The sequence below is a fragment of the Shinella sedimenti genome (assembly GCF_022601905.1).
Classification (GTDB): domain Bacteria; phylum Pseudomonadota; class Alphaproteobacteria; order Rhizobiales; family Rhizobiaceae; genus Shinella; species Shinella sedimenti.
On record NZ_JAKVIN010000008.1, the window covers coordinates 160,915 to 276,257 of the forward strand.

95 protein-coding genes and 2 pseudogenes (1 of these 97 running past the window's edge) are annotated in these 115,343 nt (G+C 63.0%); 35 read left to right on the forward strand and 62 right to left on the reverse strand.

From position 1 onward, the window contains the following. Positions 1 to 52: 52 nt before the first annotated feature. The 5 genes from MKI86_RS18850 to MKI86_RS18870 form a co-directional block, all read right to left on the reverse strand. Positions 53 to 1,330, reverse strand: a complete 1,278-nt coding sequence (locus tag MKI86_RS18850) for an ABC transporter substrate-binding protein (protein WP_241604132.1) — start codon at positions 1,328 to 1,330, stop codon at positions 53 to 55. 186 nt (positions 1,331 to 1,516) lie between these two features. Further along, positions 1,517 to 2,458 carry a helix-turn-helix domain-containing protein gene (locus tag MKI86_RS18855; protein ID WP_241604536.1) on the reverse strand — a complete coding sequence of 314 codons (942 nt, stop codon included), beginning with the start codon at positions 2,456 to 2,458 and terminating at the stop codon, positions 1,517 to 1,519. A 107-nt stretch (positions 2,459 to 2,565) separates the two neighbouring features. Beyond that, a complete protein-coding gene (scpB, locus tag MKI86_RS18860; protein WP_241604135.1) occupies positions 2,566 to 3,270 on the reverse strand; it encodes an SMC-Scp complex subunit ScpB in 705 nt (234 codons plus the stop codon). Between the two features lie 2 nt (positions 3,271 to 3,272). Then, on the reverse strand, positions 3,273 to 4,226 hold the full coding sequence (locus tag MKI86_RS18865) for a DUF1403 family protein (RefSeq protein WP_241604139.1): 954 nt from the start codon (positions 4,224 to 4,226) through the stop codon (positions 3,273 to 3,275). 350 nt (positions 4,227 to 4,576) lie between these two features. Beyond that, complete coding sequence (locus MKI86_RS18870; protein WP_306424477.1) at positions 4,577 to 6,787, reverse strand: methyl-accepting chemotaxis protein; 2,211 nt, start codon at positions 6,785 to 6,787, stop codon at positions 4,577 to 4,579. Between the two features lie 257 nt (positions 6,788 to 7,044). Between MKI86_RS18870 and MKI86_RS18875 the strand changes: the two genes are divergently transcribed. From MKI86_RS18875 to MKI86_RS18885, 3 genes are all read left to right on the forward strand, one after another. Next, a complete protein-coding gene (locus MKI86_RS18875; protein ID WP_241604144.1) occupies positions 7,045 to 9,507 on the forward strand; it encodes a PAS domain-containing hybrid sensor histidine kinase/response regulator family protein in 2,463 nt (820 codons plus the stop codon). Positions 9,508 to 9,592: 85 nt separating this feature from the next. Continuing rightward, a complete protein-coding gene (locus MKI86_RS18880; RefSeq protein ID WP_241604148.1) occupies positions 9,593 to 10,846 on the forward strand; it encodes an MFS transporter in 1,254 nt (417 codons plus the stop codon). An 8-nt stretch (positions 10,847 to 10,854) separates the two neighbouring features. After that, positions 10,855 to 12,132 carry an arsenic transporter gene (locus MKI86_RS18885; RefSeq protein WP_241604151.1) on the forward strand — a complete coding sequence of 426 codons (1,278 nt, stop codon included), beginning with the start codon at positions 10,855 to 10,857 and terminating at the stop codon, positions 12,130 to 12,132. Between the two features lie 14 nt (positions 12,133 to 12,146). Here the strand turns inward: MKI86_RS18885 and MKI86_RS18890 are convergent, their stop codons facing one another. From MKI86_RS18890 to MKI86_RS18900, 3 genes are all read right to left on the reverse strand, one after another. After that, entirely contained in the window at positions 12,147 to 14,690 is a 2,544-nt protein-coding gene (locus MKI86_RS18890) for an HWE histidine kinase domain-containing protein (protein ID WP_370880016.1), read from the reverse strand. Beyond that, positions 14,674 to 15,231, reverse strand: coding sequence for a biliverdin-producing heme oxygenase (locus MKI86_RS18895; protein ID WP_241604153.1), 558 nt, complete (start codon positions 15,229 to 15,231; stop codon positions 14,674 to 14,676). Before MKI86_RS18895 ends, MKI86_RS18890 begins: the two co-directional genes overlap by 17 nt. A gap of 88 nt (positions 15,232 to 15,319) precedes the next feature. Then, entirely contained in the window at positions 15,320 to 17,362 is a 2,043-nt protein-coding gene (locus MKI86_RS18900; protein WP_241604540.1) for a hybrid sensor histidine kinase/response regulator, read from the reverse strand. Positions 17,363 to 17,626: 264 nt separating this feature from the next. On the opposite strand from MKI86_RS18900, the gene MKI86_RS18905 reads away from it, so the two are divergent. Beyond that, positions 17,627 to 17,998, forward strand: a complete 372-nt coding sequence (locus MKI86_RS18905) for a response regulator (protein WP_241604156.1) — start codon at positions 17,627 to 17,629, stop codon at positions 17,996 to 17,998. Here MKI86_RS18905 and MKI86_RS18910 read toward each other — a convergent pair. The 15 genes from MKI86_RS18910 to MKI86_RS18980 form a co-directional block, all read right to left on the reverse strand. Continuing rightward, on the reverse strand, positions 17,995 to 18,987 hold the full coding sequence (locus MKI86_RS18910; RefSeq protein ID WP_241604159.1) for a sensor histidine kinase: 993 nt from the start codon (positions 18,985 to 18,987) through the stop codon (positions 17,995 to 17,997). The genes MKI86_RS18905 and MKI86_RS18910 overlap by 4 nt on opposite strands. Positions 18,988 to 18,997: 10 nt before the next feature. After that, positions 18,998 to 19,456 (reverse strand): response regulator, encoded by a 459-nt coding sequence (locus MKI86_RS18915; protein WP_241604162.1) that lies wholly within the window; start codon positions 19,454 to 19,456, stop codon positions 18,998 to 19,000. A 3-nt stretch (positions 19,457 to 19,459) separates the two neighbouring features. Continuing rightward, on the reverse strand, positions 19,460 to 21,625 hold the full coding sequence (locus MKI86_RS18920) for an ATP-binding protein (RefSeq protein ID WP_241604165.1): 2,166 nt from the start codon (positions 21,623 to 21,625) through the stop codon (positions 19,460 to 19,462). 255 nt (positions 21,626 to 21,880) lie between these two features. Next, positions 21,881 to 23,242, reverse strand: coding sequence for an amidase (locus MKI86_RS18925; protein ID WP_241604168.1), 1,362 nt, complete (start codon positions 23,240 to 23,242; stop codon positions 21,881 to 21,883). After that, positions 23,239 to 24,471, reverse strand: coding sequence for an ABC transporter substrate-binding protein (locus MKI86_RS18930; protein ID WP_241604171.1), 1,233 nt, complete (start codon positions 24,469 to 24,471; stop codon positions 23,239 to 23,241). Before MKI86_RS18930 ends, MKI86_RS18925 begins: the two co-directional genes overlap by 4 nt. A gap of 8 nt (positions 24,472 to 24,479) precedes the next feature. Next, on the reverse strand, positions 24,480 to 25,547 hold the full coding sequence (locus MKI86_RS18935) for a CobW family GTP-binding protein (RefSeq protein ID WP_241604174.1): 1,068 nt from the start codon (positions 25,545 to 25,547) through the stop codon (positions 24,480 to 24,482). Beyond that, complete coding sequence (locus MKI86_RS18940) at positions 25,540 to 25,872, reverse strand: hypothetical protein (RefSeq protein ID WP_241604181.1); 333 nt, start codon at positions 25,870 to 25,872, stop codon at positions 25,540 to 25,542. Before MKI86_RS18940 ends, MKI86_RS18935 begins: the two co-directional genes overlap by 8 nt. Positions 25,873 to 25,928: 56 nt before the next feature. Further along, positions 25,929 to 26,810: a polysaccharide deacetylase family protein gene (locus MKI86_RS18945; protein WP_241604183.1), complete on the reverse strand. Its 882-nt coding sequence runs from the start codon at positions 26,808 to 26,810 to the stop codon at positions 25,929 to 25,931. A 37-nt stretch (positions 26,811 to 26,847) separates the two neighbouring features. Then, on the reverse strand, positions 26,848 to 27,942 hold the full coding sequence (locus tag MKI86_RS18950; protein ID WP_241604185.1) for an ABC transporter ATP-binding protein: 1,095 nt from the start codon (positions 27,940 to 27,942) through the stop codon (positions 26,848 to 26,850). Between the two features lie 69 nt (positions 27,943 to 28,011). Further along, positions 28,012 to 29,244, reverse strand: a complete 1,233-nt coding sequence (locus MKI86_RS18955) for an ABC transporter substrate-binding protein (protein WP_241604187.1) — start codon at positions 29,242 to 29,244, stop codon at positions 28,012 to 28,014. A gap of 72 nt (positions 29,245 to 29,316) precedes the next feature. Next, positions 29,317 to 30,084 (reverse strand): SDR family NAD(P)-dependent oxidoreductase, encoded by a 768-nt coding sequence (locus MKI86_RS18960; RefSeq protein ID WP_241604189.1) that lies wholly within the window; start codon positions 30,082 to 30,084, stop codon positions 29,317 to 29,319. Positions 30,085 to 30,098: 14 nt separating this feature from the next. Further along, entirely contained in the window at positions 30,099 to 30,833 is a 735-nt protein-coding gene (locus MKI86_RS18965) for an SDR family NAD(P)-dependent oxidoreductase (protein WP_241604191.1), read from the reverse strand. Beyond that, the gene (locus tag MKI86_RS18970) at positions 30,833 to 31,678 is read right to left on the reverse strand and encodes an ABC transporter permease (RefSeq protein WP_241604193.1); all 846 of its coding nucleotides are present in this window, start codon (positions 31,676 to 31,678) and stop codon (positions 30,833 to 30,835) included. The genes MKI86_RS18965 and MKI86_RS18970 overlap by 1 nt, the downstream gene beginning before the upstream one ends. A gap of 2 nt (positions 31,679 to 31,680) precedes the next feature. Then, the gene (locus tag MKI86_RS18975) at positions 31,681 to 32,586 is read right to left on the reverse strand and encodes an ABC transporter permease (RefSeq protein WP_241604196.1); all 906 of its coding nucleotides are present in this window, start codon (positions 32,584 to 32,586) and stop codon (positions 31,681 to 31,683) included. Between the two features lie 45 nt (positions 32,587 to 32,631). Beyond that, positions 32,632 to 33,705, reverse strand: a complete 1,074-nt coding sequence (locus tag MKI86_RS18980; RefSeq protein ID WP_241604199.1) for an ABC transporter ATP-binding protein — start codon at positions 33,703 to 33,705, stop codon at positions 32,632 to 32,634. Between the two features lie 514 nt (positions 33,706 to 34,219). Between MKI86_RS18980 and MKI86_RS18985 the strand changes: the two genes are divergently transcribed. Next, positions 34,220 to 35,236: a GntR family transcriptional regulator gene (locus MKI86_RS18985; protein ID WP_241604201.1), complete on the forward strand. Its 1,017-nt coding sequence runs from the start codon at positions 34,220 to 34,222 to the stop codon at positions 35,234 to 35,236. Positions 35,237 to 35,296: 60 nt separating this feature from the next. Here the strand turns inward: MKI86_RS18985 and MKI86_RS18990 are convergent, their stop codons facing one another. The 5 genes from MKI86_RS18990 to MKI86_RS19010 are packed head-to-tail and all read right to left on the reverse strand — an operon-like array spanning position 35,297 to position 39,554. Next, positions 35,297 to 36,268 carry a 5-oxoprolinase subunit C family protein gene (locus MKI86_RS18990; RefSeq protein ID WP_241604203.1) on the reverse strand — a complete coding sequence of 324 codons (972 nt, stop codon included), beginning with the start codon at positions 36,266 to 36,268 and terminating at the stop codon, positions 35,297 to 35,299. Continuing rightward, positions 36,258 to 37,133 (reverse strand): 5-oxoprolinase subunit B family protein, encoded by an 876-nt coding sequence (locus tag MKI86_RS18995; RefSeq protein WP_241604205.1) that lies wholly within the window; start codon positions 37,131 to 37,133, stop codon positions 36,258 to 36,260. The genes MKI86_RS18990 and MKI86_RS18995 overlap by 11 nt, the downstream gene beginning before the upstream one ends. After that, a complete protein-coding gene (locus tag MKI86_RS19000) occupies positions 37,133 to 38,518 on the reverse strand; it encodes an acetyl-CoA carboxylase biotin carboxylase subunit (protein ID WP_241604208.1) in 1,386 nt (461 codons plus the stop codon). Before MKI86_RS19000 ends, MKI86_RS18995 begins: the two co-directional genes overlap by 1 nt. Further along, on the reverse strand, positions 38,515 to 38,757 hold the full coding sequence (locus MKI86_RS19005) for an acetyl-CoA carboxylase (protein WP_241604210.1): 243 nt from the start codon (positions 38,755 to 38,757) through the stop codon (positions 38,515 to 38,517). Before MKI86_RS19005 ends, MKI86_RS19000 begins: the two co-directional genes overlap by 4 nt. A gap of 20 nt (positions 38,758 to 38,777) precedes the next feature. Then, positions 38,778 to 39,554, reverse strand: coding sequence for a 5-oxoprolinase subunit PxpA (locus MKI86_RS19010; RefSeq protein ID WP_241604213.1), 777 nt, complete (start codon positions 39,552 to 39,554; stop codon positions 38,778 to 38,780). 254 nt (positions 39,555 to 39,808) lie between these two features. Between MKI86_RS19010 and MKI86_RS19015 the strand changes: the two genes are divergently transcribed. Then, entirely contained in the window at positions 39,809 to 40,711 is a 903-nt protein-coding gene (locus MKI86_RS19015; protein WP_134652342.1) for a LysR family transcriptional regulator, read from the forward strand. 103 nt (positions 40,712 to 40,814) lie between these two features. On the opposite strand, the gene capA is transcribed toward MKI86_RS19015, so the two are convergent. Together capA and capB are read right to left on the reverse strand one after the other, a co-directional pair. Continuing rightward, positions 40,815 to 42,896, reverse strand: a complete 2,082-nt coding sequence (capA, locus tag MKI86_RS19020) for a caprolactamase subunit alpha (protein WP_241604216.1) — start codon at positions 42,894 to 42,896, stop codon at positions 40,815 to 40,817. A gap of 11 nt (positions 42,897 to 42,907) precedes the next feature. After that, on the reverse strand, positions 42,908 to 44,668 hold the full coding sequence (capB, locus tag MKI86_RS19025) for a caprolactamase subunit beta (protein ID WP_241604219.1): 1,761 nt from the start codon (positions 44,666 to 44,668) through the stop codon (positions 42,908 to 42,910). Positions 44,669 to 44,909: 241 nt separating this feature from the next. Here capB and MKI86_RS19030 point away from each other — a divergent pair, with 241 nt between their 5' ends. Beyond that, positions 44,910 to 45,875 carry an AraC-like ligand-binding domain-containing protein gene (locus MKI86_RS19030; RefSeq protein WP_241604222.1) on the forward strand — a complete coding sequence of 322 codons (966 nt, stop codon included), beginning with the start codon at positions 44,910 to 44,912 and terminating at the stop codon, positions 45,873 to 45,875. Positions 45,876 to 45,887: 12 nt separating this feature from the next. Here the strand turns inward: MKI86_RS19030 and MKI86_RS19035 are convergent, their stop codons facing one another. The 3 genes from MKI86_RS19035 to MKI86_RS19045 form a co-directional block, all read right to left on the reverse strand. Next, complete coding sequence (locus MKI86_RS19035; protein ID WP_241604225.1) at positions 45,888 to 46,727, reverse strand: hypothetical protein; 840 nt, start codon at positions 46,725 to 46,727, stop codon at positions 45,888 to 45,890. Between the two features lie 148 nt (positions 46,728 to 46,875). Further along, the gene (locus MKI86_RS19040) at positions 46,876 to 47,790 is read right to left on the reverse strand and encodes a response regulator (RefSeq protein ID WP_241604227.1); all 915 of its coding nucleotides are present in this window, start codon (positions 47,788 to 47,790) and stop codon (positions 46,876 to 46,878) included. Next, the gene (locus tag MKI86_RS19045; RefSeq protein WP_241604231.1) at positions 47,783 to 51,157 is read right to left on the reverse strand and encodes a hybrid sensor histidine kinase/response regulator; all 3,375 of its coding nucleotides are present in this window, start codon (positions 51,155 to 51,157) and stop codon (positions 47,783 to 47,785) included. Before MKI86_RS19045 ends, MKI86_RS19040 begins: the two co-directional genes overlap by 8 nt. Positions 51,158 to 51,386: 229 nt before the next feature. Between MKI86_RS19045 and urtA the strand changes: the two genes are divergently transcribed. From urtA to dhaL (MKI86_RS19110), 13 genes are all read left to right on the forward strand, one after another. Continuing rightward, a complete protein-coding gene (urtA, locus tag MKI86_RS19050; RefSeq protein WP_241604234.1) occupies positions 51,387 to 52,679 on the forward strand; it encodes an urea ABC transporter substrate-binding protein in 1,293 nt (430 codons plus the stop codon). A gap of 109 nt (positions 52,680 to 52,788) precedes the next feature. Continuing rightward, a complete protein-coding gene (urtB, locus tag MKI86_RS19055) occupies positions 52,789 to 54,420 on the forward strand; it encodes an urea ABC transporter permease subunit UrtB (protein WP_241604237.1) in 1,632 nt (543 codons plus the stop codon). Further along, complete coding sequence (gene urtC, locus MKI86_RS19060) at positions 54,417 to 55,577, forward strand: urea ABC transporter permease subunit UrtC (RefSeq protein WP_241604241.1); 1,161 nt, start codon at positions 54,417 to 54,419, stop codon at positions 55,575 to 55,577. The genes urtB and urtC overlap by 4 nt, the downstream gene beginning before the upstream one ends. Before the next feature lie 5 nt (positions 55,578 to 55,582). Then, on the forward strand, positions 55,583 to 56,347 hold the full coding sequence (urtD, locus tag MKI86_RS19065) for an urea ABC transporter ATP-binding protein UrtD (protein WP_241604244.1): 765 nt from the start codon (positions 55,583 to 55,585) through the stop codon (positions 56,345 to 56,347). A 4-nt stretch (positions 56,348 to 56,351) separates the two neighbouring features. Then, positions 56,352 to 57,047 (forward strand): urea ABC transporter ATP-binding subunit UrtE, encoded by a 696-nt coding sequence (gene urtE, locus MKI86_RS19070; protein WP_241604247.1) that lies wholly within the window; start codon positions 56,352 to 56,354, stop codon positions 57,045 to 57,047. Between the two features lie 223 nt (positions 57,048 to 57,270). Next, positions 57,271 to 58,749, forward strand: a complete 1,479-nt coding sequence (locus MKI86_RS19075; protein ID WP_241604251.1) for a sugar ABC transporter ATP-binding protein — start codon at positions 57,271 to 57,273, stop codon at positions 58,747 to 58,749. A 48-nt stretch (positions 58,750 to 58,797) separates the two neighbouring features. Beyond that, on the forward strand, positions 58,798 to 59,802 hold the full coding sequence (locus MKI86_RS19080) for an ABC transporter permease (protein ID WP_241604253.1): 1,005 nt from the start codon (positions 58,798 to 58,800) through the stop codon (positions 59,800 to 59,802). 80 nt (positions 59,803 to 59,882) lie between these two features. After that, positions 59,883 to 60,869, forward strand: coding sequence for a substrate-binding domain-containing protein (locus tag MKI86_RS19085; RefSeq protein ID WP_241604256.1), 987 nt, complete (start codon positions 59,883 to 59,885; stop codon positions 60,867 to 60,869). A 61-nt stretch (positions 60,870 to 60,930) separates the two neighbouring features. Continuing rightward, on the forward strand, positions 60,931 to 61,704 hold the full coding sequence (locus MKI86_RS19090) for an SDR family oxidoreductase (RefSeq protein WP_241604259.1): 774 nt from the start codon (positions 60,931 to 60,933) through the stop codon (positions 61,702 to 61,704). 11 nt (positions 61,705 to 61,715) lie between these two features. Continuing rightward, positions 61,716 to 62,708 (forward strand): dihydroxyacetone kinase subunit DhaK, encoded by a 993-nt coding sequence (locus tag MKI86_RS19095; RefSeq protein ID WP_241604262.1) that lies wholly within the window; start codon positions 61,716 to 61,718, stop codon positions 62,706 to 62,708. A 12-nt stretch (positions 62,709 to 62,720) separates the two neighbouring features. Beyond that, on the forward strand, positions 62,721 to 63,362 hold the full coding sequence (gene dhaL, locus MKI86_RS19100) for a dihydroxyacetone kinase subunit DhaL (protein WP_241604265.1): 642 nt from the start codon (positions 62,721 to 62,723) through the stop codon (positions 63,360 to 63,362). A gap of 139 nt (positions 63,363 to 63,501) precedes the next feature. Beyond that, entirely contained in the window at positions 63,502 to 65,619 is a 2,118-nt protein-coding gene (locus MKI86_RS19105) for a bifunctional sugar-binding transcriptional regulator/dihydroxyacetone kinase subunit DhaK (protein WP_241604268.1), read from the forward strand. Between the two features lie 28 nt (positions 65,620 to 65,647). Then, the gene (gene dhaL, locus MKI86_RS19110) at positions 65,648 to 66,286 is read left to right on the forward strand and encodes a dihydroxyacetone kinase subunit DhaL (protein ID WP_241604270.1); all 639 of its coding nucleotides are present in this window, start codon (positions 65,648 to 65,650) and stop codon (positions 66,284 to 66,286) included. Positions 66,287 to 66,328: 42 nt separating this feature from the next. On the opposite strand, the gene MKI86_RS19115 is transcribed toward dhaL (MKI86_RS19110), so the two are convergent. The 7 genes from MKI86_RS19115 to MKI86_RS19145 all read right to left on the reverse strand — a co-directional run bounded on the left by MKI86_RS19115 (position 66,329) and on the right by MKI86_RS19145 (position 74,499). After that, on the reverse strand, positions 66,329 to 67,108 hold the full coding sequence (locus tag MKI86_RS19115) for an SDR family oxidoreductase (RefSeq protein ID WP_241604271.1): 780 nt from the start codon (positions 67,106 to 67,108) through the stop codon (positions 66,329 to 66,331). Positions 67,109 to 67,116: 8 nt separating this feature from the next. Beyond that, on the reverse strand, positions 67,117 to 68,265 hold the full coding sequence (dgoD, locus tag MKI86_RS19120) for a galactonate dehydratase (protein WP_241604273.1): 1,149 nt from the start codon (positions 68,263 to 68,265) through the stop codon (positions 67,117 to 67,119). Between the two features lie 19 nt (positions 68,266 to 68,284). Further along, a complete protein-coding gene (locus MKI86_RS19125) occupies positions 68,285 to 69,922 on the reverse strand; it encodes a GMC family oxidoreductase (RefSeq protein ID WP_241604275.1) in 1,638 nt (545 codons plus the stop codon). Positions 69,923 to 69,963: 41 nt separating this feature from the next. Next, positions 69,964 to 70,860 (reverse strand): aldose 1-epimerase, encoded by an 897-nt coding sequence (locus MKI86_RS19130; protein ID WP_241604277.1) that lies wholly within the window; start codon positions 70,858 to 70,860, stop codon positions 69,964 to 69,966. An 8-nt stretch (positions 70,861 to 70,868) separates the two neighbouring features. Next, positions 70,869 to 71,870, reverse strand: a complete 1,002-nt coding sequence (locus MKI86_RS19135; protein WP_241604279.1) for an ABC transporter permease — start codon at positions 71,868 to 71,870, stop codon at positions 70,869 to 70,871. Between the two features lie 11 nt (positions 71,871 to 71,881). Then, positions 71,882 to 73,414, reverse strand: a complete 1,533-nt coding sequence (locus MKI86_RS19140) for a sugar ABC transporter ATP-binding protein (RefSeq protein ID WP_241604281.1) — start codon at positions 73,412 to 73,414, stop codon at positions 71,882 to 71,884. A gap of 113 nt (positions 73,415 to 73,527) precedes the next feature. After that, the gene (locus tag MKI86_RS19145; protein ID WP_241604283.1) at positions 73,528 to 74,499 is read right to left on the reverse strand and encodes a substrate-binding domain-containing protein; all 972 of its coding nucleotides are present in this window, start codon (positions 74,497 to 74,499) and stop codon (positions 73,528 to 73,530) included. Between the two features lie 269 nt (positions 74,500 to 74,768). Here MKI86_RS19145 and MKI86_RS19150 point away from each other — a divergent pair, with 269 nt between their 5' ends. From MKI86_RS19150 to MKI86_RS19185, 8 genes are all read left to right on the forward strand, one after another. Beyond that, positions 74,769 to 75,560, forward strand: a complete 792-nt coding sequence (locus tag MKI86_RS19150) for a FadR/GntR family transcriptional regulator (protein ID WP_241604285.1) — start codon at positions 74,769 to 74,771, stop codon at positions 75,558 to 75,560. A gap of 161 nt (positions 75,561 to 75,721) precedes the next feature. Next, on the forward strand, positions 75,722 to 76,468 hold the full coding sequence (locus tag MKI86_RS19155) for a GntR family transcriptional regulator (RefSeq protein WP_241604286.1): 747 nt from the start codon (positions 75,722 to 75,724) through the stop codon (positions 76,466 to 76,468). A gap of 70 nt (positions 76,469 to 76,538) precedes the next feature. Beyond that, positions 76,539 to 77,225 carry an N-acetylmannosamine-6-phosphate 2-epimerase gene (locus MKI86_RS19160; RefSeq protein ID WP_241604288.1) on the forward strand — a complete coding sequence of 229 codons (687 nt, stop codon included), beginning with the start codon at positions 76,539 to 76,541 and terminating at the stop codon, positions 77,223 to 77,225. 4 nt (positions 77,226 to 77,229) lie between these two features. After that, a complete protein-coding gene (locus tag MKI86_RS19165) occupies positions 77,230 to 78,084 on the forward strand; it encodes an ROK family protein (protein WP_241604291.1) in 855 nt (284 codons plus the stop codon). A gap of 19 nt (positions 78,085 to 78,103) precedes the next feature. Then, a complete protein-coding gene (locus tag MKI86_RS19170) occupies positions 78,104 to 79,432 on the forward strand; it encodes an extracellular solute-binding protein (protein ID WP_241604293.1) in 1,329 nt (442 codons plus the stop codon). 101 nt (positions 79,433 to 79,533) lie between these two features. Continuing rightward, positions 79,534 to 80,421, forward strand: a complete 888-nt coding sequence (locus MKI86_RS19175; protein ID WP_241604295.1) for a carbohydrate ABC transporter permease — start codon at positions 79,534 to 79,536, stop codon at positions 80,419 to 80,421. After that, entirely contained in the window at positions 80,418 to 81,239 is an 822-nt protein-coding gene (locus MKI86_RS19180) for a carbohydrate ABC transporter permease (protein ID WP_241604297.1), read from the forward strand. The genes MKI86_RS19175 and MKI86_RS19180 overlap by 4 nt, the downstream gene beginning before the upstream one ends. Positions 81,240 to 81,261: 22 nt before the next feature. Next, positions 81,262 to 82,326: an ABC transporter ATP-binding protein gene (locus MKI86_RS19185; protein ID WP_241604299.1), complete on the forward strand. Its 1,065-nt coding sequence runs from the start codon at positions 81,262 to 81,264 to the stop codon at positions 82,324 to 82,326. A gap of 9 nt (positions 82,327 to 82,335) precedes the next feature. Here the strand turns inward: MKI86_RS19185 and MKI86_RS19190 are convergent, their stop codons facing one another. The 7 genes from MKI86_RS19190 to MKI86_RS19220 all read right to left on the reverse strand — a co-directional run bounded on the left by MKI86_RS19190 (position 82,336) and on the right by MKI86_RS19220 (position 89,649). Then, on the reverse strand, positions 82,336 to 83,274 hold the full coding sequence (locus MKI86_RS19190) for a cyclase family protein (RefSeq protein WP_241604301.1): 939 nt from the start codon (positions 83,272 to 83,274) through the stop codon (positions 82,336 to 82,338). 10 nt (positions 83,275 to 83,284) lie between these two features. Continuing rightward, the gene (locus tag MKI86_RS19195; protein ID WP_241604303.1) at positions 83,285 to 84,247 is read right to left on the reverse strand and encodes an ABC transporter permease; all 963 of its coding nucleotides are present in this window, start codon (positions 84,245 to 84,247) and stop codon (positions 83,285 to 83,287) included. Between the two features lies 1 nt (position 84,248). Further along, entirely contained in the window at positions 84,249 to 85,205 is a 957-nt protein-coding gene (locus tag MKI86_RS19200) for an ABC transporter permease (protein WP_241604305.1), read from the reverse strand. 23 nt (positions 85,206 to 85,228) lie between these two features. Further along, a complete protein-coding gene (locus MKI86_RS19205) occupies positions 85,229 to 86,713 on the reverse strand; it encodes a sugar ABC transporter ATP-binding protein (protein ID WP_241604307.1) in 1,485 nt (494 codons plus the stop codon). Between the two features lie 51 nt (positions 86,714 to 86,764). Next, positions 86,765 to 87,817 (reverse strand): sugar ABC transporter substrate-binding protein, encoded by a 1,053-nt coding sequence (locus MKI86_RS19210; RefSeq protein WP_241604309.1) that lies wholly within the window; start codon positions 87,815 to 87,817, stop codon positions 86,765 to 86,767. A 111-nt stretch (positions 87,818 to 87,928) separates the two neighbouring features. Then, positions 87,929 to 88,810: a shikimate dehydrogenase gene (locus tag MKI86_RS19215; RefSeq protein ID WP_241604311.1), complete on the reverse strand. Its 882-nt coding sequence runs from the start codon at positions 88,808 to 88,810 to the stop codon at positions 87,929 to 87,931. Between the two features lie 197 nt (positions 88,811 to 89,007). Continuing rightward, positions 89,008 to 89,649, reverse strand: a complete 642-nt coding sequence (locus MKI86_RS19220; RefSeq protein ID WP_370880019.1) for a TetR/AcrR family transcriptional regulator — start codon at positions 89,647 to 89,649, stop codon at positions 89,008 to 89,010. A 226-nt stretch (positions 89,650 to 89,875) separates the two neighbouring features. Between MKI86_RS19220 and MKI86_RS19225 the strand changes: the two genes are divergently transcribed. Beyond that, on the forward strand, positions 89,876 to 93,016 hold the full coding sequence (locus tag MKI86_RS19225) for a CHAT domain-containing protein (RefSeq protein ID WP_241604313.1): 3,141 nt from the start codon (positions 89,876 to 89,878) through the stop codon (positions 93,014 to 93,016). A gap of 18 nt (positions 93,017 to 93,034) precedes the next feature. Here the strand turns inward: MKI86_RS19225 and MKI86_RS19230 are convergent, their stop codons facing one another. From MKI86_RS19230 to MKI86_RS19265, 8 genes are all read right to left on the reverse strand, one after another. Further along, the gene (locus MKI86_RS19230) at positions 93,035 to 94,087 is read right to left on the reverse strand and encodes a DUF1963 domain-containing protein (protein ID WP_241604315.1); all 1,053 of its coding nucleotides are present in this window, start codon (positions 94,085 to 94,087) and stop codon (positions 93,035 to 93,037) included. 128 nt (positions 94,088 to 94,215) lie between these two features. Then, positions 94,216 to 95,403, reverse strand: coding sequence for an alpha-hydroxy acid oxidase (locus MKI86_RS19235; protein WP_241604317.1), 1,188 nt, complete (start codon positions 95,401 to 95,403; stop codon positions 94,216 to 94,218). A gap of 65 nt (positions 95,404 to 95,468) precedes the next feature. Beyond that, positions 95,469 to 96,842, reverse strand: a complete 1,374-nt coding sequence (locus tag MKI86_RS19240) for an FAD-binding oxidoreductase (RefSeq protein WP_241604319.1) — start codon at positions 96,840 to 96,842, stop codon at positions 95,469 to 95,471. Next, positions 96,839 to 97,627, reverse strand: a complete 789-nt coding sequence (locus MKI86_RS19245) for an HpcH/HpaI aldolase family protein (protein ID WP_241604321.1) — start codon at positions 97,625 to 97,627, stop codon at positions 96,839 to 96,841. The genes MKI86_RS19240 and MKI86_RS19245 overlap by 4 nt, the downstream gene beginning before the upstream one ends. Positions 97,628 to 97,643: 16 nt before the next feature. After that, a complete protein-coding gene (locus MKI86_RS19250) occupies positions 97,644 to 98,474 on the reverse strand; it encodes an ABC transporter permease (RefSeq protein WP_241604323.1) in 831 nt (276 codons plus the stop codon). Continuing rightward, a complete protein-coding gene (locus MKI86_RS19255) occupies positions 98,467 to 99,186 on the reverse strand; it encodes an ABC transporter permease (protein ID WP_241604324.1) in 720 nt (239 codons plus the stop codon). The genes MKI86_RS19250 and MKI86_RS19255 overlap by 8 nt, the downstream gene beginning before the upstream one ends. 65 nt (positions 99,187 to 99,251) lie before the next feature. Further along, positions 99,252 to 100,031, reverse strand: coding sequence for a transporter substrate-binding domain-containing protein (locus MKI86_RS19260; RefSeq protein ID WP_241604326.1), 780 nt, complete (start codon positions 100,029 to 100,031; stop codon positions 99,252 to 99,254). Positions 100,032 to 100,051: 20 nt separating this feature from the next. Further along, positions 100,052 to 100,813, reverse strand: a complete 762-nt coding sequence (locus tag MKI86_RS19265; protein WP_269470873.1) for an ABC transporter ATP-binding protein — start codon at positions 100,811 to 100,813, stop codon at positions 100,052 to 100,054. A 121-nt stretch (positions 100,814 to 100,934) separates the two neighbouring features. Here MKI86_RS19265 and MKI86_RS19270 point away from each other — a divergent pair, with 121 nt between their 5' ends. Then, positions 100,935 to 101,846 carry a LysR substrate-binding domain-containing protein gene (locus tag MKI86_RS19270; protein ID WP_241604328.1) on the forward strand — a complete coding sequence of 304 codons (912 nt, stop codon included), beginning with the start codon at positions 100,935 to 100,937 and terminating at the stop codon, positions 101,844 to 101,846. Between the two features lie 21 nt (positions 101,847 to 101,867). On the opposite strand, the gene MKI86_RS19275 is transcribed toward MKI86_RS19270, so the two are convergent. From MKI86_RS19275 to MKI86_RS19300, 6 genes and pseudogenes are all read right to left on the reverse strand, one after another. Then, positions 101,868 to 102,548, reverse strand: coding sequence for a DUF2161 domain-containing phosphodiesterase (locus MKI86_RS19275; protein WP_241604330.1), 681 nt, complete (start codon positions 102,546 to 102,548; stop codon positions 101,868 to 101,870). A gap of 77 nt (positions 102,549 to 102,625) precedes the next feature. Next, positions 102,626 to 104,175, reverse strand: a pseudogene (locus tag MKI86_RS19280) (hydantoinase/oxoprolinase N-terminal domain-containing protein). Then, positions 104,172 to 105,254 (reverse strand): S-methyl thiohydantoin desulfurase family protein, encoded by a 1,083-nt coding sequence (locus tag MKI86_RS19285; protein ID WP_241604332.1) that lies wholly within the window; start codon positions 105,252 to 105,254, stop codon positions 104,172 to 104,174. The pseudogene MKI86_RS19280 and the gene MKI86_RS19285 overlap by 4 nt, the downstream one beginning before the upstream one ends. Positions 105,255 to 105,282: 28 nt before the next feature. Further along, entirely contained in the window at positions 105,283 to 106,206 is a 924-nt protein-coding gene (locus MKI86_RS19290) for an ABC transporter ATP-binding protein (protein WP_241604333.1), read from the reverse strand. Further along, the gene (locus tag MKI86_RS19295; protein ID WP_241604335.1) at positions 106,203 to 106,361 is read right to left on the reverse strand and encodes a hypothetical protein; all 159 of its coding nucleotides are present in this window, start codon (positions 106,359 to 106,361) and stop codon (positions 106,203 to 106,205) included. The genes MKI86_RS19290 and MKI86_RS19295 overlap by 4 nt, the downstream gene beginning before the upstream one ends. After that, positions 106,358 to 106,666, reverse strand: coding sequence for an ABC transporter permease (locus tag MKI86_RS19300; protein WP_241604337.1), 309 nt, complete (start codon positions 106,664 to 106,666; stop codon positions 106,358 to 106,360). Before MKI86_RS19300 ends, MKI86_RS19295 begins: the two co-directional genes overlap by 4 nt. 373 nt (positions 106,667 to 107,039) lie before the next feature. Between MKI86_RS19300 and MKI86_RS19305 the strand changes: the two genes are divergently transcribed. From MKI86_RS19305 to MKI86_RS19320, 4 genes and pseudogenes are all read left to right on the forward strand, one after another. Next, entirely contained in the window at positions 107,040 to 109,145 is a 2,106-nt protein-coding gene (locus MKI86_RS19305; RefSeq protein ID WP_241604339.1) for a putative bifunctional diguanylate cyclase/phosphodiesterase, read from the forward strand. Between the two features lie 270 nt (positions 109,146 to 109,415). Further along, positions 109,416 to 109,622: a helix-turn-helix domain-containing protein gene (locus MKI86_RS19310; RefSeq protein ID WP_256465748.1), complete on the forward strand. Its 207-nt coding sequence runs from the start codon at positions 109,416 to 109,418 to the stop codon at positions 109,620 to 109,622. 110 nt (positions 109,623 to 109,732) lie between these two features. Further along, positions 109,733 to 111,055: pseudogene (locus MKI86_RS19315) on the forward strand (amidase). A gap of 124 nt (positions 111,056 to 111,179) precedes the next feature. Next, positions 111,180 to 114,161 (forward strand): autotransporter outer membrane beta-barrel domain-containing protein, encoded by a 2,982-nt coding sequence (locus MKI86_RS19320; RefSeq protein WP_241604344.1) that lies wholly within the window; start codon positions 111,180 to 111,182, stop codon positions 114,159 to 114,161. A 62-nt stretch (positions 114,162 to 114,223) separates the two neighbouring features. Here MKI86_RS19320 and MKI86_RS19325 read toward each other — a convergent pair whose 3' ends face one another. Then, on the reverse strand, positions 114,224 to 115,123 hold the full coding sequence (locus MKI86_RS19325) for an SDR family oxidoreductase (protein ID WP_241604346.1): 900 nt from the start codon (positions 115,121 to 115,123) through the stop codon (positions 114,224 to 114,226). A gap of 95 nt (positions 115,124 to 115,218) precedes the next feature. On the opposite strand from MKI86_RS19325, the gene MKI86_RS19330 reads away from it, so the two are divergent. Further along, positions 115,219 to 115,343 carry the start of a helix-turn-helix transcriptional regulator gene (locus MKI86_RS19330; protein ID WP_241604347.1) on the forward strand. The gene runs 703 nt beyond the window's last position, so 125 of the gene's 828 nt are visible here — the first part of the coding sequence; its start codon is at positions 115,219 to 115,221; its stop codon lies off the right edge, out of view.

The window sequence follows — 115,343 nt, forward strand, 5'->3', positions numbered from 1 at the left end:
ATCGCGCGGCCGCCGGCTCGGGAGGGCGATGGCGGCCGCGCTGCTCAAAGGCTTACTGGCTGCGAGCGACGAGCTCCTTGGCGAAGCCTTCGAGTTCGTTCAGGCCGTCCTTGATGTCCGTGCGTGAACCGGCAATCAACTCTTCGAGAATGATGCCCCAGCGGTCGCCGAGATCGGGCCAGAGCGGGCTCTGCCAGAAGTTGACAGCCGTCACCTTGCCGGTGTCGGCAAGCGCCTGGCCGAGGTCCGGGCCGTAGAGCTTGGCGAAGGTGTCGCTGGTCATGATGCTGGTGCGGTTCAACTCGCTGAACTGGTTGGCTTCCAGGCGGCGCTCCTCGTTCTCCTTGGACGTTGCCCAGGCGATGAACAGGCCGGCGCAGGCCTTCGACGCCTCGTCCGCATTGGCCTTCGTGCCGATGGCAAGACCATGGCCGTAGCCACCGCCGGTGAGCGGCGTCGGCGGCGGCAGATAGCCGACCTTGCCGGCGACCTGCGAGGACTTGGGATCGATCGCCATGCCGACAAGCGGGGTCGATTCCACCAGCATCGCAACCTGGCCGGAGGTGAAGGCGCCGACCGACTCATCCCAACCACCGGTCTGCGTGCCGGGTGCGGAATATTTGAACAGTTCGAGATAGGTCTCGGTGGCCTTCACGGCCGCCTCGCTGTTGAACTTCGGCTCGTTGCCGTCGAACCATTCACCGCCGAAGCCCTTAAAATAGGGCATCCAGCGCCAGACATTGGCGCCCGAGCCGCGCTGACCGCGCAACGCGATGCCATAGATGCCCTTGTCCGGCTGGTGCAGCTTCTTGACCGCTTCCTTCATCTCGTCGAGCGTCGTCGGCGGCTTGACGCCGGCAGCTTCCAGCAGGTCCTTGCGGTAGACGAGCAGGTCGCCGCCGCCGGTTAGCGGTGCGAACCAGACCTTGCCGTCATAGGTCGCGACCTTCTGGCGGCCGGGGTCGAAGTCGGCATAATCGTATTCGGCGGGATAATAATCCATCAGCGGCGCGACCCAGCCGGCAGACGCGAACAGCGCCACATTGGCCTCGTCGATATAGTAGACATTGTACTTGCCGATGGTCGACGCATCGGCCTTGGTTTTGGCGCGACGGTCGTTCTCGTTGAGATAGTCGATTTCGAAGGATGCGCCGCCGGAAAGCTTGGCGAACTCGTCTTTGTGGCTTTCCAGAAGCGTCAGGCCGTCGCGCGGCTGGGCCAGAACGCGGATGGTGCCGGAGCATTCCGCTGCCAGCGCAACCGATGAGACAGAGCTGGTCAGAAGGCATGCATAGGCGATGCTCGAAACGAGCGTTTTCACGGATGTCATGGGTGAACCTCCCTCAAGGTATCGTTGGTCGGCGCGGCACGACCTCCTCGTCGCCAGCGCCAATCTGTCAGCGAATGACTTCGCTAAAATGCATATTATGCAAGGAAATCGTGGAAACTAGCGTGTCTGTTGCAGGGAATCTGTACTTTAATGCATAATTTTATGCTGCACTGCGAAAAAATGCTGTTATCCGCGCAAGGTTTCATCGGGAACGAGCCCATCGCCGCGCAGGGAGCGACGTTGTGGCGTGAGCCGGCGGTAGGCTGACGGCGTCATGCGATGCTGGCGCAGGAAGGTCCGGTTGAAATTGGAGATGTTCATGTAACCAACCTCGAAGCAGATGTCGGTGATCGGCATGTCGGTTTCCGCCAGAAGCTTGCAGGCCTGCCAGATACGCAGCTTGTTCACATGGTCCGTGAACGTGTTGCCGGTGTTCTTCTTGAAGAAGCGGGAGAATGTGCTTTCGCTCATGCCGGCAAGATCGGCGACATCCGACAGGCGGATATCGGTTGCGAAATTGCGGTAGATGAAGACGAGCGCGCGTTGCAGTGCATCGAGGGTTTCGGCATCGAGCTTCGGCGAGTATTCGGGCGAGGAAAGCACCTCGTATTCCGTAGAACCAGCGAGCAGATCGAGCAGCTGCAGGAAGAGCACAAGCCGCGCCACGCCCTTTTGCGTGCCCATGCGCTCGACGAGATCAGCGCCGCTTGCCAACGTCTCGCCACTGAAGACCAGGCCCCTTTGCGCGCGGGCAAAAAAATCTTCCAGTTGGGCGAATTCCGGCAGCAGCTTCGTCGCCTCCCGGATGCGGTCAGGGTGGAACTGCACGACGACATCGCGCCCCTCGATTACCTCGCCGGGCGCCGTCATCGTCACCCAGTCATGCGGCAGGTCGCTGCCGATGACGGTAAGATAGGTCGCGGAAAAGGCGCCGATATAGTCGCCGACAAAGGCCACACCGGTGCCCTTGCGAATGAGGTGGATCTCGAACTCAGGATGGAAATTCCAGACATTGCGCTCCCACGGATAGTCATCGATGCGCCAGAGAAAGCTTTCATCGATGCCCGTGATGATGTGCTCAAAGGTCGGCGGACTGGCCGAAAGCGGGCTGAACTTCGGCTCCGGCATGCTCCTGCGGTCCCGCGTGCTGGTGAGGGTGGCCAATCCGTGCTCCTGCATTGCCACGACATTGCGAAGGGTATTTTGACCGCAAATCGGCAGCCCGACAACTGCCGCTAAGGCTCGTCGCGCTCGGCGTCGGCATCGGCCTCGACGCCGGCTTCCACAGCCTCCGTCTGCACGGCCTGCCTGCTCAGCAGGCCCGCATCCTCGAGCGCCTCGATATCGGGCAGGTCGCGCAGCGTCTGCATGCCGAAGGCGGAGAGGAACTGCTTCGTCGTGACATAGGTGTAGGGTGCACCCGGTGTGGGGCTGCGCGGGCCGGAGGACAGGAAGCCGGCGTTGCGCAGAGACGCGATCGTGTCGCGGCTGACCTCCTTGCCGAAAATGCGCGACAGTTCGGCGCGGGTAACCGGCTGAAAATAGGCAATCGCCATCAGCACCATGGCCTCGAAATCCGACAAGGCAGCCGGCGAACTGCGCGTCGGCGCCTGCGCGGCCCGGATCGTCTCAGCATAGCGCGAGCGCGTTCGATGCTGCCAGCCGCCCGCGACGGACACAATCTCGTAGGGCCGGCCACGCAGTTCCTCCTGCAGATCGTCGATCAGCAGATCGATGCTGCAATCGGTTCCGACGACCCGCGACAGGGTCTCGCGGCCGACGGGCGCGGCCGCGGCAAACAGAACCGCTTCGACGCGCAACATCCATTCGCGCCAGCGCAGATCGGCGGGCAGATCAGCAAGCTCCCGGTCGAGCAACAGTTGATCCTGCGCCCTGGATTTGCGGCCACGCGATGCCTTCGTGCCATCGGGCGCGTCCATCGTCACAGCCCGTAAATGCGGAAGGAAGCGCGGCCGGAAAGCTCCCGGACGGCGGCGAAACCTTCCAGCCGTTCGAACAGGCGGGTGGCAGCCCAGCGGGACAGATTGCTGCCCGGGGCCGATGCCGGCACGGCATCGTCATCGAGCAGCCCCGCGATCACCGGCGCGGCCCCCTTTGTGCGGACCTTGGGCGCGATGGCGACAAGCCTGTCGGCACGATGGGCGATCTCGCCGGCAGAACGCAAGGCCGTGGCAGCGCCCTCGGCAAGCGCGAGGCAGACGGCGCCGGCAAAGGCCGGTTCGCCAGGCCGCACGCGCCCCCGGCCTGCCAGCGTGCGGAAAGCCGATCCATAACGCTCCGCCATCAGAAGCGGCACGGCGCAAGGCCAGTCGAGCATCCGCGCGATGAGCATGTCGGCCAGCGCCCAGGCCAAGACCTCGCCATCGGGCCGGTCGCGCATGATCGCCGTCACCAGTGCCGCTGCCGCGAAAGGTGGCGCCCTGCCCGATTGCAGCGCCGCATCCGCGTGGTCCACCGCTGCCAGCAGCCGCTCGTCTGCGGCAAGGCCCAACAGGTCGGCAAGCTCTCCGATCACCTTGGAAGAAAAGGCAGGCTTACGCGCCGCAATCCGCCGGAACGCCACCGAGACCCGGCCGGCCGGACCGGGATCGTCGCCTGCCGATGTCAGGAGCACGGCATCGCGCAAGGCCGTCTCCTCTTCGTTGCGACCCATCAGGCGCACGGCAACGCCGGCACATTTCAATGCCTGCCGGGAGCGCCAGCAACCTGCCCAGACGGGGGCCGAGCGCACGAGATCGTCAAGCGCTTTCAGGGCCACGCCGGCCGCAAAAGCGGCATCGCTCTCATCCTGTTCGCGTCCGCGCGAGCGGGTCCAGCCCGGCATCTGCGGTAGCGGCGTGACGGCCGGTGAAGGGGATGAAGCGCGCGAATCCATGTCGGCAGCCTACATTTCGCGTGCGGTTCTTGCCAGACAGATCGCAAACAACCGCACATGAAAAGCAGTCCCTTCGAAAGCTGAAACAGATGTTTTCGCACCCGTCGTCGCCCGCCTAAACAAAAAGGGCGCTCGACCCTTTCGGGGAGCGCCCTTTGGACCCGGAGGACTACGAACGCGCGACGAGGGGGATATCGCTGCAGGCAGTCATCAATGACGGGTTGTAAGCGTTAGATGGGGAGTGTTGCGGAGATATCAAGCCCCCTGTTCAACCGTTACCGAAGGTATCGGCGAGAGGCACGAATGCAGCCGCCGAACAAGCGGCGGCTGCGTTTTTGGAAAGACGCCGGTCAGGCCGCAGCGCGGAACGCGCGATGCATTCCACGGGCATTGGAGCCCAGTTCGAACTGGCTCAACAGCTGGTTCAGCGCCTGAACCTCCATGGCAAGCGTGTGGCTTGCCGCGGTGGTCTCCTCGACCATCGCCGCGTTCTTCTGGGTGTCCTGGTCCATCTGGTTCACGGCCGTGTTGATCTGCTGAAGACCGGAGGACTGCTCCTGCGCGGATTCGACGATAGCGCTGACATGCCGGTTGATCTCCTGCACCTCCGCCACGATGACGTCGAGCGCCTTGCCGGTGTCGCCGACCAGCTGCACGCCTTCCTCGACCTGCTGGTTCGAGGTCGTGATAAGAGCCTTGATCTCCTTGGCGGCGTTGGCGGAACGCTGGGCAAGCTCGCGCACCTCCTGAGCGACAACGGCAAAACCCTTGCCCGCCTCACCGGCTCGCGCGGCTTCCACACCGGCATTCAGCGCCAGAAGGTTCGTCTGGAAGGCGATTTCGTCGATCACGCCGATGATGCTGGAAATCTGGCCGGATGAATGCTCGATGCGTTCCATCGCGATGACGGCCTGACGGACCACATCACCGGAGCGCTCCGCACCCGTTCGGGCACGAGCAACGAGCTGGCCGGCTTCATGGGCCCGCTTGGCCGCATCCCTGACCGTGGTGGTGATCTCCTCGAGGGCTGCCGCGGTTTCCTCCACGGCTGCGGCCTGTTGCTCGGTGCGCCGTGCCAGGTCGTCCGCTGCCGACTTGATCTCATTGGCGCCGGCATCGATGCCACGGGCATTCTCCGCGACGCGCATGAGAGCATCCTGCAGTTTCTCGGCCGAGCTGTTGAAGTCGTTGCGGACGCCGTCGAGCCGGTCGACGAAGGGATCATGAATGCGGCAGGAAACATCGCCGTCGGCCAGTCTGGCAAGACCGCCGGCAAGGCTGTCGACCGCGAACTTGATGTCGGCGGCATCCCTGGCGGCACTGCGTTCGCGCGCGATACGCTCTTCTTCGCTGAGGCTGCGGTTGTCCTCCGCTTCCTGCTCCAGCCGGGCCTTTTCACGATTGTTCTGCAAAAGCACTTCCAGCGACCGGGCAAGATCGCCGATCTCATCCTTGGCCGCAGCGTCCTTCAACACGAGCTGCAGCTCGCCTTGCGCAATACGGGCCGTCTCATCGATGACGTTCGAAATGCGGGCAATGAACCGGCGCGCGATCAACCAGCCGGCCAGCGCGAGCAGCGCTGCGGCCACGACGACGATTGCAATCGCGTCCCGCATCATGGCGTTCACTTGCGCAAACACCGTGCTCTTCGGCACGGAAACGATCGCATACCACGTCATATCCGGTGCCAACCGAACGGGCGATGCCATTGCGAACTGGATGCTGCCGTCTGCGGCAACCATTTCCTTCTCGACGCCGGCATTGGCGATAAGCTGATCCCAGCTGGCGGTTTCAGCACCGCCATCGGCAAGGCTTTTCCCGATGAGGGCCGGGTTGGGGTGCCCGATAATCTTGCCAGCGCTCGTCACAAGGCTGATGGAGCCGGTGCCCATCGGGCGGATCTGTGCAAGCGCGTTACTCGTTGCCTGGAGCGAAAGGTCGAGGCCTGCAACGCCGACGGTCTTACCATCAACGACGATCGGCATGGCGACCGAGGTGATCAGCACATCCTTGCCGTCAATAGCATATGGATAGGGCTCGATGACGAAGGTCTTGTTCTGCGTGAAGGGCAGTTGATAATAGTCGCCCGGCCCGGCCGTGGCGTAATCGGTCAGCGCCGTATTGGTGATCTTTCCATCACCGCCACGCACCCAGTACGGCACGTAACGACCGGTGGCATCGTAACCGGGCTTGCTGGCGAAATCGGCGTCCTTGCCATCGAACGCATTCGGTTCCCAGCCTGTCCAGAGTGCGAGGATGTCAGGGTTCTTCTCCAGCATGTGTCTGATGGTCTGGTCCGTCTCGGCGCGATCCACATCACCCGTCTGCTTCATCGTCTCCAGCACGGAGCCAAGCCCATTGACGATATGGATGGTGCCGCCGATGGTCTTTTCCGACTTCAGCGCTTCCGCCTCGGAGATCTGCCGCATGTTCGCAAGACTGCTGTGCCTTACGTCCTCATAGGCACGGTAAAACAGCACGGACGACGCCGCAATGGTTGCAGTAAGTCCGCATAGCGCAACGTAGAATATATTTCGCCCGGTCGTTGAATTGAAAAGCATTTTGCCCCCGCTGGTGTTTTCTAAGCGCTCCCGTTACTTTCGTGTCCCGGACGAAACGCTTCGATGCGGAAGATAAAATTTTATATTTAATAAAACACTGTATGAAGTGGCGGTAACGGCATGACATGGAGGCCCAACTCAGCTTCAAATGGGACGAGTTTGGCATCAGATCGAACGCATCGGAAACTGTTGCGGATGCGCTTCCCAAAGTCGGATCGAAGCCCATATACGTCGAACAAAATATCCGAGATCTCCTGATGACGATCCCCGCAGAGCCGACCACCGAAATGAGCCGACACATCCTGGCGCTCGACTGGGCCAGCCACGGCTTTGCCAATCCATCCGAATGGCCGTTGGAACTGCGGATGGCGGTCAGTCTATGTCTCAACACGACGCTTCCCACCGCCATTTACTGGGGAGACGATCTGAGGCTGATCTATAATGACGCGTGGGCGCCGATTGCCGGGGAGAAGCACCCATGGGCGCTGGCGCGACCCGCCCGTGAGGTATGGGCGGACATATGGCACGTGATCGAGCCGCAATTGACGGCGGTGATGACGACCGGAAAGGGATTTTCCGTTGCCGACCAGATGCTGCCGATGGAGCGCGGCGGCCGTGTCCAGCAAACCCACTGGGACTACAGCTTTGCGCCGATCTTTGACGACAAGGATCGCGTTCTCGGCATTTTCAATCAGGGCAACGAAACGACGGCGCGCCTTTCGGCGGAACGCGCGCTCCGCGCCAGCGAAGAGCGGCTGGAGTTTGCGCTGGGCGCTTCCGACACGGTCGGGACCTGGGATTGGGACGTACCGAACGACAGGATCATCGCGGACGCGCGCTTTGCCAAACTTTACGGCGTCCCGCGCGAACGGGCCGCCTCGGGCGCGCCGATCGCGGAGTTTTTTGCCGGACTGCATCCTGACGACCTGCCATCGGTCCGAGACGCCATCAACACGGCGATGAAGACCGGAAAAAACTTCTCGCAGGAATACCGGCTCTTGCAGCCGGACGGCTCTAGCAGATGGGTCATTGCCGAGGGAAGGCCGACGCTCGCGCCGGATGGAACGGTTCTCCGCTTTCCCGGCGTCAGCTTCGATATCACCGAGCGAAAAAAGGCCGAAGCCGATCTGCGTGACAGCGAAGAGCGGTTTCGTGCCATTACCAATTCGGTCGACCAGATGCTCTGGTCAACACTGCCGGACGGCCATCACGACTATTACAACCAGCGTTGGTATGATTTCACCGGCGTTCCCGTCGGCTCGACGGATGGTGATGGCTGGAACGGCATGTTCCATCCCGACGATCAGGAGCGCGCCTGGAACGTCTGGCGTCAATGTCTGGCAACGGGCGAACCCTATCATATCGAGTACCGCCTCCGGCACACATCCGGCGTATACCGTTGGGTGCTTGGCCGGGCGCAGGCGGTGCGGGACGATGCGGGCAACATCACGCGCTGGTTCGGATCCTGCACGGACATCCAGGACATCGTGGATGCGCAGGAAGTCCTTGCCCGTTCTCGTGAAGATCTCGAAAAAGCCGTCGAGGAGCGGACAGCCAAGCTGATGGAGGCCGAAGCTCAGCTTCGCCATGCACAGAAGATGGAAGCCGTCGGCCAGCTTACGGGCGGCGTGGCGCATGACTTCAACAATATGCTGGCGGTTATCCTCGGTGCGATGAATCTGCTGGAAAGACGGCTTGCGCGCGGCGAAACCGACCTGAGCCGTTACATCGAGGCGGCCAAGGACGGCGCGAACCGCGCGGCGGCCCTCACCCAGCGCCTGCTGGCCTTCTCCCGCCGGCAGCCGCTCCAGCCCGAGGTGATCGAGCCGAACCGCATGGTATCGGGCATGACAGAGCTGCTGACCCGCGCCCTTGGCGAACAGATTCAGGTGGAGACCGTGATGGCAGCCGGCCTGTGGCGGATCAATGCCGATTCGAGCCAGCTCGAGAATGCCATCCTCAATCTCGCCGTCAACGGCCGCGATGCAATGCCCCAGGGCGGCAAACTCACTGTCGAAACGGCCAACACATTCATCGCCGAAGACTATGCGAGAGAGCATTCCATGTCCGTCGGCCAATATGTCATGATCGCCGTGACGGATACCGGCACAGGCATGACGAAGGAGACGCTGGCCAAGGCTTTCGATCCGTTCTTCACGACCAAGGAAGTGGGTAAGGGATCCGGCCTCGGTCTGAGCCAGGTTTTCGGTTTCGTCAGGCAGTCCGGCGGGCATGTCAGGATCTATTCGGAGCTCGGACACGGCACGAACGTCAAGATCTATCTGCCTCGTCACTACGGCACCGGCGAAGCCAGGAACATCGTCCCGCTCGGCAACGAGCCGGCACGCGGTAGACGGGACGAACTCGTTCTCGTGGTGGAGGACGACGAGCGCGTCCGCAACTTCTCGACGGAAGCGCTGCGTGAACTTGGCTATACCGTCGCGGAAGCCGCGAACGGGCCTGCTGCGATCGCCCTCCTCGACGCCGGTTTGAAGCCGACGCTTTTGTTTACGGACGTCGTCATGCCGCAGATGAGCGGACGAGAGCTTGCCGAAATCGCAGCCTCGAAGGTCGCCAATCTCAAGGTCCTCTATACGACGGGCTATACGCGCAATGCCGTGGTTCATAACGGTATCCTCGACCCCGGCACGCACCTTCTTCAAAAGCCGTTCAGCCTCGACCAGCTGGCCGAGAAGGTACGCCATGTGATGGACGGGTAGCCTTTATTGGCTGGGTGGAACCTTTTTGCTTTCCGTCCATTTCGGGAAGCTTTTCCACTCATCTCGTTTATCGAGGCCGCCGCGCATGCAGTCCACGCCATCGACACTCGCCGGCCGCTCGCTCGTCGCGCTCGCCGTTCTGAACTTCTTCCTGGCCGATGCCCGGGATGGCCTGGGACCGTTTCTGGACGGCTTTCTCGCCACACGCGGCTGGTCTCCCATGACGCTTGGGCTCGTCGCGACACTTGGCGGTGTGCTCGGCATGATCGCCACGCCGCTCTTCGGGGCATGGGTGGACGCGTCGCGCCACAAGCGCGCCCTCATCATCCTTCCCGTGCTCCTCGTCACGGGCGCCGCCCTCTGGACACTGGCCAGCCCCTCCAATGCGTCCGTCTTCGGCGGGCAGTCGGCGACCGCCATCGTCGGCGCGGTGATCGGTCCGGCCTTGATGGGCCTCACGCTCGGTCTTGTCGGGGAACGACGCTTCTCCGACCAGGTGGCGCGCAACGAGTTCTGGAACCATGCGGGAAATGTCGTCTCGCTCGCGGCGATCTATGCCGCCACGAGCTATTACGGTGAGATGGGCGTCATCGTGATGATGGTTCTCACCGCGGCAGCCACAATCGTCGCCGTCCTTACCATCGATCCCTCAAAGGTGGACCACGCGGTGGCCCGCGGCCTCGCACATGACGACGGCAAGCCGGGACCATCCGGCTTCTCCGTGCTGGTGAGCCGAAAGGGGCTGATCCTTCTCGCGGTTACGCTGATGATCTTCCATTTCGGTAACGCGCCTATCGGCCGCCTGATCGCCCAGGATTTCTCCATCCAGCTCGGCACGCCCTTCCGTACGACGGCCATCACCACGGGGGTCGCACAGCTTTCCATGATCGTGATGGCTGTGGCGGCGCCCCTGCTCATCCGTCGTTTCGGCCTGGCCAGCGTCTTTCTGCTGGCACTGGCCGCGCTGCCCATCCGCGGCGCGCTCGCGGGCACGTTCTCCAGCTTTTCCTGGATCTACCCGGTGCAGATCCTGGACGGCGTGGGTGCCGGCCTGCTTGGCATTGCAACACCGATTGCGGCGGAGCGCATTCTCTCGGGAACCGGGCGTTTCAATGTGGGCCTTGCCGCCGTCATGACCGTGCAGGGGATTGGCGCTTCGCTCAGCAATGTGGTAGCGGGATGGCTGACCGATATCGGCGGTTACGGCTTGGCCTACTGGGTCCATGGCGCAGTGTCGATCTTGGCCTTCGTCGTGTTCTGTACCGCGCATCGTCTGATCGCGCCGGAACGGTCTGACGACGATGGAGACCCCCTGAACGCGGTGAACGCGCCCTCCTGAGAACCTTTATGAGCACCTTTTCACTGACCTGGATCGTCGCGGGCCTAACGGTGACCGGCGTCGTCCTTCGTCCCTTCGCCTGGCCGGAGGCGGTCTGGGCCATCCTGGGCGCCGCCCTGCTCGTGGTGCTCGGCTCGCTTGCCCCATCCACAGCGCTCGAAGCCATCGGAAGAGGGACGGATGTCTATTTATTCCTCATCGGCATGATGCTGCTTTCGGAAATCGCGCGCCGCGAGCGGCTTTTCGACTGGATGGCTGCCTTTGCTACGTCGCACGCCCGCGGCTCGCCGCGCCGTCTCTTCGTGCTCATATACGGATGCGGCATTCTGGTAACCGCGTTTCTCTCCAACGATGCCACAGCCGTCGTCCTTACACCCGCCGTCTATGCCGCGTGCAAGGCGGCGAAGGTGCGCGACCCCATGCCCTATCTGCTGATCTGCGCCTTCATCGCCAATGCGGCGAGTTTCGTGCTTCCCATCTCCAATCCGGCCAATCTGGTCGTTTTTGGAAACGGCACCATGCCCTCGCTCCTGCACTGGCTGAGCCTGTTCGCGCTTCCCTCACTTGTCGCCATCGTCGTTACATTCGCGGCGCTCTGGTGGACCCAGCGAAAGGCACTGGCCGAAGACACGGTCTCCACAATCGTCGAAGGCGTTTCACTGACACGCCAGGCGCGGCTTGCCGGACTGGCACTTTGCGTCACCGCCGTTCTGCTGGTGGCGGTGTCCGCGCGCGGCGGCGACCTGGGGCTGACCACGTTCCTCGCCGGTGCCGTGACGACCGCTCTGATCCTGATTGCCAATCGCGAGGGGCCGGGCGAAATCCTTCGTGGTATCTCATGGACCGCCCTGCTTCTCGTGGCCGGGCTTTTCGTGGTCGTCGAGGCGACGGAGGCCACCGGTCTTCATACCCTCATCGGCGGCTGGATCGTGCAGGGTGCAGCACAAAGCGTCTACGCGACGGCCTTCGCATCGGGTGCCGCAGCCGCGCTTTTCTCGAACCTTGCCAATAACCTTCCTGTCGGGCTTCTGGCGGCAAGCGCCCTTCACACGGCCGACATGCCGCAGCTCGTGTCCGCCGCCACGATGATCGGCGTCGATCTCGGCCCGAACCTTTCGGTCACCGGATCGCTCGCCACCATCCTGTGGCTGACGGCCCTGCGCCGTGAAGGGCTGCATATCGGCGCATGGCAGTTCCTGAAAATCGGCGTGGTTGTCGCTACCCCGGCGGTCATCCTGTCGCTCGCCACGCTCATTGTCGTGGGTCCGCTCGCATCCCTTCAGTGAGCGAGAACCGGCTCCTATTGCTTTTGCATGAGCGACGTGAGCGCCGAAACGATGGTGTTCCGGCTGTAGGGCTTGTGAACGATCGGGATGCCTGCAAGCTCTTCCGGGAGCTGCGCGTTTTCGCCATAGCCGGTCGCAAAGACAAACGGTATCGACCGCCTGCGAAGTTCCTGGGCAACCGGGAAGGATGTGGTCTGCCCCAGATTGATGTCGAGGACGGCGAGGTCGGGAGCCTGGGCCTCAATCTGCGCCATTGCCTGCCGGATTGAACTCGTCGTCATGACTTTCGACAGTCCTTCATCCGCGAGCATGGCTTCCAGATCCAGTGCGATCAAAATCTGATCTTCCAGAATAAGGACCGACGGGTCGGCCGCAGCCAGTGTGTTGGCCACCTCCCGCGTGCGCTCGACGGCGCGCTTCATCGGTTGCCCCTTGGACGAGGTCAGCTTCACATGCGGCGGCGGAATCCGGAACAACGCAACGAGGCCGGACGGCTCGAACCTGATCACGCTTTCACCGCCAAGGTCGTAGGGCACACTGCGATCGATGAGCGCGCTGCCGAAGCCGCTGCGCGATGGAACCCCGACAACCGGCCCGCCTTTTTCCCGCCAACTGATTTCGCAGGTTCCGGTCGCGGTCATCTCCCATGTCACGTCCACCGTACCGGTCGGCACCGAAAGCGCGCCATATTTGGCCGCATTGGTGGCGAGTTCGTGAAAGACCAGCGCCATGACCGAGAAAGCGCGGCTGTCGAGCCATATCGCCGGGCCTTCAAGAACAATTGTCGATTCCTTGGCGCGGTAGGGCCGGAGCTCGGCATCGAGAAGCTCGGCGAGTATGCCGCCACCATCGCCGCGCACGACCTGGTCATGCGCGATGGACAGCGCCTCGATACGCCCCTGCAATGTCTCGACATACTGCTCCAGCGTACTCTTATGGTGCTGGGGGCTCGTCACCAGAGATTTGATGACCGCCAGGATATTCTTCACCCGGTGGCTCAGTTCCTCGTTCAGCATACGCTGGCGAACTTCGGACTTGCGCCTTTCGCCCGCCATGAGTTCATTCTGCCGAAGAACGATCTCGACTATCGCGACGCGCACGATCTCGGCGATCTCCCGCTCGGATTCGGCCCAGGACTGCGCCTGTCCCTTCACCGTCTCCTTCCAGATCGCGAAGCTCTTGCGCGGTGTCAGACGGTCGCCGAGCGGACCGGTCTCATAGGTCTTTTCGGGGTTGCCCGCCCAGTCGAGGGTTTGAACAAGTTCCTTGCGGAAGAAGAAAAGGCAGTCCGAACCCGTCTGCGAAAGCGGAATGGCAAGCACGCCGGACACGCGGTCGCTGTAGGCGGCCGCTTCGGGCATTTTTTTCGACAGGCTGTGGGTTGCCCAGATACGGCCCTCGCCCACCGTCTGTACGAAATCAAGAAGAGCAGGCAGGGCGTCATCCGGGGGCGTCGCGCCGGTGCCGGTCCAACGACCGTCGAACATCACGCCGGCACCGTCATTGGGCAGAAGTCGGGAAAATTCGTGAAGGCTCTGGCGCAACAGTGCACCGACATCCTCGTGGTGAGATGAGAGGATCAGAAAGCGATCGAGCGCCTCGCGCGTACCAGCAACAGCGGCTACACGCCGGCGCTCCTTGAGCGACTTGAGGTGCAGCGAGAAGAATTCACCGAACACCTCCATGGCTACGCGCTGCGCCATCGGCAGAACGCGCGGCGAATAATGATGGCACGCGATCAGCCCCCAGAGGTAGCCATCGAGAACGATCGAGATGGACATGGATGCGGCAACACCCATATTGCGCAGATATTCGCAATGGATGGGCGATACGCTGCGCAGATGCGCGAAGCTGAGATCCAGTGGTTCACCGGAGGCGTCCAGCACGGGCTCGATCGGCACGCGGCTGCCGCTGGCATCCGCAATCACACGGATCGTGTTCTTCAGGTAGAGCGTGCGTGCCTGTTGCGGGATATCGCTCGCGGGGAAGTACTGGCCGAGAAAGCTCTCCAGATCAGCGCGCTTGGTTTCGCTTACCACCTTGCCCGAACCGTCATGCTCGAAACGGTAGACCATGACGCGGTCATATCCGGTGACACCGGCGACGACGCGCCCTGCGCGCTGAACCAGACGTTCGACTTCCGTGGCATCGCTGATCCGGCCGATCATCTCGCGGGCAATGTGCAAGGGTTGACCAACGGAGGGCGACGGTTCGAATTCTATGATGACCGCGGACTTGTAATGATGGATGGCAATATCAAACACGCGTCCGCCGATGGCCACGTCCAGCATGAGAGCCGGCCGCGACGCCGAATTGGTCGCAGCCATGGCGTTGCGAAGATCATGCAGCAGTTTTCCACCCAGAACGTCGGCGGCATCGCGACCGACGAGATTGCCATCGTATCCCAGGATATCCGCCGCATTGGCGGACGCGCGTTCGATCCGTGCCAGACTTATGTCGCACGCGATCAGGCATCCGTGCGGCTGAATGCTGCCGGGAATGTGGATCGGCTCGCGATCGCAGGTATTCAGGTTTACAGCATCACTGGTAGACAACACGACCACTTTCAAAGCACCGCAAGGCTAGGGCAAAGACCTCATTGGCCGCTGCGGCCGCGTGGTCCATATCGAAATCACATGCGTCGTCCAACAATAATAGGAACGACTGCCATTGCGCCATATCATTTGACATAAGGGAAAGGTGTCTTGCTCCGAAGGCGCCCGTCATGCCCAGCCCTGCCGCGCGCTGCCGCAGAAAACGCGCGCCGAGGGTCGATCCTTCAAGGACATAGAGCGCACCGAGCAGCGCGCTGGGCTTTCTCAGATCGATCGCCGCCTTCATGGAACGCGCAGCATTAAGACCCAGGTCTTGCGCATCCTGCGCGAGTGCCGCCGAGACCATGGTCGGTCGCCAGCTCCATTCGAGCGGCCAGATCGCACCGGCCAGCTGGTCATCCATCGTGGCGCGGAACGTGCCGAGAAAGCCGACGTAGTGGCTGTAGCTTCGCAGGCTGTCAAACGCCCCCACTGCAGCGTCCAGCCGCTCATGGCCATCGCGTGTCCGGTCTCTCAATTCAAAGCGTCTTTCGCTGTAAGCCATGTCTTTTCGGTCGTTAGAAATTCGGTTGCCGCGCCTCGTTCCCTCGCGGCGCGTCATTTGTGGGGCAGTTGGACCCGGGGCGGCAAGACTATGCCGAACCGCCGATCAAGTCCTTCACGCGCCGGGCAAGCGTTTCTGAGGAAAACGGTTTCGTCACGACCTGCATGCCGCGATCGAGATGGCCGTGGTTCAGGACGGCATTTTCCGCGTAGCCCGTCACGAAAAGCACGTTGAGTTCCGGTCGCATTTCTCGCACGACATCGGCCAGTTGGCGACCGTTCATGCCGTTCGGCAAGCCGACATCCGTCACGAGAAGGCAGATTTCCGGCCGGGACTGGAGGATTTTAAGCGCGGATGGACCATCGCCCGCCTCAAGGACCACATAGCCGAGGTCCTCGAGAATTTCGACGGCGACCATCCTGACGAGCGGTTCGTCATCGACCACCAGAATGGTGCCCAGCGTATCTGATGCGGAGATAGGATCGTTTTCCACCTGCGGCTCCTCCTCTTGCTGGTCTCCGGCATGACGCGGGAGATAGATACAGATCATCGTCCCCTTGCCGACCTCGGAATAAATGCGCACAGCGCCGCCGGACTGGCCCGCAAATCCGTAGACCATGGATAATCCCAGGCCCGTTCCCTGACCGATCGGCTTGGTTGTGAAGAACGGATCGAACGCCCTCGCGACGACATCAGCAGACATACCGCTTCCCGTGTCGCTGACACAGAGAGAAACATATTGTCCCGGAGGCACGCCCCTTTGAGACGCTGTCCGCTCGTCGAGCCAGCGATTGCCGGTCTCAATCGTCAGGCGCCCACCATCAGGCATCGCGTCACGGGCGTTGATGCACAGGTTGAGGAGTGCATTTTCGAGCTGGCCGACATCGACGAAGGCGGTCCAGAGCCCGCCTGCAGCCACCGTTTCGACAGCTACGGCGGGACCGACGCTCCTTGTGATCAGATCCTGCATGCCCGCCACGACGCGGTTGATATCGGACGGTTTGGGATCGAGTGTCTGCCGACGCGAAAAGGCGAGCAGGCGCTGGGTCAGTGCTGCGGCGCGTTTCACAGCCCCTTGGGCGCCGGTAATGTAGCGGTCGATCTCGGCGATGCGCCCCTGCGTGAGCCGCGTCTTCATCAAATCGAGACTTCCGCTGACACCGGCAAGGATGTTGTTGAAATCGTGCGCCAGACCGCCCGTGAGCTGGCCGACGGCCTCCATCTTCTGTGCCTGCCGCAGCGCCGCCTCCGTCTGCATCAGCGCCGCGGTGCGCTCCTCGACGCGCTGCTCCAGCGTATCATTGAGGGCGCGCAACGCCACGAGTGCGCGATCGCGCTCGGCCTCCACCGCACGCCGGCTTTCGATATCGATGAGAACCCCGGGGAATTTAAGCGCCGTACCGTCGGGCGCGAGCTCGACGCGACCATTCGCTTCGAGCCAGTAGAATTTTCCATCCGCCCGCCGCGTGCGGTATTGGTGCGCGTAGGCGCCGCCCTGCGCGATCGCTTCGTTGATGGCCGCAATCAACCCTTCCCGATCATCGGGATGCACCGTCTCGATGACTTCCTGAAGGCTCAGGCCGCTGCGCCCTTTCTGCGGATCGAACCCGAACGCTTCCGCAAAGCCCTCATCGACCGTGAAATGGTCGGAGGGAACGTCCCAGAACCATGTGCCGATGATGGCGCCCGCGGCCATGGCAAGCTGGACACGCTGTATGTTGTCGCGCACGCGGCTCTCGCTCTCCCGCAACGCCGACTCGGCAAGCTTGCGCGCGGTGACATCGCGGAACAAGACCGCGACCTGGCACAGGCTTTCGGGCTCAATACGGGTCGCAGACACCTCGATGATACGGCCGGCCGCCTTGAATTCCTGTTCGAAACGCACCGCCCGGCCGGTTCGCAGCACCCCGCCGTAAAGCTCCAGCCAGATATCCGCATTTGCCGGCTCGATCTCGCGGAGACGCTTTCCGACGATATCGGAGATACCGGTATGGCGCTCGTAGCCGGAATTGGCCTCCACATGCACGTAGTCGCTCAGGGGACCTTCCGGCCCGTCGATGAAGCCGATGATGCAGAAGCCGTCGTCAATCGCCTCGAACAGCGCGCGGTATCGCGCCTGCGCGCGCAGCATGGCGCCCTCAGTGGTATCGGCATCGGCCTCCGTCCCCATCGCGCGAAGACGAACGATCTCCCGTTCAAGTTCGTCTCGGGACAAAGCTTTCAAATCCATTCAGAAATCCGCCTTCGGTGCACCGCATGCATAACATAGGAGCCGTCCGCAAATTGCCAACGGTATTCGGCAATCACCGAAACAACTTCGCTGGCGATATTGAACAAGCTCGCCAAGGCTCTAGTTACAGCGGGCGCTCGCTAACAGGAAATATCGGAATATCAAGTGAACAACGGATTTGAAAACAAGCGCGTCCTCATTCTGGAGGACGATCCTCTCCTGGCTCTCGATCTGGAGGATTTCTTCACCGACCTCGGCGCGAGGGTGATCGGTCCTGTTTCCAGCGTCGAGCAGGCAATGCGCGCGGTTTCCGAAGGGATCGACGCCGCGGTGCTCGATCTCAACCTGCGCGGGGTCTATTCCTATCCCGTCATCGAACGGCTCGATAAGGCCGGCACGCCGCTCGTCGTGTGCTCCGGCTATGCAGAGCTGCCTGAAACGCAGGCCGATCTCAGCAATGTCGTGCTCCTCCCCAAGCCCTGCGATCTCGGCCTCCTGCAGCGCCGCCTGCTGGAACAGATCGACAAGGCGTCCTAGGCCACCGGAAGCGGAATGCGGATCTTCGCTGCAAAGCCCTCGGCGTTATAGTCGAGCCTGACCTGACCTTCGAGCTCATATTCGATATTGGTCTTGATCAGCTGCGTGCCGAAGCCTTGCCCATCCGGCAGGGCAACGGCCGGTCCGCCGTTTTCCGACCATGTGAAATGCAGCACCGCGCCTGAAGCGGCATCCTCCTGGATGAACCATTCGATCGCGATACGCCCCTGGTCATTTGCCAGCGCCCCGTATTTGGCGGCGTTGGTGACAAGCTCGTTTATCACCATGCCGATCGAAAGCGCGGCCTTCGGGTCGAGGCTAACGAGATCGTGACGGCCGAAATCGAAGCGCGACAGGTCGGCGTTGTACGGGCGCACCGCCCTGCGGAAGACGTTCAAAAGCTCGGTCTCGTCCCAGTTGCCTTCGAAGAGAAGCTCATGCGCATCCGCCATGGCACGAACACGGGCGACGAGCTTCGCCTCGAATTCGGCAACGGTCGCGCAGTTGCGGCCGGTGCGGCGGATCAGTGACAGAACGACGGCAAGGTTGTTTTTGACGCGGTGACTGAGCTCACGGACCAGCAGGTCCTTCTGCTGTTCGATCCGCTTGCGCGTGGCCCTTTCGCGCGCCTCGTTCAGCGCACGGGTGACGGCGGCCGGCAGACGCACCAACCGCTGCTTGAGGACATAGTCGGTCGCCCCCTTGCGGAAGGCCGCAATCGCAGCCTCTTCGCCCAGCACCCCGGAAACGAAGATGAACGGCGCATCCGGCGCCGTAGACAGCGCCACATCCAAGGCAGCCATGCCGTCAAAGTCCGGCAGGGAGAAATCGGAGAGGATGATATCGAAGCTCTCGCGCGCCAGTGCAGCCTCGTACGCCGCCCGGGTCGCGACCCGGGTCAGCGTCACGGTCCCTTCCAGGCTTTCCAGCTGGGCTTCGATCAGTTCGGCATCGACGGCACTGTCTTCGAGAAGAAGAATCTTGGGCATGCAATCCATATCAGCTCCCGCCACGCTGCCGGGACTTCGGCGGCGGCTCGTTGAGCAGCGCCCAGAACACGCCAAGGTCCTGGATCGCCTTGAAAAACTGGCTGAACTCGACCGGCTTCACAACGAAGGCGTTGACGCCGAGTTCGTAACTGTTGACGAGATCCTGCTCCTCGCGGGAGGATGTCAACATGACGATGGGAATATGGCGCAGGTTCGTGTCGCCCTTCACCTTGGCGAGCACCTCCAGTCCATCGACCTTCGGCAGTTTCAGGTCCAGCAGCACGACGGCCGGATCACCCGGTTCGCGCGTGGCAAATGCGCCTTCGAGGTTCAGGAAATCCAGCGCCTCGGCACCGTCGCGTGCAACGATGACATCGTTGGCGATCTGACACTTCTCCAGCGCCGTCAATGTCAATTCCAGGTCTCGGGGATTGTCTTCAACCAGCAAGATGGGCCTCAGGTCGGACACGGATCATTCCTCAGTTAGAACGGGTAGGAAAAAAGTGAAGCAGGCACCGCCATCAACCGCGCCAGTGGCATCCACGCTGCCGCCATGCCTTTCCACGATGCGTTTGATAAGCGCAAGCCCTATACCGGTTCCCTCGAAATCCTCGCTGCGCTGAAGGCGCTGAAATACACCGAAGAGCTTTGCCTGATAGGCCATGTCGAAACCGACGCCATTGTCCCGCACGCGGTAAAGCAGGCCGCCTTCGACATGCTCGCCCGAGATATCGATCCGCGCGACTTCGCGGGGACGTGTGTATTTCACGGCATTTTCGATCATGTTGTGCCATACCTGACGCAGCAGAGCGCCGTCGCCCCGCGCCATCGGCAGATCACCGATCCGCCATTCGATGGTGCGGTCCCTGGTCTCTTCGGCAAGGCCGAGCCGCACCTCCTCGACAAGCTTGTTCATATCGACCTTGCCGCTCGCCAGTGTCGCCCGTCCGAGATGGGAGAACGTCAGGAGGTCGTCGACCAGTTCCCCGGCGGCCAACGCCGAGTCCGATATCATCTGGAGATAATGGCGCGAGCGTTCGTCGAGATTTTTTTCGCGCTCGGTCAAGAGCTGTGAGAAGCCAACGATATGACGGAAAGGCGCGCGAAGATCATGGGAGATCGAATAGGAGAACGCCTCCAGCTCCTTGTTGGATTTCTGCAGATCGGCGGCAAGGCGCGCCAGTTGCTCGGCCTTTTTCAGCACGATCTCGACAATGGAGGCCCGAAGATCATGTGCCGCACCGATTTCCGCCTCATGCCAGGGCGCACTTCTTTCGCGCACGCTTTCACGCCATGCCTCGAAGGATTTCCGCGGATGGATCCTGCCGCTCTCCTGCACCACCTTGTGCGGATCCCCGCCCCAGGTGACCGTCCTGATGACTTCCGGGCGGAACCAGACTAGCCAGTTGTCATCGCTTTCGGAGATGCGACAGGCGATAATGCCACAGGCTGTCTCCGCCACGCTGCTGTCGTCGAAACCGGCCGCGGCAAGGCAGTCCGTCGCATAGATATCGGCCGCGAAGCCGTTTTCGGACAGCCATTGCGTCAGCCGGCGCACGTCATCTTCATCCGGCACATCCCCCACCCGCGAGAAACCGTTCTGCGAGAGGATCGCTGCGCCGGATGCGCGCGTCAGGGCAAGCAGGGTATCGGGTGCATTCGCCAGGCCTTCATCCCAGCGATCGGCATCGGCCATTGACGCGAGGAGCTTCGCATGCAGACGCCCGAGCTCCACGCCGATGGCTGCCGTTTGCGCGCGCGAGGAAGCACCGATCTGCATGGCGAGGCTTTGGACGATGAAGTTGCAGGCGTCACGCACCCGGACCGGAACGATATGCGGCTTGCTGCTGTGACAGGCCACAAGGCCCCACAGCCGGCCATCAATCAGGATCGATATGGACATGGACGACAGCGTGCCCATGTTGCGCATGTATTCGAGATGGACGGGCGACACGCTGCGGATCTGGGTAAACGTCATGTCGACCGGTGCTAGGCCCTCCTCGTCCAGGGCATGCAACGGCACGGGCCGGTAGTCGGCATTCGGGATGAGGCGGAGGGGATTGAGCCGATAGAGGTCACGCGCCTGGGCGGGAATGTCGCCGGCCGGGAACCGAAGATCGAGATAGGACGGAAGCGCACCATTCCCCGCTTCCGCCACGACGTGGCCGTTCCAGTCTGGATCGAACCGGTAGACGAGCGCGCGGTCGAAATTCGAGAGCCGGACGATCAGGCGGGCAGCGGCCGAAAGCGCATCCTCCAGTTCGATGTTGCCGGCCATCTGTTGCGCAAAGGCCGTCAATCGCGCAAGCGGGTCGTCTATCGTTTCCGATGCGGCCCGCTCCAGCTCCACGATGACGCGGCCGTCATGACGATGGACGGCGACATCGAGCGCGTAACCTTCCGCGACGAGACGCGCCGGCGCGGCGCCCGACGCTTTCCAAGCCGCAAGCTGAGGGGAAAGCACCGTGGCAATGGTGCGCGCGTCGGCACCGGCTATATCGGCAACGTTCGCGGACACCTGCAAGATGCGGAAATCAGTGGGATCGAGCACCAGCAACGCGCCATGCGGCTGGACGGATCCGGGAACATGGATGGGTTCGCGCGCGCAACTGTCGAGGTCAATATCGTTTGCGTGCATCAAATCCTCCTTTGGCAAAACGCAAACAACACCCAGATGCGCCTCACATCACAGCCGGACCGTCGCAACGGGTCGGCATTCAAGCCCTTGACGGCGCGATGGCCGTCCATTGCACAATGTAAGGCTCGAAGTGTGTTTGGAAAGGTCAAAAGGGCACATCCCTCGCGTAAGGGAAAGGCCCGATCGTGGATTTTTACAACCGATTGCGCGAACCTGCTGAATCAACAGGCTTTACCCGAAACGACGGATTTATTCTCAGCCGAGCAGGCCTTCCACCGCGCCCGCCACGGCCAGAAGAGCGTCATCGCTGTCCTTCGGCCCGGATACCAGAAGACCAACCGGCATGCCGGCGGCGCCCGTACCACAAGGCAGGGAAACGCCGCAGAAGTCGAGGAAATTGCCGATCAGCGTGTTGCGCAATGTCTTGGCATTCGTGGCGAAGAAAAGGTCTTCATCGTCGAGCAGGGGCTGAACGGTCGGCGCGACATGCGGAAGCGTCGGGCTGATAAGGAATTCGCCAGGGCCGAGGCGAGCCGTGAAGGAAGCCATCAGCCTTTCGCGCGCTTCAAGCGTAGCAATATAGTCGGAAAGAGAGATTTTCTCGCCCAGCAGCGTGCGCTTGACGACGCGCGGGTCCATTTCAGCTGCCGCCGCGCCTGTGATGCGCTCGCGATGGAGCACGAAGGCTTCGGCCGTCACCAGCGCGCCGTGTCTGGCCATCAGATCGAAGATCGCGGAGAATTCCGGGAAGGCTTCGCGACGGATGCTGGCTCCTGCCCTCGCCAGCCGTTCGACAGCGGCCTCGAAGGCGGCAACGACTTCGGGTTCCGCCCCGTCGAAAACCACGGTCTCGGGGATGACGAAGGAGAGGTCGGAAGCTTCGACGCGCCTCGTAAGGCCGGCAGCCGGGGCACCGCGCATCGCCGCATCGATCCAGACCGCATCCTGTACGGTATGGCAGAGTGGCCCCAGCGAATCCAGGCTCTTTGCCAACGGGAAGACCCCGTCCATCGAATAGCGGCCGCGTGTCGCCTTGTAGCCGACAACGCCGTTGAAGGCGGCGGGAATGCGCACGGACCCACCCGTATCCGTGCCGATGGAGACGGGTACGAGGCCGGCCGCCACCGCAACGCCCGAGCCGGACGAGGAACCGCCCGGGATACGGTGCTCGCCCTGCGGCGAGGCCGGATTGCGCGGCGTACCGAAAGTCGGATTGATGCCGAGGCCGGAAAAGGCGAACTCGCTCATGTTGACCCGACCGACGCTCACCATGCCGGCACCGGCGAGTGCGCGCACCACGACCGCGTCCTGCCTAGCAGGCGCGCTGTCCTTCAGGACGCGGGAACCGGCGGTGGTCGGCAGGCCCTCGATATCGAAGAGATCCTTCCAGGCGAGAGGGATGCCTTCGAGGACGCCGCGCGACCGGCCTTCCGCCAGCCGCTTGCGGGAGGCCGACGCCTCCGACCGCGCGCGCTGCGCCAGCACGGTGGTAAAGATGGTCTGGTCCGCGTGTTCGGCAATGGCGGCCAGCGTTTCCTCGACGAGATCGACCGGGTCGAGCGCACCCGACTGGAGAAGCACGGAAAGCTGGGCGATCGAACGGGGCGTCATGCTCAAATATCCTTGTCTGCGCGGCCGACCAGCTGCATCCAGCGTCGGACGAGGTAGTTGTGTTCATCCATCGTGGTGTTCCAGACGGCAATGCTGTTGGCACGCTGCCAGTAGGAACCGCCGCTGCGCAAGGCGCCGCGCCTGATGCGGATGGTTCCATCCGGGCCGGGAAGGTCTTCGCGCGCGGGAAGCCCTTCGTACCAGTAGTCCCATTCCGCTGACGTCATGTAGCCGCGTGACCGCTCCGGCGTCGAGATATAATAGCCCTGGCGCGCCACCACCGCGCCCGGCCAGCCGGAAATCCACCAGTTGAGATACTCGTAGGCGACATCCAGCGTGCGGCCTGACAGATGCCGCGACAGGCACAGACCGCCATGCCAGGCTCGGTATCCCTCCGCCGGCGCGGCCTGCTCGACGGGCAGGCCCTGGCTGTTGAGAATGCCGATGCCCGTCGACCACATGCTCTGGATATCGGTGTCACCGTCGATCATCAGCCGGGCCGCATCCTCCGCAGTGCGCCAGAAGCTGCGGAAGAAGCCCGCCTTGCGGCGCGCCTCCAGGATATCCACCAGCTGATCGATCTCCGCGATTGTCATGTTGCCGATATCGCCGAAGGTCATGAGGCCAGCGGCCTGGGCTGCGAGCGCCGCATCGAAGATGCCGATGGCCGGCTCGTCGACCAGCGCCGCGCGGCCGCTCCAGCGCTCGTCCAGAAGAGCCGCCCAGCTCGCCATGGCCGGCCGGTGCTCGACCGCATCGCTGCGATAGGCGAAACTGTCGAAATTGTGGGTCGTCGGCAGCATGGAAATGCGTCCGGTCGGCGCATCGCCGAGCGCGAGGCTTGGTTGCACATATAGCTTGCGCGCCGGCACATCACCCAGGCCCATGCGGGCGCTCGGGCCGATCTGCCCCGTCTTCGTCAGATCGTTGATCTCGCCCCAGAGCGTGATGCGCGCGGTCTCGATAGGCTGGATGGCCCGCCAGTACCAGACGATATCAAGATTGTGGAAGCACTGATCGTAGATGTCGTAACTGTCCGGCTCCTGCGCGGCCTTGTGCTGGGTCACGATGAAATCGTTGTTGTCGAAGCAGATGTCGATGCCGAGATCGGCCTCCGCCTTCACGCGCAATTCCTCGAGAAGGGAGATGGCGGTTCCCAGCACGCGCAGCTTCGGGCGCCCTGCGGTGTGGACGGCCGGGGCTGCTGGAACCGCTTTCGGGGAATGCTTGTTCATGAAGGGCTCTAGGCGTTCCGGATCTGCGCTGCGGCCTCTGGCTGTGGACGGGCATCGCTGTTCCCGGCAAGCGCGAAGGCGTTGAACGACCGTTTCAACAGGTTCGCATCGAGACCGTCAACAATAAAGACGAGGCGCGAGATACGCTCCCCAGAAGGCCACGCATCGAGATGCACCGGCGGGTGCACGAGATGCTGCACGCCGTGCACGGCAACCGGGCGGTCTTCCCCGGCGAGGTCAAGAATGCCCTTCACCCGCAGAACACGCTCGCCGTGGCGGTTAAGCAGCATGGTGAGCCAGATGCCGAAGCCGGTCCAGTCGATCGGCCGTTCGACGGTGATGACGAAGGAGGAGATGGCCGTGTGCAGCGCCACGCCCTCGGCCGTCACCCGCAGCGTCGGCGTATCGCAATAGAAACCGCTCGGCGACTGCAGCTTCGTCGCGCGCTGGGCGGCATCGTCGCCAAAAAGCGCATCGGCATCCGGACTGTTACTGCCGGCAATGATGCACCGGGCATCCGGGTTGAACTCCGTCAGTCGCGAGAGGAGCCGGGTCAGGCCGGCGTCACCCTTGCACAGATCGGCCTTTGTGATGACAATCCGGTCCGCAATGGCCGCCTGCCGGGTGGATTCCACGTAAGTATCGAGCTGCGCCAGGCCGTTAACCGCATCCACCGTCGTCACGACGGTGCCCGCGCGGAAATGGTGGCGCAGAACGGGATCGGATTTCAGCGTGGAAAGCACCGGAAAAGGGTCCGCCAGGCCGGTGCTTTCGATGATCACACGCGTGAAAGGTGGCACCAGGCCGCGGTCGCGCTTGGAATGGAGCTCGCGCAGTGCATCTGCAAGCTCGCCGCGCACCGTGCAGCACACGCAGCCTGATTGCAGCAGCACCATCGTATCGTCGATGCGCTCGACAAGATGGTGGTCGAGGCCGATCTCGCCGAATTCGTTGATCAGCACGGCGGTATCGGCAAGCGCAGGATCGGCCAGCAGCCGCTTGAGCAGCGTTGTCTTGCCGGAGCCGAGAAAACCGGTAAGCAGGTGGACGGGCGTGAATGCGGGCATCTCAGCCATGGTCGGTCTCTTCCATGCGCGCGATCAACTGCGGGTCGAGCGGATCGCATAACCGCCCGGAGAGCCGTTCCGCTGCCGGCCAGAGGTGACCGAGATCCTCGATCATCTCGCTCTTGCCGGTGCGCGTTGCCAGCACGAAGGCGGAGCCCTGCCAGTCGGAAAGGCTCATGCCGAAGACCGACAGCACGCTGTTTGCCGCCGAGACGCGCCGCGCACGCTCGCGGCGACGGTCGAGCCGTTCGACATTGCGCGTGTAGACGCCGGGCCGGGCGACCGCATCCGTCCAATGTTCGTTTCCGCCGATGACGCCGCACAGCGAACACATGACGCCGTTCCTTTCCCTGCCGGGCAAGGGAGCGGGCAAACCCGCTCCCTCGATGTTTACTTCTTGCGCGGGAAGCGCTTGGCGAAATCGTCCGCGATCTCGTTCATGGTCACGAACTTCACGCCCGGATGCTTGATCATATGGGCATAAAGGCGTTCCAGCATCATCAGCACCTGCGGGCGGCCGGCGACGTCCGGGTGGATGGTGATCGGGAAGACCGCATAATCCATCTCGCGATACACCCAGTCGAACTGGTCGCGCCACATCTGCTCGATATCGTGCGGATTCACGAAGCCGTGGCTGTTGGGTGATTTCTTGATGAACATCATCGGCGGCAGGTCATCGAGATACCAGGAGGCCGGGATTTCGATGAGGTCGGTTTCGTGACCGCGCTTCAAGGGCACCATCCAGTCGGACGGCTTCTTGGAATAGTCGATCTTCGTCCAGCTGTCGCCGACACGCACATAATAGGGTGTGAAGTCGTTGTGCATCAGCGAGTGATCGTACTTGATGCCGCGCTCGAGCAGCAGCTCGTTGGTGACGTTGGAGAACTCCCACCACGGCGCCACATAGCCGGTCGGACGCTTGCCGGACAGCTTGGTGACGAGCTCGATACATTTATCGAGCACTTCGGTCTCCTGCTCGCGGGTCATCGCGATTGGGTTTTCATGGGTATAGCCATGGATGCCGATCTCGTGGCCGGCATCGGCGACGGCCTGCATCTGCTCGGGGAAGGTTTCGATGGAGTGGCCCGGGATGAACCAGGTCGTCTTGATGCCGAAGCGTTCGAACAGCTTCAGAAGCCGCGGGCTGCCGACCTCGCCGGCGAAAAGGCCGCGCGAAATATCGTCCGGCGAATCCTCGCCGCCATAGGAGCCGAGCCATCCGGCCACGGCATCGACGTCGATGCCGAAACTACAAAAAATCTCTTTCGCCATTGGGTATCTCCTTGGTTCCCTACGTGTTTTCGGATGCTCAACTGGCTGGAATGACCGTCGCTTCGGCGGGGTTCCAGCTCAGAAAGACGGGCGTGCCTGCCGGGAAGGTACCCGGGCGGTACTTGTCGACATGGGCTTCCAGCGAAACGGATCGTCCATCGTCAAGCCGCGCCGTCAGGTGCGCGATATGGCCGACGACCTCCGACCGCTCGATCCGGGCGTCGACACGATTCTTGGCGCCCGGAGCCGTCCCCTCGCCCGCCACTTGGACCTCGATCGCTTCCGCCGGCACGACGAGGTTGACGCGGCCCTTGTGTCCAACGGCGCCATTGGCGCGGCCGGACAGCCTGCCGATGCCGGTCGTGACCACGACGTCCTCCCCCTCGTTGCCGGCAACTTCGCCCGAAAGGACGGTGTTGCGGCCGATGAACTGCGCGACGAAGGGCGTGTTCGGCCGGGTGTAGAGCTGGTGGGGCGGGCTCACCTGCTCGACCCGACCCTGGTTCATCACCACGATGCGGTCCGACAGCGCCAGCGCCTCCGACTGCGCATGGGTAACGAAGATGAAGGTGACGCCGAGGCTCTTCTGCAAAAGCTTCAGCTCGTTCTGGATGGCCTTGCGCAGGTTCGCGTCGAGCGCGCCGAGCGGTTCGTCCAGGAGCAGGATATCAGGCTCGACGACGAGGCCGCGCGCCAGCGCGATGCGCTGCCTTTGGCCGCCGGACAGCTTGTCGGGCTTGCGGCTTGCAATGTCCTCGAGGCCGAGCGTCGCGAGGATGCGATCCACCTTGGTGTCACGCTCGCTCCTGGCCATGCCCTTCACATCAAGCCCGTAACCGACATTCTGGCGCACGGTCATGTGCGGGAAGAGCGCATAGTTCTGGAAGATCATCGACGTGGGGCGGCGCTGCGGCGGCACATCGTTCATGCGCTCGCCGCGGATCAGCATGTCGCCGGAAGATATGCCTTCGAAGCCCGCGATCATGCGCAATGTCGTCGTCTTGCCGCAGCCCGAAGGGCCGAGAAAGGCAATGAACTCGCCTTTGGTGACGGACAGGTTGAAATCGATGACGGCGGGCGTTCCGTTGTCATAGACCTTGCCGACGGATTTGAGTTCCAGGTCGAAAATCATAAGGGAAATCTCGCGAATTGTCGGTCCGTGGACCGGGGCCACGCGCGCCCCGGTCCACTCGTCTTGGGATCAGGCGTTGAGGAATTCGTCCCACTTCTGGATGAGATGGTCGTACTCTTCCGGCCACTGGTGCCAGTAGGCGACGTTCTTGGAGCGCTCCTCCAGCGAGCCGCCGTCGCGCAGGTCGCCTTCTTTGATGCCGCGCTCTTCCGCGCCGACCCAGGGCTTGCCCTCGTACCAGAAGGCATATTTCTCCGGCGCCATGACATCCTTGATGTTGGTGGACGGCGAATAGTAGCCCTGCTCGGAAACCGTAATGCCCGGCTCGCCCGACAGCCAGTAGTCGGCATAGGCGATGACGGCGTCCCGGTTGGTGGTGCCCGCGATCATCGACGGACCGATGGCCCAGCCACGATAGCCTTCCTTCGGAACGGCATACTTGGCCGGCTTGCCCTGCGCCTTGACGGCCATGACGGCCGGCTGCCAGGCGTCGGAGACGACCATTTCGCCAGATGCCATGAGGTTGACGAGCTCACCGAAATCACCCCAGAGCGCGCGGAACTGGCCTTCCTTTTTCTTGGAGATAAGGAAAGCAGCCGCCTCGTCGATTTCCGCCGTGGTCGGATTGCCGGGGTTCTTCACGTCGGACAGGCCGAGCGAGTTCATGGCCATGATCGCCTGACCGAATGCAATCAGCGGATCGGTGTTCAGGCCCGATTTGCCCTTCCACTTCGGATCGAAAATGCAGGCCCAGGTATTGGCCTCTTCCTCGGAAACCACATCCGGATTGTAGCCGATGGAGTCGTAGTTATAGACAGCCGGGACCATGTTGAGCACGGTCTGCGCCTCGTCAGCCCAAATCTGGCCGACGATCTGCGCGGAACGGTCCCACTTGTCGCTGGCCGTGGTGAAGGTGTCGCGGATATTGGCCCAGTTTTTCAGCGATGCAGCCGGGATCGTCTCGACATTGTCGGTCATGACGATGGACGGCAGGCGCTCGGCGATGATCTCCCAGCAGTCATAATCCTTCGAACCCGAAAGGATCTTTGTCTGGGCGTCCGGGAAGGTCGCGGCCGTACCCGAGGTGCCGCCGACGCCCGATTCCTTCTTGAACTCCTCGAGGATGCGCTCCTGCACCGTGACCGACAGGCCGATTGTGCGCAGCTGCTGGCCGGCGAGGTCGGCGGCCTGTGCAAAGGCCATGCGCGAGGACAGGAACGGCGTGCCGCCGCCCATTGCCAGCGCCATTACCCCGGCCGAGCGCTTGAGGAGCGAGCGGCGATTTATTTCCGACTTGAACATATCTCTTCTCCAGTTTGTTTGTCGTTCCCCGGAGCCGTTTTGCGGCCCCTGTTCCCCGCCCTTTCGAGGCGGCTAGTACCGGCCCACCAGCAGGCCACCATCCACGACCAGCACCTGGCCGGTCATGTATCTCGCATTGTCGGAGGCGAGGAATGCGGCGACATCGGCGATGTCTTCGCCCGTGCCGAGCCGTCCCATCGGAATGAACTCGGCCGCCTTTTCAGCACCCGCCGGCCCAAGCGAATTCTCCTCGGAGAGAAGCTGCGCGGTGCGGATGTAACCCGGCGCAATGCCGTTCACGCGCACACCGTCGCGCGCCATTTCAACCGCCAGACCGCGCACGAGGCCGACGACGCCCGATTTGGCGGCGGAATAGTGCACATGCTCATCCCAGCCATAGGCGACACCCATGATGGAGGAGAGCGCGATGACCGCACCGGAGCGGCGGGCCCGCATGCCGGGCGCGGCTGCGCGGACGAGCCGGAAGATGCCCTTCAGATCGATATCGAAGGTCAGGTCCCACTTTTCATCGGTGAGATCGGCAAGCGGCGTGCGATGCGCAATGCCGGCATTGGCGACGATCACATCGATGCGGCCATGCCGCGACTCGATATCGGACACCAGCGCATCCGTCGCGGCGGTGGATCTGACATCGTAGCTGTGGAATTCCGCCGATCCGCCGGCGGCGACAATCGTCTCGACGGTCTCGCGGCCTTCCTTTTCGAGGATATCGGTGACGACGACGTGATCGCCGAGCGCGCCGAAGGCTTTCGCGGTGGCTGCGCCGATGCCGATACCGGCGCCGGTGACGATGACGATGCGTTTGTTTTCTGCAGGCATTGTTTTCTCCGGTATCAAAGCATCACGTCGCCGGAATTCGGTCCTAGCGTCTGTCCGACGAAAAGGCTGGCGGCGGGGGATGCGAGGAAGGCGACGGTCTGGGCCACCTCTTCCGGCTCGCCGAAGCGGCCGAGCGGCAGGCCGGCGCGCTTGGCATCGCGCCATTCCTGTGAAAGCTGCATGACGAGCGGCGTGTTGATCGGCCCGGGCGCGACGGCATTCACGCGCACCCCGCGGGCGGAAACCTCGCGGGCAAGCGCCTTGGTCATGCCGATGATCGCTGCCTTGGCGCCGGAATAGTGCACCAGCTCGACGCCGCCGATCTGGCCGAGCTGCGAGGCGACGTTGACGATGACGCCTTCACCGGCCGCCAGCATTGCGGGCAGCGCGGCCTTGGTCATCAGGAACGTGCCGCGCACATGGACGGCGAACATGCGATCGAAATCGGCCACATCGAGGTTTTCGAACAGCGCCTGATGCGCGATGCCGGCATTGTTGACCAGCAGCGCGACAGCGCCATGCGCGGCGACCGCGGCGTGATGGATAGCGGCGGCATCCGCTTCGCTGGACACGTCGCCTGCGACGCCAACGGCCTTGCGGCCGGAGCCGCGGATTTCGACGGCGACCGACTCGGCGCGTTCGCACGAGAGGTCGTTGACCGTCACCGCATAACCTTCCGCGGCGAGTTTCAGGGCGATGGCGCGGCCGATGCCGGAACCCGCGCCGGTAACGAGAGCAGAACCCGCCATCACGCCTCCTCCTGGATGGCCATGCGCTTGGCGCGGCGCACGGACAGGCCCATCAGCACGGCATAGGTGCCGAGCAGCGCGAAGGAGAACAGCGTGGTGAGAACACCGAAGGCGAAGACGTTCGGATGCACTTCCACGGAGAACGTGCCGTAGATGGCGAGCGGTAGCGTCAGGTCGCGGCCTGAGGCGAACAGGGTGCGCGAGAACTCGTCATAGGACAGCGTGAAGGCGAACAGCATGGCCGAAAGCACGCCCGGGAAGATCAGCGGAAAGGTGATCTTGCGGAAGGTTCGGGCCGGGGGAACGCCGAGCGACCACGCAGCCTCCTCCACGCTCGGATCGAAGCGGTTGAAGATTGCGAGCATGACGAGGAAGGCAAAGGGGAACGTGTAGACGACGTGAAGCACGAAGGCCGTGCCCCACCAGTGGCGGTCGATGCCGAGCGTGTTGGCGACCAGCGCCATGCCGAGGCCGACGAGTACGCCCGGAACCATCATGCCGAGCACGATAAGGTAGAAGATCACACCCGAGCCGCGGAACTTCTTGCGGAACGCCTGGGCGGCGGTGACGCCGAGCACGGTGGAGACGATCATGGTCATGACGGCCAGCGCCAGCGAACGGAACAGCGCCTGATCGATGGGCAGCGGCGCGATGCGCGAAGGCGGGGTCAGGCCGAAGAGGTGCTTGTACCAATAGGTCGACCATTCGATGATCGGGAACTGCGGCCCGCCCTCCGGTCCGGTCTGGAAGGACAGGATGGCAAGAACCACGAGCGGGCCGTACAGGAAGACGATGAACAGCGCGGTATAGACGCCGAGGCCGAACTTGATGCCGGAAGCGTTCATGATCAGAGTTCCTTCCTGAGATCGACGACCCGCAGCAGGGCGGCGACGACGGCGCCCATCAGGATCGTCAGCACCACGCCGGCGACGGCGGCGAAGGCCCATTTCAGCGACCCGACCTGGGTGACGATGATGTTGCCGAGCAGGTTGACCTTGCGGCCGGAAAGCGCGGCGGATGTCGCAAACTCACCGAGCACCATGACGGAGACGAAGATGGCGCCCACCACCACGCCCGGCATGGAGAGCGGCAGGATGATGGTGCGGAAGATGCGCCAGAAGCCGGCGCCGAGATCCTGCGCGGCCTCGATGACCGAGGGATCGATGCGGCCCAGCATGAAGGCGATGGGACCGACCATGAAGACGCAGTAGATCTGCGTCATGCCAATGATGACGGAGAGTTCGGAGAACAGCAGCACCTCGATCGGCTGGGTGATCACGCCGATCTTCATGAGGATCATGTTGATCGCGCCCTCCTTGCCGAGCATCGGCCGCCAGGCCAGCACGCGGATGAGGAAGGAGGTCCAGAAGGGAATGATGCAGAGAACGAGCAGCGCGGTCGACAGCGTCTTGTTCTTGACGAACAGCCCGACGAAGAGTGCGGCCGGATAGCCGACGAGCAACGTGGAAACGAGCACGATGAGCCAGATGCGCACCGTGGTCCACAGCGCCCCGAGATAGGTATCGGACGTGAAGAAGGTGATCCAGCTCTTCAGCGTCAGCGTCGGCTCGATCTTGAAGGTGGTCTGGGTCCAGAAGGAAACGTAGACCATCATCAGGATGGGCGCGACCAGGAAGAGCAACATCCACAGCGCGCCCGGGGCGAGCAGCCAGAAAGTGCGGTCGGGTTGTTTGCGGGTGGGACGCTCCGCCGTTTCGACGGGCGTGTCATGGCTGGTGGCGGCCATCGTCATCTCTCATTCTCCGGGTGGGTGGGGGCAGGACCTGCAATGGCGGTCTCAAACGAACACAAGGGCGTCCTCCCGCTTCCACACAAGGGCATAGCGGCCCTTCTCCTCATAGGTTGCCGGCGCGGCATGGCTCAGATGGGTTTCCACCTCGAAGACGCGACCGTCGTCGAGCGTGAAGAAGGAGTTGATCGCGGCGCCGGAATATTCGCTGGCCACGAAGCTCGCCTCGATGCGCACCTCGTCATCCGCTGTCGCAGCGTCCGTGGGGCGGATCGCAACGCGATCGTAGCGGATGGCGTATGCCGGATTGCCCGACGTCTGCTTCACACCGCCCAGCGCGAGCGCGCCAACCGGGCTGGCGAAGGCATCGCCGGAAACGGCACCGGGGAAGATGTTGTAGCAATTGAGAAAGCGCGCGACATCGGCTGAGGCCGGACGGCTGTAGAGCGTGTCGGCATCGGTGGACTGGGCGATGCGCCCGGCGTCGAGCACCAGCACCGTGTCGCCCATCGCAAGCGCCTCGGTTTCCGAGCCGGTGACATGCAGGAAGGTGACGCCGCAGCGCTCTCGGATGGTGCGAAGCTCGCCGCGCATGCGCATGCGCAGATTGGCATCGAGCGCACCGAGCGGCTCGTCGAGCAGAACCATGCTCGGTTCGGTCACGAGCGTGCGGGCAAGCGCCACGCGCTGCTTCTGGCCCCCGGAAATCTGGGTGGTGGCGCGGTCTTCCAATCCTGAAAGCCCGACGAGGCCGATGATGTCGCGCACACGGCCGGCCACGACCTTCGCGTCCGTCACCGGATCGACGGCGCGGTTGGTCAGGCCGAAGGCGATGTTTTCGGCAACGCTCAGATGCGGGAAGAGCGCGAAGTTCTGGAAGACGAAGCCGATACCGCGTTCATGCGGCGGAACGCCATCGATGCGCCGGCCGGAAAACAGGATTTCACCGCTGTCCGGCTGCTCGAAGCCGGCGATGACGCGCAGCAGCGTCGTCTTGCCGGAGCCGCTGGGGCCAAGCAACGAGACGTAGGTATCGTTCGCAAGGGATGCATCGATGCCGGCGAGCGCCGGAACGCCTGCAAAGGCCTTGTGCACATTCTTCAGTTGGAGGACGGATGACACTCTGTTCCCACCAGTTTGAGCCGGGAATGTCTATGCGCAAAGCTTCGCACGCCGCCGGATGCGACACGCATCCGAAGGAGCAAGAGCCATCGTTCACGCATCGTCAGATGCGCGGCGCAGCGATATTCCTGAACATTTCACTTCGTTCCGCTTACGGTGCCTCTTACGGGCACCTTGATTTCAAAAACCATGCCATAAATGGTTTTTGTATTCAATAGACTTTTTATAATTTTCCGTTTTATCGTGCTGCTGCGTGAAAACCAACAGAACGGCCGAGCGGACATATCGTTTTCGTAGCGCTTACGTCTGCGCGCAGCGGCGGAAATACGCCTGTTGCGCACGATATTCGCAAGCTAAGAGGAAGGACCCGCGATGACGCGACAGTCGAGACCTTGGGACGACGGCGCCTCGACGGATCTTCCTAATTTCAAACTTTGTATTCAATAATCATTTATGCCATCCTTTTCTTCCGATGGAGAATGCGGCACAGTGCGCCCGTTATGAAAATCCAGCGATGACGGAATCCATGAAGGAAGAGCAGGCCGCCACGGGCAGCCAGAAGCGGTACGAAATCGCCGAGGAGGTGCTGCGCAGCAACATCGAAGCCGGCACGCTGCCGGCTGGCCTCGTGCTGCTGGAAGGTCCCATCGCCGACATTCTGCAGACGTCGCGCGCGCCGGTTCAGCGCGCGCTTCAGACGCTGGAGGCCGACGGGCTGGTGCATCGCTTCGCCGGCCGCGGCTTCCTGGTGGGACCGCCCGGCGACGGTGTCGAGCCGATCCGCACGGATATCAAGGCGCTTGGCCTCGTCGTGCCCCGTCATGCGGACGAGGCGCTGCAAAGCCGCTCGTCCTGGGAGCGCATCTACAATACCGTGGAGGCGGATGTTGCCGGCTGCGTGGTCTTCGGCCGCTATCGCATCGTCGAGATGGAACTCGCCAACCATTTCAATGTCAGCCGCACCGTCGTTCGCGACGTGCTGACGCGCCTGCGCGAGCGCGGGCTCGTGCGCAAGAACCAGAGTTCGCACTGGATTGCCGGCCCCCTCACCGCACAGACGGTGAAGGATCATTTCGTGCTGCGCACCATGCTGGAACCGCCGGCCATACGCCTCGGCGCGCCGGCAGTGAACCGGGCGCGGCTGGAGACGCTTCTGAAGCGGCTGCGCACTGCGGAAGACAGCGCCGGTGGTCTTGGCAACAGCGAGGCGATCCAGATCGAGTTCATCGAATGCTGCGTCCTTGCCGCACCGAACGAGCGGCTGAGGGACCTCGTGCGCAACAATCTGCTGCCGGTGACAGCGACCGACCGGCTGCTGCGCCGACTCGGCCTGCCCGGCGATCCCGCGATCATCACGGAACTTCGATTGGTTGCCGAACTTCTGCTGCGCGGAGCGACGGAATCGGCGGTGTCCATGATGGCGACCCATCTGGAAGCCTCCCTCAACCGCACCATCGCGCAGATGAAGATCGTGGCGATCATTCCCGGCCCGGGCGTGACGGCCGCCTATCTGACGCCCGTTCTCGACTGACCCGCCTTGCGGTGGGCCCTGTCTTGAAGGGTGTGCAGCGGCGGTGCGCATCGTCCTCTCCTATGCCAGCGCTTCGCGCAACCGGGACAGCGCTGCCCGGCGCTCCCCGCGCGCAGCCAGTGCCTCTTCCATCGTCACCTTGACGAAGCGCGTCGGCATGTGCGGCTGGAGTTGGCCGATCAGGTCCATGTCGGCGGAGATGACCGTGCCCACCATGAAATAGCCGCCGCCGGATACGGCATCCCGGTGCAGGATGATCGGCTCCGTGCCGCCCGGGACCTGGATCGAGCCATAGGGGTAGCAGCTGTCGACGATGTTCGACGGGTCCGAACCGGCGCCGAAGGGCTGCTCGCGCTCGACGAAATCAAGCTTCCGGCCACCCTTGAAACGGTAGCCCATGCGATCCGCCTCGTTTGCGACCTTCCACTCGTCGGCGAAAAAGTTCTCCTGCGACTGCTCTGTCACGCGATGCCAGTAGAGGCCGGGCAGAACGCGCAGCTCCGCGGGCATGCCCGGCTTGCGACGCATGGCTTCAGGAACGCTCTTTCCCTCGCTCGCAAGACTACCGCTGCCGACCGGCAGTTCATCGCCGGCGGCTAGGGGACGGCCGTTGAAACCGCCCAGCGCACCGATCGGATAAGTAGAGCGGCTTCCGAGCGCTTCGGGTCCATCGATGCCACCGGAGACCGCGATGCAGATGCGCGCACCGGATTTCAGGAAATCGAAGGTCAGCGTCTGGCCGGCCTTGACCTTGAAGGCGGTCCAGCCTGCCTGGGCGACGCCATCAACCTTGGCCGGCATGTCGGCGCCCGTGACGGCGACAAGCGCATCCTCGGTGAATTCCAGCTTCGGGCCGATGAACACGGCTTCGAGCCCTGCCGCGCCTTCGTCATTGCCGACGAGAAGGTTCGCCGCGCGCATTGCGTAACGATCCATCGCACCGCCGACCGGAATGCCGAGGTGAAAGTAGCCGGGACGACCGAGATCCTGAACGGTGGTCGCAAGACCGTGGTGGAGAACCTTAATGGCCATGGAGCACACCCTCCAGCTTGGCGTTGGTACCGTCGATATCCTTCTGGTAGTCGCGCAGATCGAACGTCACCTCGCGGATTGGCGGGGCAAACAACCCCTTATCGACATCTTCCACCGCTTGGTCATAGGCGTCGCGATCGATCGGCTTGAACTTCACGATGTCGCCGGGGCGGAAGAACACCATGAAATCGCGCAGGTAGCTGGTCGTCTGGGTCGGATCGAAGATCGGCATGGGCGTGATGCCGAACATCTGGTAGCCGCCGGCACCGCGCACCGAATAGATGCAGCCGAAGCAACCGCCATGGCCGACAGTGAGCCGCGGTGTATCCGTGCGCGGCCTGAGGTACTTCGGCACCTGTATCTGCCGCTGACGCTCGACCATCTGGTACATGAAGGGAAGGCCCGCGACGAAACCCACCATCGAGACGAACCACGGCGAGCCGGAATGGGCACCGACGAAATCGTCGACGGAGCCGTAGCCATTGATGCGGGCCGCATAGTCCAGGTCGGTTCCCGTCGGGTCCTGGTGACGCTCGCGAAAGCGCATCAGCGTCTCATGTGTCCACGGGTCGTTGTAGAAGACGGGGATTTCGACGATGCGGGTCTTCAGCACGGGCTCGGCCTTGGCGGCTGCGCCTTCGATGGCCTTGACCTCCTTCAGGACATCGTCCGGATGGATGATGTCAGGGTCGAACTTGATCTGGAACGAGGCGTTGGCCGGGCAGATTTCCGTTACGCCCCTGATGCCGCTATCGCGCACGCCCTTGGCCATGGAAAGGCTCTTGAAGAAGGCCTCAAGCGACATTTCCTCGCTGCATTCGACGAACAGGTGCTCGTCGCCTCCGAATGAATATCTGGTCGTCATCAGGCAACCTCCGCCGTCGCGCCGGTCTTTGCGGCGAATTCCGTTTCAAGCCATCGTTCGAGGAAGCGGGTATCGAACGCACCACGCGCCACGCTCGCATCGCTGGCAAGCGCCAGGTGCAGGGAAATGGTGGTGGGAATTCCCTCAATGACGAGGCCGCTCAGCACCTGCCTCAGACGCTCCAGGCAGGCTTCACGCGTTTCGGCCCAGACGATGAGCTTGCCGACAAGCGAGTCGTAGAACGGCGGGATCGTGTAGCCCTCGTAGAGCATCGTATCGAAACGGATCCCATCGCCCTCGGGCACGACGAGGCGCGAAATCGTTCCCGGCGCCGGCATGAACCCCTTGGCCGGGTCTTCCGCGTTGATCCTGCATTCGATGGCATGGCCAAATGCCTCGACATCCGCCTGACTGATCGACAAGGGTGCGCCGCCGGCCACGCGGATCATCTCGGAAACAAGATCGATGCCGGTGATCATTTCCGTCACCGGATGCTCGACCTGAATGCGCGTGTTGACCTCGATGAAGTAAAATTCGCGCGTCGTTTCGTCATAGAGATATTCGACGGTTCCTGCGCCGCGATAGGCGACCTCGCGCGCCAGCGCGACCGCACTTTCGCACAGCTTGGCCCGCACCTCGGCCGGAAGAAGGAAGGACGGCGCTTCTTCCCAGACTTTCTGGCGGCGGCGCTGCAACGAGCATTCCCGTTCGAAGCAATGAACGAAGTTCTTGCCGTCACCGAGGATCTGCACCTCGACATGGCGGGCCTTGGTGATGACCTTTTCAAGATAAAGCCCACCGTCGCCGAAGGCGGCGAGCGCTTCTGCCGAGGCCTGTGGGAAATGCCGCTCGAGATCCGCTAGGTCGGCGGCGATACGGATACCGCGACCGCCGCCGCCGGCTGCCGCCTTGATCATGATCGGGAAGCCGGTCTTCGCCGCCACACCCCGTGCTTCCTCGATTGTGGCAAGGCGCCCCGCGCTGCCCGGCACCGTCGGAACGCCGGCCTTGGCGGCAACGGCGCGGGCGGCGACCTTGTCGCCCAGCAGGCGGATCGCATCACCTTTCGGGCCGATGAAGATGAGGCCCGCGGCTTCGACGGCGTCGGCAAAATCGGCGTTTTCAGACAGGAAGCCGTAACCCGGATGCACGGCATCCACGCCTGCGGCCTTGGCCGCATTCACCACGGCCTCGATGTTCAGGTAGGATTTCTTCGGCGCCGGCGATCCGATATCGATGGCTTCGTCGGCGAGCTTCACCGCGAGCATGTCGGCATCGGCTGCACTGTGGACCTGCACGGTGCGGATGCCGAGCGCCTTCGCCGCCTTGATGATGCGCACCGCGATCTCGCCGCGGTTGGCAACGAGGATCGAGCGGATGGTCATGCCTCCACCTCGGCGATGACCTGACCGGCCATGACCGGTTCCTCGTTCTCGACGAGGAAGGTGATGTTCTTGCCATCGACGCCGGCGGGCACCTCCTGGAAGGTCTTCATGACCTCGATCAGGCCGATTGCGTCGCTTGACGCCACGCTATCGCCGTCAGCCTTGAAAGGCGGCACGTCGGGCGACGACGCGCGGTAGAAGGTGCCCGGCAGGGGCGATCTGATCTCGATCTTGCTCATGTCTCTCTCCACTCCAGAAGTCAGCGCCCGGCCGAGGCCGAAACGGGCGCAATACGTATACCCGCTCCCACCAGCGCATCACGCATCTGGCACACGATGTCGAATGCGCCGAGCGTGTCGGAATGGAAGCAGATGGATTCGAAATCGATGTCGATGTCGCGGCCCGTGACGGTCCTGACCTTGCCCTCCTGACAGGCGCGCAGAACCTTGCGCGCGATGGCGGCGGGATCGGGACGGCCGGCATCGCGGGTGAACACGATGGAGCCGCTGTCGTCGTATTCGCGATCGGCGTAGAATTCGCGCACCACGGGCTGGCCCGCTTCGGTCGCGGCGCGAAACGTCGCCGAACCGCCCATGCAGAAGATAAAGGCGTTCGGCTCGACGGTGCGCATATACTGCACGAAGCTCTGGGACAGTTCCGGATTGATCGCCATCTCCATGTAGAGAGCGCCATGCGGCTTCACATGCTGGAGCCGCCCGCCGTGGCGATGGGCGAATTCCCTGATAGCGCCGACCTGATAGACGAGGTCGTTGACAAGTTCCTTTGCGGTGCCCGCGATCTTTCGACGACCAAAGCCCTGGAGATCGTTGTAGCCGGGATGGGCGCCGATGCCGACACCGTGTTCGGCGGCGAGCCGCACCGTTTCATCCATCAGGTTGGGATCACCGGCATGGAAACCCGCGGCGATGTTCGCCGAGCTGATCAGCGGCATCAGTGAGGTGTCTTCCGTGTCACCGACGCGCCAGCGGCCGAAGGCCTCGCCCATGTCGCAATTGATATCGACCACCTCACGCACCGTCTCAACCTCGCAGCATTCCTGAATGGAGTGAACGCTAGGCCCTTTAGAGCCCTTTGAAAAATTCTATTTTTCCATATATGAATTCTAAAAATCAGAACTCGATGCCTCGTTTTGTTGCGCCGCAAAAACCATAAAAAACAAACTGGTAACCCGGTTATGCCCCTAACAGGGCGGTCTGATGCTCATTTCGGCGCCGTCTGTTCTGATTTTTCGATACCTGCTCGCAGCAAATCAGAATGGGAATGACAGCCATGACGCTGAGCCTCCGGCAGATCCGCTACTTCGTCGCCACCGCGGAGCTCGGCCAGATTTCGCAAGCCGCGGTCGATCTCTCGATATCCCAGTCCGCGGTGACGACGGCGATCAAGGAGCTGGAGCGCACGGTCGGCGTGAGCCTCTTCCTGCGCACGCCGCATGGCATGGACCTTACGCCCGCCGGACGGCAATTTCTGTCGCATGCCTACGAGATCCTGAAGAAGGTCGATGAGGCGACGCATCTCAATGTCGTCAGCAACGAGATCGAAGGCACGCTGACGGTTGCCGCGACCTACACCGTGATCGGCTACTTTCTGCCGCTGCATATCGAGCGGCTGCGGCGGCTCTTTCCCAGGCTCGAAATCCAGCTCTTTGAGCTCAATCGGGAATCCATCGAGGAAGGGCTGCTGAGCAACCGCTACGACATGTCGGTTCTGCTCACCTCCAACATCCTGAACCCGGCCCTGATCACGGAGAAGGTGCTGAGCTCGACGCGCCGGCTCTGGCTGCCGGCCCAGCATCCACTCCTGCAGGCCGAGACCGTGGGACTGCGGGACATCGCCGACGAGCCCTACATCATGCTGACGGTGGACGAGGCCGCGCATTCCGCGCTGAAATACTGGAGCGCCACGCCCTATCAGCCGCGCGTCATCCTGCGCACCTCCTCGGTTGAGGCCGTTCGCTCGCTGGTCGCCAACGGCCAGGGCGTCGCCATCCTTTCCGACATGGTGCACAGGCCCTGGTCGCTCGAGGGCCGGCGCATCGAGACGGTGAACATCAGCGACACCGTTCCCGCCATGGATGTGGGCCTCGCCTGGCGGCGAAACATGGAGCTGACGCCCCCCATGCTCGCCTTCCGTTCTTACTTCCAGCAGGCCTTTCACCTGCCGGAACGTTGAGCGGATAACCGCAGGGACCGCGGCCGCCGGCGCCGATATGCTGCCTGCCATTCCGGTTCTCCCTGTTGCGAGGCACCGCTCCGCCCGCCAGCGGAGCGAATTCTCACTGTTCGCGTGTCAGCAGGTAACTGCCGCTTTCGTGCAGCACACTCGTCCAGCCCGGCTCGATGATGATGGTCGTCGTCACCTCCTCGATGATGGCGGGGCCCTGGATGCGGGCGCCGGCGCCGAACTTTGCACCATCGTAAACGGGCGTGGACGTGACCTTGCCGGATTGCTCGAAGATCGCGTCGCGATGCCCCTTCAGCGCGGCCGCATCGTCGCCGCGCGTCACCAGCTTAGGCGGCCGTACCTTCTCGATGCGGCCGTAGATGGTGGATTCGATGTTCACCACCTCCACCGTGCTGTGCCGTTCGGCATAGGTGTAAAGCTCCTCATGCCGGGCGTGGAAAGCGTCCTTGACCTTTTCGATGGTGTTTTCGTCGATCGGGAACGTGCCGATATCCACGGTGCATTCATGCACCTGGCCGACATAGCGCATGTCGAGCGAACGGCGGATGTCGATCGCGTCGGCCGCGAAACCGTCGGCCTCAAGATGCGCAACACCTTTGACCTCGATCTCCTTGAAGAGGGCGTCGATACGCGCGTAGCTCGCTGGGTTGTCGAGCCTCACCGGGGCCGGGGCCATGTAGTTGTATTTCACGTCGGAGATGATCTGGCCGAAGGCGCAGAGACCGGAGGCGAGCTTGGGCAGGATGATCGTGTCGATACCCATTTCACGCGCCAGCGCCGTAATATGGGCGGCCGTCGCGCCCCCTGCCCCGACGAGGACGAAATCGCGCGGGTCGTAGCCGCGCTCGACAGAAACGCGCCTGATGCCGTTGACCATGTTGTTGTTGACGATGGCGAACATGCCATAGGCCGCCTGTTCGGTGGAGATGCCGAGCGGTTCTGCGACCCGCGCCACGGCCGCCCGCGCCTTCTCCACGTCAAGCGGCAATTTGCCGCCAAGCAGGCCTGCGGGGTTGAGATAGCCGAGCACGAGATTGGCGTCTGAGGTCGTGGGTTCCGCTCCGCCCCGGCCATAGCAGGCCGGACCCGGCTCGGAACCGGCCGATTGGGGGCCGACCTGGAGAAGACCGAGCGGGTCCACCCAGCCGATCGACCCGCCACCGGCGCCGAGCGTCTCAACCTGGATCATCGGCACGCCGATGCGATAACGCAGGAAATCGATGTTCTTGTTGAGGTTGGTCTGGCCGCTGCGGGTGAGCGTGATGTCGAAGGACGTGCCGCCCATATCGACGGTGATGACGTTCTTGTGGCCGAACGGCGCGCCGGCATAGAGCCCCGCCTGCGGCGCGGAAGCCGGGCCGGAATTGATGGCGTAGACGGAGCGGTCGCTCATGACCTGCCCGATGGCAAGCCCGCCATTGGACTGGAAGTAGCGCACCGGCTGCTTGGCGCCGAGCGAGCGGAAATAGGCATCGACCGCCGTGATGTAACGACGCATGACCGGGGCGAGATAGGCGTTCGTGACCGCCGTCGACGTGCGGGTGTATTCGCGCACCTGCGGATAAAGCTCGCTGCCGACGGTCAGCACGGCATCCGGCATCATCTCGCGCACGATTTCGGCCGCGCGCCGCTCATGTGATGGGTCCAGCACCGACCAGACGAAGGAGATGGCGACGGTCTCGACCCCCTCCTTCAGGAAGAGCCGGCAGGCCTCGCGCACATCCTCCTCATGCAGTGGCGTGCGCACGGAACCGTCCGACAGCACACGTTCGCGAATGCCGCGGCGCAGATAGCGCGGGACGAGCATCGTGGCGGCGGGATAATCGGGGTCGTAGCGGAAGCCGTCTTCCTTGTGGCCGTTGCGGATCTCGATGGAGTCCTCGTGCCCGGCCGTGCAGATCAGACCCGTGCGGCCGCCGCGATGGGTGATCAACGCATTGAGGCCGACCGTCGTGCCGTTGATGCACAAGTCGCAATTGGCGATGATCTCCTCGATCGGCCGCTGGAGATCGGCGGCGATCAGGCCAAGACCGTTCTCGATGGCCTTGGTGGGGTCGGAGGGTGTGGAGAGCGCCTTGAACAGCCTGACCTCACCGGTCGCGCGGTCGGCAATGACGAAGTCGGTGAAGGTGCCGCCGGCATCGATGCCGAGACGGTAGGAATGCATGGTCATGTCTGTCTTCCTTAAACAGCGGCTCTGAGCCGGTCGGTCTCGGCCGTATCGACATCAAGGGTCTCGAGGCTCACGATGGCGACCCCGTAGTCGAGCCGCGCGCCTTCCAGGGAGACGAGGCCGTTGCGCACATCGGAAACGACCTTTTCCACCGGCCGCTCGAACGGGTTGCCGAAGCCTCCGCCGCCCGGATTGAGATTGGTGATCGTCTGGCCGGGCTTGATGGTCTCGATGATGTTCTTGCGCTCGACCTGGACCGCGCCGTCACGCCGCAATTCGACGCGGCCCACCTTGGTATCGACCATGGCCGACGTCGCACCGGCGGCACCCATCGCCGGAATACGCCGCCCCTCGCCGAAGCCTATGCACAGCATGTCGCCGTTAAGCGGCTCGACTTCCCAGGCCGTGCCGGAACCGCCGCGGAATTTGCCGGCGCCGCCGGAATCCGTCATCAGCGAATAGCGATGGATGACGATGGGATAGGAATATTCAAGCAGTTCCACATCGCCAGAGGTCAAGGCGCCGAAGCAGCATTCCGGGCCGACGGCGTGCCAGCCGTCCTGCTTGGGCGTCGCACCGCCGCCGGAAATGATGGTGGCCAGCACCATGGTCACGAACTCCTCGTTTGTGCGGGAATCGCGGCCGGCGATGTTGAGGCCGTTGGCATGTCCCCATGAGGCCGAGACGCGCGACGGCACCGCCTTCTCGAAGGCGAGACGCACGGCATCCGTCAGCGTTTCCATCGGCGTCGTCGTGCAGTTCATGTGCGGTGCGGGCTCCTGCGCATTGCAGAGCGTGCCTTTCGGCCCGAAATCGAGGCTGACGCAGCGATAGAGCCCTTCATTGTAGGGCGGCGGCAGTGCCGCAAACATCATCAGGCCCAGATAGACGCCGGAATGGGAATTGCCCTCGTAGGAATTGATGAAATACGGAATCTGTGGCGGGCTATCGATGGCGATATGGCAGGCGTCGCCATCGATCGTCACCGTCGCCTTGATCTCGAAATCGCCGAAACCGTGGCCGGCATCCTCAAGAATGGCGGCACCCTCATAGGTACCGTCCGGCACTGTCGCGATCAGCGCGCGCATGTGCTTGTCGGCCATGTCGAGCAGGGTATCGACGCAGGCATCGACCTGCTCCTTGCCGTATTTGTCGAGCATGGCGAGAAGGTTGCGTTCCCCCACCTGGCAGGCGCCGATCAGGGCGCGGAAGTCCCCTTCCTGATCGCGGCGGGCGCGCATGTTGGTCAGGATCATGTTCAGCACGTCATGGCGCGGCTTGCCGCGATCCCAGATCTTCACCGGCGGAATGCGCAGGCATTCTGCGTAGATTTCCGTGGCATTGGGGTTGTACCCCGCCGGCACCGGCCCGCCGATATCGGTGAGGTGACCCTTGCAGACGGTCCAGTAGACGAGCTCGCCCTTGTAGAAGACCGGCTTGTACATGCAGGTATCGATCGCGTGGCTGCCGCCGAAGGCCGGATCGTTGTGAAGGATCAGGTCGCCTTCGTGGATGTCGTCGCCGAAGAAGGCCGCAACCGCCTTCATGGCGGGAATGAGCGAGCCGAGATGGATCGGAATGTCCTGCCCCTGCAGAATCATCTCCGGCCGGGCATTGAACAGCGCCGTCGAATAATCGTGCGCCAGGTTGAAGACCGACGAGCGGGCCGTTTTCTCCAGCGCAAGCGTCATTTCGCGCTGTGTCGTCTCGAGCATGCCGCGCACCACCGAAAGGGTGATCGGGTCCACCTTGGAAGTCTGGGTATGGAGCATCGTGTTCACGCTGGTTGAGGGCGAGAGCCGACGGCCTGGAAACCGTTCGCGTAGCTGAAATGTCTGTTCCCTGGGCCGCCGGTGTCTGTCGCACCGTTGAAGCCGGGCTCAATCTAGGCAGAGATTTCCGGTCCGGTCTTTGCAGGAGGCGAACAACGGTTTGCGCTCGAGCGCACAAGCTGCCATTTTCGTTGCCTGGCAGACATCATGTGCATACCTTTTAACGAAGAGGGAAAGCCGCATGAAGACGAGCATCACCACAAGCGCGACACGCGCACCGGACCGCAGCCGCCACTGGCACGAGGCCATCGCCTCGGCCTACTTCCCGCTCGACCTGCGCTTTCGCGAGGCCGACCGCTTTTCCGGCGACCTGACGACATGGCAGTTTGGCGATGTCTCTATTTCGCGGCTGACCTGCGATGCCCTGCAATATCTGCGCCTCCCGCATCACTTCCGCGCCGCGAGGGACGAGGAATTCCTCGTGACGGTGCCTGCGAATGCGGAAGTGTTCTTTTCCCAAGGCGGCCGCGAGATGACGTGCCGGCCTGGCGGCTTCTTCTTGGAGCGCAGCAGCGAGCCCTACCAGTTCAGCCATTCGGAGGCGGCCGACATGTGGGTGCTCAAGGTCGAGGCCGAGGCGCTTGGCGGGCGCATGCGCGCGCCGGACCGCTTCTGCACCCTGCAATTCGAGGCCGACAACGGCGCCGGCGGCCTTTTCACAGACATGCTGCACCTCCTGCCCGCGCGCTTCGATGGCATGACCCAGGAAGCGCGCACGACGGTCGGTCGCCAGCTTGTCGATCTGCTTGTTCTTGCGATCAAGGCGGATGATCGCGTGTTGACATCAGGCAACTCGACGGTGCGCAGCGCCCATCTCGCCCGCGTCGAGACCTATGTTCGCGCCCATCTCCAGGATTTCCGCCTCGACCCGGAGCGCATCGCCCGGGCCTGCGGCATCTCCACCCGCTATCTGCACGAGCTGTTCAGGGATACGGGTGACACGGTCCGCAACTGGATCCGCACCCAGCGGCTTTCGGCGTGCAGCGAGGCGCTGGCGGATCCCGGCAATGTGCAGACCGCCGCCGAGATCGCCTACAGCTGGGGCTTCAGCGACCAGACCCAGTTCTCCCGTGCCTTCAAGTCCCATTTCGGCCTGCCGCCGGGAGAATATCGAGCAAGGGCCTTCGAAGCCCGGGCGGACGGCTAGGGCGTTGCGCGCTCAGAACCGATAGGTCAGACCGAGCACCGGGCCGGAAAGGCGCGTGTCGAAGACATGGCCGTCATGCTCGTAGTCGACATCCAGCACCTTGTATCCGGCCGAGACGGACAGGTTGTCGGTGAAGGTATAGTTTACCGTCGCCAGCGCCGACCAGGTCAGATCGGACCCGACGCCGAAACCGCCGATATCGATCTGCCCCTGTATCGAAAGCTTGTCGGTCAGGTTTACGAACAGCCGCGCGCCGACAACCGGATCCACCCAGCCGAAGCTCTCCTCGTGACTGGCGGAAACCCGTCCCAGACCGGGATAGCTCGCGGTAACCGAGACATCGTTGGAAATATACCAGAACCGCGCCCCCCCAAGGGCATCCAGCGAGAGTTCCGGCGTGTCGATGACACGATAACCGCCCTGCAGGGTCGCCATGAATTCACGCGTATCGACATCGGCATCGATGCGCGCGCCAGCAGGGATCGCCGCAATCCCGGGGATCTGCAACGCCGGCAGCGGACCCGTTGCCTTGCTGTCGGTTGTGTTGACATACATGACATCGCCCGACAGCACGAAGCGGTCATAACGCCCCCAGATATTGACGAAGCCGCCGAAGTTGAGGTCGTCAATCACATCGGAGAACGACTTTTCGACAGAAAGCGTTGGAGCGCGGCGGAAAGGCGAGATATCGCCATCGAGACCGGTTGCCCACATATAGGGCGTGATCTGCAAGGCCCAGTCGGAATGCAGTCCTGCGGCCGGGTCTGCCTCGACGGCGACGGCACCGTCGGCAGCATGAGCGAGGCCGGCGGCACACAGCACCAGGATGGCGGAAGCCGCATATCTCTTCATCGCGTCGTCTCCCTCGCCGCAGCGAGTTCTGATGCCGCCGCACTGTCATCAACCACCGGTTTTTGCAAGTTTAAGCCGATTTGACCGACGCCGCCAAGCGGGTTTCCCCCGGCGTCTCTGCAAACGCCGAGCGTCACCAGCGCCGATGCTAAATTTCGTGCAAAACGTTCGCGGCCTTCACGGCGGCGGAAGCACGGTTTTCGACGCCGAGCTTCACGTAAATCTGCTCCAGGTGCTTGGTGACCGTGCGGGCGCTGAGGCCCAGGATTTCGGCGATGTCGCGGTTCGACTTGCCCTTCGCGATCCACAACAGGACTTCGGATTCGCGGTGCGTCAGCGAGAAGTGCTGGCGCAGGATCTCATCATCGGACAGACGGCTTTCTGCCGTCAGGCGAAAGAGGAACTCATCCGCATCGATCCTGCCGAGGAAAGATAGTTGCAGGCTCGCCTGCCCCGGCTGGCGGATGACGAAAGTGGTTTCGCGGTTCGTGCCGCGCATCTTCATCCAGTTGCGGATATGGTCTGAGACGACGTCGAGCCCCTCGTCGCTGCCCGTCGCGGCATTGACCAGCCGGGTCGCCTGCGGTGTCGACCAGCGGATCTTGCCCTCGCTGCTGACTGCCAGGAGGTGTCGCCCTGCGGCATCAAGCGCCACGCGCGCGCTCTGGGCGGAGCGGGCATTGGTGAGATGCACGCGGATGCGCGCCCGCAGCTCGTCGATATTGATCGGCTTGGTCAGGTAATCGACGCCGCCCGATTCCAGCGCCCGCACCACATGCTCGGTCTCCGTCAGGCCGGTCATGAAGACGACGGGAACGGGGCTGATGGCGGGGTCGGCCTTCAGCTTCAGGCAGGTCTCGAAGCCATCCATGCCAGGCATCACGGCGTCGAGCAGGATGATGTTGGGGGTGATGCGGCTGACGATGTTGAGTGCCGAGGCGCCGGATGTAGCGATCAGCACGGAGAAGCCGGATTGCTCCAGCGCTTCCGTCAGGAAGCCCAGGGCCTCGGGGGAATCGTCGACGAGAAGGACGATGTCGCGGGGGATGGCTGTCTCAGTCACGGGCAGCGGCGTCTTTCCGATCCATGGTTTTCAGGAAGGCATCATAGCCGGCGAGGTCGAAAACCTGAACATAGGCGCGTACGGCTTCCGCAAAGGGCTGATGTTCCGGCACGCCGGCGATTTCGGCGAGCTTGGCTTCGATGCCTCTGATATAGCCGATCTCGCCAAGGCGGATCAGCTCGCGCACATGGTCTTCCTCCGGAATGACGATGCTGGTTTTCGAGCGATCGTCCGACGCCGCATCGTCGTGATAGATCCAGTCGAGGCCCATCTGGAGGGCGAGCTTGTCGGTGAGCTCCCGCAGATTGAAGGGTTTTGCCAGCATGTCGTTGTGGCCGGAATGGGCAGTCGAACCATCACCGATATTGGCGGAAAGCATGATGACAGGAGCGGACTGGGCCTGCGCGCGCAGGCGCTCGACCAGCTCCCAGCCGTTCATGCCGGGCATGGAGATATCAACGAGGAACAGATCGGGCTTCAGCCCCTCGACGAGCGACAGGCATTCCTCGCCGCTCTTTGCGGTGAGCACTGTGAAATCGAGCGGGCGCAGCACCTCTTCCATGAGATTGCGGTGGTCGGCATTGTCGTCCACGACGACAATGGTGCGGCGTGAGCCCCGGTAGCCCTTGATGCGCTGCACGGCATCCTTCGCAGCCGCCGGGCGATCGACGGCCGACAGCATGAGGCGAACACGGAACTCCGTGCCCTTGCCCCATTCACTGGTGACGGAGATTTCCCCGCCGAGCGTCTGGGTCAGAAGGCGCGTGATGGTGAGGCCGAGACCAAGGCCGGGCATGCGGCCGTGCTCGGCGCCGCCGCGCTGGAACGGCTCGAAGATGCGCGACAGGTCCTTTTCCTGAATGCCCTGGCCGCTGTCGCTGACGGTGAAGGTCGCGACCTGGCTGCGATAGGCGACATCGAGGCGGATTGCGCCCCGATCGGTAAACTTCAGCGCATTGGAAACAAGGTTGACGAGGATCTGGCGCAGCCGCTTGTCATCCGTGCGCACATAGCGCGGAAGGTTCGGCGGGCGCGTGTGTTCGAAGGCCACACCCTTGGCCTGCGCCTGCGGTCGGAACATCTCGACGATCTGGTCGAGAAAATCGGGCAGATGGATCTCGTTGGAATAGACCTGCAGCTTGCCGGCCTCGATCTTGGAAATATCGAGCAGCCCGTCGATAAGGCCGGAAAGGTGATCGGCGCTGCGCTTGATGACGCGGATGGCGTTCTGGCGCTGCGGCGGGATGCTTTCGTCGCGTTCCAGCACCTGGGCATAGCCGAGCACGGCATTGAGCGGCGTGCGCAGCTCGTGGCTCAGGCCCACGACATAGCGGCTCTTGGCGCGATTGGCCGACTCGGCCGCCTCCTTCGCCTGCTGGAGGGCGGCGTCCGTCTTCTTGTGTGCTGCGATTTCCTTGAGAAGAAGCGTGGTCTGTCGGGAGGACTCCTCCTCCGCCACCACCCGGCTGTCATGGGCAAGCACGTAGAACCAGCAGACAACTCCCGCGACCACCGCGAAGACGAAGAAGACGACGGCGATGGTGCGCTCCACCACTGCCGCCGTTTCCGGGGAGTGGGTCCCGACCTGATGGGCGATCATGGCGAGGATGACGCCCATGCCCGCGATGGAAAGAACGGCGGCGATGCCGTAGCGGCCGAGCCTCGTGCCGAGAGCCCGCACCGCCGTCGCGGGCAATATGGTTTTCGCCACACCGGCGATCTGCGCATTGAACCGTGCCTTCGGCTTGCACAGGTCGTGGCAGCGGCTGTCGAGCGAGCAACAGAGCGAACAGATCGGCGCCGCATAGGCCGGGCACCAGGCCATGTCCTCGGGCTCGAAGGGATGTTCGCAGATCGAGCAGGTAATGGACTGTTCAAGCGCCCAGCTTCGGCGCGGCTTGCGGGCGAGGTAATATTTTCCACCCGTCGCCCAGGCAATCAGCGGCGAGGCAATGAAGGCGACGATGGCGGCGATATAGGGCGCGAGCGAGGCCGCGATCTCGCCGAACGTGCCGAAATGGGCGGTCAGCGCGATCACCGCCGACAGCGTCATGGCGCCGAGGCCGACAGGATTGATGTCGTAAAGATGCGCCCGCTTGAACTCGATTCCGGGCGGCGACAGTCCAAGCGGCTTGTTGAGGAAGAGGTCCGCCGAAATGGTGCAAAGCCACGCCATGGCAATGATGGAGAACACGCCTAGCGTTTCCTCCAGCAGCCGGTAGATGCCGAGCTCCATCAGGAGCAGAGCGATCGCGACGTTGAAGACCAGCCAGACAACGCGGCCGGGATGGCTGTGGGTGAGGCGCGAGAAGAAGTTCGACCAGGCGAGCGACCCGGCATAGGCGTTCATCACGTTGATCTTGAGCTGCGACACCACCACGAAGGCGACCATCAGCAGGAGCGCCGCCATGTCCCACGGCAGCATGTAGCCGAAGGCCGTGTAGTACATCTGTGCAGGATCGGCCGCCCGGGTGGAAGGCACGCCCGATGACAGCGCCAGCACGACGAGGAAGGAGCCCGCGATGAGTTTTGGCGCGCCGACGATGACCCAGCCGGAACCGGCAAGGAAGACGGCGATGCGGTGATGCAGCTTGCGCTGCCCGTCCGGCGGCAGGAAGCGCAGGAAATCGACCTGCTCGCCGATCTGCGCCATCAGCGCGAAGATCACGGCCGAGGCCGCGCCGAACTCCACGAGGTTGAAGGGCGCATAGGTTCCAGGCGGTCCGGAGGGATGATGCAGGCCCGAATAGGCAAGCCATTCGCCCACCTTCTGCCAGTCCGCAAAAGCGATGAACACGAAGGGCAGGACGTTGAGCACGATCCAGAACGGCTGGGTGACGAGCTGGAAGCGCGATATGAGCTGCACGCCGTGGGTGACAAGCGGTATCACCACGATAGACGATATGATGTAGCCGATCCACAGCGGCAGGCCGAGCGCGAGCTCGAGCGCGCCGGACATGATCGACGCTTCGATGGCAAACAGGATGAAGGTGAAGCTCGCATAGATCAGCGAGGTCAAGGTGGAGCCGATATAGCCGAAGCTCGCACCGCGCGTCAGAAGATCGATATCGACGCCGTGGCGGATGGCGTAGCGGCTGATCGGCAGGCCGACCACGAGGATCATCAGGCTGGCGACGAGGATCGCCACGATGGCGTTGGTGGTGCCGTAGGACATTGTGATCGCACCGCCGATTGCCTCCAGCGCCAGGAAGGAAATCGCGCCGATGGCGGTCTGGGAGATGCGGTCGGACGAAAACCGGCGCGCACTCTTTGCGGTGAAACGCAGAGCGTAGTCTTCCAGCGTCTGGTTGGCGACCCAGCGATTGTATTCGCGGCGGATCGGTATGATGCGCTGGCGTGCGGCCATCGTGTCCTGCTGTTCCCTGGGCCGTTTGCCGGCCGTCTGTGACTGTTCCTAACACAGAAGCGCCGCCCTCGGAATTGGTGCGCCGCCGCAAAAGCTTCCCGCTTACCCCTGCCTTCTACGCAATATGACGTATGTGCAGCGCAGCATGCCTGTCGGATAGTCCCCGCAGCAACGGCCAAAAACAACCAATCCGCCCCGTTGCGGTCAAACGAACAGAGGGGTTCAGACCATGTCCATCAAGAGGCGCGCCACCGGCGCATTGCTTGCAGCCATTCTTTCCACGACAGCCTTCCACGGCGCATTCGCTGCCGACGACACCATCAAGGTCGGTATCCTGCATTCGCTTTCCGGCACCATGGCGATTTCCGAGACGACGCTCAAGGATGCCATGCTGATGCTCATCGAAGAGCAGAACAAGAAGGGCGGCCTTCTGGGCAAGAAGCTCGAAGCCGTCGTGGTCGACCCGGCTTCCGACTGGCCGCTTTTCGCTGAAAAGGCCCGTGAGCTGGTCTCGGTCGACAAGGTTTCGGCCGTCTTCGGGTGCTGGACGTCGGTGTCGCGCAAGTCCGTGCTTCCGGTGTTCGAAGAGTTGAACTCGATCCTCTTCTACCCCGTCCAGTACGAAGGCGAGGAAAGCCAGCGCAACGTGTTCTACACGGGTGCGGCACCGAACCAGCAGGCCATTCCCGCCGTCGACTACCTGATGGCGAACGAAGGCGTCGAGCGCTGGGTGCTTGCCGGCACCGACTATGTCTATCCGCGCACGACCAACAAGATCCTCGAAGCCTATCTGAAGTCCAAGGGCGTCGCCGCCGAGGACATCATGATCAATTACACGCCCTTCGGTCATTCCGACTGGCAGACGATCGTCTCCGACATCAAGAAGTTCGGCTCGGCAGGAAAGAAGACCGCCGTGGTCTCGACCATCAACGGCGACGCCAACGTTCCCTTCTACAAGGAACTCGGCAACCAGGGCGTCAAGGCGGAGGATATCCCTGTCGTCGCCTTCTCCGTGGGTGAGGAAGAACTTGCCGGCCTCGACACCGGCCCGCTCGTCGGCCACCTCGCCGCCTGGAACTACTTCCAGTCCGTCGACAACCCGGCGAATGCCGAGTTCATCAAGACGTGGCAGGCCTTCACGAAGAACGACAAGCGCGTCACCAACGACCCGATGGAAGCCCATTATATCGGCTTCAACATGTGGCTGAAGGCCGTCGAAAAGGCCGGCACCACCGATACGGACGCCGTGCTCGACGCGATGATCGGCGTTTCCGTGCCGAACCTTTCGGGCGGCTATTCCACCATGATGCCGAACCACCACATCACCAAGCCGGTGCTGATCGGCGAAATCCAGACCGACGGCCAGTTCGAGACCGTCTGGGAAACGCCCGGCCTCGTCGTCGGCGACGAGTGGTCGGACTTCCTGCCTGATTCCAAGGACCTGATCGCCGATTGGCGCAAGCCCATGGAATGCGGCAACTTCAACGTCGCCACCGGCAAGTGCGGCGGCAAGGGCTCCTGATCCGTCTGGTCACGGCCGCTGCGTCTCTCTTCGCGGCGGCCCCACCCTGCATCCCGGCGTGGGGCCGCCGGGACGTAACCCTTTCAGTCTGACTGCTTGAGGACGTGACATGCACGCGCGGCTCATCCACCGATTCCTGCAATGCCTGCTCGTCGCATTCTGCGTGATGGTGACGATGCTTGCGACCGATCTGAGGGCGGCCGACGACCTGCGCGCCATGGTCAATGCGCTCGGCGGCGGCAATTTTCAGCAGAGCCAGAAGCAGGTGGAAGCACTGGCGAAGACCGGCGATCCGAAGATCGTCCCGGCTCTGGAAGCGCTCTCGGAGGGCGATCTCTACCAGCGCAAGACCGATGGCACCGTCTTCATCGTCAAGCCGGCCGGTTCCAATTTCATGCTGATCGACGCTTTGACGGGTGACACGGCCGGCGAAGAGGCCAAGGCAGCGCTGGAGAAAATCAAGGTCAACAACGGCCTGCGCCGTACCATTCGCGCCGCGCTCGGCGGCCTGACGCTGATGAGCCCCGAGACAGGCGTGCGTCTTCAGGCGGCAAACACGATCCTGCGCACCCCTTCGGCCGACGCACTCGATGGCCTCGATGCCGCCATCGCTGCCGAGACCGATGGCGCCGTTCGGGCCGTGCTCGAAAAGGCCCGTGCGGCGTCCGTACTGGTTTCGGACCGGCCGGTCGACGAGAAGAAGGCGGCGGTCGCGACGGTGGTCGAGACCGGCGGCCGTGACTCGCTTTCGCTGCTATCGTCGGCTCTTGCCACCGCCGATGAGAGCCTCCGGCCCGATATCGAGGCCGGCATTAAACAGATCGAGGACCGGCAGGCGCTTTGGGCCGCCGGACAGAACATCTGGTACGGCCTGTCGCTCGGCTCCGTTCTGCTGCTGGCTGCCATCGGCCTTGCCATCACCTTCGGCGTGATGGGCATCATTAACATGGCGCATGGCGAGATGGTGATGCTCGGCGCCTACACCACTTTCGTGGTCCAGCAGATCATCCGCACGTCCTTCCCCGGCCTGTTCGACTGGTCGCTGGCGATTGCGCTGCCGCTCGCCTTTCTCGTCACCGGCGTGGTTGGCCTCGCCATCGAGCGCGGCATCATCCGCTTTCTCTACGGTCGGCCACTCGAAACCCTTCTCGCCACCTGGGGCGTGTCGCTCATCCTCCAGCAGGCCGTGCGCTCGATCTTCGGGCCGACCAACCAGGAAGTCGGCAACCCATCCTGGATGTCCGGGGCGTTCGATCTCGGCGGCATGACGATCACCTGGAACCGAATGTGGATCATCGTCTTCTCCCTCGCGGTCTTCGCCTTTCTGCTGTTCCTGCTCAAAAAGACGCCAATGGGGCTGCAGATGCGCGCCGTCACCCAGAACCGCCGCATGGCGTCCTCCATGGGCATCAAGACGCCGTGGGTGGATGCGCTCACCTTCGCGCTCGGGTCCGGCATCGCCGGGATTGCCGGGGTTGCGCTCAGCCAGATCGACAATGTCTCGCCCAATCTCGGACAGGGCTACATCATCGACAGTTTCATGGTCGTGGTTTTCGGCGGCGTGGGTAACCTGTGGGGAACGCTCGTCGGCGCCTTCACACTCGGCATCCTCAACAAGTTCCTTGAGCCCTATGCGGGCGCGGTGCTCGGCAAGATCCTCGTGCTCGTGCTGATCATCCTCTTCATCCAGAAGCGGCCGCGCGGGCTCTTCGCACTCAAGGGAAGGGCGGTGGAAGCATGATCACCTCATTTATCCTCAAGGCGCTAGACCGCAATATCGTCTGGGTCACGGCACTGCTGCTGGTGATCGCGGCCCTTGTTCCCGCCCTCAACCTCATGACGGCGCCGGACCATCCGCTCCACATCCCCACCTATATCGTCTCGCTGTTCGGCAAATACCTGACTTATGCGCTTCTGGCGCTGGCGCTCGATCTCGTCTGGGGCTTCTGCGGCATCCTTTCGCTGGGCCACGCCGCCTTCTTCGCGCTCGGCGGCTATGCCATAGGCATGTATCTGATGCGCCAGATCGGCGCGCGCGGCTCCTACGGCAACCCGTTGCTACCGGATTTCATGGTCTTCCTCAACTGGAAGGAACTTCCGTGGTTCTGGCATGGCTTCGACATGTTCTGGTTTGCGGCGCTGATGGCGGTTCTTGTTCCGGGCCTGCTCGCCTTTGTCTTCGGCTGGTTCGCCTTCCGCTCTCGCGTCAACGGCGTCTATCTCTCCATCATCACGCAGGCGATGACGTTTGCCCTCCTGCTTGCCTTCTTCCGCAACGACATGGGCTTCGGCGGCAATAACGGCCTCACGGACTTCAAGGATATCCTCGGCTACAGCATCCAGTCGAACGGTACGCGCTCGGCGCTCTTCGCGGCCTCGGCCATCGCTCTCGCCCTCTCGCTGGTCATCACGTCCGGCATCGTGCGCTCGAAGTACGGCAAGGTCCTTATTGGTGTGCGCGATGCCGAAAGCCGGACCCGCTTCCTCGGCTACCGTGTGGAGCACATGAAGCTTTTCGCCTTCACGGTCTCGGCCATGATGGCAGGTGTCGCCGGCGCCCTCTATGTTCCGCAGGTCGGCATCATCAATCCGGGCGAGTTCGAGCCGGCAAATTCCATCGAGGTCGTCATCTGGACGGCGGTCGGGGGGCGCGGCACGCTGATCGGCCCGATCGTCGGTGCGATCCTCGTCAACGGCGGAAAGAGCATCTTCACCGCCGCCTTCCCGGAATTCTGGCTCTTCGCGCTCGGGGGCCTGTTCGTTCTCGTCACGCTGTTCCTGCCCAAGGGCATCGTCGGCACCGCCCGGCAGGTCGTCGAGCGCCGGCGGGACTACCGCAAGGCCCGGCAGGCCGAGGCGGCACGAGCCCTTGCAGCAGAACCCCAGGCGGCGGAGTGACGGCTATGAACACGCTCGCAAGTAATGCCGAGCCCACCAGCATCCTCTATCTCGACGGCGTCTCCGTTTCCTTCGATGGCTTCAAGGCGCTCAATTCGCTCTCTTTTGTCATCGAGCCCGGCGAACTGCGCGCCATCATCGGCCCGAACGGCGCGGGCAAGACGACGATGATGGACATCATCACCGGCAAGACGCGCCCAGACGAGGGCGAGGTTTTCTTCAAGGGCACGGTCGATCTCACCCAGAAGGACGAGGCGGAGATCGCCCAGCTCGGCATCGGCCGCAAGTTCCAGAAGCCGACGGTGTTCGAAAGCCATACGGTCTGGGACAATCTGGAACTGGCGCTCAACCGCAAGCGCGGCGTCTTCTCTACGCTGTTCTATCGCCTGACCGCCGAGGACAAGGCACGCATCGAAGAGATCCTTTCCACCGTGCGTCTCACCAACCGCAAGGACGACTACGCCGCCAATCTCAGCCACGGCCAGAAGCAATGGCTGGAGATCGGCTTGCTGCTGGCGCAGGAGCCCGAACTGCTTCTGGTCGACGAGCCCGTTGCGGGCATGACAGATGCGGAAACGACGGAAACGGCGCTCCTTCTGAAGGAAATCGCCAAGACCCGCTCGGTGGTCGTGGTCGAGCACGACATGGGCTTCATCCGGGATCTTGGCGTAAAGGTAACGTGCCTAGCCGAAGGCTCTGTCCTGGCGGAAGGCTCGATCGATTTCGTCAGCGCCGATCCTAAGGTGATCGAGAACTATCTGGGGAGATGAGGCCATGCTGACCGTCGAAAAGGCCAATCTGCACTATGGCGCGGCGCAGGCGCTGCGCGGGGTCTCGCTGACCGCGGAGATGGGCAAGATCACCTGCGTGCTCGGCCGCAACGGTGTGGGAAAATCGAGCCTGTTGCGCGCCATTACAGGCCAGCATCCGCTTTCGGGCGGCTCCATCGGGTTCAACGACGTCAAGCTGGACGGCATGGCGCCTTACAACCGCGCCAAGCAAGGCATCGGCTATGTACCGCAGGGCCGGGAAATTTTTCCGCTGCTGACGGTGAAGGAAAATCTCGAATCCGGCTATGCGCCGCTGAAGCGCTCAGAGCGCTTCGTTCCCAACGAAATCTTCAGCCTTTTCCCCGTGCTGCACACCATGCTCGGTCGGCGCGGCGGCGATCTCTCGGGCGGCCAGCAGCAGCAGCTTGCGATCGGCCGGGCCCTTGTGACACGGCCGAAAATCCTTGTTCTCGATGAACCGACCGAGGGCATCCAGCCTTCGATCATCAAGGATATCGGCCGGGCGATCCGCTACCTGCGCGATTCCACCGGCATGGCCATCCTGCTGGTTGAGCAATACCTCGATTTCTGCCGCGAACTCGCCGACCACGTCTACATCATGGATCGCGGTGAGATCGTGCACGAGGGCGCCGCCGAAACGCTTGATACGAAAGAGGCGCGCCAGCACCTCACGGTCTGACGCCGCCCATCAATCCACAGCCCTCACGTCCCGAACCCGCCGCTAACTCAGCGGCGGGTTCGTCCGCTTTTCCGAGGCTTTTCACGCGCACTTCCGTCGCAAATCTTACAAATGACAGCTTCTGTTAGAAATTTGTCAAAAGCTTCGTTGACATTTGTCGACCACCGGCCTTATTTTGTAAAAATCGATGGGAGAGCATCGTCCGAAATGCCGGGAGGAATGGATGCAGCCACTTCTGAAAGTGGAGGGACTGAAAAAGTCCTTTGGCGGTGTTGCCGCGCTTCGTGACGGCCAGTTCGAACTGGAAGCCGGTTCGGTCCATGCATTGTGCGGCGGCAACGGCGCCGGCAAGTCGACCTTCCTCTCCATTCTCATGGGCATCCACAAGCGCGACGGCGGCACGATCCTGCATCGCGGGAATCCGGTGGAATTTGGCAGCCCCGCCGAAGCGTTGCGCTCGGGTATCGCCATCATCGAACAGGAATTGAGCCCGGTCCCGCACATGACCGTAGCCGAAAACATCTATCTCGGCCGTGAGCCCTCCGCCCGCTTCGGCGGCATCGACTTCAAGACGATGAACCGCAATGCGCAGGCGCTGCTCGACCGCCTGGAATTCAGCATCCCCGCCACGCAATACATGATGAACCTGTCGGTGGCGCAGATGCAGCTGGTCGAGATCGCGAAGGCGTTGAGCCACGAGGCGGATGTCATCTTCATGGACGAACCGACATCGGCCATCGGCGAGAAAGAGGCCCAGCATCTCTTTTCCGCCATCGAACGCCTGAAAGCCGAAGGCAAGGGCATCGTCTACGTCTCGCACCGCCTCTCGGAAATCTTTCAGATTGCCGACAGCTACACCGTCTTCCGCGATGGCGGTTTCGTCGGCGCAGGCAAGCTTGCCGATATCGACCGGCCCGGTCTCATTCGCATGATCGTCGGCCGCGAACTCGGCGAGGAATATATCAAGACCAACATGCCAACCGATATTTCCGGCCTGGAAGTGTCTGGCCTGTCGGCACCGGGCAAGATCGAAGACATCTCGTTTACGGCACGCAAGGGCGAGATTTTCGGCATCTACGGCCTCATGGGCTCCGGGCGCACGGAAATCTTCAACTGCCTGTTCGGCATGGACAATCCTTCGGCGGGCGATATCCGCATCGAGGGCAAGTCCGTCACCATTCGCCAGCCATCCGACGCGATGGCCGAAGGCATCGCCTTCGTGACGGAGGATCGCAAGATCACGGGCCTCAATCTTTCGGACAGCGTGCGCAACAATATCTGCCTTGCCAGCCTGCCGGAGATGAGTCCCGCCTTCGTGATGCGCAGGAGCCAGGAACAGGCGGCCAGCGCCGACATGATCGACCGCTTCGCCATCAAGGCGGCGCGCGACACCATGCCTGTCTCAGGCCTGTCTGGCGGCAACCAGCAGAAGGTCGTGCTCGGCAAGTGGTTCCTTCGCCAACCGCGCGTGCTACTGCTCGACGAGCCGACTCGCGGCGTGGATGTCGGTGCCAAGCGTGAAATCTATCGCATCATCTGCGACTTCGCCGCCGCCGGCGGCACGGTCGTGATGATCTCCTCCGAAATCGACGAAATCCTGGGCATGTCCGACCGCATCCTCGTGATGCGCGCGGGCCGGTCCGCCGGCATCCGTAACAGGCAGGAAACCGACGCCCAGACGCTCGTGCACCTGTCGACCTGAGACGTGCCGAAGGGCCTCAACAAGAACCGCGTGACAAGAGGTAAGACCGTGTCCAGCATCGAAAACAAGTCCGCCGGAAACTGGCTGAACTCCGATCGCCGCAGGCTGATCGTGCAGGAATACGGCATTTTCCTCGCCTTCCTGCTGCTGGTGGCCATTCTCTCCGTCTCGAACGAGTTCTTCCTGACGCCCGGCAACATTTCCAACGTGCTGCTCCAGACATCGATCAACGGCATCCTGGCCATCGGCATGACCTTCGTCATCCTGACACGCGGCATCGACCTGTCGGTCGGCTCCGTCGTGGCGCTGGCGGGCATGGTCAGCGCCAGCTTCGTCACAAGCTCGGCCACCGCCGGCATCGCCGGAGCGCCCTACCCGATGGTCCTGGCGCTGGCGGCCGGTATCCTCGTCGGCGTCGCCTGCGGCGCGGTGGTCGGCCTCATCGTCTCGCGCTTCTCCGTTCCCGCCTTCGTGGCGACGCTCGGTATGCTCTCCGCCGCACGCGGCGCCACGCTGATCTATGGCGGCGGCCGGCCGGTGCCGGGATTGAGCGCCGAGTTCCGCTGGATCGGCACGGGCAACATCCTCGGCATTCCCATGCCGGTCATCCTGCTCGCGCTGGTCTTCGGCATTTCCTGGTGGGTGCTGACCCGCACGCGCTTCGGCCGCTACATCTACGCCGTCGGCGGCAATCCGCATGCGGCCAAGACCTCGGGCCTCAATGTCAGCCGCATCCGCTTCATGGTCTATGTCATCTCGGGCGCGCTGTCGGGTGTTGCCGGCATGATCCTGTCGGCGCGAACGGGCTCGGCCCTGCCGCAGGCCGGCATCGCCTACGAGCTCGACGCTATCGCGGCCGTCGTCATCGGCGGTACCAGCCTTTCGGGCGGCGTCGGCCGGGTGACGGGCACGCTGATCGGTGCCCTCATCATCGGCGTCATGAACAACGGCCTCGATCTGATGGGTATCCAGTCCTACTACCAGCAGGTCCTCAAGGGCGCCCTCATCGTCGGCGCCGTCATGCTCGACCAGAAGCGAAATCAGGGCCTTTAGCCCCAAGGAACCGGGCCCGGTGCCCGTGGACAGAACGGCACGCCGGAGGGCGGCCGCAATTCTCAAAGGAGGAGAATGACATGAAGAAACTGATGATCGCACTCGCCTCGGCGACGGTGCTGCTCGCGTCGTCCGCCATGGCTCAGGAGAAGCTGAAGATCGGCGCGGCGCCCTACGGCCTCAATGCTGAATTCATGCAGATCTGGTCGGCAGCGCTCGAACAGCACCCGGCTGTCAAGAGCGGCGAAGTCGAACTGACTGTCTTCGACGGCCGCTACGACGCACTGGTCCAGCAGGAACAGTTCAACACGATGATCACGCAGAAGTTCAACGCCATCATCTTCGTGCCCATCGACATCGAGGCCGGCGCCACCGCCGTCCAGGCCGCGCATGATGCCGGCATTCCGGTGGTCGGCTCCAACACCCGCGTGAACTCCGATCTTCTCGCCTCCTATGTCGGCTCCGACGACACGATCTCGGGCTACATGGAAGCCAAGGCCGTGCTCGACAAGATCGGCTGCAAGGGCAATGTCGTGATCCTTGAAGGCCCGATCGGCCAGTCGGCGCAGATCTCGCGCCTGGAAGGCAACAAGAAGGCCCTTGCCGAGTGCCCGGATGTGAAGGTGCTTGAGCAGCAGACCGCCAACTGGTCGCGCGCCGAAGCCCAGACACTGATGGAAAACTGGCTAACCTCGCATTCCGGCCAGATCAACGGCGTCATCGGCCAGAACGACGAGATGGCGCTCGGCGCAATCGAGGCGATCAAGTCGGCTGGCCTCAAGACGGACGACTTCGCGATTGCCGGTATCGACGGCATCACCGACGCACTGACGGCCGTCAAGGAAGGCACGATGACCTCGATCCTCCAGGACGCCCGCGCGCAGGCACAGGGCGCGCTCGACCTCGCCATCTTCCACGCCAAGAAGGGTGACTACAAGCCGGAATCCGATATCTGGGCACAGTATCCGTACATGTCGTTCAACGACGGCAAGGACAAGGAATACAATGTTCCGTGGACGCCGGTCACGGCGGATAACGTCGACAAGCTCCTGGAAATGCGCAAGTAAATTGATCTGCGGGGCGGCCTGGTCGCCGCCCCGCCCTCCAAATCTATCGAAGGCTGAACCGATGACCGACACACCTCCCAGGATCGATCTCAACTTCCCGCTCGACGGCAAGGTCGCACTTGTCACCGGCGGCGCTTCCGGCATCGGCTCCGCCATCGCCTCTGCCTTCGCCGCCAAGGGCGCGAAGGTCGCCGTGCTCGACATCAATGCCGACGTCGCGAAGAAAAAGGCGGAAGAGCTGGGCGGCGTGGCGAAAGCCTTCGTTTGCGACGTGTCCAACCCCGCCTCCGTCGAGAAGGCCGTTTCCGACGTGGTCGCTGCCTTCGGCGGCATCGACATCGCGGTCAACAGTGCAGGCATCGTGGCGCTCGCGCCCGCCGAAGACCTGACGCTTGCCCAGTGGGACCGGACGATCGACATCAATCTAAAGGGCTCCTTCCTGATCACGCAGGCTGTCGGCCGCGCCATGATCGCCGCCGGCAAGGGTGGCAAGATCGTCAACCTCGCCTCGCAGGCAGGGACGGTCGCCATCGAGGAGCATGTCGCCTATTGCGCCTCCAAGTTCGGCGTCATCGGCATGTCCAAGACCTTCGCGGCCGAATGGGGCAAGCACGGCATCACCGTCAACACGATTTCTCCCACCATCGTCCTGACCGAACTCGGCAAGCAGGCCTGGGCCGGCGAGAAGGGCGAGAACGCCAAGAAGCGTATCCCGAACGGCCGTTTCGCCTTCCCCGAGGAGATTGCCGCCGCCGCCGTGTTCCTGGCCTCGCCCGGCGCCGACATGATCAATGGCGCCGATCTCCTGATCGACGGCGGCTACACCATTCTGTAAGAGGATTTGTCATGCAGCGTTTCATCAATGATCCGGATCTGGTGGTCGAGGATACCGTCAAGGGTTTTGTAAAAGCCCATTCCGACATCGTTCGCCTCGCCAAAAACCCGCGCGTCGTGGTGGCCAGGGATGCTCCCGTTGCCGGCAAGGTCGGCGTTGTCACGGGCGGCGGTTCCGGCCACGAGCCGGCCTTCATAGGCTATACCGGCAAGAACATGCTGGATGCCGTTGCCGTCGGTGAACTCTTCTCCTCGCCGACCGCCAAGAGCTTCCATGACGCCATCCGCGAAGCCAATGCGGGCAAGGGTGTCGTCGTGCTCTACGGCAACTATGCCGGCGACAACATGAACGTGAAGATGGCGATGAAGCTCGCCGCCAAGGACGGCATCGAGGTCGCGACCGTCGTTGCCAACGATGACGTCTGCTCGGCCCCGCCGGAAGAGCGCGAGAAGCGCCGCGGTGTGGCGGGCGAGATCTTCATGTGGAAGATGGGCGGCGCAAAGGCCGCGACCGGCGCTAGCCTCGAAGAGGTCCGCGCCACCGCGCAGAAGGCCATCGACAATTGCCGTTCGATCGGCGTCGGCCTCGGTCCCTGCACCCTGCCCGCCGTCGGCCATCCGAATTTCCAGATCGAGCCAGGCACGATGGAGGTCGGGATCGGACACCACGGCGAACCGGGTGTGCGCGTCGAAAAGCTGAAGACGGCTGAAGAGGTCGCCAAGGACATGGTGAAGATCGTGCTCGACGATCACAATCTGCCGGCGGGCACCGAGGTGGCCGTGCTGGTCTCTGGCCTTGGCGCCACGCCGCTGAACGAGCTCTACATCCTCAACGACACGATCGAGAGCGAGATTACAGCCCGCGGGCTGAAGATCCGCAAGACCTGGATCGGCAACCATTTCACCTCGCTGGAAATGGTCGGCGCGACGCTGACCGTAATGGCGCTCGACGATGAACTGAAGACGCTGCTCGATGTCGAGACGCGTTGCACGATCATCCTGTAACGGAGAACGCCCATGCAGACTTTCGATAACGCTTCTTCGGGCCCCATCGTATTGTCGATGGCCGAACGGATCATCGAGAACCGCGCCTATCTCAGTGAAATCGACGGCAAGATCGGCGATGGCGACCACGGTGTGAACATGGCCAAGGGCTTCGGCATGGCGGCCGAGCGCCTGAAGGGCACGGACGCCTCGCTTTCCAGTTCACTGGATACGCTCGGCACGGTGCTGATGACGGAGATCGGCGGCTCGATGGGCCCGCTCTATGGCGTCATGTTCACGGAATTCGCCGAGACGATCGAAAGCGTGGAGAAGATCGACGCAGCCACCTACAGCAAGATGCTGCATGCCGGCCTCGCCGGTATCCAGTCCATCGGCTCGGCCAAGGTGGGTGACAAGACGCTGCTCGACACGCTCGTGCCCGCGGTCGAAGCCTTCGACGCGGCAACGGCCGAGGGCAAATCGTTCGGCGCTGCGCTGGAAGATCTCGTCGCCGCCGCCGAAAGAGGCCGTGATTCGACGATCGATCTCGTGGCGAAGATCGGCCGCGCCAGCCGGCTGGGCGAACGTTCCCGCGGTGTGCTGGATGCGGGCGCGACGTCCTGCGCCATCCTACTCAGGGAATTGTCCGACGGCGCGCGCGCCCGTCTCGCCTGATAAACGGCACAGAAGTTCCTCCCGGGATGCGCGGCCTGCCCTTCGTGGCGGGTCGCGCACCGCTTTTTTGCCGAGGCATGTTGCAAACCGGCGGCGTTGCTTTCATCTTCGCCGCCATAACGGGGGACCGGCGAAACCGATGGCATTGAAGACTTCCGCGCCGCGCAAGGGTGTGGCCGGCCGCGCGAATGGTGCGGACGGTCTCGACGCGATACCCCTGCGCTACGGCGACGACCCCTATGTCTGGGCCTGCTGGCTCTATTACGAAGACGGCATGACGCAGGGCGAGATCGCCGAGGCGATGGGCGTGTCGCGTGCGACCGTCAACAGCTACCTCGCCGACGCCCGCGAGAAGGGCATCGTCAATATCTCGATCGAGCCGGCCCGCCTCGCCTCGCTTACCATCGCGCAGGAACTGAAACGCCATTTCGGCTTGGCCGACTGCCTCGTCGTTCCCAATGACGACGATACGCGCCCGCTGATCGGCCGGCTGGGTGCGGCCGGCGCGCAGGCGCTTTCCAAGATGATCAAATCCGGCGACACCCTCGCTGTCGCCTGGGGACGCACCATTCTTTCGGTCGGCGAGCATTTGCAGACGGGGCCGTTGCAGGATGTGACCGTCGTGCAGGCGACCGGCGGCACCACCGCAAGCTTCGCCTACACGCCCGAGCTTACCGCCGCCGCTGTCGCCCGCGCCATTTCCGCGCGCTGCGTCAACATCACCGCACCCGCCATCGTCGGCTCCGCGCAGATGCACGACATGCTTCTGGCCGAGCCGCTGATCCGCGAGCAGTTCGACACGCTGGCGCGCGCCAACCGCGTCGTTTTCGGCATTGCATCGCTGCGTCCCAACTCCACCATTCACACCAGCGGCTTCTTCGAAACCGTGCCCTTGCAGCACTATCTCGCCAAGGGTGCCGCAGGCGTGCTGGCCGGCCGTTTCATCGATGAGCGCGGCCGTCCTGTCGCGGGCCCGCTGGACGACCGCACCATCGGCATTTCGCTCGACATGCTACGCAACATTCCCACCCGCATCGCCATTGCCGGCGGCTTCGACAAGGTACCAGCACTTCTGGCGGCGCTGCGCGGCGGCTATGTAAACGTGCTGGTGACGGATGCGGCAACCGGCGCCGGCATCCTGCGCGCCGACGGCGTCACCAGCCTCGACGGGAAGCTCTCACAGCGGCAGAGAAGCGTGCCGGTCGCCAACAGCTACCGCACCCATGTCAAGAAATTCCTCAACAATCCCAACGATGTTGTCGAGGAAATGCTGGACGGATTGATCGCTGCGCACAAACCCTATCTCCAGACCGTGGGCGCCTCCCGCCGGGCGCTCGTCGCACGTGACGGACCGCGCGCCGGCAAGGTCGGCCTGGTGATCGGCGGCGGCACGGGGCATGAGCCGTGTTTCGTCGGTTATGTCGGCAAGGGGCTCGCCGATGCGGTGGCGCTCGGCAATATCTTCTCCTCTCCGCCGCCGGATCCCATCGTCAAATGCGCGGTCGCGGCTTCCGGCGGCGCGGGCGTGCTCTTCGTCTACGGCAACTATGCCGGCGACGTGATGAACTTCGAGATGGCCGCCGAGCTTGCGGAAGAACAGGGCATACCGATCCGCACGGTGCTGACGACCGACGACATCGCCTCCTCGCCCGTCGAGGACAAGGAGGGGCGACGCGGCGTGGCCGGCAACTTCTTCGTCTTCAAGATCGCGGGCGCGGCCTGCGACCTCGGCCTGACCCTCGACGAATGCGAGGCAATCACCCGCAAGGCGAACGACCGCACCTATACGGTGGGCGTCGCGCTCGAATCCTGCTCGATGCCGCAGACACGGCGGCACAATTTCGAGATCGGCCCCGACGACATGGAACTCGGCATGGGTATCCATGGCGAGCCCGGCGTGTCGCGCGAGCGGCTGCGCACCGCCGACGAGATCGTCGATGCGATCATGGACAACATCTTCAAGGAAATGAAGGCGGAGGCGGGCGACAAGGTAGCGGTTCTCGTCAACTCCTTCGGCGCCACGCCGTTGATGGAACTGTATATCCTGTATCGCCGGGTGGAGCAGCGGCTCGCTGCCAAGAACATCGAGATCGAGGCCAACTGGGTCGGGCACTACTGCACCTCGCTGGACATGGTGGGCGCCTCCATATCGATCCTGCATCTCGACCGCCAGCTGGCAGAACTTTTGTACCATCCGTGCCGGACGGCGATCCTGACCATCGATGGGCGTGAAACGAACGGGGCCGCGCGCGGCTGAGGCCGTTTTGCCCAAAGGGGAGGAAGACATGTCGGAAACTGCGGCGCGGACCCTCGCCCGGATGTTCGAACGGATGTCCGAGGTGATCGAGGCGGAGAAGGACCATCTTTCCGAACTCGACGGCGCCATCGGCGATGGCGACCATGGCATCACCATGTCGATCGGCTTCAAGGCTGTGACGACGGCATTGGCCGGCATGAACCTCGAGACGGCGAGCCCATCCGACGTGATGTCGACGGCGGCGAGCGGCTTTCTTGACGCCGTCGGCGCCTCCACCGGCCCGCTTTATGCAACGGGTTTCCGCCGCGCCGCGCAGGCCCTTGCGGGCCGCGACACGCTCGACCTTCCGGCCTGCCGCGACATGTTGACAGCCATTTCAGAAGGTATCCGAGACCGCGGCAAGGCGCAGCGCGGCGACAAGACCATGCTTGATGTCTGGCTGCCAGCCGCCGAAGCCGCGACGGTCGCGGTCGCCAATAACCTGTCCCGGCCGGCATTCTGGCAAGCCGTGGAGACCGCTGCGGAAAACGGCGCGGCGGCCACCGCCACTATGATCGCGACCAAGGGCCGCGCCGCACGCCTGCGCGAGCGCTCGCTCGGCCATGCCGATCCCGGCGCCGTCTCCGCAGCAGCCCTCATCAAATCCATCGCCAGCCTGCAACCGTAATCGCATGGAGAAGGGGCGAGGCCGCGATGATGAACGGCCAAGTCAGCCCGGATGGTGCAGCACGGTCAACCCGCCGTCCGCGGTCAGGCAGGTGGCATTGATGAAGGGGCACTCGTCCGAGACGAGGAAGAGCGCGGCCATGGCAACCTCTTCCGGTGTCGCGATCCGTCCGCCGGGATGCAGCTTCATCGTCTCGGCCTCGGCCGCGATGGGATCGGGAAAGCTGTTCCAGTAGTCGATGACCTTCTGCGTGCGTACATAGCCGGGCGCGAGCGCATTCACCCGCACGCCCTGCCCCGCGTACTCCAGGCCGAGCGCTTTCGTCATGCCGAGAAGGGCATGCTTGGCGACGGGATAGGGGAATGAATGCGGAATGATCGTGAAGGCGTGCGTCGAGGCAATGTTGAGAATGACGCCGCCGCCCTGTCCGATCATGCCCGGCAGCACGGCCCTGCTGCAGTTCCATGCTCCCTTGAGATTTATGTCGAAGCAGCGCTGCCAGTCCGCATCGCTCATCTTCAACGGTTCTGAAAAGACGTTGACGCCGGCATTGTTGACGAGGGCATTCGGTTGCCCGATCTCCTTGTCCGCCGTTGCGACCGCCAGCTCCATCGCCTCCGCATCGGTGATATCAGCCGCCATCATCCCGATCCGGCGAGCCTCGGTCCCAAGCCTAGCGGCTTCCTGGGCCAGGAGGTCGCCGTCGCGGTCGATCAGGAAAAGGGCCGCTCCTTCGGCAAGGAAGGCCTCGGCCATGGCGAGGCCGATGCCCTGTGCGGCGCCGGTGATGACGATGCGCTTGTCTTCAAGACGTCCGGCCATAACTTCTCCTACCACTCGGCGACGCTGCCATCGGCATGACGCCAGACGGGGTTGCGCCAGCGGTGCCCTTCCTTTGCCCGCTCGATGACGTAGGCCTCGTCCACCTCGATGCCAAGGCCCGGCCCTTGCGGGATCGACACGAAACCGTCGGCATACTGGAACACCTCCTTGTTGGAGATATAGTCCAGAATGTCGTTGCCCTTGTTGTAGTGGATGCCGAGACTCTGCTCCTGAATAAAGGCATTGTAAGAGACGGCGTCGATCTGCAGGCAGGCGGCGAGTGCGATTGGCCCCAGCGGGCAATGGGGCGCCAGTGCCACGTCATAGGCTTCTGCCATCGCCGCGATCTTGCGGCATTCCGTGATGCCGCCGGCATGGGAAAGGTCGGGCTGAAGGATATCGACATAGCCGTCGGCCAGCACGGATTTGAAATCCCAGCGCGAGTAGAGCCGTTCCCCAAGCGCGATCGGTGTCGAGCAGTGGTTGGCGATCTCCTTCAGCGCTTCGCGGTTTTCCGAAAGCACCGGCTCCTCGATGAACATCAGCCGGAACGGCTCGAGTTCCCTGGCCAGAACCTTGGCCATGGGGCGGTGTACGCGGCCGTGGAAATCGGCACCGATACCGATATACGGGCCAACCGCGTCACGCACCGTGCCGATAGTCGCGACGATCGCATCGATCTTGTCGTTGCTATCGACGATCTGCATTTCTTCCGCGCCATTAAGCTTGAGGGCCTTGAACCCGCTGGCCACGATATCGCGCGCGTTCCTGGCAACATCGGCGGGGCGGTCGCCGCCGATCCAGCTGTAAACCTTGATACGATCGCGCACTTGTCCCCCGAGCAGGGCGTGGACCGGCTGTCCATAGGCCTTGCCCTTGATGTCCCAGAGCGCCTGGTCGATGCCCGCCAGCGCCGACATGTGAATGGCGCCGCCGCGATAGAAGCCGCCGCGATACATGACCTGCCAGTGATCCTCGATCATCAGCGGGTCCTTGCCGATCAGGTAGTCGGCCAGCTCGTGCACCGCCGCCTCCACCGTCAGCGCACGGCCTTCCACGACAGGCTCGCCCCAGCCGACGATGCCCTCATCCGTCTCGATCTTGAGGAACAGCCAGCGCGGCGGGACGATGTAGGTGGTCAGCTTCGTGATCTTCATAGGATCGACCTCCGGTGCTCTAGGCTGCGCGTTCGAGGATGAGGTCCGCGGCCTTGGCGGCAGCGCCCAGCACCGCCGCATTGGTATTGCCGCTCACGATGGTGGGCATCATCGATGCGTCGATGACGCGAAGCCTCGCTGCGCCGCGCACGGTCAGCCGCGGCGTGAGAACCGCCATCTCGTCACCGTCATGACCCATGCGGCAGGTGCCGACGGGGTGGTAGCCGGTCTTGACCGTACGCCGGCAATGTTCGGCGATGGCTTCGTCACTGGTCACGTCCACACCGGGGAAAATCTCTCGCTCGATCAGCTCACGCATCGGAGACGCATCCAGAACCGTACGGGCGAACCGGAAGCTCTTGACCGTCAGGCGCAGGTCATCGGGATGGTTGAAGATGCCGGTGCTGACCACGGGATTGCGCAGAGGATCATCGGAAGTCAGTGTCACGCTGCCACGCGCCTTCGGCCGAAGCAGAAGCGAATTGATGGTGACGCCGTGGCCCGGATCGGTTCCCATCACGTCGCGGTCGAGATAGACCGTCGGCACGCAAAACATCTGGATGGTCGGGTCGGCATTGTTGCCGTCGGGATCGTAGAATGCGCAGGTCTCGACGCCCGTTGTGGTCACGGGCCCGGACTTGAACAGCAGATACTGCAGGCCGGCCTTGATCATCGGCCAACCGCGATCCTGACCGTAGTAACCGAAAGCACCCTTGGTCGTCGCCACGACCGGGCACTCGTAATGGTCCTGAAGGTTCTGGCCGACCCCCGGCAGGGCAATCTCGGGGCGAATGCCGTGGCGCGCCAGCTCCGCTTCGGGGCCGATGCCCGACAGCATGAGGAGTTTCGGCGTCTGGTAGGCGCCGGCGGCTAGGATGACCTCGATGCCCGCCTCGGCGCGTCGCGATACACCGCGCTGGATATATTCGACGCCGGTCGTCGCGCCGTTCTGCAAAACAAGTTTCGTCACCGTCGCTTCGGTTTCGATGGTCAGCAGAGGGTCGTCCATGACAGGTGCCAGAAAGGCGTCGACGGCACTACACCGCCGGCGGGTCTGCCAGTCGATGGTATGCTGCATCATGCCGACGCCGAACTGTCCAGCCCCGTTGAAATCCGGGTTCCAGGGGATGCCCATGGTTTGCAGCGTCTTGATATAGGCGCGGGTCATCGGGCTGGTATGGCCGAGATCGGAAATCTTGAGCGGCCCGCCGACGCCGTGGAATTCGCCGGCCAGGTGGTCGTTATCCTCCTGAGCCTTGAAGTAGGGCAGCATGTCCCGGTAGGACCAGGCGCCGTCGTTTTCCGCACCCGGCTTGGTGATGGCGGCATTCCACCGGTTATAGTCGGCCGCCTGCCCGCGCATGTAGACCATCGCATTCACCGCGCTGCCGCCGCCGAGAACCTTGCCCTGCGGCACGATCGGACCACGACCGCCCAGCTGCGGCTGCGGTTCGGTCTGGTGCATGGAGAGATACGTGTCCTTGGCCAGGAACTTCATGTAGCCGGCCGGAAAGTGCATGATGGGATTGGCCTTGCGCGGACCGCGCTCGAGCAGGAGCACGCGGGCGCGAGCGTCCCGCACAAGCCGTGCGGCGACGACACAGGCCGCGCTGCCGCCCCCGACGATGATGTAATCGTAGCTTGTCTCTTGCGGCATCGCGCCATCTCCTGCCGGTCTTCGGCAAATCGTCGTTTCGTTCAGGCCAGCCTGGCCGGCGTCAGGCGCACGCTGCCGGACAATGTCTCTCCCGGGCGGAGCACTTTGAGGTCGCCGAGCCCCGGCATGTTCTGGCCGTCGGCAAGATGCGACATCGGCTCGAAGCAGAAATAGTCGCGCTGGAAGGCCGGATCGAAACCGGTATCGGACACGAAGACGAAAGCATGGCGAAACAGCGGATCGGCGCTGAGCGACAGCCGCGTCGTGCGCTCCGGCCAGTTTATACATGCCTCGCCCGACCAGTCTTCGAAACCGTTGTTTACCCAGCGATGCGGCAGGGAACGCGGCGAGCGGAAATCGACATCTTCCGGAATATCCACGGCCTCGTCGGGCAGCCAGCCTTCTACCTCCGTCCAGTACCGGGTGGCGGGCGCCAGCAATGTCGTTTCCGGCGTCATCGGGAAATACGGGTGCCAACCGAGCCCGAAGGGCAGCGCCGCATCGCCGCGGTTCGTCACCGACAAGCCGAGCACGAAGGCCCCATCGTTTACGGCGAAGTGCTGCTGCGCTTCATACCGATATGGCGTACCCTCGCCGCTCAGATGCGAGAAGGAGAGCGTAACCGCATCCGCGCCGTGCTGCAGAACCGACCAGTCGGCCTGCCAGCCTTCACCATGCAGATAATGCGGGTCCCAATCGGTGTTCGGCTGAAAGCGGTAGTCCCGTCCTTCGAAGCGGAAGGCATTGCCGCGCACCCGGTTGCCGAAGGGAACAAGCGGGTAGCAGCCGGAAGCAAGCGCGTCGGCATCATCCCCGGGTGCTGGCCGCAACAGGGGAACCGATGCCCCATCCCTGTGCCACCACAGCCCGAGCACGAGGCCGCCGGCCGTGGAGATGCGTGCCGAGAGATCGCCCTTGCCGATATCGATTATCGCCATGGCGCGCCTCAGCCTTTGTTGCGCGCCGCGCCGCGCTTGATCGCCTGAATATTGGCGAGAACGGCAACGACGATGATGAGGCCGCGTACGACCTGCTGGAAAAACGGATTGATGCCGAGCAGGACGAGGCCGTTGCCGATGAGCGTGATCACCAGCACGCCGAGCAACGTACCAAGCATAGAGCCGCGGCCGCCCGATAACGCGGTGCCACCGACCACAACCGCCGCGATCACGTCGAACTCGAGCCCGCTCGCCGCCGTCGCGTTGCCGGAGCCGAGGCGGGACAGGAGGAGGATGCCGGACACGGCGGCCATGGCGCCGGCGATCGCAAAAAGCTGGACGCGGATGCGCGCGACATTGATGCCCGATAGGAACGCCGCCTGCGGATTGCCGCCGATGGCGTAGACCGAACGGCCGAATGCGGTCTTGCGGCTGACGAAGGCAAAGACGGCGAAAAGGATGAGCATGATGATCGCGGCCGGCGGTACGCCAAGCACGGCGCGATCGAGCATGTCGACGATTTCGTTGCGACCGATCGACACCGGAAGTGCGTCGGTCATGAAAAGCGCCGTGCCACGCAGCGCACTCCACAGCCCGAGCGTGCCGACGAAGGACGGAACGTCGAAATAGGCGCGCAAGATGCCGGCAATCGAGCCGAGGGCCGCGCCGATGATGATGGCGAGCACGAAGGCAAGCGGCGTCGGGACGCCGCATTGCAGAAGATAGGCGAGCGCGACCGAGATGAAGGCCACCATCGGGCCGACGCTGACATCGATCTCGCCGGAAATGATGATCAGCGTCGCCGCCCATGCCGCGATGCCGATCGTCGCGGCGTCACGCAGGATGTTGATCTGGTTGTTGAAGCTCATGAAGCCGTTGGCTGTCGTCGTGAACACCATGTAAAGCACAACGATAGCGACGAAGAGGCTAATTTCGTTCATGTGCTGTGAGAAGCCACGGCGCCGCGGCGCTCCACTTGGCACGGTTCGAACGGCCTGGTCGTTGGACATTCTGGTCTCCATCAATGACCGGCGATGCAGGCCGCCATCACGGCATCCTGATCGATATTGGGGGATTTGAATTCTTCCATCAGCCTGCCTTCGCGCAGCAGGAGCACGCGGTCGCAGACGAGTGGCAGTTCCTCGATTTCGCTGGAGACGAAGATGACGCTGCGGCCCTCCGCGGCAAGCTGCCGGATGATGGCGTAGATCTGTGCCTTCGCCTCGACATCGACGCCGCGGGTCGGCTCGTCCAGCAGGAGCACGCGGCTGCCGGCATGAACCCAGCGGCCGATGACGACCTTCTGCTGATTGCCGCCTGACAGCGTGCCGATCGGCGTATCCGTCGCCGCCGTCTTCACGTGAAGCCGTGCGATGACATCCCGGGTCGCCTCGGCGATCCGCCGGGCCGAAAGGATTCCGCGCCGGCTGACCGCCGCAAAATCCGTCGCCACGGTGTTTTCGTCGACACCGAGGAGTGGCACGATGCCCTCCTCCTTGCGGCTTTCGGGCGTGTAGCCGAAGCCGCGGTCGAGCATGGCCCGATATCCAGGGCGCCTTATATCGATACCGTCGACGCAGATTGTTCCGCTGTCATACGCGCGGACGCCCATGATGGCCTGAAGCAGCTCCGTGCGGCCGGCGCCAAGCAGGCCTGCAATGCCCAGAACTTCCCCCTGGCGCAGTTGGAACGAGACGGAAGCGAGCTTTGGCGCCAGAGCAAGACCGGAGATATCGAGGACCACCTTGTCGCGCGCTTTCGTCTCGACAGCCGCCGCTTGGGCCGCCTCGGAGCCGAGCATGACGCGGACGATCTCACGCGTATCGGCACCGGCGACATCGACCGTGTCGATGATGCGGCCATCGCGCATGATGGTCGCGGAGCGGGCAATCTGGCGAATTTCGTTCATGCGGTGGCTGATATAGATGACTGCGATCCCGTCTGCGGCAATACGTTTGACGGCCGCCATCACCTTCTCGGCTTCCGCCGCAGCAAGCGAGCTCGTGGGCTCGTCCAGGATCACGAGTTTCGGCTTGCCGAGCAGCACGCGGGCGATCTCGACGAGCTGGCGCTCCGCCGGGCTTAGACCGGCGACGGGATCGGATGGGGGCATGTCGAGGCCGAGCCTTTGCATGGCATCGCGTGCCTCAGCCTCCATGCCGGTATAATCGATAACGCCGGCACGCCGCGGCCAACGGCCGAGAAAGAGATTTTCGGCAATCGACATGCCGGGAACGAGGCTGAGTTCCTGATAGACGACGCGGACGCCTCGGACAAAAGCCTCCTGCGCGCGCGCAGAACCGCTTCCGGTCAGCGCGACGCCGTCGATGCTGACGGTGCCGCTGTCGGGCACCTCGGCGCCGGTCAGCATGCGGATCAGCGTGGATTTGCCGGCACCGTTCTTGCCAAGCAGTGCGCGCACCTCGCCGGGAGCGACCCGGAAGGAGGCATTGTCGAGCGCCAGAACGCCGGGATAGCGCTTCGTACAACCCTCGAGCGCGGCTATGGCGCCGCCGACCGGGTCGCTTTGACGCGCATTTGCGGATTGGATCATGACGGGCCCGCCTGAAGTCCTTGGATTAAAACGAATGCTCCAGCCCGGCGGGAACCGTGGAGGATACCCGCCGGGCTGGTCGCGACGGCCACAAAGGGCCGTCGCCCGGGAGATCACGGAATGCCGTCGGCGTGCGCCTCAAGCCAGCCCTTGCCGTCTTCCGCACTCTTATAGAGGTCGATGTCGTAGGCGACATTGATATCGGCCGGTGGTTTGCCGTCGATGGAATTGATTGCCTGCGTCAGCGCGAGCTTACCGAGGCCCTGGCCCGAGATGTCGACCACCGCCTTGATGACGCTGAAGTCGGCGAGCTCCTGAGCAATTTCCGTCGTCATGTCGCCGCCGAAGACCACGGTCTTGCCGACGCGGCCCTGGCTCTTGACGGCGCGGGCCGCACCAAGGGTTGCGCCGCCCGCCTCACCGAAGAAAGCATCGAGATCCGGATGCGACGAGAGCATGGTGCTGGCTACCGATACCGCCTTGTCGAGGGTAGCACCCTCCTGGTTATCGACGATCTTGGCGTTCGGCACCTTGGCGAACAGCGCCTCCTCGAAACCCTTGCGGCGGGTGACGCACACTTCGACGAACTCGCAGTTGAGCACCGCGATGGTCGGCGCGTCCTTCTTTTCCGCGAGGAAATAGTCGGCGGCCGCGTCGCCCAGCTTGTGGCCGAACTGATAAGGGTCACCCACCGCGTAGGCGGAGACATAGTCCTTCATGTCGTTTTCGCTAAGGCAGGTATTGTAGCAGACGACCGGAATGCCGGCGTCATGGGCGCGGCGGATCGCCCGGAACGAACCGTCGGCGGAGACCGGCGAGACGATGATGGCCTGCACGCCTGCGGAAATCAGCGAGTCGATGAAGGACGATTCCTTGCTGACATCGCCTTGCGCATTGGTTTCGATGACCTCGAGCTTGCGGCCGGCATCCTTAGCGCCATCCTGGATGCCCTTTCGTACGCCGGCATAGAAGCCCTGCGCATCCATATAGATGGCGCCGACCTTGAGATCCTTGTCCTGCGCGAACGCGGTCGATGCAGCAAGAGCGGCAAGGGTCGCCAGCGCGGCTTTGGCGATGAATTTCATATGATCCTCCCACAAAACGATGGTGTGCGCCGATGGTCCGCCGTTGGCGAGCCGTCGCGATGCCAGCGCACCCTAAACTTCATCATATTAATGTCAATATAAATACGATTTATTTTTTTATAAACGCCCTGCACGCGCTTCTTCACTGGATACAGCGCGGAAAACACGTTAGAAGCGGCGGAATATATAATACTTAGTGCAACCGGACGTCCTGCGTAACCTTCCTCAAAAGGCGCCGAAGCTGCATGCGGGGGCATAGGAGAAGCAGTGTGGCGGCAACACCCGTGGCACGGAACCTGACGCAGAACGGAGATCCGATTGCCGAGCGGGGCAAGCGCAGTGTCCGCGAAGCGCTTTTGCGACAGATCGTCGAGAAGATCGTTTCTGGAGAGATGGCGGAAGGCTCGACCCTGCCGAATGAGGCCGAGCTCACGGAGCAGTTCGGCGTCAGTCGCACCAGCCTGCGCGAGGCCATGCAATATATGTCGGCCCTTGGCATGGTGCGGTCCCGCACCCGCGCCGGAACGACCGTACTGCCGCGGGAGAACTGGAACTATCTGGATCCGCTCCTTCTCGACGTCATGTTGAGCATTGGTGCGGACGAAACGTTCTATACGTCCCTGATCGACGCGCGCCAGTTGCTCGAGCCCGCAGCAGCGGCACATGCAGCGGCCAATGCAAGCGCCCGCGAACTGTCGCAGATCGCCAGGGCCTTCGAGGACATGGTGGAGGCCAATTCGCGCGACAACGAGGAATGGAGCCGCGCCGACCTCGATTTTCACACCGCCATCATCAATGCCAGCGGCAACTGGGTCTACCGCCAGTTTGCCACGGCCATACGCGCCGCCCTGCTCGCGAGCTTTCGTCTCACCAACCGCGCGAGCCAATCGCACGAGCAGGCAATCCTCAAGCACCAGGACGTCCTGGAAGCCATCCGTATGCGCCGACCAGACGCGGCACGCCACGCCATGGAACAATTGATCGGCGTGGCAAGAAGCGAAATCACCGACGCGCTCAGAAAATCGCGCGGCCGTGAATGGCCTTCGAAGGATGAGACGTAGATCACGGCCATCCGACGAACGTGATCCTCGTCAGGCGGGTCACTTTGCCAAATGCCGGCCCAGCCAGGCCCGCAGCACGCGAAATCCGTTGCAAAAAATCAATACCAGTTTAACATCAGAAAAAAAATGTGGTGAGGAATCGCCTTCAAGGCACGCTTTTCATGACTGACCGACCGATCCTCGACTTCCTTGCCAATGAGCTGGCGGCTGCCAGCCGCGAACCCCTTTATCGGCAGCTGGAAAATTCCCTCAAGCAGGCGATTACTTCCGCGCAGATCAAGCGTGGCGGGGTTATCCCGAGCGAGCGGGTGCTCAGCCAGGAACTCGGCCTGTCGCGAGTCACCGTACGCAAGGCGATCGACGGGCTCGTATCGGATGGCGTGCTTGATCGACGCCACGGCGCAAAAACCATCGTCTCCTCCCGCTTGGAAAAATCGCTGGCGACGATGACCAGCTTTTCCGAGGATATGCGCTCACGCGGCCTCGAGCCCGGATGCACATGGATTTCCCGTGAAATTTCGCGGCCTTCTCCGGCGGAAATGATGGCACTGGGCATTTCGGGAAGTGAAAAGGTGGTGCGGCTGCGCCGCCTGCGAACCGCGGACGGACAACCGATCGCCATAGAGATGGCCACCCTACCCGCGCGCTTCGTTCCCGAGCCACAGGCCATAGGAGACTCACTCTACGAATATCTGGAGGCGGCAGGGGCCCTGCCCGTGCGCGCGCTGCAACGCATGCAGGCAAAGCCCGGCACCGACGAGGAACGACGGCTTCTCGCCGCCCCTGACGATGCCTCACTCCTTATCATGGAGCGCCGCTGCTTTCTGGCGGACGGCCAGATCGTGGAGTTCACGCAGACCAAATATCGCGGCGATGTCTACGATTTCGTCATCGAACTGATGCGATAATACCAGTTTAAATCCTGTTGCCATCTGGTCTTGTTTTGCTACGATCCCGGCAATGACAGGAGATTGCCTCGTGCCACTTGATTTCAAATCCCTCGACAAGGGTCTGATCGTATCCTGCCAGCCCGTGAAGGGCGGCGCCATGGACCGGGCCGATATGGTCGTCGGCTTCGCGCTGGCCGCGCTCGATGGGGGTGCAGCGGCATTGCGCATCGAATCGGCGGAATATGTTGCCGCCGTCCGCGCGGCCACCGATCGCCCGATCATCGGCCTGGTGAAGCGCGATCTCAACGACAGTCCCGTCCGCATCACTCCGTGGATCGAGGACGTCGATGCACTGGCCAATGCCGGCGCCGACATTATCGCTTATGATGCGACACAGCGCGTGCGCCCGATCGTGACCCGCACACTCGTCGAACGCATCCACGCCCACGGCCGTATCGCCATGGCAGACTGCTCGATCCTGGCGGATGCCGAACAGGCGCTCGCAGAGGGCGCCGATGTGGTGGGGTCAACGCTTGCGGGCTATACCGGCCCGGTCGAACCCACCGAACCCGATCTCGCCCTCGTTGCCGCCATGCGCCGCCTGACGCCGCATGTCGTCGCGGAAGGCAACATCCGCACGCCAGTACAAGCGCAGCAGGCACTGCTCGCCGGCGCCGCCATGGTCGTCGTCGGCTCGGCCATCACGCGGCCGGAATATGTCACGTCCTGGTTCCGCTCGGCGCTCGACACAGCGCTCGCCGGACAGGAGGTCTGACTCCATGGCGCGCTCCGACACGACCCTCGCCCTTGATATCGGCGGCACCAAGATGCTCGCCGCGCTGGTGCGGGGGAATGTCGTGCGCGAAACCCACACCATGGCCACCCCGCGCAATGGCGACCCGGAGGCCTGGCTTTCGGCTCTCTTTGAAGCAATCGAAAGCTGGCGCGGGCTTTACGATACCGTCGGCGTCGCCGTTACCGGGATCATCGATTCGAGTCACTGGTCGCCGCTCAACCGACGGACGCTCGACATCCCGGATCGTTTTCCGCTCATCGAGACGGTCTCGCGGCTTTCGGGTGCTGCAAGCGTGTTCGCCGCCAACGATGCGCAGGCCGCCGCCTGGGGCGAATATGCCTTCGGCGCCGGCCAGGGGCATGACCTCGTCTTCCTCACCATCTCCACCGGGATTGGCGGCGGCATCGTCGTCAACGGCCGTCTGCTCGGCGGGCTCGCCGGCCATTTCGGCCAGTTCCGCAGCCTCGGCGAGGAAGGCCGCGCGCTGGAAGACAAGGTCTCCGGCCATTGGATCGCCACGGAGGCTGCCCCCCACCGGCCGGGCGCGACCGCACGCGATGTCTTCGAGGCTGCCGCAGCCGGTCATGGCTGGGCTGAGGCGATCATCCAGGCATCGGCGCGCCAGACAGCGCTTTTGTGCGGCAATATCCAGCTCGCGCTCGACCCTGTCCGCATCGTCATTGGCGGTGGCATCGGCCTTGCGCCCGGCTATCTCGAATCCGTCCGTCAGGCCCTGGGGGGCCTGCCGCCACGGCTCACCCCGCAGCTTCACCCCGCGGCACTCGCCGAAACGGCGGGCGTCGTTGGAGTAGCGGATCTCGCAAGACGTCAAAATTAACCTGAGGGAGAACCAGAACATGACCTTTGCCAGAATGAAAAAGGGCGGCCTGATCGCCGCTGCGATCGCCACCCTGCTGGCCGGCCCCGCCTTTGCGAAAGTGACCGTGCTCGGCTGGCCGGGCGGCCCGGAAGAAGCCGCATTGCGTGCCGCCGCCGACACCTACAATGCCAAGTCCGATGTGAGCGACGACAACAAGGTCGAGCTGCTGTTCTTCAACCGCGACGGCTTCTGGGACAAGCTGCAGGCCGACCTTGCCGCTGGCTCAACGGCCTTCGACGTCAACCTGCTCGCCACCTATTCCATCGGCCGTTACGCGCCTTTCATGGAGCCGGTGGAACTGTCTGGCGAAGCCAAGGAGGTCTATGGCGACCAGGTTCTCACCACCATGCAGTATGAAGGCAAGCAGTTCGGCGTGCCGACCGACCTTTCGCTGCACTTCATGTACTACCGCAAGGACCTGATCGACGCTCTGCTGAAGGACGATGCCGCCAAGGCGAAATACGCGGAAATCGCTGAAAAGCACCTTGGCAAGAAGCTTGAGCCGAAGAACCCCGACGAATGGACGTGGGACGACTATGCGGCGACCGCGCTGTATTTCACGCAGGCCGTGAACCCCGACAGCCCGACCCGCTACGGCACCGTGCTGCAGCTCAAGAACCTGCTCTTCAACATGATGGTGTTCCAGTCGCTGCCGCGCGCCTATGGCGGCAACTGGATGGATGAAGCCGGCAAGATCACGGTGGATTCGGAGGCTTACCGCAAGGGCCTCGAAACCTACAAGATGCTCTACGACGCCGGCGCGACGCCGCGTGACTCGCTTTCCTACGAGTTTGCCGAAGCCAATGCGGCCTATGCCTCGGGCCAGGTGGCGGCGATGGTGCAGTGGAACGCGGCTGCGTCCGAACTGATGTCGAAGGACAAGTCACCCACTGTCGGCGAGGTCACGGAGGCCATCGCTCCGCCGACCGGCCCCGAAGGCCGCTTCACCCATATCCACGGTCTTGGTTTCGGCCTCAACAAGAACGCCGCCAACAAGGAAGGCGCGAAGGCCTTCATTTCATGGCTGTCTTCGAAGGAGGCGGCACTCGTGTATGCCAGGAACAGCGGTGCACCCGCTCTGACACCGGAAGTCGTCAAGGACGTTGCAGCCGAGCGGCCGGACCTCGTCAAGCTCGGCGAGTTCGCCGGCAAGTACGGCTATGTCATGAACGGCGGCACCTCGGCCAAGGCGCTCTCGGTCTATGAGCTCCAGGCCAAGGAGTTTACCGGCTACTGGTCGGGCCAGCAGTCGCTCGACGACGCGCTGAAGAACACCGAAAAAGGCATGGCCGAACTGCTCAAGTAAGGCCATTACCGGCGGTGGCTCTTCGGCGGCCGCCGGTTTTATCGTGGCGATGGCGATGAGGCCATCGTCGGGTTCCGGAAAGACCGAACCAGGATCGATCGATGACAACGAAAACGCATCGCAGCCCCGCATCCGAATTCCGCCTGCTGACGATGCCGCTGGTCGTGTTCCTGCTCGTCTTCCTGGGCTTTCCGGCCATCGTCAACCTGGTCTATTCGGTTTCGTCCGTCAGCTTCGAAACGTTGCGCAGCCCCGAGATCACCGGCTTTAGCAACTTCGTTGCAGTCTGGAACGATGGCGCCTTCTGGCAAGCGAGCTGGTTTTCCTTCCGCTTCGGTCTGCTCACCGCACTACTGGAATGCGGGCTCGGCCTGTTCCTTGCGATCTTCCTGGCGCCGCTCATTGAAAGACGCAGCTGGCTGATGGCCATCCTCATGCTGCCGCTGATGGTGGCGCCTGCGCTGGTCGGCCTGATGTACCGGCTTGTGCTGCACGAATTCGCCGGCCCGGTGCCCTATTACCTGTGGACGTGGTTCGGCGCGAGCCTCTCCTTCCTCGGCCCCGGTTCGGCCTTCTGGACGCTGGTGACCGTCGAGACGCTGCAGTGGACCCCCTTCGCGTTCCTCCTGTTCTACATGGCCTATCAGGCAATCCCCAGAGAGATCATCGAGGCTTCGGCGATGGATGGTGCACGCTACCGCCACCGGCTCTGGTATATCGAGCTGCCGCTGATGGCGCCGACCATCGTGGTGGCCCTGCTCATCCGCTTCATCGATGGCTTCCGCGTGTTCGACAATGTCTATGTCCTGACCGGCAGCGGTCCCGGCGGGTCCACCGCCTCGCTCTCCATCTATATCTATGAGGCCTTCTTCAAGCAGGGCGCTATCGGCAAGGCCGTCGCCGCATCCGTCGTTCTGTTCATCGCCTCGTTTATCGTGCTTTACGGCCTCAACACCGTCGCCGCCCGCCGCAAAGGAGTTGCCCGATGATCAACATCCTGCGCTGGATCGTCTTTGCCATCGCCGCCATCGCGATGAACTTCCCGATCATCGTGACCCTCGTCACCTCCTTTAAGAGCCCACGCGAACTCACGTCCAATCCGGGGCTCTGGGTTCAGGCGCCGACGCTTGAGAACTATGCGACTGTTTTCACCGTTTCCGACCGGCTGAACATCTTCCTCTATCTCGTCAACAGCCTTGCCGTTGCCGCTCTCGGTACGCTGCTTGCCGTGGCGCTGGCGCTTCCTGCCGCCTACGCCATCGCGCGCAGCAAGGTCGGTGAACGCACGCTGCTGCCGCTCATCGTCAACCTGCGTGCCGTACCGCTCGTCATTTTCGCCATCCCGCTTTACATGATGTTCCAGTGGCTCTCGCTGCTCGATACGAGGCTCGGCCTCGGCCTCATCCTTACCATCGTCAACCTGCCGCTCGCCCTGGTCATCCTCGTCAACGCCATCAGAGACCTGCCGGGTGAACTCGATGAGGCTGCCTTGATGGACGGCGCGACGCGCACGCAGATCCTTTTGCGGGTCATCGCCCCGCTCTGCCGCCCGGCCATTGTGACAGGCGTGATTTTCGGCTTCATCACGGCCTGGAACGAGTTCCTCTTCGGCCTGATGCTGACGACATCCAAGGCTGTGCCGATCACCGTCGGCGCCTCGTTTTTCTTCGCCGCCAGCGGCGGCGGCGTGCAGTGGGGCGTCGCCTCGGCCGTCATGATCGTGGGCGCCCTGCCGCCCATGCTGCTCGGTCTTCTCATGTATCGCCAGATCAGCGGCTCGATGACGGCGGGCGCGGTCAAGGGCTGAAACAGGTTCCCCGGAGGTTCAAATGGGTACGATTCTGCTGGAAAAGGCCGGAAAGCGCTATGGTGGCGTTGAGATCATGCGCGATCTCGACCTCGCCATCGCCGACGGGGAATTCGTCGTCATCGTCGGCCCGTCGGGCTGCGGCAAGTCCACGTTGCTGCGCATGATCGCCGGCATTGAGGAAACCACTTCCGGCAGAATCCTCATCGACGGCCGCGACGTGACGAAGGCACCGCCAGTGGAACGCGAACTGGCCATGGTATTCCAGTCCTATGCGCTCTATCCGCACATGACGGTGCGCCAGAACATGGGCTTCGGCCTCAAGCTCGCCAAGCTGCCCGCCGCGACCATCAGGGCCAAGGTGGACGAGGCCGCCGAGGCGCTGAAGCTTACGCCCCTGCTCGACCGCTATCCCAGGCAGCTTTCCGGTGGCCAGCGCCAGCGCGTTGCCATCGGCCGCGCCATTGTACGCCAGCCCACCGCATTCCTGTTCGACGAGCCGCTCTCCAACCTCGACGCGGCCTTGCGCGTCGATATGCGGCTTGAGATCGCAAGACTTCACCGCACGTTGGGCGCAACCATGGTCTATGTCACCCATGACCAGGTGGAGGCGATGACGCTCGCCGACCGCATCGTCGTGCTGAAGGACGGGCACATCATGCAGCATGGCAGCCCGCACGAACTCTACGAGCGGCCGGCCAATCTCTTCGTCGCGCAATTCATCGGCAGCCCCAAGATGAACGTGCTCGACTGCAAACCTGCAGGCGATGGCACGCTCGATCTTGCCGGTGAAGGCCGGATCGACCTTGCCTTCTCGGGCGCGCCGACCCGCCTCGGTGCACGCCCGGAACACCTTCAGCTCGTTTCACCCGAAGCCGGGCATTGCCGGGGCACGGTCGAGGTCGCCGAATATCTCGGCGCAAGCACCAGCGTCTTCGTGCGCAACGACCGCCTCGGACTGGTCAACATCAACGCACCCGCCGATACGCCCGTGCGCATCGGCGAAACCGTCGGCATCGCCATTGATGTCGACCGTGCGTCGCTCTTCGGAGCGGACGGCTCAAGCCTTGAAAGACGCGCAGGTTAGGTGGACGCTCTACAGGATCGCGAAGGGCGTTCCGGGTGAGCCGGTTGCGCCCTCGATGGCGAGCGGCGCGAAGCCGTAGACGAACTCATAGCGCCCGGTCTCGGCGATCGGGTCGAGGTTCATGCCCTCATGGAGATAAATCCCGTGCCGCATGATGAGATGCTGGTGGCACGGCAGCACGATGTCAGGATCAACCGGCGGCACCACGTCGATTGCGAAATTGTCGGCGCCGACGATGACCGGCTGGAGCGCAGACAGGTATTCCGCGGCCTCGAGCCCGAGACCGGGCTCGCCGTCATACCATGTTTCGGCCTCCGAAAAGAAACGCGAGCCGTGGCCGGTGCGGATCAGGACCACATCGCCCTGCGACAGCCAGTCGTCGGGGTTCATGCCCTGTCGCACAAGGCATTGGCGCAGATGGTCCGGCGTGATCACGAAGCCGTTTTCGAGAGGCCGACCGAAAAGCCCCTGCACATCGAGCAGGACCGCCCGGGTGAAAAAGATCGGCGCCTTCTCGATCCCGAGCTTCTTCAGGCCGTAGGGCGACCAGATCTCGGAGAGCTTGTTGCCGTTATAGACCAGCGTATCGCAGTGGCCACACGGGTAGGTCACCTGGTGGCCGAGATGGCCGAGTGCATCCATATGGGTGCCGATCTGGCCGATTTCCGTGCAGATGAAATCGTCGTTCCATATGGTGCGGCTGACTGCGCCTTCCGGGCCGCCGGTCGGACCACCCGGCATTTTGAGCCCGAACGTGCGGCCGGGCGAAAGCGGCATGCCGACGCGGTAGGGAAAGCCGAGGGAGACGGTCTCGCCGGTGCGGATCAGGTCCCGCGCCTGCAGCACCTTGTGCGGCCCGAGCAAGTTGCCGGCGCCGCGCTCGTCGTTGGCGCCCCAGCGAGAGGGGAACCATTCGGTCCCGAGGGCGGGATTGATCTTGTCCGTCATCGTCTCGGCCTCATGCTGTTAGGGCGCGTGCCATGCGCCTGCGCCGGGTGACGTAACCGATAGCAGCTTCGGCAATGATCACGAAGATGAGCAGCGCGCCCGTAGCAAGGCTCTGCATCCAGAACGGCGCGCCGAGCGCGGCGATGCCGCTCACGAGAAAGCGGATCGTGAAGAGGCCGATCAGCACGCCCAGAATGCTGCCGCGCCCACCGGCAAGCGCAATGCCGCCGATGAGGCAGGCGGTGACCGCTTCCAGCAGAACAGCTTCGAAACCGAGCGGGCTGGCGCTGCCGGTACGGAAGGAAAGTAGCGAACCCGCAAGGCCGGCAAGTGCGGCGGAAATGGAGAAGGCCACGACGATGGGGCGACGGATCGAAACGCCCGCCGCGCGAGCCTCGCCTCTGCCGCCGCCGATCGCGAATATCTCCCGTCCCCACAGCGTGCGGCGGCTGACGAAGTCGACCAGCAGCACAAGAACCAGAAGTGTTGCCGAGGGGATGGAGAAGACGAAGAACTTTGCCGACAGGAAATCCGTCTCGGCGATGTTTTCGAAGGGGATAAGAACGGTCTTCTCGTTCGAGACGACGAGGGTAAGGCCGCGCAAAGCGATCAGCGTGCCGATGGTGAAGACCATCGAACTGATATTGAGCTTGTAGATGCAATATCCCTGGAGCGCGCCGAGCAGGCCGCAGAAAAGAACCACGATCAGCAGCGCCGGCACCATGCCGTAAGGGAAAAGTTGGATCGACAGTATGCCGGCGAATGCCGCCATCGAACCGACGGAAAGATCCATCTCGCCCGCAATCATCGTCAGCCCCACGCCGATGGCGATGATGCCGGCCAGAACCGCGCTGTCGAGAAGAGCCGCGATACCGGGTTGGGAATAGTAGCTCGGAATGCGCGCTGCGAGGATGAGGTAGACGACGATCATGAGCCCCAGGCGGGCGAGGTTGCTTTTCGTTTCCGACGTCATCTCAGCGTCCCCGTCCCTGAAGAATATGGAAAAGACTGATGGAGGCGATCACCAGCAGGCCGACGATCGTCATGCGAACGCCGGCACTCAGGCCATGCAGCAACATGAAGTTCTGCAGGAGCGCGATCAGCACGGCGCCGAGCGCAGCCTGGAGCGGCGTTCCCTTGCCGCCGCGAAGCGCGATCCCGCCCACCAGCACGGCGGCGATATAGTCGAAGTCGTATCCCATGAAGAGATCCGCCTTGGCCTGCGAGAACTGGGATACCGTCATGATCGCCATGATCGCCACGCCGATCGACAGGGCAGCACAGGCGATGGCGGTGACGAGGCCGACGCGCAGGCCGCTTGCCACCGCAGCCTTGGGATTTGCCCCGCAGAGCACGATTTCACGACCGATCTTGAAGTGGCAGATGACGAACCAGCTGAGGAGCGCAGCGATGATGAAGGCCCAGCTCTGCGTGGGGATACCCAGCGGCCGCGCCGTGCCGAGCCAGAGCGCCGCTTCGCTTTCGATGCGCAGGATGGAGTTGCCGCTGAAAAGCGCCGCCAAGCCGCGAAAGACGGTTCCGAAGGCGAGCGTCGTGATGATTGGATTGCCGATGAGCGAGATCGCCAAGCTCTGTGCAAGCCCGCAGAGCACGGCAAGGCCCAGCGTCAGGAAAAGGCCGGCTGCGAAGCCGAAGGCGGCCGTCAGAAGCGCGAACAGCACAGCGAGCAGGGCGCCAAGCGCACTTGCCGACAGGGCGAACAGATTACCGGAAATCGTGATGTAGCTCATGCCGATCGCGACGATGCCGGTGAGAGAAGCGGCGCGGATCACCACGAAGATATTGTCGACCCGCGCGAAACCCGGTGTCGTCACGCTCGCGACCACAAGCAGAACGAGAATGGCGATAAGCCCGTAGGCCGTCTTGGGGATGGTGAATTTCGCGCGTTGCGACGCGTCCTGGCTTGTCATGGCGGTTCTCATGCTTGTGCCTGTCAGGCAGCTTCGCTGGCGCGCGTCACATCGCGCGTAAGGCTTTCGGCGGTGACATCGTCCGCATTGCAGATGCGCACCAGTTCGCCATGGAAGAAGGAGGCGATCCGGTCGGCGAGGCCAAGGACCTCCTGCGTATCGGAGGAGGCGAAGATGATCGACAGGCCTTCGTCAGCAAGCTTGCGAAGATTGTTGTAGATTTCGGAGCGTGCGCCCACGTCCACGCCGCGCGTCGGCTCCTCGACAAGGAGGATTTTCGGGTCGAGCCCGATCCATTTGCCGAGCGCAACTTTCTGCTGGTTGCCGCCGCTGAGATTGCCGGCGAGGCGGCCTAGAAAGCGCTCGCCAAGGCCGAACTGCCGCGCGATGCGTGTCACGTGCTCGCCTTCCAGCGCCGGCGACAGCAAGCCGAAGCGGCTGACGGCCGAAAGCGCGGGCGCCGACAGGTTTTCCGGTACGGAGCGGACGGCGAAGATGCCATCGCGCTTCCGGTCGTCGGAGCAATAGAGCACCTTGCGCGCAATGCTGCCTGCGATGCCGGAGGGCGCGTAGGCACTGCCCTCGAGCGTCACCGAGCCAGATTGGATGGGCGTTACGCCAGCCAGCATTCTGAGAACCGCCCCGGCACCGCTGCCGACCTGCCCGGCCAGAGCGAGGATCTCGCCTCTGCGCAGCGACAGGGAAACGGGTGCCTTGAGACCGCTTGCCCGGCATGCATCCAGGCGAAGGATTTCCTCTCCGGCATGGGAGGCCCGCGGCGGAAACATCTGGCCGAGCTGGCGACCGAGCATGGCTTCGATGAGGTCGCCGATGGACAGTCCCGCGGTTTCGACGGCGGGAAAACTCTTTCCGTTGCGCAGCACCGTGACCTTCTGGGTGAGGTCGAAGACCTCAGGCATGCGGTGCGTGACATAGATGATGGCGCAGCCTTCAGCCGCCAAGGCGCGAACTGCGGCCTTAACACGCACGATTTCAGTCTCGGAGAGGGCGGCCGTCGGCTCGTCGAGGATGGCGATGCGCGCCTTGCGCGACAGAAGGCGCGCAATTTCGACGAGCTGGCGCTCGGCCACCGAGTGTTCCTCGGCAAGCGACAGCGGATCGATATGGTCGAGGCCGACCCGCTCCAGATAGGGCTTCGCCCGACGTGCCAGTGAGGCAGCGGAGCGGAAGAAGCCGAGGGTTTCGTCACCCAGGAACACATTCTCGGCAACGCTGAGGCTTTCGACGATGGAAAGCTCCTGCGCCACATAGCCGATGCCCGCCGCCTGGGCATGGCCCGGCGAGCGGATGGAGACCGTCGCGCCATCGATTGAAATCGTCCCGCCGTCGGCGGGCTCGATGCCGGCGAGTATCTTCACGAGCGTGCTCTTGCCCGCGCCGTTTTCGCCCATCAGCGCCATGACCTCGCCCGCCTCGACGGCAAGGTCCACGTCCTCGAGCACCCGCGTCGGGCCGTAGCTCTTCACAATCCCGCTCATTCTGAGCATCGCGTTCTCCTCCCGGGAAGCGCCGCGTCACAAGACGCGGCGCTGTCTGCGTCAGAAATTGCAGAGCTCGTCTGCCGTCTTGCCCCAGAGCTTCGCTGCGTCATAGGCGGCCTGGCTGTTGGCAACCGCAGGGTTGGGCAGGAAGTTGTACTTGTAAAGCGGATCGGCGTCGGAAGGCGGCGCATCCGGCGTGCCTTCCAGGTAGCTTTCACCATCCACGACCTTGCCCTGCACGACGAATTTGCCAAGCGCCTGCATGGCCATCCAGCCTTCCCAGTAACCGGACTGGATCGCCGTACCGGCGATCTCGCCGCTCTTCACATGCTTGGAATCGCCATGGCAGGTTCCGCCGACGATGAAGATGTCCTTGCCCGGCGTCAGGCCGTTCTCGCGTGCGGCCTGCGCGGCGGCACCGGCAAGCGAGTCGTTCTGCGTATAGAGCCAGGTCAGCTCGCCCTTGCGGGCCGGGATGATCTGCGCCGCAACCTTGTAGCCCTCGTCCTCGAGGAAACCTGCCGTCGGCACGACATCGACAACGTCGAGCTTGCCCTTGACCGCATCCTCGAAACCGGTTGCGCGGTCATCGCCAGCCGAGACGCCGGCCGGGAAGCGGATGATGGCACCCTTGTCGCATTTTGCGTCGGCCTTGGCGCAGGCGTCCAACAGGATTTCGGCCGCGGTCTTGCCACTCAGGAAGTCGTTGGCGCCGGCATAGGCCGTCCAGTACGCTTCCGTGCCCTTGATGGGATACTGGTTGGAGACGATGACCGGCGCGCCGGACTGCGAGAGCGCGCGCAGCGAACCGACGCCGGCCGCATTCTCGAAGGGCCACCAGATATAGCCGGCGACCGTCTCGCCGGATGCGAGCTGCTGCTGCACCTGGCTGTCCTGTTCGGACTGGTTGAAGTTGTTCTCGATCACCTTGATGTCATAGCCAAGTTCCGCGGCCTTTTCCTTGGCACCAAGCTGGAACTGCCCGATATAGGGGTTCGTGCTGGACGGCACGAAAACCACGACCGTGCCCTTGCTGTCGGCGTAGGCGGCCGTCGCCATCAGGCCGGCGAGCATGGAAGCCGCCAGCGTCATCGAAATACGCAATTTCATAGTACCCTCCCTCGGCATAAGCCGTAGCGACCGCCTCGCGGTCCTTCCTCATCCACCTTCCTTCGCAACCGACGGAAAGTCATGTCTCCACGGGTTTCCCAACCCGTGAATTCAGATTCCCCCACCCTCTCCAAGCGATCCGAAATGCCGGATCATCCGCTCGACGTCGGGGGCAACGCCCGTGAACAACTCGAATGCGCCGACGGCCTGATAGACCGCCATGCCGCCGCCGTTGACGACACGGCAGCCACGCTGCGCGGCAGCCTGAAGCAGCGCGGTCTCAAGCGGGAAATAGACGACCTCGGCGACCCAGTGCCGTTGCTCGAGAAGATCGGGATCGATCGGCAGGCCGGGATAGCCCGCCATGCCCGTGGGCGTCGCATGGGCGAGGCCGTCGGCCTGCTGCAAGGCTTGCGCCATGTCTTCACCCGCCTCGAACCGGCAGGCGGCATGATGGGGCGCAAGCTGCGCGACGAGCCTTGCGGTGCGCTGCGGATCGATATCGAAAACCCGGATGGCCTGCGCACCGAGCGTCGCAAGCGCATGGGCTACGGCGACACCGGCACCGCCCGCACCAATCAGCACGACATCGCCGACGTTAGCCTCGGGCAGACCCCTGCGAAATCCGGACGCAAAGCCCCACCAGTCGGTATTGTGGCCGATGCGGCGACCATTGCGGAACACGATCGTATTGATCGCGCCCAACGCCTCGGCATGCTCCGACAGTTCGTCGACTTCGTGGGTCGCGGCCTGCTTGCAGGGATGGGTGATGTTCAGTCCGGCGAAACCGTCTTTCTGCGCGCGCTGAATGAGCCCGGGCAGCGCATCCGCGCCCACGCCCAGCACATCGAGATCGATGAGATCGTATCGGCACGCGATGCCGTTGCAGCGAGCTTCCTCGACATGCATGGCAGGGGTGCGCGACCGCTGGATTCCGCTTCCGATCAGGCCGGTATGCACCGTCCGGACGGCCGTTTGCGTCTGTGAAACCAATCTCCGCCCCTATGCCATTTCACGGGCATGCCGTCATGCCCGCCACCTCACTGACCAATGAAATGTACGAACTGGTTAGTGAAGTCAATCGGCAGATTCTGCTTTCCGGCCGCGAACATAAAGAAAATTCGAGATGAAGGAATGCCGCGTTTCCGGGGCCTGCACGCCTGCATCGTCTTGCAGGCAGGCATGTTCAGTCAGGATTGCAGATAGGCGAGAATCATGTCCGCGACCATCTCCCGATGCCGCGCCTTGATCTCGTCGTCCATCAGGTCGCGGCCGAAGATCGCGCCGAACGTGTGGCGGTTCGAGACGCGAAAGAAACACTGGGCGCTGATCATCTGGTGCAGATCGACCGGATCAACCTTCCGCCTGAAGGTCCCGTCCTGCTCGCCGCGCTTCAGGATATCAGAGATGAGACCGATGACCCCGGAATTCGCCACGCGCAGCACATCCGAACTCTTGAGATGCTCGGCGCGATGGATGTTTTCGATACTGACGAGCTGAACGAAATCCGGATTGGCGTCATCATGGTCGAATGTATTGGTAATCAGGCTGCGCATGGCCAGATCGGGCGCGAGATGGTTCAAATTCAGCCCGTTCTCGCGCGAGCGGATCTTGATATAGGCCCGTTCGAGAACGGCCAGATAGAGCCCTTCCTTGCTGCCGAAATAGTAATACAGCATGCGCTTGGAGGTGCGCGTCTTCTCCGCGATCGCATCCACCCGCGCGCCGGAAAAGCCGGCATCGACGAATTCCCGCGTCGCAACCTCCAGGATATTTTCGCGGGTTGCGTCCGGGTCGTTTTTTCGCGAAGGGCGGAGCTGGGCCAAAGCCAATGCCTGTATCCTCGTTGCTGATGAAGCGAACGGATGGATATCGTCACATCCGCTGGCGGGTCAACCGCAGAGCAGAAAAGATCACGCGCAGGGGCCGGCTAGAGCTAAGGGCAAGCATGTTCCGCCTTGAATTTGAAATAAAGCCTTTATGTTGACCGTCTTTGATATGGCAGGGGCCTTCAGCCACGCCGCACGCCATCCGATATCAATACCAGATCGTGGGTTCATGCTGCTCTCTATCAAGATCCTCCGCATCGTCGCTACCGCCCTCATCGTCACGCTTTCTGCCGCGCCCGGTTTCGCGCAGGCACCGACACAGGAAGCGATCAAGCGATCCGACCAGATTGCCCCGGAAATGAAGGCACGGGCCGCCCGAGGGGACCACGAAGGCGCGCGCCGTATCGCGGAAGAGGCGAGCGCGCACTTCAAGGCCGAAGGTGAGGCATGGCTTTCGGCAAGCTACATGGTATCGGCCGCCGACTACGCCATGCGCATGGGCGACGCCGCGCGGGTGGACGCCGAATACTATCCGCGCATGCGCGAATTGCTTGCGACACTCGATCCCGTGGAGGAGGCCCGCGCCAATCTCCTGATCGAACTGCTGATGGACGCCAAGGGCCGTCTTTCGGATCGCGCCGGGCAGGACGAGCTGGTCAAGTTCTATGAGAAGCGCCTCCGCGCGGCGCATGGCGCAAACAGCGAGCAGGACATCGATGCACGGGTGCGCGCGGCCTACAGTCTGCTCGAAAGCGGCCGTCTGGACGATGGACGCAAGCACCTTCGCGCGGCCCTCGCGGCCTCGGCAAAGACCAAGCTTCATGCCGTGACGTTGCGGCATTATACCCAGGCTGCGCGCAGCTTCCATGCGAGCGGCCTCAACGAGGACGCCGCCGCGTTCTTTCGCGAGGCCGAGGGCACCGTCGCCATCCAGGCGGAGGTGAAGGAACTGGCGGACTTCTATCTCGCCTATGCGGAGTTCCGCACGGCTGTGCCGGACAGCCAGAAGCATTTCGTGCCGCTCTATTCGATGGCGACCAATCTCTACGCCCGTTTCTACGGCACCGAATCCGAGCAGCTGATACATGCGAGCGACAAGCTCGCGAGCGCGCTATCGGGCGTCGGCCAGTACGGCACGGCGATCGACCTCGAAAAGGGAAATTACGAGATCGCAGAGAAGTCGCTGGGTGCAGACAATACCATCACATGGCGTATCGCCAACAATCTGGCCGACATGCTGCGTGGGCTGGGTTCACCCTCCCGCGCGCTCGAATACGATCTAAAGGTTCTGGAGAACCGCACGCGCCATTACGGCCAGAACCATTTCAACACGCTGGTGAGCGCAAACAACACCGCACAGAACTATCTCGATCTCGGCGATTACGCGAGGGCGCGCCATTATTTCGCGCTGTGCCTGGATATTTCCAAAGCGCTCGGCGATGCCGGCAATATCGCCGGCATGGAGGCATGGATCGCCTATACGGACCTCCTGTCCGGCGCAGCGCCGATGGACACCGCCGCGGTCAGCCGCATGGATGCGCTCGTCACCGATTCCAACTATCCCGGCATCCTGAGCATAAAGGCGGCCAATCTGCTGGCGGATCATTTCGCCGCGAAGGGCGACCAGGCTCGGCAGATCAAGCACCTGCAGCAGGCCTACAGCATTGCCGCAGGCGAAATGAGCAACGGCCATCCGCTGGCCTTTGCGGGGCGCATCGCCATTGCCAATGCCAAGGCCGAGACGGATCCGGCGACGGCCGCACAGGAATTCGCCGGCATTGATCAGGACATGCTGCGCTGGGTCCATCTGCAGGTCTCGGTCGCCGGCGGACGTGATGTCGGCGAGACGGTGCGCGCCATGGCGGACGATATGCTCTACCACTATGCGCGTTTTGCCGAGCGCAACCCTTCGGCCGTGCCGGCCTTTGCGGACGCCGCCCGGCGGTGGCCTTCGCTGGCCACGCCCGATGCCGACAATGCTCTGAAGCTCACGCGCATGATAGACACGTGGGATACCGAAACCGCCCGCCTGCTCGACCGTATCTCGCGCCTTTCGCGCATCGCCCGCGAAATCTTCGCCGCCGATGTCGAGCAGGACCTCGCCTATGCCTATCTGACGGACACCAAGGCGATGGAGGGCGAACTCCACCAGCGGCTCGTCAAGCGCTACCGTATCGACCGCCAGGCGATCCTGAACCAGCCGCTGCCGACACCGGGAGAACTCGTCGGCAAGGACCGGGCTTTCGTGCAATACTTCACGACGCGCAAATGGCGCGCCGATCGCGATGCCACTGACCCAATCGAGGATACGCAGCTCTATGCTATCGTCTGGCGCGGCAACAACGCGCCCGTGATGCGTGCGCTCGGCGATCCCCGCGAGGTGCTGGGAAATGACCGCGACGCGGTTGCCGCACTCCAGAGCCGCAGTGGCCGCGAGGAAAACAGGGGCTTGCTCATCGAGGCCCATCAGCGTGCATTCGCGCGGCTGCACGCCCGGCTGATCGGGCCGATCGAAAAGGACCTGGCCGGTGCCAAGACGCTCTTCATCGTGCCGGACGGGCGTCTGTTCGCCCTGCCCTTCTCCCTGCTGGAAGACCGCGATGGCAAATTGCTGGAGGAGCGCTTCACCCTGCGGCTTCTCACCGAGCCGGAGGCGCTTTATCGCGCCGTCGAGGATGCCCGCATGCCGAAAGACGGACGCGCAATCCTGGCTGGCGGCATCGACTATGAAAAGGACGACGAGGCGGGCGCCACGCCCCTGCCCGGCACGCTTCGCGAAGTGGAGGCTATCGGCCGTATCCTCGACGGACCTGACATGAAGGTCGAGATGCTCACGGGGTCTGCGGCCAGCGAGACCGCGTTGCGCGAGCGCATGACCGGAGCAAAGATCGCGCATCTGGCGACCCACGGCGCCTATGGCAGCCCGAAGAACGGCGGCACCAGCAATGTGGATACGCTCTGGCAGAGCGAGGTCATTCTCGCGCGCTCTGGCGACACGCGCACCATGCGCCGCGACGAGAAAGACGGACGGCTCTATGCGTTCGAGTTGATGGCCTGGGACCTGTCCGGCCTCGATCTGCTCGTGCTCTCGGCCTGCGAGACGGCGCTCGGAGACGAGGCCTTCGTGGGCGGTGTGCGCGGCCTGCCGACGGCCGCAAGCCTTGCCGGCGCCAAACGCGCCCTCCTGACGCTCTGGCCGGTCGCCGACGACGGGACGGCCGATTTCATGGTACACTACTATGAATACCTGAAGGGTGGGCAGACCTACGCCGAAGCGCTGCGCAATACCCGGCGCGATGCCATCGCCGGAAAGATCCCGACAGCGAAAGACCCGCTCGTGTGGGCCGCCTTCGTTCTCTTCGAGAACTGACAGCGCGAGCGCGCACCACTAGGTCTGCTGATAGACGGCAATAACCTTGTCGAAATGGCGATTGTCGAGGTCGTCGCGACGGATCACGAAAAAGACCGTTCCTTCGACATACGGCGCCTGCATCCAATCGGCGAGATCGACCTGCAGGAGAAGGGTCCAATCCCGCGCCTTCTCGAATATCGCTGCGCGGTGCTTGCCCCAGTCCTCCCGCGACAGATGCTGCTTGCCGAATTCGCTCACCACCACAGCATCCAGGCGCGGATCGTCCTGTTCCGGCATGGGGCTGCCAAGCAATTGCTGGCGCCGCCAGCCTTCCTGCGGATACTGGTCGTGGCTGGCTTGAAGCGCCTCCTCATAGGCGGCAAGCGCATCCTCACTCTCCTTGCCGGCCGGCTGCGCGCGGGCGAAATCGCCAAGCCGGTCGAATTCGAGCGCAGCGGGATTGGGCAGCCGATAGGTCGCTTCCAGTGATACGGCGCGTGCCGGCGCACCATAGTTCGTGCCCTGCTCCTTGGACGATGCTTCGTCCGGCGTTCCGAATTCAGCCTCCAGAGCCGCCGCCTCTTCCCGCGCCTTTACCTGAGCGGCAGCGAGATCATCCGGGACGGACAGCACGGTGAGCCGATCGATCGGCGTGCGATCCCAGATGACCTTTGCAGGACGCATGCCCGTTTCCCACGGGCCGATGGCAATGTCGTAGAAGAACAGCAGGCGGCCCTCGGCAGGCAGCGAAGCCGCGACCGGACCGAGCTTTGCGGCTTCGGCGAGATCGATCTGCGCCATGAACGCATAGGGCAGGCCCTGAGCCATATGCTCCCGCATTTCCTGCGCCGCGTCCGCATTGCCGCGCTTTGCAATCTCCTCGGGATCATCAGGTTTTTGCGGGCGCGGCCATTCAAAATCGGCCGATGCATGCGGCGTGCCGCCAAGCTGACCTGCGCCGATGACGATCTGTCCCGCAGAGGGATGCAGCACGATTGCCGGCACCAGGGCCTCCACGATGATCTCGATCCGTGGCCTGTCGAACCACGCGAGCAGGGCCTCGCTCGCAGCTTGCGGACTATCGAACATGAAACCTCCGTAAAGAGCTTTAAGCCTGGTCAGCAAATGGGCCGCAAAATGCGGCAGACAATGGTTGGCAAGGTTTTTCACCCCTTGAGAATGTGATGTCTACCCGCAAAGTGACACACATGTCGTTCTCAACGCGGATAACGTTTGGTCCGGCCCAGCTCGTCCAACATGAAAGTGTCGAGGTCGTCACGCTCGAGGTCGAGGCATCCGAGTTGCCGCATCAGGCCGGAAAGCTCGTCGCTGACGATTTCCATCGCCCGGTGCACGCCGCCCTGACCGAAGCCTGCCGCGCCATAGAGGAACGGCCGGCCGGCGAAGACGTAGTCAACGCCGCAGCACATGAGAGCGAGCACATCCGACCCGCGGCGCACACCGCCGTCGAACATGACGGGGAAATCCGGCCCGACCGCCTCGCGAATGGCGGGAAGGCAATCGATGGAGCCGACGGCGCGGTCGAACTGTCGTCCACCATGATTGGAAACGATGATGGCATCCGCACCCGCTTCGCGCGCCATGCGCGCGTCTTCGGGATGCAGGATGCCCTTGATGACGAGTGCGCGCGGCCAGAGCTGGCGGAACTGACGCAGATGTTCCCATGTTTGCAAGGCGTAGCCGTGTTCGATGGAAAATTTCGCCACATCGAGCCCTGAAGCGCCCTTGGGAAGATAGGGCGCCCAGTTCTCCATAACGGGCAGGCCGCCTGTGAGCAGATAACGCAGGGTCCAGGCGGGATGCATCAAACCATCAAGGATCGCCTTGGGCGTGAATTTCGGAGGAATGTCGATATCGTTGCGGATATCACGTTCCCGTTTGGCCGCGACCGGAATGTCGACGGTCATGACAAGCGCGCCGCATCCACAATCCTCCGCGCGGCGGATCATGTCGCGGTTGATGGCGCCATCAGCGGTTGTGTAGATCTGATACCACAGGTTTTCGCCGGCGATCTGCGCTGCCGCTTCCATCGACGACACGCTGACGCCGGACATAATGTAGGGAACATCGAAACGCTTCGCGGTCTGCGCGAAGAAAAGCTCTGCCTGCGGACGGAACAGTCCAGAATAGCCCATTGGCGCAATTCCAAGCGGCCCTGCAAAACTTCGTCCCAACACGTTTTTCGAGATCGAGCACGTCCCGACATCGCGCAGATAGCGCGGCATGAAACGAAACCGATCGAACGCGGACCGGTTGTCTGAAAGACCGCGCTCGTCTCCCGCGCCGCCGGCAATCCAGTCGTACAGCATGCGGGGCAGATAGCGCCGCGCCGCCTGCTCCAGATCATCGGTGTTCACGATCCTGTCGAGCGACGATTTGACCATTGTTCTTCCTGCGGTTCGGCTTCGGGCGGTTTGCCATTCGGTGCGTTATCCCGCGCCTTGAAACGTCAGATGACCTTGCCAGGGTTGAGGATGCCCTTCGGGTCGAGCGCGGCTTTCAGGAGGCGCATGGTGGCGATTTCGGCCGGCGTGCGCGAGTAATGCAGGTAATCGCGCTTGGCGACGCCGACGCCGTGCTCGGCGGAAATCGACCCGCCATAACCGGCGATCAGCGCGTAGACGAGCGCGCGAACCTGACCCTTGCCCTCCGGGGTCGGCAGACCTGTCGTGACATGCAGGTTGCCATCGCCCAGATGACCGAGCACATGCAGACCGAGATTATCGGGCACCTCTTCGTCCAAGCGGCGCTGCACGTCGTTGACGAAGGCCTCCATGCTGGCAACGGGAAGAGACACGTCGAAATCGACCATCGTCTTGAAGAGCTGCATCTCCGCTTCGAAGTCTTCGCGGATTTTCCAGAGCTCCGAGCGCTGGCGCGACGAGGTCGCGATCACCGCGTCGGCGACGAGACCGGCTTCCAGCGCCTGGCCGACCACCCGCTCGAAAAGCCCGGCATCCTCCTCGGGGTCGAAGCCTTCGGACTCGCACAGGATGTAATACGGGAACCGGCCTTCGATCGGCGAGCGGCCGCCCAGAAGCGCATCGACATTGAAATGAAAGAATTCGGCCCACATGATCTCGAACGACGACAGCGTGCCGTGCAGATCGCGGCGCATCAGCCCGAGCGTTTCCGCAACCGCATCGAAGCTCTCGAAAGCAAGTAGCGCGGTGTTGACCGAGCGTGGCGCGGGGTGCAGCTTCAGCACGGCCCGCGTGATGACGCCGAGCGTGCCTTCCGACCCGATGAAGAGGTGTTTCAGGTCGTAGCCGGTATTGTCCTTCGTATAGGGCGTCAGGTGGCTCAGCACCGTGCCGTCGGCGAGTACGCATTCGATCCCGAGAACCTGATCGCGCGCCACGCCGTAGCGCAGGGCCTGAAACCCGCCGGCATTGGTGGCAAGCGCGCCGCCGATCATCGCACTTCCCCGCGCCCCGAAATCGAGACCGAAACGTAGCCCCTCGGTCGTGCAACGCTGCTGAACGGCCTCGACGATCGCGCCGGCACCGACTTCGATTGTCATGCCCTTCCGGTCCGGCGCGCCGATGTGGTTGAAGCGCTCGAGCGAGATCAGCAGGGTCTCGTCATCGGATTGCGTCGCGCCGACAAGGTTGGTGCGCCCGCCCTCGAAGATGACCGCCTGCGAATGCTCGTGGCAGAGCGTCAGAAGCGCGGAAAGCTCGACCGTATCGGCGGGCTTTACGAGGCCGAGCGCCCGGGTGGGGGTATTGACCCAGAAATCCTGTGGCCGGTCACGCAGCGCCGTCGCGTCGATCACATTGCGCGCGCCCATGATTTGCCGTGCATCCTCAAGATCGATCATGTGCCCTGCCCTGTCGAAAGCGCTGCCAAATCCCTGACCAGCCCGCGGCCCGAAGCCTGGATGAACCCCATGTCCGAGCCGATGGTGAAGAGGCAATAGCCCATCTCGACGAGATCGGGAATGGCCGAGACGGCAGACACGTCAATGGCGGCCAGCTTTCCCGCGCGTCTTGCGGCATCAGCAGTGCGCTGCAGCACATCGCGCATCTCGCCGTCGAACCGGCCGATCGGCAGGCCAAGCGACGAGGCAAGGTCGGCCGGCCCGACATACAGCACGTCGAATCCGTCCACGCCCAGAATGTCGTCCAGATTGGCGAGGCCCTTGGCGCTCTCCATCTGCAGGATCAGGGTCGTCGCGTCGTTTGCCTCGGCAAGATAGGTCTCGAAACCCTCGTAGTAGCCGGATGCCCGCCACGGGCCGATCCCGCGAATGCCGGCCGGCGCGTATTTGCTGGCGGCGACGATGGCGCGGGCCTCCTCGGCCGTCTCGATCATCGGCACCATGAGGCCCGATACGCCCGCATCCAGCGCGGCCTTGATGTCGGCTGCCGACTTCGACCGCGGCCGGAAGATGGTGGGCGTCCCATGAAGTTCGGCTGAGGGCAGAAGACTTGCCAGATCCTGCACGCCGATGGGCGAATGCTCGCCATCGAGCAGCAGAAAGTCGAACTGCGACCGCGCCATCAGCTCGATGACGGTGGGATGGGGAATGCCGACCCATGCGCCGAATACGGGGCGGTCGCTGCGAAGTCGCGCTTTCAGGCTCTTGGCCAGAGTGAGTGGCATCGGATGCTCTTTGAAATCAGGATTTGCGGAAGGCGGTGTCGTCGTGACCCTGCCCGGAAAAGCGGGCAAAGACTTTAGTGATCACCACCGCCATGAGAATGTAGATGGCGGAAATGAGAAGAAGAGGCTCGTAGGTCAGGTATGTCTGTTGGCGCACCTGGGCTGCCACCGAATAGACGTCGATGACCGTGATCGTCGCCACCAGCGGGGTCGCCTTGAGTTGGAGGATCGTTTCACCGGCAAGCGTCGGCATCGCCCGCTTGAAGGCCTGCGGCAACCAGATGCGCCGAAACATCAGGAAACCGGACATGCCATAAGCCCTGGCCGCATCGAGCTGGCCTTTCGGCACGCCCTTGAAGGCGCCGCGGAAGACTTCGCCCTCATAGGCGGCATAGGACAGGGTGAGCCCGAGGAACGCGTAGGGCCACGCCTGCCGCAGAATCGGCCAAAGCGCGGAGTCGCGGATCCAGGGAAACTGCGGAAACAGCGAACCGAGGCCGTAATAGAGCAGCCAGAGCTGAAGCAGCAGCGGCGTTCCGCGAATGACGGTGCAGAATGCGCGCGCCGGCAGCGCAAGCCATTTCGGGCCGACGACCTGGACCAGACCGATGGGGATCGCCAGCAGCATGCCGAGCGAGCTGGTAACCACCACCAGAAGCACGGTCATGCCGAGGCCGCGCAACAGCAGAGGATAATAGGTACCGAGCCAGTCCCAGCGCATCTGAAGCGCCGCATAGGCGCCGAAGAGAAGAGCGGCTATGACGGGCGTCAGCGTTCCGGCATCCAGCCACGGCCGCCCGCCGCGTGCCGTCGCTTCACGGACGATCGCATCCGGCGGGCTAGACATGGGCCATTCCTCTGGACGCGCGGGCTTCGAGCCGACGTGAGAGCAGATTGGAGATCATTGTGGCGAGCAGATACATGCACCCGGCCGCGAAGAAGAAGGTGAAATAGGCCTTGGTGGTGCCCGCCGCCTGACGGGTTACCTGCGTCAGTTCGCCAAAGCCGAGCACGGCGAGCAGCGCCGTGTCCTTCATCGCGATCAGCCAGAGGTTGGAAAGTCCCGGCAGCGCGAAGGGCAGCATGGCGGGAAGCGTGATACGGCGAAGCGTCAGCCAGGACGACATGCCATAGGCCTGCGCAGCCTCGATCTGGCCGCGCGGAACCGAAAGTATTGCGCCGCGGATGACCTCGGTGGAATAGGCGCCCTGGACCACGCCCAGCACGACAATGCCGGCAATCGCGCCGTTGAAATCGATCTTCGCCTGACCGAGGGCCGTGAGGATGCCGTTGATGAGATCGGCGCCGGCGAAATAGACGATGAGGATCAACACCAGTTCGGGCACAGAGCGGACGATCGTCGTGTAGAGGTCGAGGGCCTGGCGCATCACGGCGCCGCCGGAGAGCTTGCCCAGCGCACCGGCTATGCCGATCACCAGCCCGAGGCCAAAGGCGCCAAGCGCGATGGTGAGGGAGCGCGCCAGGCCGACGAGCATGGCGCTTCCCCACCCTCCCGTCGTCAACAGCGCGATGCTGCCGGCGGCGGGAGACCAGATCATGTCAAACAGTTCTTTAATCGTCGTTCTCCAGCATCTTCAGTGGAAACGCAAACCTGGCCTGAGCCTCAGTCGCCGCCGTAGATGTCGAAGTCGAAGTATTTCTTGGTGATGGCATCATAGGTGCCGTTCTTGCGAATGGCGGCGATGGCGTCGTTGATCTTCGCCTTCAGCGCATCGTCGCCTTTGCGCAGGCCGACGCCATAACCCTCTCCGAGCGTCGAGGGATCGCGCTTGAGCACACCCTTGGATTCGCAACACTCGGCACCGGACGCCGACTTGAGGAACTCGTTCATGGCAACCACGCCGTCGATCGCGACATCTATACGGCCGGCGGCGAGGTCCTGATAAACCTCGTCCTGCGTATTGTAGCCACGGATTTCGGACGCGTTCGCCGCAAAGTTCTTTTCGGCATAGGCCTGCTGGCCCGTCGAGACCTGCACACCGATGATCTTGCCGTCCATGCTCTCGGGGGTCGTGTCGACGGTAGCGAACTTGGCCGCGACAACGACGGTCGGGACCTCGTAGTACTTGTTGGAGAAATCGATGACCTTGCGGCGCTCGTCGTTGATGCGCATCGAGTTCATGATCATGTCGATCTTGCCGCCCAGCAGCGCGGGAATGATACCCTCCCAGGCGACCGGCACGCGCTCGCAATCGAGCTTGGCCTCGGCACAGACGGCATCGATGATCTCGACTTCCCAGCCCGTCCAGTTACCGTTCGCATCCGCCACCCAGAAGGGCGGATAGGCTTCCGGCGCAAAGCCGACGCGCGTCTTTTCGGCGTGCGCCGTACCACCCATGGCCAGCAGGGCGCCGGCCATCATTCCAAGCATGTATTTTTTCATGTCATTCCCCTTTTGGATTTTTAGTGAAAGCTTCCCAGAAACCGTGCAAGGCGCTCGGATTTTGGATTGCCGAAGACCTCTGCCGGCGCTCCGGCTTCCTCGACGAGGCCGCCGTGCAGGAACAGGACCTGGTTGGAAACGTCGCGCGCGAAGGACATCTCATGGGTGACGAGGATCATCGTCCTGCCTTCCTCGGCCAGCGCGCGGATGACCTTCAGAACCTCGCCGACGAGTTCGGGATCGAGCGCCGAGGTCGGCTCATCGAACAGCATGGCGAGCGGCTGCACCGCCAAGGCCCGGGCGATGGCGCCGCGCTGCTGCTGGCCGCCCGAAAGAAAGGCCGGATAAACATCGCGCTTGTCATAGAGGCCGACGCGTTCGAGCAGCCGCAATCCCTCGTCGATTGCCTGCTTTCGATCCACACCCAGCACGTGAACGGGCGCCTCGATGACGTTTTCGAGGAGGGTCATGTGGCTCCACAGGTTGAAGCTCTGGAAGACCATGGCCAGCCGCGCGCGAATACGGCGCATCTGCGCCTTTGACGCCGGCTCCCTGTTGCCGTGGCCGTCGGGCTTGAAGGCGATCGCCTCGCCCTGGACCCGAATCTCGCCACCGGTCGGATGCTCCAGACAGTTGAGACAGCGAAGGAAGGTCGACTTGCCCGACCCGCTTCCGCCGATCAGCGAAATCACATCGCCCTTGTTGGCTGTCAGGCTGACGCCGCGCAGGACTTCGAGATTGCCGAACGTCTTGCGAATGCCGTCCGCGTGAAGCATCTCCATCCTCAAACCTCTCCCGGCCAGCTGGACATCCTGCAAACAGGATTTGACTGTCGAATAGAGCTAGTTCAAAGACGACCGGCTGTGACTAGCAAAAAAACTCACATTTGGATGAATTCAGTTCATGCGAGACATGCGTCGCTTCATCCCTTCGGGGAACCTGCTCTACGTGTTCGACGCGGCCGCTCGGCTGCAAAGTTTCACGAAGGCCTCCGAGGAACTGAACGTCACGCCGGCGGCCATCAGCCATGCGATACGGCAACTCGAAACGGGACTGGGAGCGTCGCTCTTTCACCGCAAACATCGCCAGCTGCAGCTGACGGACGACGGCGAAAAACTCTTTCGCTCGGTGGAAAGCGGGCTCGACCAGATCGAGCGCACCGCGATCGAGATCCATTCGACGGCGGCATCCGACATCAAGGTCTATGCCTCGATCACCGTGGGCACCTACTGGCTGCTGCCGCGGATATCGACCTATCCCAGCCACGATGCGCGCATCGAGATGCAGCTCTACAATTCCGACAAGAAACTCGATCTTGCCGCAGACGGCGTATCGATGGCGATCACCAATGGACGGGTGGACTGGCAGGGCTACGAGGTCCTGCCCTTTACGGCGGAAACGATGTTTCCAGTCTGCAGCCCCGGTTATCTCGAGAAGCACGGGCCGCTGTCATCCCTTGCGGATTTGCCGGCTCACAATCTCCTGCATCTCGACAGTCACTATCACGAAGGCGCGACGTGGCGGGATTTCCTTGCCCATTACGGCCTGAACTACACGCTGCCCGGCGGCGTCTCGACATTCAACAACTATATCCTGGTGGTTCATGCCGTGCTGTCGGGAGCGGGGATCGGTCTCGGCTGGCAGCATTCCGTCGGCGACCTTGTCGCCAGCGGCGCTCTGGTGCGCCCGCTGAAGGAAGCCCAGACCACCACAAACGATTTTTTCCTCGTTTATCGCAAGGGGCGGCCCCTGACGCCGAGGGCCGCGGGCGTGCGCGACTGGCTCCTCGGCCTCGGTTCGCTCAATGCCTCCTAGCGCGGAGCGCTCTCCCGCAGATCAGGTGAGAATGTCGGTCGTTGCGGACATGCCGTCCCGCGGCCACCGCTGGAGGGCTTCCCGGCCAGCATCCGTGAGGCCGTAAACGCCGCGGTCCAGCCGTTCGAACCAGCCATAAACGTTCGAAAGCAGGATCTTTCCAGCATCCGGCGTGCTCACCCTGACGTCGCGCACCCGCATCGGGCCTGATGCCAGGGCCGTAGCGCAATCGAGGGCCTGCTGCCGGTAAGCCGTCATCAGCGGCGTGCGTGTGCTTCCGCCCAGGACCGGATCGCCGCGCCGCTTCTGGTGTTCGCGCATGAGCCTGGAGCGACGCTTCGGATTGGTTCGCGGCATCGGCGACACGGAGCCGACGATGATGCTGACCTCGCCGGTGTCGGAAAGGCCGAGCATGCCGATGCCCAGCCTGCGGCAGAGATCACGGTAACGCTTGTCCGCCTCGCGGCCCCTGCCCTTGGCCGAGACCCGCGCCGCGATCCAGACCTCGTCCGCCGCGGCCGCGCGATCGACGGCCTGGAGGATGAGCTCCAGATTGAAACTCAGCTTCAGCTCGCAGATCACGACCACCGGCGGATCGCTCTCGCTCAGGCCAACGAGATCGCATCCCCCGATCTCACCTTTGACGGTATAACCTGCCTTTTCAAGAAAGCCTTTGACCGGCAGATAAAGCGACGTTTCCATGGACCTGCGGAACTACGTGGGAATCAGGCCATATCTACATCGATCCGCCCGCACGCAACAGCCACTATCGTCGCCCCTCAGGCGCGCGAACCGGACAGAGCCAGATCGCCGACAACCTTCACGCGGACCCGCAGCGGATTGCCCGGAATATAGGACAACGGCACATCCTCGACATCGAGCAGCTCGATGCTTTCAGGATTGGCGCCCGCCGTCGCGGCACGGGCGTCCGCGATTACACGGGCCTCGTTGATGGCCTCCTCGCGGGACACCCCGTAGAACACCTGATCGCACTCGCCGCTCACCTGCGCCATCGCGGCACCGATGGCATTGGCCACGCCAGCGTGCTCGACCTTGATGATCCGATTGACGCCCGGCAGGCTGTCCGGCACCAGCGCGGCACCCCCGCCGACGGCGATGACGGGAATATCGGCCGCGCTCGTCTTCATGCGGTCGACGAGATCGGCGAGGCGGCTCTGGATCCACGCTTCGACATGCCCGGCAAGGTCGTCGGGCACATCTGCGATCAGGGCCGGATTGCCGAATTCCATGCGTTTCATGCGCACGGTTATGTCCGTGAGGGTCAATGTATCGCCGCCCCGTACCCGCGCCTTTTCGGAAATGCGGTAACCGACGCTGGTGGGGCCGATCTTTCTCGTATCAGGATCGATGATCGTGCCACCGCCGAGCGCCACCGCAATCACATCCGGCATGCGGAAAAATGTCGCGACGCCACCAATATCCACCCGTGAGTTGGCCTCGCGCGGGAAGCCGCCTACGAGCATGCCGGCATCGGTCGTCGTGCCGCCGACATCGAGCACGATCGCCTCGTCCAGACCGGAAAGCATACGCGCGCCACGCATGCTGTTCGTCGGGCCGGAGGCAAAGCAGAGCACGGGATAGCGCGCCGCATGCGCGGCCTGCATCACCGTGCCGTCGTTTTGCGTCAGGTAGAGGGGCGCGGTCAGGCCGCTCTCGCCTATGGCCGCCTCGAACGCCGCAACCGTCTGGCGGGCGAGCGAATGCAGCGCGCTGTTGAGTATGGTCGCGTTCTCCCGTTCGATCAGGCCAATACGGCCAAGCTCGCTCGACAATGTGACCGTGACGTCAGGGGCGACATCCGACAGGATGGCTGCGGCTTCTTCTTCGCAGGCCGCCGTCAAGGACGAGAAGACGGCGGTGATCGCTGCCGCGCCGACGCCGCTGTCGCGGATCTCCTGCGCGGCCTTCGCATGTGCTCGCGGTCGAATTCGACGATCTCGCGGCCGTCGAATTCGTGCCCACCGCGCATCAGGAAGACCGACCCTTCCACGGCCACGCGCAGTTCCTCGGGCCAGACCTGCATCGGCACGATGCTGTGAGCGGCCGGAAGGCCGATACGGATGACGGCGACCTTCGACAAGCCGCGCCGCTCGATCACCGCATTGGTGAAATGTGTAGTCCCGATCATGATGGCATCGACGCCGGCACCCGTGCCGTCGCGGCCTTCCAGAACATGGTTCAGCGCCGCCGTGATGCCGCTCGTCACATCGGCGGTTGTGGCGGTCTTGATCGACCGGAGAATGCTCTCGCCCTCGAGCAGGACGGCGTCCGTATTGGTGCCGCCGACATCGATGCCGATCCGTTTCATGGCGCTGTCTCCGTGAAAGGCTGATAGTCGAAATCGAAACCGAAGGCGCGCGGGCCGACCACGGCAAGACCTTCAGGGCTTGTCATGATGGCATCGGCCGGCAGGGCCACGACCTTCACCCGCTGCCCGTAGCGCAGCACTTCGGTTCCTACGGCTTCTGCGCTTTCCTCGTCCAGCACGGTTATGAGATCTGGAACGCAGGCAACGCGCATCCCATCGAGCCACGCTGCGGAAAACTCGTTCTGGAAGTCGATCTCGAGCTGGCGGCCTTCGAAGCGGCCGTTGCCGCTCAAGACGGCACGCCCGCGCACGAAACCGTCGGTCGTGCGCCTGGAAACATCGTGCACCTTGCCCGAGAAGAGCAGCTTGCCCTTCTCCACGTCGAGCACGGCCTCGACCGGATCACGACCCGACCGCTTCGCCGCGAGAACGGCATTGCCGATATCGAGCGCGCGGCCGATGGAATTGAGAATGGCGTGGCCCTTGATTTCACGGCCCGTACGCGGCGCCGCACAGGTGCCGGCGATCGAGCCGAGCTCGACGACGATCTTGCGGCCGATCCGCTCGATGCGGGTCGCGTTTTCGGCTTCCGGGATCAGGACGGCATTGTCACGAACGTCGGCGATGGCAAAGGGTGCGACCGGGAGCCCGCGAATGGCGAAGCTCGCCATCTGCGCCTCGGGAAACGCGCGGCCCATCGTGTCGGCATCGAGGACCGGCAGACCGAGTTCCATGGCGACGAGCAGGGCAAAAAAGGCGTTCTCGCCGCCGATTTCAATGGACATGATGGCATCGAACGGTTTGCCGCAATGGGCTTCCATCAGGCGCACGGCTTTGCAGATCGCCACGGGCTCCGGCAGCCGCTCCTTCGTGACGAGCGGCGCGCCCATGATGCAGATGACCGCAACACGCGCATCGTCGGCAAGCTCCTGCGGATCGAGGATCGTCACCCGCTTGCCGCGCCGGTAGTCTGCTTCCGCGCACATGAGTTCCAGATGGGGATGGTTGCCGCCACCGGTTCCCAGAACACCGGCACCGATTGCCAGGGCCTCCAGTTCTTCGAATTCGAGTTCACGCATTCTATTGTCCATTCGTGGGGCGGTGAGATCAGCGGGTGACCAGCCAGGACAGGGATCCGTCCCAGTGAAACAGCACGGTCGACCCGCGTTCGGGCGGTGGCTTGAGCCCCTGTTCGTGCGCGACGAACAGCGAGCCGTCGGCAAGCCGGCCGACGATCTGCTGCACGGCGCCGGAAAACAGCACTTCTGTCACTATCGCCTCGATGGCTGGGCCCGGCGTCTCGCTGTCGAGCGGCGACGTAGCGACACATTCGGGGCGCACGACCAGCGAAACCTTATCGCCAACGGCGTGGTCCTTCACCGCATCGAGAGCAATGCCCCGCAGGGGCAGCCCGCCGAAAAGCAGGGCGCCGTCAGGCCCGATTTCAGCATCGATGAGGTTCGCCCCGCCGACGAAATCCGCGACGAAGCGTGTCGCCGGCCGGCGGTAGAGGGTCTCGGGATCGGCAAACTGCTCGATGCTGCCCGCATTCATGACCGCGATGCGGTCGGAAAGCGTCAGGGCCTCTTCCTGATCGTGGGTAACGGCAACGAAGGTCAGCCCGAGTTCGCGGTGGATCTTCTTCAGTTCGGCCTGCATTTGCTTGCGCAGCTTCATATCGAGCGCGCCCAGCGGTTCATCGAGCAGCAGGACCGACGGTCGCACCACAAGCGCGCGCCCGAGAGCCACACGCTGCGCCTGGCCGCCGGAAATCTCGCTGACGCGCCGTCCGCCAAAGCCTTTGAGATTGATCAGCTCCAGCATCTCATCGACGCGACGTGCGATTTCCGCGCGTTCGACCTTTCGCATCCGCAGGCCGAAGGCGATGTTTTCGGCAATCGTGCGATGCGGGAACAGCGCATAGTCCTGGAATACCATCGCGGTATCGCGCTTGTAGGGTGCAAGTCCCACCACCGATTTTCCGCCGATCCGCACGTCGCCCGTCGTCGGTTCGGCGAAACCGCTGATCATGCGCAGCAGTGTGGATTTTCCGCAGCCGCTCGGCCCAGAATGGTGACGAACTCACCGTCGCGCACATCCATGAAGACGCCGCGGATCGCGGTGGTCTCGCCGTAGGATTTGGTGATGGCGTCGATCTCGACGGCCGGAGGCTTTGTGCTGGTCATGAAGTCTGTACTTTGCTGGTGAGACGCGTCTGACGGATGACCCAGAGCTGCGAAACGAGGCTGATGCCAAGCGTTACCAGAATGATGACCGAGGAGAGCGCGTAGACCTTCGGCGAAATCACCTGCCGCAGTGACGTCCAGATGGTGATGGGCAGCGTTTCGGTGAAGCCGGCGACGAACCAGGCCACGACGAACTCCCCGAAAGCATCGGTGAAGGCCAGCATGAAGACCGATATCAGGGCCGGCCGGACCAGAGGCAGGATGACCTCGCGGAACACGACCAACTCACTTGCGCCAAGGTTCATAGCGGCCTCATATGAGGAGCCACTCGTCAAGCTGCTGTTTCGAGCGGCGGGTGGGTGGTTTTCGTGACGCCCCAGGTGCCAGGCGTCACACTGGAAGCGCTCAGTCGCCGGACCGGCGGTTCGGCCGCGACCAGATGAGCAACTGTGTTCGCGCTCTGGTTTTATGGGGCTTCCGCGATGGCGCGCGTTTCCCTTGAAACCTCAAAGCAAAAGGCCATTTTCCATTTGCAGGCCATTAACCTGCGCCCGGTAAGGTGCGTCAGGTCGATATTGATTAACGAGGATTTCACGATAGGCGGAAGCTTTGCCAACCCCGTACCCCTTACCTGCCAATGAAGAGGATCGCCTTCAGGCTCTGGCCGAGTTCCATCTCATGGATACGCCGCCGGAGGAGGACTTCGATCGCTTGGCGGGGCTGGCATCGCGCCTGTTCAACGTCAAGATCGTGCTCGTTTCGCTGCTGGCCCGCGACCGTCAGTTCTTCAAGGCCCAGGTCGGCTTCGATGTCTGTGAAACAAGCCGCGAGGTTTCGTTCTGCGCTCACGCCATTGTGCAGGACGACATTCTCGTCATTTCCGATGCTGCCAAGGATCCTCGTTTCTCCTCGAATCCACTGGTGCTCGGGCCGCCCTTCATCCGCTTCTACGCTGGCAAGCCACTGGCGACTGGCACGGGTGAGAAGATCGGCACCGTCTGCCTGATCGATACGAAGCCGAGAAATACGTTTACAGTCGAGGACCGGAAGAATCTGACTGATCTTGCCGCACTGGTCATGGAGCGGATGGAGATGCGGCGGCTGAATTATATGAAGTCGATCAGCCAGGCTCGTTTTGAGAATATCGCCGCAACATCTCCCGACGCCATCATCTGTTCGAACTCAGAAGGCGAGATTACCTTCTGGAATAGCGCGGCCGAAAGGCTGTTCGGCTATACGGCGAAGGAGATCGTCGATCACACGAGCGAGATTATTGTTCCCGACAGTTGGCGGCGTATCTACGACGCGGAACTCGACCGCCTCCGGCACGGCCAGAAGCTGGAGCTTGCCGACCGCACGATCGAGCTCTCGGGTCTGCGCAAGGACGGCGGCGAATTCCCGGCTGAGCTCTCTCTCTCGACCTGGCAGGAGGGGAACTCGACCAGCGTCGGCGCGATCGTGCGCGACATCACTGAGCGGCGGCAGAACGAGGAAAGGCTCTTCCGGCTGGCCTCTCTCGATGCGCTTACTGATCTCCCCAACCGGGGTGCATGGCGCGAATGCCTGACCGAGACATTGGCCGCAGAGAAACCGGCGACGGTGCTGCTGCTAGACCTCGACGGATTCAAGGAAGTGAACGATACGCTCGGCCACTCCGCCGGCGATTCCGTGCTGAAAGAGGTTGCCGCGCGTCTGAAGGCGACATGCGACAACGCCATCATGGTGGCCCGGCTCGGCGGCGATGAGTTCGTGGCCTTGCTGCCGGGCAACGACGAGCGACAGGCGAATTCCATTGCGGGTGAACTGGTCGCTGCGATCACGGATCGATATGAGTTCGCCGGCCAGACGGCTGAGGTGGGCGTGAGCATCGGCGTTGCGCTCGCCCCGCAGCATAGCGCCCGTTCGGAGGAACTGCTTGGTGCCGCAGATCTCGCCCTCTATCGGGCGAAGGCCGCCGGGAGGGGGCGTTACGAGATGTTTACCCCGGCGCTGCGAGAGGTTGCGGTGGCTCGCCGTGCCTTTCAGCTGGAACTTCGGCACGCCTTCGAGAATGGCGAATTCGAGCTGTTTTATCAGCCGCAGGTCTCGACCGGTGACCGGCGGCTCACCGGCGCCGAAGCGCTCATACGCTGGAACCATCCGCAACGGGGGTTGTTGACGCCGGCCTCCTTTATCGATGTACTGAGCCAGAAGCCATCGGCGGCGGCGATCGGCGAATGGATACTGCGCACGGCCTGCCGGCAGGCAGCGGAATGGCGCGAAACCGTTCCCAGCTTCCGGATCGGCGTCAATCTGTTCGAGGCGCAGTTGCGGTCAGGGCGACTGCTGACTACTGTTCAAGAGATTCTGGCGGAAGAAAAACTGCCTCCGGAAGCGGTCGAACTCGAGATCGTCGAAAACATCTTTCTTCACAACGATCCAGCGACACTTAAGCTTCTGCACGATCTTCGTGATCTGGGCATCGGTCTCTCGTTCGACGATTACGGCACAGGGTTTGCGTCCCTCAGCCTGCTAAAGCGGTATCCGGTCTCGCGCCTGAAGATCGACCGTTCCTTCGTCCGTGACGTCAATACCGATCCCGAGGATGCTGCGGTGGTCAATGCTGTGCTCTACCTCGCGCGCAGCTTCGGAATAGAGGTCATCGCCGAAGGTGTGGAGACAAAAGCGCAGCTCGACTTTCTGAAGCAGAATGGTTGCCCCGAAGCGCAGGGGTATCTCTTCGGCAAACCTGTGCCCGTCGCCGAGTTTACGGATAAGTTCATTTCCTCTCACTCGGCATTGTAGGCGAACATCAAGTCGGTCTTTGGCGACATCAATACCGACATGGCAGGCAGTTTCCATTGTTCGTCCCATCCTTTTCCCCCCGGCCAACTGTTCGGGCTTCGAATTGGATGATGCCGGCACCTCGCTAATCTTCGGGCTTCAACGCCAAGGCTGTAGTCGGGCTCGGCACCATGAGGTGGCGCCGTCCGCTCGCGGGCGGCGCCAGACGCCTCAGTCGCGCTGTTTAGCAGGTCTGGACCACACAAGGCTGAAGGCCTTGCCATCTTCGTCTTGCAACACTTCTCGCGCGTCCACCAGCTGACCCAGCGACAACAGGAAATTCTCGCGCTTTCCTTGAAGGGATATTCGAACGCCGCGATCGCCGCGCAGCTCAACATCACCACCGGCGGCGTAAAGAACCACAAGCTCAGGCTCTACGAGAGGCTGGACATCACCACCGAAAGGGAGCTGATCTCAGCCGTGCTCTCCCATCTCTGAGCCGGCGTCCGCCGGTATCATGCGGCCGCTGGTGACTGCGGCCATCATTGCATATCGCTTCCCGCCGTGCCGATCTTCGCGTCGAACGCAATCATCGGAAGCAACGCGCGATGGACATCGATACAGCATTCCTCTCGGTCGGCGAACTGGCGGCCGGTTACAGGTCCGGCGCATTCACACCACTCGACGTCTGCCGGCAGGCACACGAGCGGCTCGCCCGGCTGGAGCCCCACCTCAACGCCTTCATCGAGCCGATGGCGGAAGACGTTCTCGACCAGGCAACGCGCGCAACGGAAGAATTTCGGCAGGGACTTGACCGGGGGCCGTTGCATGGCATCCCGATTGCGATCAAGGACATCATCGACGTCGCCGATGTCAGGACGACCTTTGCAACGAAAGCCGTGCCGCCTAAGCACGCCACGCGCGATGCCGAATGCGTGGCGCGCCTGCGCGCGGCCGGTGCCATCATCTTCGGCAAGACAAATCTGCTGGAATTCGCCGCCGGTGTGGCCCACCCTGCCTTCGGCCAGACGAACAATCCGCATGATCCAAACCGCACGGCCGGCGGATCGAGCGGCGGATCGGCGGCGGCGGTTGCCGCCGGCATCGTGCCCCTGGCGCTTGGAACGGATACCGGCGGCTCAATCCGGGCCCCTGCCGCCTATTGCGGTATCGTCGGCTTCAAGCCGAGCTTCGCAGCCCTGTCGCTGGGCGGCGTCTATCCGCTCTCTCCATCCCTCGATCATCTCGGCCTGTTCGCCCGAAGCAGCGCCGATACAGCCATCGCCTTCGCCGTATTGCACCCCGACGCCGCCTCCGCCCGCCCGCGGCAAGAGCCGCTGCGCCTCGGGATCATCGGCAATCAGTGGAACCATCGCGCCGTGCGGCCCGATGTGCGCGCCGCGCTGGAAAAAGCACGCTCGTCGCTCGCACGGGCCCGCGTAGCCCTGACGTAGATCCAGCTTCCCGATCCTGCCGAAATGGCGGCCGCCCTGCTTGATATCCTGATGCCGGAAGCAGCTGTCGTCCACGGGTCGACGGTGGCCACAAATGCCGATGGCTTTGCGAAGGGAACACGCGATCTGCTCGAGGCCGGAATGAGGGTACCGGCAACGCAATACATCGAAGCCATGGAAAAACAGCACCGCTGGTTCAGCGAATTCGAAACCGGCATGGCCGATCTTGATGCCGTGATCGCCCCGACCGTGCCATTCACCGCTCCCGACACGGACCCGGCCCTCTCGACGGACGGGGATGACGAGATCATCTCTCTGACGCACGCCAATCTCACGGGCGCTCCCAGCACTTCCTTGCCTCTCTTCCCTGACGGCACCATGCCCGTGGGGCTGATGGTGACTGCCGCGCGTAATGGCGACAACGATCTCCTGTCGATCTGCGAAACCATCGAAAGGGTGCTTTCGCACACGTTCTGAGGCAAGGATCGGCATGTCCGTCGGCCCCTCTCGCCCATGAATTTTACGGCTCGTTAACCATGATTGCTTAGGGATTATTATCTGCCCGCCGATGGATGGCGGGGTTATAAGCATCGGCGGCCCCATGAAACGTCAACCGCTCTCGGCCTATTCCCGACGTATCGGCTTGTTCACGGCCCTGGCATCCGTCACCCTGGTCACGCCTTCCCTCGCCCAGTCGGTCTGGTCCGGCAACACGAACAACGAGTTCAGCACCGGGACGAACTGGAATCCTTCCGCGCCGGGAGAGAACGATACGGCCGAGGTCAATACCGGCTCACCGCAGGTTACCAACGACGCCACTGTGGGAAAGCTCGATATCAACGGCGGCGATGTCACCATCAGCGATACCGGCAACCTTACCGTCAGGAACGGCACGACCATCCAGTCCGGCAGCCTCGGTATCAATGCCGACGGCGTGATGAATTCGAATGTCGAACTCAATGACGGCAGCCTGTTCATCGACGGCACTCTCAATGGAAAGCTGACACTCAACAAGGGCAACGTCTCGGTAAACGGCGCGCTCGGCAGCGCCGCCGTGAGAGACACGACGGCTCTCACCAATAATGGCACGGTCGGCGACGTTACCGTGGCCTCTGGCGGCACCTTCACCAACAACAACGGCGCATCTGGCGGCACGCTGACCAATGCGGGCACCGCCAGCAATGCCGGCACACTCGATGCATTGAACAACACGGCCGGCACGTTCACCAATGATGGCAGGATTACCGGACAGTCCAAGGTCACCGGCGGAACAGTGACCAACAATTTCGTGATCACCGACGCCGATGTCGCCGCAGCGGCCATCTTCATCAACAACTCCGATGGCGTCGCCGAAAATGTCAGAAACGCCGGCAACGCGTCGAATGCAGGCACCATTGCATCGATCCGAAACGATGGCGGTTCCTTTACAAACAATAACGACGGCGAGGTCACGGGCAGAACCACTGTCGCCGGGGGCGTCGTAACGAACAACGGAGCGCTCCACGAGGTCGTCGTGGGGTCGGCCGGCATCTTCACCAATTCCAGCAATGCAACGGCGGGCGCGGTCACCAATGCCGGCAATGCGTCCAACGCCGGCACCATCGCCTCCCTGACCAACACGGCTGGAAGCTTCACCAACAATACAGATGGCAGGATCACGGGACAGACCAGCGTCACCGGCGGAACGGTGACCAACAACTTCATCATCACCGATGCCGATGTCGCCGCAGCCGCAGCCTTCATCAACAACACAAATGCGCAGGCTGGCGCCATCAGGAATTCCGGCACCGTCTCGAATGCCGGAACGATCGCCTCCATCCGCAATGACGCGGGCACGTTCACCAACAACAGCGGCGGGGAAGTGACAGGCACGACATCTGTCAACGGCGGCACGGTCATCAACAATGCGACGCTGGCGGACGTCAATATCGCCGCCGCGGGTGTCTTTACCAACAACAACAGCGGCAGGACCGGTACCGTCGCCAATGCAGGCGTCGCCTCTAATGACGGTGTCGTTGCCGGGCTCGACAACAGTGGCGGCATCTTCACCAATACCGGCGAAATCGCCGGAGCGGCCAAAATCTCCGGCGGCGCGCTCGTCAATCATGGCACGGTGGATGGCACGATCGATATCTTCGACGGCGGCCTGCTTTCCGGCACCGGCATCGCGGGCGGCATAACTGTGAACGCCGGCGGCGTGCTTTCCCCAGGACCGGGACTTGCCTCGCTGACCGTGGACGGCGACCTGCGGTTTCGCGAAGGCTCGTTCTACGATGTCGACATCAACGGCATGGGCAGTGCCGACAGGGTGGGCGCCGCCGATGCCCTTTCCATCGACGGAGGTACGGTGCGTCTGAACAATGCCGGCGGCACCTATGGCCTGACGAACCACTACACGATCCTGACGGCGGACAGCGTCACGGGCCGTTTCGACGCCGTTGCGAGCGACTTCGCCTTCCTTTCGCCCACTCTCGTCTACGGCGCAAAGCAGGTAGACCTCGATCTCGATCGCAACGATGTGCGCTTCTCCGACGTTGCGGAAACCGGAAACGACCGCACCATGGCAACGGCCGTCGAAGCGCTGGGGGCTTCGAACCCGGTTTTCCTCGCCGTCTTGCCGCTCGATGTCACCGAAGCGGCAGATGCCTTCGCGCAGTTGAACGGCGAGGTGCACGCCTCCCTGCAAAGCCAGCTGCTTTGGGAAAGCCGTTTTCCCCGCGAAGCCGTGCTCGATCGTGCAGGCCTGTCGGCCGACGATCGTCCCACGCCTGATAATGGCGTTGCCTTCTGGGCCTCGGGCGCGTTTGCCACAAACCGTTTTTCGGCCGATGGCAATGCAAGGGGCATCGACAGCCGGTTCACGGGCGGCCTTTTTGCAGGTGATGTGGCTGTCGCCGACGACTGGCGGCTGGGCGGGCTTGTCGGCTACAGCCATCTTTCCGTGCAGCCGCAGGCCGACGCCGACACCTATCACGTCGGCCTTTATGCTACCGGCTCGGTCGGTGCCGTGAACCTCACGGGCGGGGCTGCTTATAGCCGCAACGAGATATCGACCCGGCGCACCATCGCCTTCGGCAACTTCGAAGACCGCGTCAAAGCCGATTATGCCAGCGATAGCCTGCAGGCTTTTGCCGAGATATCATCGAATATCGACCTGTCGGGTATCAGGCTCCAGCCCTTCGCCAACCTCGCCTATGTCAATCTCGATACTGACGCCTTCGGTGAGACGGGCGGGGTTGCGGCACTGACGGCAGGCAGCGGTTCAAGCGATCTGGTCATTTCCACCATCGGCGCGCGCTTCTCGGCGGATCTGCCGGCATACGACATCCCCGTCACCTTGTCAGGGACGCTTGGCTGGCGGCATGCGGCCGGCGATCTGTCTCCATCGGCAACGCTCGCCTTCGCGGGCGGCTCACCCTTCATCCTGAAAGGCGTTACGCTGCCCCGCGACGCCGCCGTCGTCAAAGCTGGCGTCACCGCCAGGCTCTCGAAATCGGCAAGGCTCACGCTCGGCTATTCAGGCGAGTTCGCCAAAGGCTTGCACTCCCACACCGCCCAGGCAAACCTCCTCGTGAACTTCTAGCCGGCGATGGCATCGCCTCGATGGAAAGTTCCACCGAGACGAGGCTGTTCGCGTCCATGAATTCACGCCGGGAGCGCGGCATAATTCATGTTTCGGAGATCACCCAGCAGACCCGGCCCTGTCGGCGTCCAGCCGAGTTTTTGCCGCGTCAACGTGCTCGAAGCCGCCATGTCGGCTGCGGCGAAGAGGGCCAACCATCCGAAATGGCGGTCGGTCTCTTCCTGCGGCAGCGACACGGCGGGAAGTCCGAGGCCGCCGGCAATCACGCTGACGATATCGCGAATGGCAATGCCCTCTTCCGCGACGGCATTGTAGCGGGCACCGCGCTCGGCACGCGCAAGTGCCAGAGCATAGAGCTTCGCCACATCGCTTACATGTGCTGCCGACCACCGGTTGGCGCCCTGCCCGATATAGGCGACGACACCCTTTTGGCGTGCCATCGCGATATAGGGCGAGATGAGGCCCTGCTTGACCGTGTCGTGCACCTGCGGAAGCCGAACGACGCCGACATTGACGCCCGCCTCCAGCTGCTCCTGGCCCGCCAGTTCCGAGGCGATGCGGGGATTGCGATGGTGCGTATCGAACACGTCCTCGCGCGCAGGCTCTCCGTTACCGGGATTGCCCAGGCCGACGCCCGACGTAATAAGCAACGGCCGCTCCGATCCCTTGAGCACAGCTCCCAGCGCGGCGATGACCCGCCGATCCTTTTCGCAATTGGCCACGAAATTCGCAAAGTCGTGATCGAACGCCGTGTGGATGACGGCGTCGGCATTCTCGGCTCCTTTCGCAAGGCCCGCCGGATCGTCCAGCGTTGCGATATGGGCTAAAGCGCCAGCACTCGCCAGCTCTTGCGCTCCGGCATCGGAGCGCGTGAGGCCGATCACCTCATGACCATCGGCCAGCAATTCGCCGAGGATACGGGAACCAATGAACCCGGTGGCACCTGTCAGAAAAACACGCATGAAATATCTCCTGCATTGACGCGCATCGGGATCTCATGAAAAATTGTCCTGTTAAAGTAGTGACTTTATCCTAGTATAATGAGCAACAGGATCGCATGACCGAAACCGCCAACGACAATGCTCTGGGCACCTTCCTGCGCGACCGGCGCATGCGGCTCGATCCGGCCACGTTCGGCTTTCAGCCCGGCCGTCGGCGCACGCCGGGCCTGCGCCGCGAGGA

What these genes read in the sequence shown, in the direction of transcription:
- MKI86_RS18850 (WP_241604132.1), bottom strand. Translation starts at nt 1,330, where the DNA reads ATGACATCCGTGAAAACGCTCGTTTCGAGCATCGCCTATGCATGCCTT.
- MKI86_RS18855 (WP_241604536.1), bottom strand. Translation starts at nt 2,458, where the DNA reads ATGCCGGAGCCGAAGTTCAGCCCGCTTTCGGCCAGTCCGCCGACCTTT.
- scpB (WP_241604135.1), bottom strand. Translation starts at nt 3,270, where the DNA reads ATGGACGCGCCCGATGGCACGAAGGCATCGCGTGGCCGCAAATCCAGG.
- MKI86_RS18865 (WP_241604139.1), bottom strand. Translation starts at nt 4,226, where the DNA reads ATGGATTCGCGCGCTTCATCCCCTTCACCGGCCGTCACGCCGCTACCG.
- MKI86_RS18870 (WP_306424477.1), bottom strand. Translation starts at nt 6,787, where the DNA reads ATGCTTTTCAATTCAACGACCGGGCGAAATATATTCTACGTTGCGCTA.
- MKI86_RS18875 (WP_241604144.1), top strand. Translation starts at nt 7,045, where the DNA reads ATGACGATCCCCGCAGAGCCGACCACCGAAATGAGCCGACACATCCTG.
- MKI86_RS18880 (WP_241604148.1), top strand. Translation starts at nt 9,593, where the DNA reads ATGCAGTCCACGCCATCGACACTCGCCGGCCGCTCGCTCGTCGCGCTC.
- MKI86_RS18885 (WP_241604151.1), top strand. Translation starts at nt 10,855, where the DNA reads ATGAGCACCTTTTCACTGACCTGGATCGTCGCGGGCCTAACGGTGACC.
- MKI86_RS18895 (WP_241604153.1), bottom strand. Translation starts at nt 15,231, where the DNA reads ATGGCTTACAGCGAAAGACGCTTTGAATTGAGAGACCGGACACGCGAT.
- MKI86_RS18900 (WP_241604540.1), bottom strand. Translation starts at nt 17,362, where the DNA reads ATGCTGCGCGCGCAGGCGCGATACCGCGCGCTGTTCGAGGCGATTGAC.
- MKI86_RS18910 (WP_241604159.1), bottom strand. Translation starts at nt 18,987, where the DNA reads ATGCCCAAGATTCTTCTTCTCGAAGACAGTGCCGTCGATGCCGAACTG.
- MKI86_RS18920 (WP_241604165.1), bottom strand. Translation starts at nt 21,625, where the DNA reads ATGCACGCAAACGATATTGACCTCGACAGTTGCGCGCGCGAACCCATC.
- MKI86_RS18930 (WP_241604171.1), bottom strand. Translation starts at nt 24,471, where the DNA reads ATGAACAAGCATTCCCCGAAAGCGGTTCCAGCAGCCCCGGCCGTCCAC.
- MKI86_RS18935 (WP_241604174.1), bottom strand. Translation starts at nt 25,547, where the DNA reads ATGGCTGAGATGCCCGCATTCACGCCCGTCCACCTGCTTACCGGTTTT.
- MKI86_RS18940 (WP_241604181.1), bottom strand. Translation starts at nt 25,872, where the DNA reads ATGTGTTCGCTGTGCGGCGTCATCGGCGGAAACGAACATTGGACGGAT.
- MKI86_RS18945 (WP_241604183.1), bottom strand. Translation starts at nt 26,810, where the DNA reads ATGGCGAAAGAGATTTTTTGTAGTTTCGGCATCGACGTCGATGCCGTG.
- MKI86_RS18950 (WP_241604185.1), bottom strand. Translation starts at nt 27,942, where the DNA reads ATGATTTTCGACCTGGAACTCAAATCCGTCGGCAAGGTCTATGACAAC.
- MKI86_RS18955 (WP_241604187.1), bottom strand. Translation starts at nt 29,244, where the DNA reads ATGTTCAAGTCGGAAATAAATCGCCGCTCGCTCCTCAAGCGCTCGGCC.
- MKI86_RS18960 (WP_241604189.1), bottom strand. Translation starts at nt 30,084, where the DNA reads ATGCCTGCAGAAAACAAACGCATCGTCATCGTCACCGGCGCCGGTATC.
- MKI86_RS18965 (WP_241604191.1), bottom strand. Translation starts at nt 30,833, where the DNA reads ATGGCGGGTTCTGCTCTCGTTACCGGCGCGGGTTCCGGCATCGGCCGC.
- MKI86_RS18970 (WP_241604193.1), bottom strand. Translation starts at nt 31,678, where the DNA reads ATGAACGCTTCCGGCATCAAGTTCGGCCTCGGCGTCTATACCGCGCTG.
- MKI86_RS18975 (WP_241604196.1), bottom strand. Translation starts at nt 32,586, where the DNA reads ATGACGATGGCCGCCACCAGCCATGACACGCCCGTCGAAACGGCGGAG.
- MKI86_RS18985 (WP_241604201.1), top strand. Translation starts at nt 34,220, where the DNA reads ATGACGGAATCCATGAAGGAAGAGCAGGCCGCCACGGGCAGCCAGAAG.
- MKI86_RS18990 (WP_241604203.1), bottom strand. Translation starts at nt 36,268, where the DNA reads ATGGCCATTAAGGTTCTCCACCACGGTCTTGCGACCACCGTTCAGGAT.
- MKI86_RS18995 (WP_241604205.1), bottom strand. Translation starts at nt 37,133, where the DNA reads ATGACGACCAGATATTCATTCGGAGGCGACGAGCACCTGTTCGTCGAA.
- MKI86_RS19000 (WP_241604208.1), bottom strand. Translation starts at nt 38,518, where the DNA reads ATGACCATCCGCTCGATCCTCGTTGCCAACCGCGGCGAGATCGCGGTG.
- MKI86_RS19005 (WP_241604210.1), bottom strand. Translation starts at nt 38,757, where the DNA reads ATGAGCAAGATCGAGATCAGATCGCCCCTGCCGGGCACCTTCTACCGC.
- MKI86_RS19015 (WP_134652342.1), top strand. Translation starts at nt 39,809, where the DNA reads ATGACGCTGAGCCTCCGGCAGATCCGCTACTTCGTCGCCACCGCGGAG.
- capA (WP_241604216.1), bottom strand. Translation starts at nt 42,896, where the DNA reads ATGACCATGCATTCCTACCGTCTCGGCATCGATGCCGGCGGCACCTTC.
- capB (WP_241604219.1), bottom strand. Translation starts at nt 44,668, where the DNA reads ATGCTCCATACCCAGACTTCCAAGGTGGACCCGATCACCCTTTCGGTG.
- MKI86_RS19030 (WP_241604222.1), top strand. Translation starts at nt 44,910, where the DNA reads ATGAAGACGAGCATCACCACAAGCGCGACACGCGCACCGGACCGCAGC.
- MKI86_RS19035 (WP_241604225.1), bottom strand. Translation starts at nt 46,727, where the DNA reads ATGAAGAGATATGCGGCTTCCGCCATCCTGGTGCTGTGTGCCGCCGGC.
- MKI86_RS19045 (WP_241604231.1), bottom strand. Translation starts at nt 51,157, where the DNA reads ATGGCCGCACGCCAGCGCATCATACCGATCCGCCGCGAATACAATCGC.
- urtA (WP_241604234.1), top strand. Translation starts at nt 51,387, where the DNA reads ATGTCCATCAAGAGGCGCGCCACCGGCGCATTGCTTGCAGCCATTCTT.
- urtB (WP_241604237.1), top strand. Translation starts at nt 52,789, where the DNA reads ATGCACGCGCGGCTCATCCACCGATTCCTGCAATGCCTGCTCGTCGCA.
- urtC (WP_241604241.1), top strand. Translation starts at nt 54,417, where the DNA reads ATGATCACCTCATTTATCCTCAAGGCGCTAGACCGCAATATCGTCTGG.
- urtD (WP_241604244.1), top strand. Translation starts at nt 55,583, where the DNA reads ATGAACACGCTCGCAAGTAATGCCGAGCCCACCAGCATCCTCTATCTC.
- urtE (WP_241604247.1), top strand. Translation starts at nt 56,352, where the DNA reads ATGCTGACCGTCGAAAAGGCCAATCTGCACTATGGCGCGGCGCAGGCG.
- MKI86_RS19075 (WP_241604251.1), top strand. Translation starts at nt 57,271, where the DNA reads ATGCAGCCACTTCTGAAAGTGGAGGGACTGAAAAAGTCCTTTGGCGGT.
- MKI86_RS19085 (WP_241604256.1), top strand. Translation starts at nt 59,883, where the DNA reads ATGAAGAAACTGATGATCGCACTCGCCTCGGCGACGGTGCTGCTCGCG.
- MKI86_RS19090 (WP_241604259.1), top strand. Translation starts at nt 60,931, where the DNA reads ATGACCGACACACCTCCCAGGATCGATCTCAACTTCCCGCTCGACGGC.
- MKI86_RS19095 (WP_241604262.1), top strand. Translation starts at nt 61,716, where the DNA reads ATGCAGCGTTTCATCAATGATCCGGATCTGGTGGTCGAGGATACCGTC.
- dhaL (WP_241604265.1), top strand. Translation starts at nt 62,721, where the DNA reads ATGCAGACTTTCGATAACGCTTCTTCGGGCCCCATCGTATTGTCGATG.
- MKI86_RS19105 (WP_241604268.1), top strand. Translation starts at nt 63,502, where the DNA reads ATGGCATTGAAGACTTCCGCGCCGCGCAAGGGTGTGGCCGGCCGCGCG.
- dhaL (WP_241604270.1), top strand. Translation starts at nt 65,648, where the DNA reads ATGTCGGAAACTGCGGCGCGGACCCTCGCCCGGATGTTCGAACGGATG.
- MKI86_RS19115 (WP_241604271.1), bottom strand. Translation starts at nt 67,108, where the DNA reads ATGGCCGGACGTCTTGAAGACAAGCGCATCGTCATCACCGGCGCCGCA.
- dgoD (WP_241604273.1), bottom strand. Translation starts at nt 68,265, where the DNA reads ATGAAGATCACGAAGCTGACCACCTACATCGTCCCGCCGCGCTGGCTG.
- MKI86_RS19125 (WP_241604275.1), bottom strand. Translation starts at nt 69,922, where the DNA reads ATGCCGCAAGAGACAAGCTACGATTACATCATCGTCGGGGGCGGCAGC.
- MKI86_RS19130 (WP_241604277.1), bottom strand. Translation starts at nt 70,860, where the DNA reads ATGGCGATAATCGATATCGGCAAGGGCGATCTCTCGGCACGCATCTCC.
- MKI86_RS19135 (WP_241604279.1), bottom strand. Translation starts at nt 71,870, where the DNA reads ATGTCCAACGACCAGGCCGTTCGAACCGTGCCAAGTGGAGCGCCGCGG.
- MKI86_RS19140 (WP_241604281.1), bottom strand. Translation starts at nt 73,414, where the DNA reads ATGATCCAATCCGCAAATGCGCGTCAAAGCGACCCGGTCGGCGGCGCC.
- MKI86_RS19145 (WP_241604283.1), bottom strand. Translation starts at nt 74,499, where the DNA reads ATGAAATTCATCGCCAAAGCCGCGCTGGCGACCCTTGCCGCTCTTGCT.
- MKI86_RS19155 (WP_241604286.1), top strand. Translation starts at nt 75,722, where the DNA reads ATGACTGACCGACCGATCCTCGACTTCCTTGCCAATGAGCTGGCGGCT.
- MKI86_RS19165 (WP_241604291.1), top strand. Translation starts at nt 77,230, where the DNA reads ATGGCGCGCTCCGACACGACCCTCGCCCTTGATATCGGCGGCACCAAG.
- MKI86_RS19170 (WP_241604293.1), top strand. Translation starts at nt 78,104, where the DNA reads ATGACCTTTGCCAGAATGAAAAAGGGCGGCCTGATCGCCGCTGCGATC.
- MKI86_RS19175 (WP_241604295.1), top strand. Translation starts at nt 79,534, where the DNA reads ATGACAACGAAAACGCATCGCAGCCCCGCATCCGAATTCCGCCTGCTG.
- MKI86_RS19180 (WP_241604297.1), top strand. Translation starts at nt 80,418, where the DNA reads ATGATCAACATCCTGCGCTGGATCGTCTTTGCCATCGCCGCCATCGCG.
- MKI86_RS19185 (WP_241604299.1), top strand. Translation starts at nt 81,262, where the DNA reads ATGGGTACGATTCTGCTGGAAAAGGCCGGAAAGCGCTATGGTGGCGTT.
- MKI86_RS19190 (WP_241604301.1), bottom strand. Translation starts at nt 83,274, where the DNA reads ATGACGGACAAGATCAATCCCGCCCTCGGGACCGAATGGTTCCCCTCT.
- MKI86_RS19195 (WP_241604303.1), bottom strand. Translation starts at nt 84,247, where the DNA reads ATGACGTCGGAAACGAAAAGCAACCTCGCCCGCCTGGGGCTCATGATC.
- MKI86_RS19200 (WP_241604305.1), bottom strand. Translation starts at nt 85,205, where the DNA reads ATGACAAGCCAGGACGCGTCGCAACGCGCGAAATTCACCATCCCCAAG.
- MKI86_RS19205 (WP_241604307.1), bottom strand. Translation starts at nt 86,713, where the DNA reads ATGCTCAGAATGAGCGGGATTGTGAAGAGCTACGGCCCGACGCGGGTG.
- MKI86_RS19210 (WP_241604309.1), bottom strand. Translation starts at nt 87,817, where the DNA reads ATGAAATTGCGTATTTCGATGACGCTGGCGGCTTCCATGCTCGCCGGC.
- MKI86_RS19225 (WP_241604313.1), top strand. Translation starts at nt 89,876, where the DNA reads ATGCTGCTCTCTATCAAGATCCTCCGCATCGTCGCTACCGCCCTCATC.
- MKI86_RS19230 (WP_241604315.1), bottom strand. Translation starts at nt 94,087, where the DNA reads ATGTTCGATAGTCCGCAAGCTGCGAGCGAGGCCCTGCTCGCGTGGTTC.
- MKI86_RS19235 (WP_241604317.1), bottom strand. Translation starts at nt 95,403, where the DNA reads ATGGTCAAATCGTCGCTCGACAGGATCGTGAACACCGATGATCTGGAG.
- MKI86_RS19240 (WP_241604319.1), bottom strand. Translation starts at nt 96,842, where the DNA reads ATGATCGATCTTGAGGATGCACGGCAAATCATGGGCGCGCGCAATGTG.
- MKI86_RS19245 (WP_241604321.1), bottom strand. Translation starts at nt 97,627, where the DNA reads ATGCCACTCACTCTGGCCAAGAGCCTGAAAGCGCGACTTCGCAGCGAC.
- MKI86_RS19250 (WP_241604323.1), bottom strand. Translation starts at nt 98,474, where the DNA reads ATGTCTAGCCCGCCGGATGCGATCGTCCGTGAAGCGACGGCACGCGGC.
- MKI86_RS19255 (WP_241604324.1), bottom strand. Translation starts at nt 99,186, where the DNA reads ATGATCTGGTCTCCCGCCGCCGGCAGCATCGCGCTGTTGACGACGGGA.
- MKI86_RS19260 (WP_241604326.1), bottom strand. Translation starts at nt 100,031, where the DNA reads ATGAAAAAATACATGCTTGGAATGATGGCCGGCGCCCTGCTGGCCATG.
- MKI86_RS19265 (WP_269470873.1), bottom strand. Translation starts at nt 100,813, where the DNA reads ATGGAGATGCTTCACGCGGACGGCATTCGCAAGACGTTCGGCAATCTC.
- MKI86_RS19270 (WP_241604328.1), top strand. Translation starts at nt 100,935, where the DNA reads ATGCGAGACATGCGTCGCTTCATCCCTTCGGGGAACCTGCTCTACGTG.
- MKI86_RS19275 (WP_241604330.1), bottom strand. Translation starts at nt 102,548, where the DNA reads ATGGAAACGTCGCTTTATCTGCCGGTCAAAGGCTTTCTTGAAAAGGCA.
- MKI86_RS19285 (WP_241604332.1), bottom strand. Translation starts at nt 105,254, where the DNA reads ATGCGTGAACTCGAATTCGAAGAACTGGAGGCCCTGGCAATCGGTGCC.
- MKI86_RS19290 (WP_241604333.1), bottom strand. Translation starts at nt 106,206, where the DNA reads ATGATCAGCGGTTTCGCCGAACCGACGACGGGCGACGTGCGGATCGGC.
- MKI86_RS19295 (WP_241604335.1), bottom strand. Translation starts at nt 106,361, where the DNA reads ATGACCAGCACAAAGCCTCCGGCCGTCGAGATCGACGCCATCACCAAA.
- MKI86_RS19300 (WP_241604337.1), bottom strand. Translation starts at nt 106,666, where the DNA reads ATGAACCTTGGCGCAAGTGAGTTGGTCGTGTTCCGCGAGGTCATCCTG.
- MKI86_RS19305 (WP_241604339.1), top strand. Translation starts at nt 107,040, where the DNA reads ATGGATACGCCGCCGGAGGAGGACTTCGATCGCTTGGCGGGGCTGGCA.
- MKI86_RS19320 (WP_241604344.1), top strand. Translation starts at nt 111,180, where the DNA reads ATGAAACGTCAACCGCTCTCGGCCTATTCCCGACGTATCGGCTTGTTC.
- MKI86_RS19325 (WP_241604346.1), bottom strand. Translation starts at nt 115,123, where the DNA reads ATGCGTGTTTTTCTGACAGGTGCCACCGGGTTCATTGGTTCCCGTATC.